Origin of the sequence: Desulfoluna spongiiphila, assembly GCF_900101345.1 — a bacterium.
GTDB classification, from domain to species: domain Bacteria; phylum Desulfobacterota; class Desulfobacteria; order Desulfobacterales; family Desulfolunaceae; genus Desulfoluna; species Desulfoluna spongiiphila.
Genome location: NZ_FMUX01000019.1, coordinates 57672 through 142834 on the forward strand (window position 1 = coordinate 57672; position 85163 = coordinate 142834).

59 protein-coding genes (1 of these 59 only partly in view) are annotated in these 85163 nt (G+C 58.9%); 40 read left to right on the plus strand and 19 right to left on the minus strand.

The window, feature by feature from the left end; translation table 11 throughout:
- Positions 1 to 2236, minus strand: the 5' portion of a protein-coding gene (locus tag BLQ12_RS20720) for a UvrD-helicase domain-containing protein (protein WP_175469979.1). 1127 nt of this gene lie to the left of the window's left edge; 2236 of the gene's 3363 nt are visible here — the first part of the coding sequence; it begins with the start codon at positions 2234 to 2236; its stop codon lies off the left edge, out of view.
- A 411-nt stretch (positions 2237 to 2647) separates the two neighbouring features.
- Between BLQ12_RS20720 and BLQ12_RS20725 the strand changes: the two genes are divergently transcribed.
- The 6 genes from BLQ12_RS20725 (at position 2648) to BLQ12_RS20755 (ending at position 10196) form a co-directional block, all read left to right on the plus strand.
- Complete coding sequence (locus tag BLQ12_RS20725) at positions 2648 to 2851, plus strand: hypothetical protein (RefSeq protein WP_092213701.1); 204 nt, start codon at positions 2648 to 2650, stop codon at positions 2849 to 2851.
- Between the two features lie 394 nt (positions 2852 to 3245).
- Positions 3246 to 4052, plus strand: a complete 807-nt coding sequence (locus BLQ12_RS20730) for a hypothetical protein (protein ID WP_139164057.1) — start codon at positions 3246 to 3248, stop codon at positions 4050 to 4052.
- A 22-nt stretch (positions 4053 to 4074) separates the two neighbouring features.
- A complete protein-coding gene (locus BLQ12_RS20735; RefSeq protein ID WP_139164058.1) occupies positions 4075 to 5181 on the plus strand; it encodes a conjugal transfer protein TraF in 1107 nt (368 codons plus the stop codon).
- A gap of 607 nt (positions 5182 to 5788) precedes the next feature.
- A complete protein-coding gene (locus BLQ12_RS20745; protein ID WP_092213709.1) occupies positions 5789 to 6607 on the plus strand; it encodes an EF-hand domain-containing protein in 819 nt (272 codons plus the stop codon).
- A 32-nt stretch (positions 6608 to 6639) separates the two neighbouring features.
- Entirely contained in the window at positions 6640 to 7737 is a 1098-nt protein-coding gene (traF, locus tag BLQ12_RS20750; RefSeq protein ID WP_092213711.1) for a conjugal transfer protein TraF, read from the plus strand.
- Between the two features lie 290 nt (positions 7738 to 8027).
- Positions 8028 to 10196, plus strand: a complete 2169-nt coding sequence (locus tag BLQ12_RS20755) for an acetate--CoA ligase family protein (protein WP_092213713.1) — start codon at positions 8028 to 8030, stop codon at positions 10194 to 10196.
- A 353-nt stretch (positions 10197 to 10549) separates the two neighbouring features.
- Here the strand turns inward: BLQ12_RS20755 and BLQ12_RS20760 are convergent, their stop codons facing one another.
- Positions 10550 to 11359, minus strand: a complete 810-nt coding sequence (locus BLQ12_RS20760) for a pterin-binding domain-containing protein (protein ID WP_092213715.1) — start codon at positions 11357 to 11359, stop codon at positions 10550 to 10552.
- Between the two features lie 402 nt (positions 11360 to 11761).
- On the opposite strand from BLQ12_RS20760, the gene BLQ12_RS20765 reads away from it, so the two are divergent.
- Complete coding sequence (locus BLQ12_RS20765; RefSeq protein ID WP_092213718.1) at positions 11762 to 12220, plus strand: hypothetical protein; 459 nt, start codon at positions 11762 to 11764, stop codon at positions 12218 to 12220.
- Positions 12221 to 12323: 103 nt separating this feature from the next.
- Here the strand turns inward: BLQ12_RS20765 and BLQ12_RS20770 are convergent, their stop codons facing one another.
- From BLQ12_RS20770 to BLQ12_RS20790, 5 genes are all read right to left on the minus strand, one after another.
- Positions 12324 to 13031 (minus strand): ABC transporter ATP-binding protein, encoded by a 708-nt coding sequence (locus tag BLQ12_RS20770; RefSeq protein WP_092213720.1) that lies wholly within the window; start codon positions 13029 to 13031, stop codon positions 12324 to 12326.
- A complete protein-coding gene (locus BLQ12_RS20775; RefSeq protein WP_092213723.1) occupies positions 13024 to 13821 on the minus strand; it encodes an ABC transporter ATP-binding protein in 798 nt (265 codons plus the stop codon). Before BLQ12_RS20775 ends, BLQ12_RS20770 begins: the two co-directional genes overlap by 8 nt.
- A gap of 1 nt (position 13822) precedes the next feature.
- On the minus strand, positions 13823 to 15076 hold the full coding sequence (locus BLQ12_RS20780) for an ABC transporter permease subunit (RefSeq protein WP_092213725.1): 1254 nt from the start codon (positions 15074 to 15076) through the stop codon (positions 13823 to 13825).
- Between the two features lie 65 nt (positions 15077 to 15141).
- Complete coding sequence (locus tag BLQ12_RS20785; RefSeq protein ID WP_217640367.1) at positions 15142 to 16050, minus strand: branched-chain amino acid ABC transporter permease; 909 nt, start codon at positions 16048 to 16050, stop codon at positions 15142 to 15144.
- A gap of 110 nt (positions 16051 to 16160) precedes the next feature.
- Entirely contained in the window at positions 16161 to 17291 is a 1131-nt protein-coding gene (locus tag BLQ12_RS20790; RefSeq protein ID WP_092213727.1) for a branched-chain amino acid ABC transporter substrate-binding protein, read from the minus strand.
- A gap of 553 nt (positions 17292 to 17844) precedes the next feature.
- Between BLQ12_RS20790 and BLQ12_RS20795 the strand changes: the two genes are divergently transcribed.
- Positions 17845 to 18516, plus strand: a complete 672-nt coding sequence (locus BLQ12_RS20795) for a CBS and ACT domain-containing protein (protein ID WP_092213729.1) — start codon at positions 17845 to 17847, stop codon at positions 18514 to 18516.
- 36 nt (positions 18517 to 18552) lie between these two features.
- Entirely contained in the window at positions 18553 to 18885 is a 333-nt protein-coding gene (locus tag BLQ12_RS20800) for a hypothetical protein (protein WP_092213731.1), read from the plus strand.
- 485 nt (positions 18886 to 19370) lie between these two features.
- Here the strand turns inward: BLQ12_RS20800 and guaD are convergent, their stop codons facing one another.
- A complete protein-coding gene (gene guaD, locus BLQ12_RS20805) occupies positions 19371 to 20690 on the minus strand; it encodes a guanine deaminase (RefSeq protein WP_092213733.1) in 1320 nt (439 codons plus the stop codon).
- 368 nt (positions 20691 to 21058) lie between these two features.
- Between guaD and BLQ12_RS20810 the strand changes: the two genes are divergently transcribed.
- From BLQ12_RS20810 to dnaE, 9 genes are all read left to right on the plus strand, one after another.
- On the plus strand, positions 21059 to 22120 hold the full coding sequence (locus tag BLQ12_RS20810) for a BMP family ABC transporter substrate-binding protein (protein WP_092213735.1): 1062 nt from the start codon (positions 21059 to 21061) through the stop codon (positions 22118 to 22120).
- 151 nt (positions 22121 to 22271) lie between these two features.
- Positions 22272 to 23336 carry an ABC transporter permease gene (locus BLQ12_RS20815; protein ID WP_092213737.1) on the plus strand — a complete coding sequence of 355 codons (1065 nt, stop codon included), beginning with the start codon at positions 22272 to 22274 and terminating at the stop codon, positions 23334 to 23336.
- Positions 23333 to 24253: an ABC transporter permease gene (locus BLQ12_RS20820; RefSeq protein WP_092213739.1), complete on the plus strand. Its 921-nt coding sequence runs from the start codon at positions 23333 to 23335 to the stop codon at positions 24251 to 24253. The genes BLQ12_RS20815 and BLQ12_RS20820 overlap by 4 nt, the downstream gene beginning before the upstream one ends.
- A gap of 83 nt (positions 24254 to 24336) precedes the next feature.
- The gene (gpt, locus tag BLQ12_RS20825; protein ID WP_092213741.1) at positions 24337 to 24828 is read left to right on the plus strand and encodes a xanthine phosphoribosyltransferase; all 492 of its coding nucleotides are present in this window, start codon (positions 24337 to 24339) and stop codon (positions 24826 to 24828) included.
- The gene (locus BLQ12_RS20830) at positions 24825 to 26315 is read left to right on the plus strand and encodes an ABC transporter ATP-binding protein (protein WP_092213743.1); all 1491 of its coding nucleotides are present in this window, start codon (positions 24825 to 24827) and stop codon (positions 26313 to 26315) included. The genes gpt and BLQ12_RS20830 overlap by 4 nt, the downstream gene beginning before the upstream one ends.
- A gap of 307 nt (positions 26316 to 26622) precedes the next feature.
- A complete protein-coding gene (locus BLQ12_RS20835; protein ID WP_092213745.1) occupies positions 26623 to 27711 on the plus strand; it encodes a GGDEF domain-containing protein in 1089 nt (362 codons plus the stop codon).
- A gap of 188 nt (positions 27712 to 27899) precedes the next feature.
- Positions 27900 to 28970, plus strand: a complete 1071-nt coding sequence (locus tag BLQ12_RS20840; protein ID WP_092213747.1) for a polysaccharide deacetylase family protein — start codon at positions 27900 to 27902, stop codon at positions 28968 to 28970.
- A 723-nt stretch (positions 28971 to 29693) separates the two neighbouring features.
- Complete coding sequence (gene guaB, locus BLQ12_RS20845) at positions 29694 to 31157, plus strand: IMP dehydrogenase (protein ID WP_092213820.1); 1464 nt, start codon at positions 29694 to 29696, stop codon at positions 31155 to 31157.
- Between the two features lie 255 nt (positions 31158 to 31412).
- Positions 31413 to 34973 (plus strand): DNA polymerase III subunit alpha, encoded by a 3561-nt coding sequence (gene dnaE, locus BLQ12_RS20850; protein WP_092213749.1) that lies wholly within the window; start codon positions 31413 to 31415, stop codon positions 34971 to 34973.
- 140 nt (positions 34974 to 35113) lie between these two features.
- Here dnaE and BLQ12_RS20855 read toward each other — a convergent pair whose 3' ends face one another.
- From BLQ12_RS20855 to BLQ12_RS20880, 6 genes are all read right to left on the minus strand, one after another.
- Positions 35114 to 36592, minus strand: a complete 1479-nt coding sequence (locus BLQ12_RS20855) for a hypothetical protein (protein ID WP_092213751.1) — start codon at positions 36590 to 36592, stop codon at positions 35114 to 35116.
- Positions 36593 to 36594: 2 nt separating this feature from the next.
- Positions 36595 to 38301 carry a hypothetical protein gene (locus BLQ12_RS20860; RefSeq protein WP_092213753.1) on the minus strand — a complete coding sequence of 569 codons (1707 nt, stop codon included), beginning with the start codon at positions 38299 to 38301 and terminating at the stop codon, positions 36595 to 36597.
- Positions 38298 to 40364, minus strand: coding sequence for a hypothetical protein (locus BLQ12_RS20865; RefSeq protein WP_139164059.1), 2067 nt, complete (start codon positions 40362 to 40364; stop codon positions 38298 to 38300). Before BLQ12_RS20865 ends, BLQ12_RS20860 begins: the two co-directional genes overlap by 4 nt.
- A 3-nt stretch (positions 40365 to 40367) precedes the next feature.
- Positions 40368 to 41684 carry a hypothetical protein gene (locus BLQ12_RS20870; RefSeq protein ID WP_139164060.1) on the minus strand — a complete coding sequence of 439 codons (1317 nt, stop codon included), beginning with the start codon at positions 41682 to 41684 and terminating at the stop codon, positions 40368 to 40370.
- A gap of 81 nt (positions 41685 to 41765) precedes the next feature.
- On the minus strand, positions 41766 to 42227 hold the full coding sequence (locus BLQ12_RS20875; RefSeq protein ID WP_092213759.1) for a biopolymer transporter ExbD: 462 nt from the start codon (positions 42225 to 42227) through the stop codon (positions 41766 to 41768).
- Positions 42228 to 42242: 15 nt separating this feature from the next.
- Positions 42243 to 42884 carry a MotA/TolQ/ExbB proton channel family protein gene (locus BLQ12_RS20880; protein WP_092213761.1) on the minus strand — a complete coding sequence of 214 codons (642 nt, stop codon included), beginning with the start codon at positions 42882 to 42884 and terminating at the stop codon, positions 42243 to 42245.
- A 339-nt stretch (positions 42885 to 43223) separates the two neighbouring features.
- Here BLQ12_RS20880 and recC point away from each other — a divergent pair, with 339 nt between their 5' ends.
- Entirely contained in the window at positions 43224 to 46466 is a 3243-nt protein-coding gene (recC, locus tag BLQ12_RS20885) for an exodeoxyribonuclease V subunit gamma (protein ID WP_092213763.1), read from the plus strand.
- Positions 46466 to 50014 carry an exodeoxyribonuclease V subunit beta gene (gene recB / locus BLQ12_RS20890; protein ID WP_092213765.1) on the plus strand — a complete coding sequence of 1183 codons (3549 nt, stop codon included), beginning with the start codon at positions 46466 to 46468 and terminating at the stop codon, positions 50012 to 50014. Before recC ends, recB begins: the two co-directional genes overlap by 1 nt.
- A gap of 198 nt (positions 50015 to 50212) precedes the next feature.
- On the opposite strand, the gene BLQ12_RS20895 is transcribed toward recB, so the two are convergent.
- Positions 50213 to 50770 carry a DUF3334 family protein gene (locus tag BLQ12_RS20895; protein WP_092213767.1) on the minus strand — a complete coding sequence of 186 codons (558 nt, stop codon included), beginning with the start codon at positions 50768 to 50770 and terminating at the stop codon, positions 50213 to 50215.
- 104 nt (positions 50771 to 50874) lie between these two features.
- Here BLQ12_RS20895 and recD point away from each other — a divergent pair, with 104 nt between their 5' ends.
- From recD to BLQ12_RS20915, 4 genes are all read left to right on the plus strand, one after another.
- Positions 50875 to 52698: an exodeoxyribonuclease V subunit alpha gene (gene recD / locus BLQ12_RS20900; protein ID WP_092213769.1), complete on the plus strand. Its 1824-nt coding sequence runs from the start codon at positions 50875 to 50877 to the stop codon at positions 52696 to 52698.
- Between the two features lie 618 nt (positions 52699 to 53316).
- Entirely contained in the window at positions 53317 to 54861 is a 1545-nt protein-coding gene (locus BLQ12_RS20905) for an acetolactate synthase large subunit (RefSeq protein WP_092213771.1), read from the plus strand.
- Positions 54862 to 54923: 62 nt separating this feature from the next.
- A complete protein-coding gene (locus BLQ12_RS20910) occupies positions 54924 to 55688 on the plus strand; it encodes a dienelactone hydrolase family protein (RefSeq protein ID WP_092213773.1) in 765 nt (254 codons plus the stop codon).
- A gap of 171 nt (positions 55689 to 55859) precedes the next feature.
- A complete protein-coding gene (locus BLQ12_RS20915) occupies positions 55860 to 57629 on the plus strand; it encodes a methyl-accepting chemotaxis protein (protein WP_092213774.1) in 1770 nt (589 codons plus the stop codon).
- A gap of 592 nt (positions 57630 to 58221) precedes the next feature.
- On the opposite strand, the gene BLQ12_RS20920 is transcribed toward BLQ12_RS20915, so the two are convergent.
- Genes BLQ12_RS20920 through BLQ12_RS20930 form a run of 3 tightly spaced genes read right to left on the minus strand, consistent with a single transcriptional unit; the run spans position 58222 to position 62062 of the window.
- Positions 58222 to 59010 carry an alpha/beta hydrolase gene (locus BLQ12_RS20920; RefSeq protein ID WP_175469981.1) on the minus strand — a complete coding sequence of 263 codons (789 nt, stop codon included), beginning with the start codon at positions 59008 to 59010 and terminating at the stop codon, positions 58222 to 58224.
- A 56-nt stretch (positions 59011 to 59066) separates the two neighbouring features.
- Positions 59067 to 61232: an acetate--CoA ligase family protein gene (locus BLQ12_RS20925; protein WP_092213778.1), complete on the minus strand. Its 2166-nt coding sequence runs from the start codon at positions 61230 to 61232 to the stop codon at positions 59067 to 59069.
- A 2-nt stretch (positions 61233 to 61234) separates the two neighbouring features.
- Positions 61235 to 62062, minus strand: coding sequence for an enoyl-CoA hydratase/isomerase family protein (locus BLQ12_RS20930; protein ID WP_092213780.1), 828 nt, complete (start codon positions 62060 to 62062; stop codon positions 61235 to 61237).
- A gap of 338 nt (positions 62063 to 62400) precedes the next feature.
- On the opposite strand from BLQ12_RS20930, the gene BLQ12_RS20935 reads away from it, so the two are divergent.
- Positions 62401 to 62811 (plus strand): hypothetical protein, encoded by a 411-nt coding sequence (locus BLQ12_RS20935; protein WP_092213782.1) that lies wholly within the window; start codon positions 62401 to 62403, stop codon positions 62809 to 62811.
- 77 nt (positions 62812 to 62888) lie between these two features.
- Here the strand turns inward: BLQ12_RS20935 and BLQ12_RS20940 are convergent, their stop codons facing one another.
- Entirely contained in the window at positions 62889 to 64217 is a 1329-nt protein-coding gene (locus tag BLQ12_RS20940; protein ID WP_092213784.1) for a UDP-glucose dehydrogenase family protein, read from the minus strand.
- Between the two features lie 346 nt (positions 64218 to 64563).
- Here BLQ12_RS20940 and mfd point away from each other — a divergent pair, with 346 nt between their 5' ends.
- The 15 genes from mfd (at position 64564) to BLQ12_RS21020 (ending at position 84533) form a co-directional block, all read left to right on the plus strand.
- The gene (gene mfd, locus BLQ12_RS20945) at positions 64564 to 68079 is read left to right on the plus strand and encodes a transcription-repair coupling factor (RefSeq protein ID WP_092213786.1); all 3516 of its coding nucleotides are present in this window, start codon (positions 64564 to 64566) and stop codon (positions 68077 to 68079) included.
- A complete protein-coding gene (locus tag BLQ12_RS20950) occupies positions 68057 to 68731 on the plus strand; it encodes a SurA N-terminal domain-containing protein (protein ID WP_092213788.1) in 675 nt (224 codons plus the stop codon). The genes mfd and BLQ12_RS20950 overlap by 23 nt, the downstream gene beginning before the upstream one ends.
- Before the next feature lie 119 nt (positions 68732 to 68850).
- A complete protein-coding gene (locus tag BLQ12_RS20955) occupies positions 68851 to 69534 on the plus strand; it encodes a SurA N-terminal domain-containing protein (RefSeq protein ID WP_092213790.1) in 684 nt (227 codons plus the stop codon).
- Positions 69535 to 69568: 34 nt separating this feature from the next.
- On the plus strand, positions 69569 to 69958 hold the full coding sequence (locus BLQ12_RS20960) for a helix-turn-helix domain-containing protein (protein WP_092213792.1): 390 nt from the start codon (positions 69569 to 69571) through the stop codon (positions 69956 to 69958).
- Between the two features lie 61 nt (positions 69959 to 70019).
- The gene (locus BLQ12_RS20965; RefSeq protein ID WP_139164061.1) at positions 70020 to 70286 is read left to right on the plus strand and encodes a hypothetical protein; all 267 of its coding nucleotides are present in this window, start codon (positions 70020 to 70022) and stop codon (positions 70284 to 70286) included.
- 270 nt (positions 70287 to 70556) lie between these two features.
- Positions 70557 to 71921 (plus strand): magnesium transporter, encoded by a 1365-nt coding sequence (mgtE, locus tag BLQ12_RS20970; protein WP_092213796.1) that lies wholly within the window; start codon positions 70557 to 70559, stop codon positions 71919 to 71921.
- 7 nt (positions 71922 to 71928) lie between these two features.
- Entirely contained in the window at positions 71929 to 72708 is a 780-nt protein-coding gene (gene recO, locus BLQ12_RS20975) for a DNA repair protein RecO (protein ID WP_092213798.1), read from the plus strand.
- Between the two features lie 13 nt (positions 72709 to 72721).
- Positions 72722 to 73783, plus strand: a complete 1062-nt coding sequence (locus tag BLQ12_RS20980) for a GHMP family kinase ATP-binding protein (protein ID WP_092213800.1) — start codon at positions 72722 to 72724, stop codon at positions 73781 to 73783.
- Positions 73784 to 74499: 716 nt separating this feature from the next.
- Entirely contained in the window at positions 74500 to 75378 is an 879-nt protein-coding gene (gene glyQ, locus BLQ12_RS20990; RefSeq protein ID WP_092213804.1) for a glycine--tRNA ligase subunit alpha, read from the plus strand.
- An 80-nt stretch (positions 75379 to 75458) separates the two neighbouring features.
- Entirely contained in the window at positions 75459 to 77540 is a 2082-nt protein-coding gene (glyS, locus tag BLQ12_RS20995) for a glycine--tRNA ligase subunit beta (protein ID WP_092213806.1), read from the plus strand.
- A 119-nt stretch (positions 77541 to 77659) separates the two neighbouring features.
- On the plus strand, positions 77660 to 77920 hold the full coding sequence (locus BLQ12_RS21000; protein ID WP_092213808.1) for a hypothetical protein: 261 nt from the start codon (positions 77660 to 77662) through the stop codon (positions 77918 to 77920).
- Between the two features lie 272 nt (positions 77921 to 78192).
- Entirely contained in the window at positions 78193 to 78921 is a 729-nt protein-coding gene (locus BLQ12_RS21005; RefSeq protein WP_092213810.1) for a nucleoside phosphorylase, read from the plus strand.
- 51 nt (positions 78922 to 78972) lie between these two features.
- Positions 78973 to 80832 (plus strand): BRCT domain-containing protein, encoded by a 1860-nt coding sequence (locus BLQ12_RS21010; RefSeq protein WP_092213812.1) that lies wholly within the window; start codon positions 78973 to 78975, stop codon positions 80830 to 80832.
- Between the two features lie 400 nt (positions 80833 to 81232).
- The gene (locus BLQ12_RS21015) at positions 81233 to 83467 is read left to right on the plus strand and encodes a dynamin family protein (RefSeq protein ID WP_175469982.1); all 2235 of its coding nucleotides are present in this window, start codon (positions 81233 to 81235) and stop codon (positions 83465 to 83467) included.
- Between the two features lie 568 nt (positions 83468 to 84035).
- On the plus strand, positions 84036 to 84533 hold the full coding sequence (locus BLQ12_RS21020) for a GNAT family N-acetyltransferase (RefSeq protein ID WP_175469983.1): 498 nt from the start codon (positions 84036 to 84038) through the stop codon (positions 84531 to 84533).
- Positions 84534 to 85163: the final 630 nt, after the last annotated feature.

Sequence of the window (85163 nt, forward strand, 5' to 3'; positions counted from 1 at the left end):
TTTTGCTGGAACGATAGTTTCGGGTCAGGGTGATGCGGGTGGCCTCCGGCTGGTCGGAGACAAAGCGGTGGAAGTAGTGGGCCGAGGAGCCTCGGAATCCGTAAATGGCCTGGTCCGGGTCGCCGATGACGCAGATGGCATGGCCCGCCGGGGCCAGCAGCTGCGTGAGTCGGTACTGGGCGTGGTTCAGGTCCTGGTATTCATCGATGAAGATGTGCGCAAACCGGGTGGTAAGTTCTTCCTGAAAGGCCGGGTCCGATTCCAGGGCCCGGACCAGTCTGAAAATCAGTCCTTCAAAATCCAGGAGCCCGTTTCGTTTCAGGAGCTGCTCGTAGGCGCTGTAGCATCGCCTGAACAGATCGGCATGGATCTCCGTGACCCTGGACAGGTCGTCATCCGGGGCGATGAGCAGCTGCCGGGCCCGTTCGATGAGACGGCTGAGATGGCCGGGGCGCATGGCTTTGCGCTCTTCTGCCGACAGGGAAACAAGCAGGGTCTCCTTGAGCAGGCGTTTTCTCGCCGCATCATCGGCGATGGCGATGGGGTCCTTTTCCCTGTGGCTTAAAAGGTCCAGGGCCAGGGCGTGGAAGGTGCAGGCCAGGGGAATCCGCTGGCCGACGAGCCCTTCAAGCCGTTCGGCCATCTCCCGTGCGGCGCGGTTGGTAAAGGTAATGGCAAGGATGGCGTCCGGGTCGATACCGGTTTCAACCAGCCGTGCGATGCGCCGGGTAATGGTGTGGGTTTTTCCCGTTCCCGGGCCTGCCACGATGAGAAGAGGGCTCGGAGGGTGATGGACAGCCTCCTCCTGCAGGGCGTTGAGGCCCTTTGCCGGTGTGGCGGGGGACTCATTCTTTTTTTCGTTTTTTTTTACCGCCGGGGGGATGGGCTTGTCTTCGGCCTTTGGTTCACTGATACGATCAGCAGGCGGTGCCTTGGGAACCTGAAAAAGAAGGGTCTGGCCGGGAAGTTCCGCCTTGTCGTCTTCGGAAAAGACTTTGACGACACCGTATTCTCCGTCGTATCCCCCTTCGAGGACCACCTCGCGCTGCCTGACCCGCGTGATCGCTTCGCCGAGCAGGGGGATTCCGGCCGAAGAGAGCTCCTCCCGGGAGCGGTCCCGGAGGATGGCAAGCTCCGGGCCCAGTTTGGTGACCAGACCGGCGAGCTGGGTCTGTACCTTTTTAGACTTCGGACCCACGGAAAAGATCTCCGAGAGAATTTCTTCCAGGGGGATCAGGCTCTCAAATCCGGGGTGCCGGGGGGCCACGGCTGAGGCCGCCTCTTCGGACCGGTCGGCAAGGGCCAGGACCCGGTGCAGGACACCTAAGGTAAGGGGTTTTCCGCACACCGGACACAGGTCTCCCAGGGCCAGTGATTCGTTGGGCTCCAGGCTGACCCCGCATTTGCGGTGACCGTCCATGTGGTACTTGCCCTCTTCCGGGAAAAACTCCAGGGTCCCTTCGAAGCCGGGGTTCCCTTCGGCTTTCAGGGCATGGAAGATGGCGTCGTAGGCGCGTTCCGTCGTAAAGATGTTGGCCTCACGGGCCAGCTTGGCAGGCGAATGGGCATCGGAGTTGGAGATGAGGGTGATCCCGTCCAGCATGGAGACGCGGCGGTTCATGGGGGGATCCGAGGAGAGGCCGGTTTCCCCTGCAAAGATATGGTCACTTAAATCCCCGAAACAGGCTGATACGGAGTCAAAACCGGATTTCGAGCCAAGCATGGAGAACCAGGGCGTCCAGATGTGGGCGGGGATGAGCACCCCGTTGGCATCGGTCTCCAGGACAATCTCCAGAAGGTCCCGTGCATCAAGGCCAAGGATGGGGCGGCCGTCGGAGGTGATGTTGCCGATGGCGGAGAGTTTTTTGTTGAAGGCTTTGGCCGAGTCGATGCTCGGAAAGAAGACGAGGTTGTGGTTTTTCCGGGTGGCCCCGTCTTTTTTGTAGATGCAGCTGATCTCTGAGGAGAGCATGTAGTGGAGCCCCCCTGAGATGGTGCCCGGCAGCCCCTGGGCAGAGGCCTCAATCAAATCGGGCCTCAGGGTGAAGAGGCCGCTGTCCGTGGGGACAAGTTTCTCCTCGATTTCAGCCATCCAGGCCGGATGGGTGAAATCTCCGGTGCCCAGAAGATCAATGCCTTTCAGGCGAGCATGGCGGTAAAGGGTTTCAAGGTCCAGGTCCCGTGAGGTGGCTCGGGAATACTTTGAGTGGATATGAAGATCGGCGATAAACGGCATAATTCTCCCCGCAGGTGGTTCATTCGTTGCGCACATCATAGTGCAGGCACGGGCCAAAGGTCCACAGGAATATCCGGGCCCGCGTGGGGCAGGGGGCGCGGGCAGGCAGGCAGCCGGGTGTATTTCCATGGTCGCCGAAGGATATGACTTTTTACCCCCGGGCGACGGATGGATATGAGCTAAATCTGTTTTACCACCCGGGGTAAAAGGTTGTAACAGGTGTAAAAAATCCTGTATGGCCCTTGAATCAAGGGCTTTGGGTTTCCCGGGATGGCCTGGGGAATTCTCCCGGATTTTTAATGGGATTAACTTATATACGGGACGTGCAATATCTCATATGATGCCTCTTGAGTGGTAATCTGTATGGCTGCAGCGGTTTAATCGTTTTAAAAGGTAAGGGGGGAGGAAGCTATGCCTGGTTTGGATCAAAGAGAAAAAATGGCACAGGAAGACCGGATGAATCGTCTGGCTTCTAAACAGGAGCAATACCACATCTCACGTCAGCTCGCCGAGTATATCGATATGCTCGAAACACACCTCATTGAAATGGACGAGAGAGTGGCTTCCCTGGAGACGATGCTCGGACTGAGAGGTCTGGAGCCCCCGCAGTACTAAGCCGCATATCCCGACAAAAGCATCAAAGGCCCCGCATGGAAACATGCGGGGCCTTTTTTTTGTGTGCCGGCCCGCGTCTGTTCATTATTGAAAAAAATGGGCCGCTCCTGCAGAGAGGGTTGGTTGGTGTGATCCTTCACGCGAATTCCCCCGAAAGAGTCCTTATCACGATAGCCTCCATGCATTATTTAGCCATCCCCTGACTAAAGAATACCCCACGCCATGACGAATAGGGAATATATCGACTGCTGACACGTTTGTTTCCGACAGGGTAACGGCTCTGGTTTGATCGGGCCGCGCTCCGGTGCCGTAGATGCATGTCGATTCGACGGGTGTGCCCCGCTCCGGGACGCCCTAAGGTTTTAACCGTTTTTATTCGTTACTGAGGGGATCTATGCAATCAATCTGTACTGGTAAATCGGCTGCTCCGTTGCGTGTGGCAATGGTGCTGCTTTGTCTTTTTTGTTTCTCTGCCCTGACGGTGGGTTGCGATGATGAATCGAGCCGGGCGTCCAAGCTGGAAGAGGCACGGATGGCCATTGACGACGGCAATTACAGTAAAGCCATCACTCTTTTGGACGGCATGGTCGGAACAGACGTCCTTGAGGTCCTTGCCTCGGCCCATGCCGGACTGGCCGGTATCGATACCTTTGAGATTTTGAAGCAGGTGGATGACGGGGGCTCGGGGGACGGGAGCATCGATCTTATCGGAAAGATGCTGGGGACAGGGGACAATGAAATCCTGACGGCCGCGGATATTGAGACCAAGCTCTCCGAAATCGACCTTGCCAAGTCCATCCTCCTGGACTCCGTAGGGGGACAGGCCGCAAAACTTGATGACGACGGAAAAGTCAAGCTGGCCATTTACGGGCTCACCGATGTGGTGCTCGTGATGGGCAAGGTGATCTCCTCAAAGGGCGGCAACAACGACGTGACCCTCACCGAAGAGGCCATCCGGGCCCTGGGGGGAGGGTTTGTGGCTGCGGATATCACGGGATTGACCCTGGGGGACGGTGTGGATCCCATGGTTCAGCTCAACGAGGACTTGGACGCCGTTGAAGCAGGTATCACGGCCCTGGGGACAGGCATTGAGAACAACGACCTGGGCGAAGAGTTTGACGCATTTTTGAAGAAGATCGACACCAGTAGCGACGGGTATGTCAGCGCAACGGAATTTGTGACGTACCTCAACACGATTTAAAAAGGCCCCAGGCACAACGGAGATGATGATGGTTTCAAAGATGTATGCAAAAATGGTTTTTTTGGTGGCGGCTGTTCTTCTTCTGGCCTCCTCGGGCTGGGCCGAACCCTACCGTGCCATGAATATGGGGGCGCGGCCCCTGGGCATGGGGGGGGCTTTTACCGCCGTGGCCGATGATCAAAACGCCATCGACTACAACCCGGCGGGGCTGAGCCGGGCCCGGAATTTTGGCATGGGCATCCTCAACCCCCTGGTGGAGGCCTCGGAGGACAGCTATGACCTCTACAATGATTTTGACGACATCGACGAGAACGACACGGCGGAGGTGACCGAGCTGCTGAGGAAATACGTGGGGGAGAACCACCACGTGAAGCTGGCTGCCGACCTGTATGCGGGGTTCCGTATGGGCAATGCCGGGGTGATGGTGGCAGGTGTCGCTCGGGGCTATGCGGACATGGCCATTCGAAACCCCACCTACCCGGAACTTCACCTCACCTCGGATATCGACTACGGCGGGCAGGTGGGGATTGGCTACGAACTGGCCATGATACCGGGCCTGAGCATCGGGGTGGGGGTGAAAGCCCTGAGCCGGAAAAGCATTGATGAAGTCTACACGGCCGTGGACATTGCCGACGATGATTTCGAAGATACCCTGGAAGATGACCAGAAGGACGGCAACGACGCTTCCTTTGACCTGGGCATGATCTGGAGCGGCGAAATCGAAGGGCTGACCCGTGTGAGCCTTGGCCTTGCCGGAATCAACATCAAAGAGATGGATTTTGGAGACGCACGGGACCAGGAAACCCAGTACAATGCCGGGGTGGCTTTTACCCAGAGCTTTTTCGGGTGCACCCTGACCGAAGCCTTTGACTATCACGACATCACCGACAACCTGGCGGAAGACGACTCCACCGAAAAGAAGCTCCACATGGGGGCTGAGTTGAAATTTCCCATGTTGCTGGCCATTCGGGGCGGTCTCTCCCAGGGATATTACACGGCCGGGGCCACCGTGGATTTTAAGGTGCTGCGTTTTGATGTGGCCACCTACGGCGAAGAGATGGGGGCCTACGCCGGACAGAAAGAGGATCGCCGATATGTGGCCCAGGTCTCCATGGGGTGGAGCTGGTAGCATGTCGAGGCCATGGGGCATGCCCCATGGATTCTTGTGATGATGGAAAAGCGGGGTTGCCTGGGGCGGCCCCGTTTTTTTTTTGCCTCCGGCGGCCGCCCTGCCGGGGGCTAATCTTTTGCCTGATCTTATAAGGACGGGTTTAACAAACAGGTTTTAAAAGCAGATTCAGTTTAATCTGAATCAAAGGCGAATGTGATTTTCCCTGAGGATCGAAGGGGAAAACGCATTCGCAACCTGCTTTCAAGGTGGCACACCTTGCCGCCGGAGGCACGCTTTTGTTTTTTCTGTGGTTAATCCGACTTTAACCATAGAAGGCATCGCCCTGGGGTCTCCTGTGTAATGACTTGCTTTTAAAGGGATGGTCTTGGATAATAGAGATCTATTCCATGGATATGCCCACGGCAGTGATGGACGTAACTCGTGCGGCATCGATATCTGCATATCTGAAAGGGCCCGCCTGTTTCTCTCCCCTGATCCACGAGGCCCGCATCAACAATTCCCATGTCCTGCATTTTCCCTGCGTCATTGGCTTGGCCGTTTGCCGGCATACCGAGGCGTTCTTTTTGGGCATTTCCCCTTTGTGACCGCAGTCAAGGGAGGGCAGATGAAATCATCAACCCATACCACTCTACCCATCGCAGCGCACCGCATTTTGGTGGTGGTCTGTGCACTGCTTCTGATGCTCTTTGCAGTGGGTTGCGATGACGACGAAGATAATTTTGAGTCCCAACTCGAAGAGGCGAAAATTGCCGTTGACGATGCCAACTACGACCGGGCCATCTCTATCCTGACGGGTCTGGAACAGACACCGGAGGTCCTGGATAACCTGTCCACGGCGTATGCGGGCAAAGCAGGGGTCGAAAGCTTTGAGATTTTCAGCGGGGTGGATACCGGGGACTCCGACGGAAACGACGGCAGCATCGATCTCTTCGGCAGAATGCTGGGCAGTGGCGAGCAGGGCCTGCTCGCCTGTGCAGAGATCAGCTCCAGGCTTTCCCTGATGGATCAGGCCATCACCGCATTGATCCGGTCCGGTGGCTCCGAGGCCGGCTTGAGCACAAACGGGAAGGTAAAGCTCGGGATCTACGGGCTCACCGATACGGTGCTGCTCCTGGGCCAGATTCTGTGCCGGAACTACGGGGATCGCTTTACGCCGCCCGGTTTCGTGGGGCTCACCGAGGCCTGGGTGAAGGAGGCCAGGGACCTGATCGCAGGGGATTTCGTCACCATTGATATCACCTCAGAGGAGCTTGCCCAGATCAACCGGGATGTGGGGTATGTCCGCCAGGCCATACCGGCCCTGGGGGAGGGCAACGCCCTTGGTGAAGAGTTCGACGAATTCATTCGGGAGATCGATACAAGTGGCGACGGTTCCATCTCTTTTATCGAGCTCATCGATTATTTAAACGGGTTGGGGGATTGACGGCACCGGCACGTACACCCAAGGAGAATTTCATGCTCAAGGCGACTTACGCAATGCTGTGTGTGTGCGCTGTGCTGTGTCTTCTGGCGTCCACCGGGCAGTCCGAACCGTATCGGTCGTTTCATATGGGCGTCCGTCCCCTGGGGATGGGGGGCGCCTTTACCGCCGTGGCCGACGACCAGAATGCCATGGACTACAACCCCGCAGGCCTCAGCCGTACCGAAGGGGTGGGGGTGGGAATCCTGAACCCCATGGTGGTGGCCTCTGAAGACACCTACGACCTGATTAGCGACTACGACGACATCGACCAGAACGATGTGGCCGAGGTGATCGAGCTGTTGAAAAAGTACGTGGGGGAGAACCACCACATTACCCTGGCCGCTGATGTCTATGCGGGGTTTCGGCTGGGGAACGTCGGCGTGATGGTGGCAGGTGTCGGCAGGGGGGGGGCGGACTTGACCATCCGAAACCCTGTCTACCCTGTGCTCAGCGTTGTGTCCGATGTGGATTATGGCGGACAGGCAGGGGTGGGGTATGCCCTCCCCCATGTGCCGGGCTTGAGCCTCGGGGTCGGTGTCAAGGCCCTGAACCGCAGCAGCATCGATGAGACGTACACGGCGGCAGATATCGCCGACGATGATTTTGAGGATACCCTCGATGACGACCAGGTGGATGGCACCGATGCCTCCTTTGACCTGGGCATGATCTGGAGCCGGGAGATCGAAGGGGTGACCCGGGTCAGCCTAGGCCTTGCCGGTATCAACATCCGGGAGATGGACTTCGGGGATGCCCGTGATCAGGAGTCCCAGTACAATGCGGGGGTGGCCTTTACGCAGCGTTTTTTCGGCTTTGCTCTGACCGAGGCTTTCGACTACCACGACATCACGGATAACCTTACGGGGGACGGCTCCACGGAGAAGAAACTCCATATGGGCGCTGAACTCGAATTTCCCATCCTCCTGGCCCTTCGCGCCGGTCTTTCACAGGGGTATTACACGGCCGGAGCCACCGTGGATTTTTCCTTCCTTCGCCTTGATGTGGCCACCTACGGAGAAGAGATCGGCGTCTACGGCGGACAGAAAGAGGATCGGCGGTATGCGGCCCAGCTCTCCCTGGGGTGGAGCTGGTAGAGCTGTGTAACAAAACATGACGCGGAGCTGCTTCAGGGCAGCTCCGCGTTTGTGTGTGGGATTCGTGCGTGCATCCCTTGCAGGGAACTGTTTGACATGTTCATTTAAAAGGGGTTTACTGCATACGAAGATTTTGCGTTTCCTTGTTTTCTTGCCACCTGCTAGGTGTTTTTTGTTCTGCGCCGGAAAGGGAAAGGGCCGGACAATGCCGCTGGGTGGTTGTCGTTGCTTTGATGATCAAAGGTTTCTTTCCGATTTGAACATCAACCCACAGCCAAGGAGGTCGACCCATGGGACACAGTCTGGACGCCATCTTTTCACCTCAATCCATTGCCGTTCTCGGCACGTCCACCACCAAGGGGAAGGTGGGCCACGATATCTTCAGCAACATTCTGCACGGAGGGTTCCAGGGGACACTTTATCCGGTGAACCCGAAGGCGAAATCCATCTTAAGTGTCCGTTGCTACGAGTCGATCCTTACCATCCCCGATCCCATTGATCTGGCCCTGATTATCCTGCCGCCCCTGGCAGCCCTGAAGGCCATTGAGGAGTGCGTCATTAAAAAGGTCAAGGGGGTGGTGATCATCTCCGCCGGCTTTAAAGAGGTGGGGGGCGAAGGCCTTGAGGTTGAAGAGAAGATCAAGGTGATCTGCAAGGAGGCCGGGATCCGTATTGTCGGGCCCAACTGCCTGGGGGTGATCAACCCCTCTCCTGTCGTTTCCCTCAATGCCAGTTTTTCTGCACGCATGCCCTCCAAGGGGCACATCTCCTTTATCTCCCAGAGCGGGGCGCTTTGTACGGCGGTCCTCGATTTCGCGGCGGATCGCGGCTTCGGATTTTCCAAGTTTGTCTCCATCGGCAACAAGGCCGACGTGGACGAGCTGGACCTGCTTCGGTATTACCATGCAGACCCTGAAACCCACGTGATCATGATTTATATGGAGGAGCTGGGGCGAAAGGGCAAGGAGTTCATCGATGTGGCCAAGGAGATCACCTCCGGCGACAATCCCACCCCGGTGCTGGTGATCAAGTCGGGACGGTCGGTGGCCGGTGCCGCGGCAGCAGCCTCCCACACAGGCTCCCTGGCCGGATCGGATGCCGTGTATGACGCCCTGTTTGCTGAAGCCGGGGTGATCCGTTGTGAATCGGTGAATGAGCTGTTTGACCTGGCCCAGGGGTTTTCTCCCCGGAAATATCCCACCGGGCGAAACATCGCCATTGTCACCAACGCAGGGGGGCCGGGGATCATCGCCACGGACATGACTGAAAACGCGGGCATGAACCTTGCTGAATTCAGCGAGGAGACCGTGGAAGAGTTGAAGCGCCACCTGCCGCCCACGGCCAATTTCAACAACCCGGTGGACGTCATCGGGGATGCCGCCCGGGATCGTTACGAAAATGCCCTGACCACGGTGATCAGCGACGAAGGCGTGGACGGCGCCTTGATTATCCTTACCCCCCAGTCCATGACCGACGCCATCGGGACGGCCACGGCCATCTCTGAGATCTCACGGCGGACTTTAAAACCCATCACCTGCGCCTTTATGGGGGTGGTGGACGTCTCCCCGGGCGTAAAAATCCTCCAGAAGGCCGGGGTGCCGGTGTACGATTTCCCCGAAAATGCCGCCAAGGTCCTTGGAAAACTCCACCTGGCCCATTGCTGGTTGAGTCGCCGGGTTCTGCCCCAGTACAAGCTGGAGTTTGATTCGGAAAGGGCCGGGGCCATCATCCGGGGTCACCTGGACAACGGCCACACCCTCCTGGGCGAGTACGAGGCAAGCCGTATCCTTCAGTGTTACGGTCTCAGGACCCTGGACATGGAGATCGCCACCTCGGCGTCGGAGGCCGTGGACATCGCCCGGCGCATCGGGTACCCCGTGGTGATGAAGATCGTGTCGCCGGATATCCTCCATAAATCCGACGCCAAAGGGGTCCGGGTGGGGATTCGGGAGCCCGCAGAGGTGGAGTCCACCTACGCCGATATTCTGGCCTGTGCCGCGGATTACAAGGAAGATGCCCGCATCAGCGGGGTCCTGGTTCAGCAGATGGCCCTGCCCGGTGATGAGTTGATCCTGGGCACGAAGCAGGATGAACAGTTCGGTCCCATGGTGATGTTCGGCTTTGGCGGAATTTTTGTGGAGCTTTTCAGGGATGTGGTGTTCCGGGTCGCACCCTTTGGTCGAAATACCGCACGCCGCATGATCAAGAGCATCCGGGCCTATCCCCTGCTGACCGGGTTCCGGGGCAAGCCCGTTGCCGACATCGAGGAGGTTGAAATGTGCCTGGTTCGCGTGGCGACGATGGTGTCCGAGAATCCGGAGATCCGGGAGCTGGATATCAACCCGCTCCTGGTGCACCCCAAGGGCAAGGGCGCCACCGTGGCCGATATCGTCCTGCGTCTCAAGGACCTCGCAGAGCCCGCATGCGAATGTGACGAGGCAGACGCATCCGAAGCATAAAGGGCTTTGGACCAAGCAGTTGATACCATAACAAACGCCGTGGGGTGATCTCCACGGCGTTTGTTTTTCCACTCAGGCCCGACCGATGTGCCCAACCTCATCCTCTAACCCGGATATTTCACGAGTCGAGTGCACCCATATTCAAGGCATCAGAGCTGCAGATGTAGTGGTTTACCTCAAAGCTCTGATAACGCAGAAGATGGGTGCACTCGGCTCGCCCGAAGGGTGAGAAAATCAAACAGCAAACGTCGATTTACATTTTGCATTTTCGAAATAGCTGACATTTTTATTGCAGCCATCCGAAATAATGGCATTTTCCTTTTGGCTGGTTGCTTTCTCATGAAATATCCGGGCTAAGGTGTCTCAGTGGGCAGGGCTTCCCAGGAGAAGGGGAGGCCTCCGGTGAGGAGGTTGGCGGCGTGGACGGCGCGAAGGCTCTCTTTTCGGTTGGTGTTCATGAGGATGTAATCCAGGCCGGCCTCGGCCAGCAGGGGGATGTAGGTGTGTTCCATGAGCCGTCGTTTTGCTTCCGGGACCTTGCCGCTGGTGAGGTTGGAGAGGCCGGCCATGCTCTGGACGGGCCTGCCCGCAAGCTCGTCCAGCGCCCGCAGGGTGCGGATCACCTCAAGGGCCTGGAAAGCGCCTTCATCCCAGAGCAGGGGGACCACCACCGGGTCCACGATGAGCCGGTCCAGAAGGTGAGCACCCCTTGCCGCCACAGCCGTGAAAAGGGCGGCGGCCACCTGCAGGCGCCCGTCCTGAGCCGTGGGGACCGCCCCTGCTTCTGTGAGCAGGTACCCCACAAAGTGGGCCTGTTCATGCGCCACCATCAGGGGAAGAAAGGCGTCCAGGCGCCTGGGCTGAAGGGAGAAGCCGTTGACATGGATGTCCGGGTGGCCCGTGTCCAGGGCCTGACGTGCGGCCTCGGCATGGGGCGAATCGATGAACAGGGGCAGGGGGGTGACACTTCGCACCACATCCAGAAGGTAAGGTATCACCGTGGGGTCCTGGGTGCCCATGGGCCCGATATTCAAATCGATGGCATGGATTCCCGAGGCCACACATTTCGTAATGGCGGTGATGATGGGCGGGGCGTCTTTTCGGGTAACGGCCCCGTGAAGGCTCGGGTGGATCAGTTGGACGTTGTCGGAGACGATACGCATGGTGGACCCTTTTTACATGGGTGGGCGTAAAAACGGCAACGGCATCCCGGATTCGTGCGGAAAGTCGGGACCCATTCCTGAATTCAAGGGGAGATATCGTGGGATTCTCCCGGGAACATTTCCGGGGCCGCCGTTCCCTTGGGGGGAATTCCTATAAAAATGATGAATTGCATCTATAGACAAAGCATCACCTCCAAAATATTATGAACCCCACGTCGAAGTAAACATATGTTACGGCAAAGAACGCAGTCTGTTTGGAACGTCTCATCCTCTGATACTCCAAGACTCCTGTCAACAGTGATTTTTACAACCATATCGGCGGATAGGCCCGGGTTCAACTCTGCAGCGATCTTCGCCTCACCTCACCCGAAATCAGTAATGTACAGATCATGGAGGTCTATTATGTTGGAGCAGAAGGAACGTCGTCTGGATGTCACCATGTGCCATCGATGCCTCATGCGTCAGAAAGCTGAAAAAGCACTTCAGGGTGGACTGCTTGACAAAAGGGCGCCTCGTGGGCTGGCCTGGCTTTCCGATGGCGTGTATGCGGTGATTCCTGAAAAGGCGCCCCAGATCTGCCAGGTGCTATCCATCAGCCATGGCTCCATGAGTTTCTTCTACTTCGGCGACCCGTCCCTGGAACCGGGGCTTCTGTCCAGTGCGGAGATCGTGGTGACCGGCCGCGGTTTCCTGGCCGACAACCTTCCCTTTAAAGTGGTCTCCGATACCCCCCTGGATGAGAGGGGGTCGGGAAAGTCGGGCAAGCGCCTGTGCAAGGTCCGCTTCCTTGCCCTGAACGAGGCCTCAAAGACCCAGGTTGACCATGTGATCAGTCTAAAAGAGGTGGTGTCTATCCAGTAGGGCGGAGGGGTTTATGACTGAAATAAAAAAGGGGCGTTTCCACCGGCGGGTACGGTGGAAACGCCCCTTCGCTTTTTTGGGGGGGGGGTGAAAAGGAAGCGTGTCAGATGCCCAGGTACGCTTTTTTTACCTCTTCATTGGCCAGCAGGTTCTCGGCGGTGTCCGAGAGGGTGACCACCCCGTTTTCCATGACATAGCCTCTGTGTGCGGATTTCAAGGCGAGGTTGGCGTTCTGCTCCACAAGGAAGATGGTGGTGCCGCTCTCCTTGTTGATGCGGGTGATGATGTCAAAAATCTGGCGGATGATCAGGGGGGCAAGGCCCAGGGAGGGCTCGTCCAGCAGCAGGAGACGCGGGCGGGCCATCAGGGCCCGTGAGATGGCAAGCATCTGCTGTTCGCCCCCGGAGAGGGTACCGCCGGCCTGGTGCCGCCGCTCCTTGAGGATGGGGAAGAGGTCCATGACGTACTCAAGGTCCTGCTGGACGCCCTCTTTGTCTTCCCGGAGGTACGCTCCCATGTCGAGGTTTTCAAGGATGCTCAGGTGGGGAAAGATACGTCGCCCCTCAGGTACCTGGCACAGGCCCATCTTCACGATTTTCTCAGGGCTCATGGCGTGGATGGGGACCCCGTCGAAGGTGATCTCGCCGGAGCGGGGGGGCACCACCCCGGAGATGGACATGAGGGTGGTGGTTTTTCCGGCCCCGTTGGCGCCGATGAGGGTGATGATCTCTCCCTCGTTGATCTCGATGGAGAGGTCCTTGAGGGCCTGGATGTTCCCGTAAAATGTGTTCACCTTGGTGAGTTTAAGCATCGACCACCTCTTCTCCGAGATATGCCTTGATGACGGCGGGGTTGTTCTTGATGTCCACGGGGGTGCCGGTGGCGATCCTGCTTCCGTAGTCCATGACGTAGATGCGTTCGGAAAGGTTCATGACCAGCTTCATGTCGTGCTCGATGAGGAGAATGGTGATGCCTTCTTTGTCCCGGATTCTTCGTATGAGGGTATCCAGCTCCTGGGTCTCCTGGGGGTTCATGCCCGCGGCGGGCTCGTCAAGGAGCAGGAGAACGGGATCCGTGGCCATGGCCCGGGCAATCTCCAGGCGCCGCTGGGCGCCGTAGGGCAGGTTCTTGGCAAACTCGTTGGCCCATTCTGCCAGGTCCACTTTTTTAAGGAGTTGGTAGGCGTCGTCGATGATCTGTTTCTCTTCCCTGCGGGCCGAGGGCATCCGGGTCAGGGCACTGAAGATGCCTGCGTTGGTTCGGATGTGCCGGCCGATCATGACGTTCTCCAACACCGTCATGTTCTGGAAGAGGCGGATGTTCTGAAAGGTCCGGGTCATGCCGAGGGCGGCAATGCGGTTGGGTTTGACGCCGTTTAAGCGGGTGAGCCGTCCGTCTCCGTCCCCCAGGAAGACGTCCCCTCCGGTGGGGGTGTAGATGCCTGTCACGCAGTTGAAAAACGTGGTTTTACCAGCGCCGTTGGGGCCGATGAGGGCGACGATTTCGCCTCTGTTGATGGTCAGGTCCACATGGTTCAGGGCGCGGAGGCCTCCGAAATCCATGGTGAGCTGTTTGACGTCCAGAATCGTTTCGGTGGTCATGTTAATCCCGCCCTCCCCTGTCAATCTTGTAAACCTTGCGCACGTTGGCGATAATTCCCTGTGGGCGGAAGATCATCATCACCACCATGCTGGCGCCGAAGAGCAGCATGCGGTAATCGCCTACTCCCCTGAGGTATTCGGGCAGGAGGATGAGGATCAGGGCTCCGATAATGACACCCAGGATGGACCCCATGCCCCCCAGAACCACGATGGACAGGATGATGGCTGATTCCATGAAGGTGAAACTCTGGGGGTTGATGAAGCCTGTTTTTGCGGCAAAAAGTACGCCGGCCATGCCTGCGAAAAAAGCGCTCAGGGCAAAGGCGGTGAGCTTGGTGCGGGTGATGTTGATGCCCATGGCCTGGGAGGCGATTTCGTCTTCACGCATGGCCATGAGCGCCCGTCCGATGCGGGAGTTCTGGAGCCTGTAGGTTGCAAAGACGGTGAGGACGGCAAGGCCCACTGCCAGGTAATAGACATACATGATGCCCTGCTGGGTGGTGAGCTCCAGGCCCATGAGGCCGGGCTTGGGGATCTGGGCGATGCCGCTGGGGCCATGGGTGACGGCGTCCCAGTTCTCCAGGGTAATCCGGGTCATTTCTCCGAAGCCCAGGGTGACGATGGCCAGGTAGTCCCCCCGAAGGCGCAGGACTGGAATGCCCAGGGCGATGCCGAAAAGGGTGGCCAGAATTCCGCCCAGGGGCAGGGCCACCCAGAAACTGACGCCGTAGTACATGTTGAACAGAGCGTAGGTGTAGGCGCCCACGGCGTAAAAGGCCACATAGCCCAGGTGCAGGAGCCCTGCCAGCCCCACGGCGATATTGAGGCCGAGACCCAGGGTAACGTAAAAGAGCGCCGTGGTGAGGATGGTGGCTTGGTACTGGTTCACAAAGGGGAAGAGAAGGGCCACCACGATGAGCAGCCCGTAAAAGGTGCGCTGGATGACGGGGTTGGACTCCCTGATGACCCCGTCTTTGGTGGGGCGCTTCGAAAGGGAGCCCATTTTTATCCGTTTTGCCAGCGGGTTTTCGGTGAAGAGGGCAAGGGTTTTCCTGCCGGACTCTTCATTTTCCTGAAAGTATCGCCAGACAAGGGAGATGACAAAGCTGCCGATGCCGATCATAAACATGTTTCGCCATCGCCAGAAAATGACATTTTCAATGGTGTTGACCTTGAGCACCATGATGGGAAAGGTGAGGAAGATAAACCAGAGGGCGACGATAAGCGATTTTTTTATTTCAGATAACTTGAACATCCTGGGTCCTGTATCCATGGTTGCGGTTCCAAAGGGCGGTCGGGTAACGCGCGCGCCGAGCCTGATCACACCTTCTGGGTCGTGTTGCGCCCGAGGAGGCCGGCGGGCCTGAAAATAAGAATCAGGACCAGCAGGGCAAAGGCGAAGACATCTTCATAGTCGCTGGAGATGTAGCCGGTGGCCAGGCTCTCGGTCATGCCGAGGACCAGCCCTCCCAGGACGGCCCCGGGGATGCTGCCGATCCCTCCGAGGACGGCGGCGGTGAAGGCTTTGATGCCTGCCATGAAGCCGATGTAAAAGTTGATCTGACCCATCTGGCAGGCCACAAGGACCCCGCCGATGGCGGCGAGGCTGGAGCCGATGACAAAGGTAAAGGAGATCACCTTGTTGACCGAGATACCCACAAGCATGGCCATGGTACGGTCCTGGGCGGTGGCCCGCATCGCTTTGCCCATGGTGGTGTATTTGATGATGTAGGTCAGGAGCATCATGATCACAACGGTGGAGACAAGGATCATCAGGGAGGGGGAACCGATGATATGGGAGTAGGGCTCCCAGAAGTCGAATTCGGGGATCAGCTCGGGAAAGGGAAGGAACTTGTCGGTCTGGGCCAGCCGCACGTAGTTCTGGAGAAAGATGGACATACCGATGGCGCTGATGAGCGGGGAGAGCCGCGGGGCTTTCCTCAGGGGCTTGTACGCCACCTTTTCGACGGTGAACCCGTAGGCCGAAGCCCAGATGATGGCAGCCAGGCCTGCCATGATGACGATGGCCAGGTGCGGGAAGCCCAGGACTGTCAGCACGCTGGCAACGATGAGGGCGGTGTAGGCCCCCAGCATGTAAATTTCCCCATGGGCAAAGTTGATCAACTCAATGATCCCGTACACCATGGTGTAACCCAGGGCGATGAGGGCGTATATGCTGCCCTTCACCAAACCTCCCAAAAAGAGTTCCAGAAAATACTCCAGATCCATATTGTCCCTCTCCAGTGGCCCGTGCGTGGCCGGTCCTGCTTTAAGGGGCGGGCTGATGGAAATCAGGCCCGCCCCTGTTTTGTTTTACGGTCAGACGTTCGGGGACCGGCTTAGTTCAGCTCTACGAACTGGCCGTTTTTAACCTGGTACATGGTGAAACCCACACCGATGGGGTCGCCTTTTTCATCGAAACGGATCTTGCCGAGGGGGGTGTCCACATCCTCGGTCCTGAGGGCCTTGACAACGGCGTCGTAGTCGGTGGAACCGGCTTTTTCAACGGCATTGAGGATGGCCAGGGTAGCGGCATAGGCTTCCAGGTAGAAGGCACCGGGGTCTTCGCCAAAGGCTTTGAGGTGCTGCTCCTTGGCCTTGATGGCCAGGGGGTTCTTGGAATAATCCATGGGGCCGGAAACGTAGACGCCTTCGGCATCTTTGCCGGCCACCTTGATGAAGGTCTCGTCCTTCAGGCCGTCGGCGCCGACAAAAAGGGATTTTACTTTCTTTTTGTTCATCTGGCGGATGATCTTGGAGGCATCGGAGTGGTAGCCGCCCCAGATGACGACGTCGGCACGGGATCGCTTGACCTTCTGGACGATGGGGCCGAAGCTTACGGACCCTGAGGTCACACCTTCAAAGAGAACCACCTCGGCCTTGGGGCTGGCCTTGACAAATTCCCTGGCGAGGATGGCAGCGCCTTTGCCGTAGTCGCCCTTGTCATGGAGGATGGCGATTTTTTTTGCGCCGAGGGTTTCAATGACGAATTTGACCTGGAGCTCTGCCTGCACCTTGTCGTGGGCGATGGTGCGGAAAAAGTTGGGGTAGTCGCCGCTGACGGTCAGGTCCGGGGCGGTGGCGGAAGGGGAGATGCAGACAAGACCGGCGCCGTTGTAGATCCCGAGGGCCGCCTTGGTTGCGCCGCTGCAGATGTGGCCGAGGACAATGTCCACGCCGCTGGTGACGAGCTTGGTGGCGGTGCTGGTGGCCACTTCGGGTTTGCACACGTCGTCTTCGGTGATCATTTCAACCTGTTTTCCGAGGACACCGCCAGCGGCGTTGATGTCGGCAACGACAAACCGGGCGGCGTTCACCGTGGGAAGACCGTAGGAGGCGAGGTCCCCACTGTGGGCGCCTGCGACACCAAGCTTGATGGTGTCAGCGGCAAACACCTGGCCAGCTGTGAGACACAGCGCGAACAATACCGACAATACCGTAGCGGTGAAAGAAATATAAAACCGTTTCATGAGTCTCCCTTTTAAATTGGAATTGAGTGAAAAACCGAATTAAATTTGCAAAACAACACCAAATCGTGCACCCTTGTGTTTTCTTGTTGAGAGAAGACCTTTTGGGGCCGAGTCAGTAATCTTTTTTCATAATATAACCTTTGCGTAAAAGTCAATTGCAATTACGTGAAACATCGGGTTTGGGATTGAGAGAATCCTTAAATATTTCAGGTGTTTTCTTTAGTATTTACAGAGTTTTACTTGACAGGGATAATGCCTTGGCATAGGCTTGAAAAAACGGGGATTATTGTCCCTTTGCATCCGTGAAACGGATGGCCCGGGGAACCTGTTGTCAGGGCATACGGGGGTTCCGGTTGCCCGGTGCGGGATTTTCCCATGATGACGGTTTGTTGATTCCGCCATCATGCTGTAAGTTGATTAAATTGATGTTTTGTATTTCTTATATTGATATATATACCAGCAATGACCGGCTTGGAGAGGGGGCATGCCAGATAGGAATGACTCAGGCGTGTTTCCTTGAAAATCCACTCTTTATCATGAGGGAGCAGCTATTATGTATGTTGGCAGAATCATGCACACCAACCTGATTACGGTTAAGCCCGAAACCACCATCAAGCAGGCCATGGACCTTTTAAAGGAACACCATATCGAGCACCTGGTTGTTCTGGATGATTCGGGAAACCTGAAGGGTATTCTTTCGGACCGGGACGTCAAAGCCAACCTTGCCTCGCCGGCGACCACCTTCAGCACCCACGAGCTCAACTACCTTTTGGATCAGGTGACCGTGGGCATGATCATGGTAAAGCACGTGATCACGGTCACACCGGGCACCACGGTGGAAGATGCGGCCCTTGTGATTCGTGAAAACGAGATCAGCTCCCTGCCCGTGATGAAAGAGGGACGTCCCGTGGGGATCGTCACCAAGACAGACGTCATGGGGGTGCTCATGGACGCCATCGGCCTGGGAGAGGAGAACGAGCGGCTCATCGTGCTGGTGAGGAACCGTCTGGGCATGATTGCCGACATCACCAGCCGACTGCGGGATGAGAAGATCAACATCGCCAGTCTGATTACCTGGCCTGAAAAGGGGCTCGAGGGGGTCTATCAGCTGGTGATCCGTGTCCACGGCAGGGACAAGGCCAGGGCAATCAATGTTCTGGAGGCCATGGGCCTGAAGGTGATTACCGGGTATGTCGAGGATCACTCCGCGTATGTATCCGATTGATGGGCGGGTACCCAAGGGATCGAAAGGAGGCACACCATGATTGAAAGCACCATGAAGCGTATCGAGGCTCTTCTTGAGGCCGCGGATCAGATGGATCCGGCAAGGCGCAGGGAACTCCAGGGGCTTCTGGAGACACTCAAGGGCGAGGTGAAGATCCTTGCCGAGAGCAATCAGGAGGAGGCGGAGAGTATCGCCGGGTTTACGGGGCTCACCACCCATGAGGTGATCCGGAAGAGCCCGGACCCCAAACTGGTCTCCATCTCTTCGGAGGGGCTCATGGCATCGGTGGAGGGGCTGGAGGCATCGCACCCTCGCCTGGTTTCGGCGGTCAATGCCCTGTGTACCTTTTTTGCGAACCTGGGGATTTAGGCTCAAAGAAAAACATAAGGGTACAAAACGTGCCTTCGGCGGCAAGGGCGGCGAAGCAATGGGCCTTAGTCATCGTTTCGGCCAAGCTCATAAAAGCCGCGGGTTACCTCTGGTCGCTATGATACAGAATGGGAATGTAAACCCGGGCATGGATCCCCGGTCACCTGGCGATACAAGAGGTGGCGAGTGCCGGGCAGTAAAGCGGCATAACCGGTTTCATTTTCCCGGGCAGCCGGGGAAGACGACGAGGGGCTAAGAGCGTCACGCTCTGTACCGCCTTTTCAGTCCCGCCCTCGTCTTTCCTGCGAAGGCGGGAATCCATGGTGGTTATGGGGTACTGCCGGGTTTATGAAGCGGGTGGTGGAGTTAACTCGAAGGTGGCCGAAACGATGCTCAAGGCCACGCAATCATACGGAAAGGGGCGTAGCGAACAGTCGCTGCGCCCTTTTTTTATGCCGTATGGACTTGCTGTGGCAGATAGAAAGTCATGGGCGCGTGTACGCCGGCTCGCCCAGGATGTGGGTGGCGGCCACAAAGCGGTCGTCCCCTAAGATCATCAGCACGAAGAGGAGCTCTTCAAGATTCTCCGCGCGGCCGGAGCGCCGGGCTGCCAGGGGAGTGGCTTCCGGGTCGATGACCACAAAATCGGCCTCGGCCCCTTGCCGGAAGGTGCCGACGGATGACGCAAGGCCCAGGGTGCGTGCACCGCCCAGGGTGGCGAGGTAGAACGCGGTGGTGGCGGAAAGGGGCGTGCGGCAGAGCTGGCAGACCTTGAACCCTTCGGCCATGGTGTGGAAGGGGGAAAACGAGGTGCCTCCGCCCACGTCGCTGCCAAGGCCCACGGGGATGCGATGTCGCTGGGCGTTGTCCATGCGGAAGAGGCCGCTGCCCAGAAACAAATTGGATGAGGGGCAAAAGGAGACCGAGGCGCCGCTCTGCGTGAGCCGCTCGTACTCCTCTTCGCTCAGGTGAATGGCGTGGGCAAACACAGAGCCTTCCCCCACGAGGCGGAACCGGTCGTAGATGTCCAGGTAGTTTGCGGCTTCCGGGAACAACTCCCTGACGGTGCGGATCTCTTCGTGGTTTTCGGACAGGTGGGTGTGCATGAGCAGGCCCTCGGCCTGGGTCATCAGCTCACCTGCGGCCTCCAGCTGTTCCCGCGTGGAGGTGACGGCAAACCGCGGGGTCACGGCATAGCCCAGGCGCCCTGTGCCGTGCCATCGTTCGATGAGGTCCCGGCTTTCGTCATAGGCCGATTCCGGGGTGTCTGTGAGGGCCTCCGGGGCGTTGCGGTCCATGAGGGTCTTGCCGGTGATGAACCGAAGCTTTCGCTTTTCCGCCTCACGGAAGAGGGCCTCGGCGGATCCGGCGTGGACCGTGGCCATGGCAAGGGCGGTGGTGGTGCCGTTTTTAAGGGTTTCGTCGAAGAAACGGGACGCTCCCTTTCTGCAGACATCGTCATCTGCAAATCGCTGCTCTTCCGGGAAGGTGTAGGTGTCGAGCCAGTCTAAAAGCTCAATGCTGTTGGAGGCGATAACCGAGAGCTGCGGAGGGTGGATGTGGGTGTCCACAAATCCCGGCATGACCAGTTTGCCGGTATAATCGTACCAGGTGGTCAGGGCCTCGTCGGGGGTGGGGGCCCCGGATCGGTCTCCGGCATACAGCACGACACCGTCTTCGATGAGGAGAATTCCGTCGGGGTGGTAATGGCTGGCGTTTTTTCCTTTGCTCCTGGGGTCTTCCGTGAAGTGAAGGATATTTCCTTTTACAGCAATGAATTGCCTGTTTTTTTCTTGAGTGGACATTTTTATTTTATTTCACATGTTTTTGTAATACATATCGTGGTTCCGGTACCTTGGGCAATGCATGCATCACGGGCAGAACCGTGGAACGGAATCTGTGGGGCCGGAAAAAAGGTCATGGCGTATGCCTGCCGTGGTGCGGGTACATGAAGATGCACAGGCTTTTGTGTTCCCTGCAAGGGGGTATTTCCGGCGTCCTTGAATTTTGACGCGACAGACAGAATAATCACTTTTCGGGGAGGAATGCAAGGGTTGTCTCTTTTCTCCGGAGTCATGCGGCTTTGGTCTTGCTGAACGCAGGACTTTCATATATTTCGAGTGCGTCACAGTTTATTCATTATTGCACCAAACTACACACGTGGAGGATGTAAATGCGCAAAGGTCTGGTTCTGCTGGTGCTCGCACTGCTTATGGCAGTGGGAACGGCACAGGCGGCAGAAAAGAAAATGAAGGTTGGTTTTGTCTACGTATCCCCTGTGGGAGATGCCGGGTGGTCCTATGCCCATGATGTGGCCCGCAAGGCCATTGAGGCCCTGCCCGATGTGGAGGTGAAGTATCTGGAGGCGGTCAAGGAAGGGGCTGACTCCGAGCGCGTCTTCCTCAAAATGGCCCGCAACAAGTACGACCTTATTTTCGGCACCAGCTTCGGGTACATGAACCCCATGCTGAAGGTGTCCAAAAAATTTCCCAAGACCGTGTTCATGCATTGCTCCGGCTATGAGACCTCCAAGAACATGGGCAACTACTTCGGCCGCATGTACCAGGCCCGTTACCTCTCCGGCATGGTGGCCGGTGCCATGACCAAGAGCAACGTGCTCGGGTACGTGGGCGCTTTCCCCATGCCTGAGGTGATCCGCGGGATCAACGCCTTTACCCTGGGTGCCCGGTCCGTGAACCCCAAAGCTGAAGTGCGCGTGGTCTGGACCAAGACCTGGTACGACCCCGCCATCGAAAAAGAGGGCGCCAAAAGCCTTCTGGATGTGGGCGCAGACGTCATCGCCCAGCATCAGGACTCCCCCGGTCCCCAGGAAGCAGCCCAGGAGCGCGGGGTTTACTCCATCGGGTACAATACCGACATGAGCTCCTTTGCACCCAAGTCCCACCTCGTGGCGCCCATCTGGAACTGGACTCCTTTTTATATGGAGGTTCTCCAGAGCGTCAAAGACGGAACCTGGAAGAGCGGCTCCACCTGGAACGGCCTGGCCGAAGGTGTGGTGGACTTGAGCCCCATGAGCGACATGGTGCCCGCCGATGTCCAGAAAAAGGTCCTTGCGCGTCGCGACGAGATCAAGGACGGCAGCTATGTTGTCTTCTCCGGGCCGGTCAAGGACCAGTCCGGTACCGTTCGTATTGCCGACGGCACCGAGCCTTCGGATCAGGACCTTCTCAAGATGGGATGGTTCGTTGAAGGCGTCATCGGCACCACCAAGTAGCACCACGGTTTGCAGTATCCCCCGACGCGGTCCCTGTTGACGGGCACCGCTTTCCGGGGCACCTGCACCCGGGCTGGACACTGTGGGGGGGGGAACATAACGTTCCCCCCTTTTGTATATTGACCCAAGGACAGATGAATCCCATACCACGATGTTTGATTTAACCATCAGAAAACGCCAGGATACCCTGGGCTGGACAGCGGTCCTGATCTATTGCGGTGCCGTTGCCATGTCCCTTGTCTTGAGCGCCGGCATGCTGCTTTTTCAGGGCAATTCGCCCCTGGAGGGGCTTTGGCTCCTGCTCCAGGGCGCCTTCGGATCCTCCTATGCCATCGAGGACTGCCTGATCAAGGCGATCCCCATCTACCTCTGCTCCCTGGGGGTGGCCATTGCCTTTCGGCTTCAGATCTGGAACATCGGTGCCGAAGGCCAGTTTGCTCTGGGGGCCATCGGAGCCACCTGGGTGGCCATCACCTTTCCCGGCCACCCCTCCTGGGTGATGATCCCGGCCATGATGGCTGCGGCCTTTGTCTTCGGCGGGCTCTGGGGCGTGATTCCGGCGGTGCTGAAGTTAAAAGCAAAGGCCAACGAGATTATCGTGACCCTGATGCTCAACTACATTGCCATCCTCTTTCTCGATTACCTGGTCTACGGGCCCTGGAAGTCCCCTGACAGCTACGGTTTCCCCATGACCCGGGAGTTTTCGGCAGGGGCCATCATCGGCAAGATCGGGGAGACCAACCTCAACTGGGGGCTCCTGATCTGCCTGCTCTCGGGCCTTGTGATCTATGTCTTTTTCCGGTTTACCCTCATGGGCTATGAACTCAAAGCCAGCGGTGAAAACGTTCGTGCCGCCCGGTACGCCCGGCTGCCCTACGAACGGCTGGTGATTATCTCCATGCTCCTCAGCGGTGCCTTTGCCGGCTGGGCCGGGTGCGTGGAGGCTTCGGCCACCCTCAACCGACTTCAGCCCACCATCATGGTGGGGTACGGATACACCGCCATCGTGGTGGCCTGGCTGGCACGCCTCAACCCCTTTTATATCGGGATCTCCTCGTTTCTCCTGGCCGGCCTCAGGGTGGGGGTGGAAAACCTCCAGCTGGAGCTCCAGGTACCGGCCGCCTTCGGTGAGATCATGGAGGGCCTTATCCTGTTGACCATCCTTGCGGGCACCTTTTTCGTCCATTACCGATTTACACGGAGGCAGCGGTCATGACCCCCGATATCCTCATTCCCCTCCTGGCGGCGACGGTGCAGTCCGGCACCCCCATTCTCTTTGCCACCCTCGGAGCCATCTTCTGCGAAAAATCAGGGGTCCTGAACCTAGGCGTGGAGGGCATCATGGCGGTGGGCGCCCTGGCGGGGTTTGCCGTCTCCTATGCCACGGGCAGCATCTGGCTCGGGTTTCTGGCCGGCGGGTTCGCCGGTGTGCTCATGGGAGGGATCCATGGCCTGGTGTGTCTGGGGTTCCTGGGAAACCAGGTGGTCTCAGGCCTGGCCCTTACCATTTTGGGGGTGGGGCTGGCCAATTACCTCGGCACCCCCCTGATCGGATTGAACGCCCCGGGATTCGTCCCGCTGGATGTCCCGCTCCTGGCCCGTGTCCCCTTTGTTGGGCCGGTTTTTTTTCAGCACGATGCCCTGGTGTACATCTCCTACGGGATCCCCGTAGGCATGTGGTATTTTTTCCGCAACACCCGGGCCGGGCTCCGGCTCCGGTCCGCAGGCGAAAACCCCGATGCCGCCCAGGCCGCAGGGATCAATTCCGTCAATTACCGATGGATGGGGGTGCTCTCCGGCGGATTTTTCATGGGCCTCGGCGGGGCCTATCTCTCCCTTGCCTACACCCATATGTGGGCCAACCACCTCACCTCCGGGCGAGGCTGGATTGCCGTTGCCCTGGTGATTTTTGCCTTTTGGAACCCGATTCGGGCCGTGGCCGGGGCCTACCTCTTCGGCGGTGTGATGGCCTTTCAGTTCAGGCTCCAGGCTTCGGGGACCCATATCCCCTCCTCGTTTTTGCTGATGCTGCCCTACGTTCTGACCTTGAGCGTGCTGGTCTTTTCATCCTGGAAGGGGGGGAGCTCGGCCACGCCCCAGGCCCTGGGCGTCAACATCGAACCCGCGGATTGACCTTCAGGATGAAATTCATCTCTGAATTGTATATACTTGGATTTTTTACCAACCATTACCGATACGTAAATGTGGAGTGAAGCATGAGCGATTCGTCCCGATACCAGAGACGCTACCCCATCTCCTGGGAGCAGCTGCACCGTGATGCCAAGGCCCTGGCCTGGCGTCTCCTTGACATGGACATCACCTGGAAAGGCATCGCCGCCGTGACCCGCGGGGGCCTTGTGCCCGCGGCCGTCATCGCCAGGGAGCTGGATATTCATTACGTGGAGACCATCTGCATCTCCAGCTACACCTGGAAAGAGCAGGGCCAGGCCACCATCATCAAGCCCCTGCGGGACAGCGGGGAGGGCTGGCTCATTATCGATGACCTCGTGGACACCGGCAAGACCGCCCAGGTGGTGAGGAACATGCTTCCCGGTGCCCATTTTGCAACCCTCTACGCCAAGCCCGAGGGCAAGCCCCATGTGGACACCTTCATCACCGAAGTGGGCCAGGATACCTGGATTCTCTTTCCCTGGGACTCGGAGTCCTGCTTTGTGGAACCTTTAGTCGGGATGAATAAGAAAAAATGACACAGCCTGCCAATACCGTCATCGCCCTTGAGGGGATCAGCAAATCCTTTGGAGCCGTTCACGCCAACCGGGATATCTGCCTGTCCATCCGTCAGGGCACGGTCAAGGCGCTCCTCGGGGAAAACGGGGCGGGCAAGAGCACGCTCATGAGTATCCTGGCAGGGCGTCTGCAACCCGATGCCGGGCGCATTGTCGTGGACGGCGTGCCCCGCCGGTTCGCTTCGGCCAAGGATGCCATCGATGCCGGTATCGGCATGGTCTATCAGCATTTCAAGCTGGTGGAGTCCATGACCGTTGCCGAAAACGTCTTCCTCGGCCAGGAGGGCGGACGCCTTCTCAAGCCGCGGGAGATGGAGGCCACGGTGAATGAGCTGGCCCAGTCCCACAGCCTGGATATCGACCCCGCCGCCAGGGTGGCGGATCTCTCCATGGGCGAAAAGCAGCGGGTAGAGATCTTGAAGCTGCTTTTGAGAAAGAGCCGGATCCTCATCTTTGATGAGCCCACGGCCGTGCTCACCCCCCAGGAGGGGGACCAGCTCTTCAAGGCCCTGGCCCTGATGGCCGAACAGGGCAAGTCCATTGTCTTTATCAGCCACAAACTGGGGGAGGTGATGCGTGTGGCCGATGAGGTGGCTATCTTGAGGAAAGGGCAGGTCATCGAGGAGAAGGGCATCGAAGAGGTGACCTCCCAGGATGAGCTGGCCTGCATGATGGTGGGCAAAGAGACCTTTCTTTCCGTGGTGAAAAACGAGGTGGCAGAAGGGGACGTGGTCCTGGATGTCAGGGAGCTGGCCGGAAACGGCTTGGGCGGCGTCTCCCTTACCGTGCGCCGCGGCGAGATCCTCGGCATCGTGGGGGTGGCCGGAAACGGTCAGAAACCCCTTGTGGAGACCATCTGCGGCCTTCAGGTACCGGAGCGGGGTGCCATCACCATCCTGGGCAAAAGCTGGAAATCGTTTTTTTCCCGGAGGAAACACCGGGAGACCTTGAGCTATATCCCCGAGGATCGCATCGGCCTTGCCACCTGTCCGTCCATGAACCTTGCGGACAACTTCCTGCTGACCACCCGCAAGGGCTTTCGGCGGGGGCCCTGGCTGAGGCGCAAACGGGTGGAGAGCGAATCCAAAAATGTGGTGGACCGGTTCAGTGTCCTGCCCGGGCTCCTCTCGTCCCAGGCCCGTCACCTCTCCGGTGGCAACCTTCAGAAGCTGGTTCTGGGCCGGGAGTTTTTCCGGGACCCGGGGCTCATCGTGGCCGAGCAGCCCACCCAGGGCCTCGATATCGCCACGGCCAAGGCCATCTGGGATCACCTGGTGTCGGCGCGGGAAAGCGCCGGTATTCTCCTGGTCACCGGTGACCTGAACGAAGCCTTTTCCCTGTCGGACCGCGTGGCCGTGATGTTTGAAGGGGAGATCGTGGATGTTTTCGACGTCTCGGACACCGACAAGCGCGAGCGTGTCGGGTTGATGATGGCAGGGGCTGCCTGATCCCTATCCCTTTTGAACACTCCCGGTTTTTTCAGTCATAAGGGCGTGCCCGGTGCCTTTGCCGGGCGCGCCTTTGTCATATGCCCCCCACGCCCATGACGGGTGTGTGTGGGCCCTTTCCCTGCGCCACCTTCCGGTGGCCGTGATTCCCTTGCTGTTCGCTGTCGGGCTGGACGGCATGCCGTGGTTGTGAGATCATGGTCCAGATGTTCCATGTCCCTGATACACCTCCTTTATCAAATCCTTCCTTTGTCTTTTTTGCCGGTTGACACCTTGGAGAACAATTCCAACCTCAAGGGGGTTCTTTATGAAGACCACAAACCTGACCCTGCTTAAACAACTGAAGTTTTCGCCCCATGAAATCGAGCGTCGCAAGGAGTACCTGGATATCGATGAGCCCAGCAGAGAGGCGCTCGTCTCAATGAGGGGTGTTGTCAGGGCCAATATTGACAACATTGTGGAGCGTTTTTATGACCGGATTCTGTCCTTTGACGAGATGGACCGTGTCATTGGCGATGCGGAAACCCTGCACCGGCTCAGGAACTATCAACGGCAGTATATTTTAAGTATGTTCGACGGGGAGTACAGTGAAGATTATGTCCACTCACGGCTTCGCGTCGGGGTCGTACACAAACGCATCGGTGTGGACCCGAAGTACTACGTGGCGGCCATTTTTGTTTTAAAGGACGTGTTGTGCAAGCTTGTGGATGACATCTCCGAGGAAAAATGTGAGGTGTGCAGAAAAAACAAGTCGGCCATCGACAAGTTGATTATGTTTGACCTGCTGCTTGCCTTTGATACCTACATTTTCAGCCTGATGACCGAAGCGCAGCGAAGCAACGACGAGCTGGAGACGTACACCGATTCCCTTGAAGAGGTGATCGCAGAGCGCACCAGGCTGCTGGTGGAGCAGGCCAGAAATGACGGGCTTACCGGGTTGTTGAATCAGCGCGCCTTTTATTCCGAGTTGAAAAAAGAGCTGTTACGGGGCCAGAGGCGGAACCACGCCGTTGTTCTTGTCTATTTTGACCTGGACGGGTTCAAGGCCTTAAACGACGAACAGGGCCATACCCGCGGGGATGAGGTCCTTGTTGCCGTGGGCGATGCCATGCGGGAGACCCTCCGGGAAACCGAAGTGATGGCACGGTACGGCGGCGATGAGTTCTGCATCGTTTTGTCGGATATCACTCTGGAGAACACCGAGGGCGTCTGCCGGCGCTTGTGCGAATCGATCGAACAAAAAACAAAGGGGACCGGGGTGACCTGCAGCATGGGGGTGGCCGCCTCGACCCCCGAGGAGAGTACGGATGTAAACTCCCTTGTGAAGGCTGCGGACAAGAAGATGTATGAAGCCAAAAAGGAACCCGGCTTTTCGATCAAGATACCGGAGGCCTGACCGCCAGGTGGGATGAAAAAGGGCGTGTGTAAGAACCCGGGGAATTCCGGGTGCTCCCTGAAGAAAAATGTGATACGTACCTCAGGCGTTTGACACGGTTGTCACTGATCTTCGGTGGGTTACCCTGCATCAGGAGATTGTGACGGGGATGAAAAGAATCACTTGGGTGATATGGAGCTGTTTGTTTTATGGTGTTGGCTGGTGTGCGATGTGTGATGAAGGGGTTGATGGGGCTGGTGCTGGTAGCCATGCTGACCGGGGCGGGGGCTTCAACGGTGTGTGCCGGGGGTGACTCGGCCGTTATTTTTATGTACCACAGGTTCGGGGACGCGCGGTTTCCATCCACCAATATCCGGATGGATCAGTTCAAGGAACATCTGGCGTATCTGGAGGAAAACGGGTTTCATGTGGCCCCCCTTGACGAGGTGGTGGCGTCTCTCAAAAGCGGGGACAAGCTCCCTGAAAAAACCGTTGCCCTGACCATGGACGATGCCTATGCCAGCGTGTATGAGCATGCCTGGCCCCTTTTGAAAGAGAAAGGCTGGCCCTTTACCGTGTTTGTGGGCACGGAGGGCGTGGACAAAGGCTACAACGATTACATGACCTGGGGACAGATGCGGGAACTCAAAAAGGCCGGGGTGCAGTTTGCCAACCATACGGCCACCCATCCGCACATGACCGAGAAGGCGCCTGAAGAGACTGAGGAACAGTGGCTTTCACGGCTCAAGGTCGACGTGCTCAAAGCCCAGGAACGGCTGGATGAAGAGCTGGGGACCTGTCCGCGGATGCTGGCATACCCGTACGGGGAATACAACACAAAGGTGGCTGATCTGGTTGCCGAACTCGGCTTTATCGCCTTTGGCCAGCACTCGGGGGCGGCGGGGTCCACCACCGACTTCAGGGCGGCCCCCAGGTTTCCCATGTCGGAGACATACGGGACCCTTCGGTCGTTTCGGACCAAATCAAGGTCCCTTGCCCTTCCCGTGGTGTCCATGACACCCTGGGACCCAGAAACCACGGACCGGCAACCTGAACTGGAGGTTTTCCTCGGGCCCGGCGATGCCCTCTGGAACGAGCTGAGCTGCTACGTCTCCGGCCAGGGCAGGGTGGACATCGAGTGGGTGGTTCCGGGAAAGCAGTTCAAGGTCCGGGCCAAAGAGCCCTTTTCCGTGGGAAGGCATAAGTACAACCTGACGGTTCCTGCCAAAAACCGCAGGGCCTATCACTGGTTTTCCAGGCAGTGGATTGTCCGCGAGTAGGTCGGACGGTCCGTGCCGCGGGTTCCGGGGCAGGTCTCCGGGACCCGTTTTTTCAGGGCCCGGGATTGAAGAGACGCGCCACGACAACATCGTGTAGTGCAACGAAAGCGAGTGGATACATCTTGTATGCCGCCGCCGTTTGAAGACTTTTTCAAAGACCCTCAAAAAGAGTTTGCCAGAGGGGGCCATCTCATGTATTATTCGCCCCAAAAAAAGCGGGGTAACATGAGTACATGTCATAATTGCCCCGAACCCAATCCGGATCTTCCGGATTTTTTTGTACCCCAGATGCATCACTGATATGTGGGCCGGTTTTTTCCCGGAGACGGAGAAAGGGCTTAGGACCCCATTTTCAGAGGATGCCGACACAACCTGAACAAGGCTTCAAGGACCGGGGGGGAACCCGGCCCCGCACGACCTGCCTTCTGCATCCCCACACCCCGGAAATGATCCCAGCGGTACTGGGCATTTTTGTATTCGGACGTTGTTACCGAAAGGGTGTCGTGTATTCAGGAGCTGGTGAAGGCGAGAGAAACCGATTTTCGGTGCCGCAACGAGTTGAGCTGTGCATGGTGATTTGATTTTATTCCAATGGGATAAAGACGTTGCCGTCGGGGCCTGGGTCGTTTCGTTCGTCTCATCCGTATCCTAAGGAAGGTGCGTGTTTTTACCCTGTGGGCTTCGGTCTTTTTTTTACACATCCGCTTTTTGGAGGTAACTTCCATGAAAACCATTCCGCCGGAACAAGCTTTTTCCTTTGATGATGTCCTTCTGATTCCCAACTACTCCGATGTGCTCCCCAACACGGTGGACACAACCACGCGCCTGACCCGCAACATCACACTGAACATTCCTTTGCTCAGCGCGGCCATGGACACCGTCACCGAATCCCGTGCCGCCATCAGCATGGCACGATCAGGCGGCATCGGCATCATTCACCGCAACATGCCCATTGAGCGGCAGGTGATCGAAGTCAACCGCGTCAAGAAGTCCGAGAGCGGCATGATCATCGACCCGGTAACCGTCAGGCCCGAGGCCACCATCTACGAAGTGAACAAGCTCATGCGGCATTACCGGATCTCAGGGGTGCCCGTCACCGTGGGTGAGCAGCTGGTGGGCATCGTCACCAACCGCGACCTTCGGTTCGAGACCAACCTCGAGCGAAAGATCTCCGAGGTCATGACCGCAGAGAACCTCGTCACCGTCCCCGAAGGCACCACCCTTGAAGAATCCAAAGCCCTCCTGCACAAGCACCGCATCGAAAAGCTCCTCGTTGTAAACCCCGAAGGCAAACTCTCCGGCATCATCACCACCAAAGACATCGAGAAGGTCAAGAAATACCCCAACGCATGCAAGGACAGCATCGGCCGTCTGCGCGTGGGGGCTGCCATCGGTGTGGGCGAGGACATGATGGAGCGCGCCGAAGCCCTGCTCAAGGCCGGAGCCGACGTGCTCTGCATCGACACCTCCCATGGCCACTCCAAAAACGTCATCGATGCCGTCATCACGCTGAAGGCCACCTTTGACTCCGTGGAGATCATCGCAGGCAACGTGGCCACCGCCAAAGGGGCCCAGGCCCTGGTGGACGCAGGGGTTGACGCCATCAAGGTAGGGATCGGTCCCGGTTCCATCTGCACCACCCGCATCGTCTCCGGCTGCGGGGTTCCCCAGCTCACCGCCATCTCCAACTGCAAGGCCGTTTCCGACCGCACCGGTGTGCCCCTCATCGCCGACGGCGGGATCAAGTTCTCAGGCGACATTGCCAAGGCCATCGGCGCAGGCGCCCACAGCGTCATGCTCGGCGGGGTCCTGGCCGGCACCGAAGAGAGCCCCGGGGACACCATCATTTACCAGGGCCGAAGCTACAAGGTTTACCGCGGCATGGGCTCCCTTGAAGCCATGCAGTCCGGCAGCAAGGACCGGTATTACCTGGGCGAAGACGAAGAGAACGAAAAACTGGTCCCCGAAGGGATCGTGGGACGCGTTCCCTACAAAGGCTCCCTGGTGGAGAACATCTTCCAGCTCATCGGTGGCCTCAAGGCCGGTATGGGCTACGTGGGGTCACGTACCATCGAAGAACTCCGCGAGATGGCACGTTTTGTCCGCATCTCCAACGCAGGCTTGAGAGAGAGCCACGCCCACGACGTGATCATCACGGAAGAGGCGCCCAACTACCGCCTCGAGTAAGGGCTTGCCAAGGTTCAGGAAAAAGGGCTGTTTGTGCCCTTTTTCCAGTGGCCCCTTAAGTCAGTTCAAGGCCCCCTCCCATGCGGGAGGGGGCCTTTTCTGTTCCCGGCCGGAGCAGCGGATAAAAAGGGTTGCAACAGGGCCCCATTGGCGATATTCCTGACTCTGCCGTTGCCTTCCCCAGCAGGGCTGGGCAGGCTTCCGGCGAAATGTAAGCACCCCCAACAACCTCCATACATCCCGACATACGAGACCATGACCCAATCAACCGATATTCCGGATTTTGTTCATCTGCACGTACACTCCCAGTACAGCCTTCTGGATGGTGCCATTCGACTGGATCCACTGCTGGACCGAACCAAAGAGTTCGGCATGAATTCCGTTGCCGTCACCGACCACGGCAGCATGTTTGCCGCTGTGGAGTTTTACGACAAAGCCCATAAGGCCGGAGTGAATCCCATCATCGGGTTCGAGGCGTACATGGCCCCGCGCGGGTTGAAGCGTAAGGAGGGCCCCGAGGACGGCACCGGCCTTTTTCACCTTGTGCTCCTGGCGGAGAACAACGCCGGGTACACCAACCTCTGCAAGCTGGCGTCCATTGCCCAGTTGCAGGGTTTTTACTACAAGCCGCGTATTGACCGGGAGGTGCTGGCCGAACACAGCGAAGGGGTCATTGCCCTGTCGGCCTGCCTGGCCGGGGAAATCCCCAAGCTGATCATGAAAGGGAAGCTCCAGGAGGCCGACGACCTGGCCCGTCACTACCAGAAGCTTTTCGGGGAGCGCAATTTTTACCTTGAGGTGCAGGAGAACGGCCTGGCCGAGCAGTACCAGGTCAACGAGGTACTCTTTGACATGGGCAACCGCCTGGGGATTCCCATGGTGGCCACCAACGACTGCCACTACCTGAACTACGAGGACAACAAGGCCCACGAAATCCTTCTCTGCATTCAGACCGGGACCACCGTTGATGACCCGAGGCGGTTCAAGTTCGGCACCGACCAGCTTCACTTCAAATCCCCTGCAGAGATGGCGCGGGCCTTCGGAAGCACCCCGGAGGTGCTGGCCAATACCGTTGAGATCGCCAACCGCTGCCATGTGGACTTTGATTTCAACACCTACCATTTCCCCCAGTTCGATGCCACCAACGAGCTCTCCACCGACGACCTGTTCAGAAAAATCGCCCGGGACGGCTTTGACAACCGCATGAAGGCGATTCTGGAGAAGAAACCGGATACCGATGTCCAGGTGTATGAGGAGCGTCTCAAGTACGAGGTGGAGACCATCATCACCATGGGGTTTCCCGGTTACTTTCTTATTGTGGCGGACTTTATCCAGTACGGAAAGGACAACGGAATTCCCGTGGGACCCGGCAGGGGGTCCGCCGCCGGCAGTATCGTGGCCTATGCCATGAACATCACCGACCTTGACCCCATCGAGCACGGGCTCATCTTCGAGCGGTTCCTCAACCCCTCGCGTATCAGCATGCCTGATATCGACGTGGACTTTTGCATCCGTGGCCGGGAGAAGGTGTTCAACTATGTGGTGGGCCGTTACGGCGGCGGGGACTACGTGGCCCAGATCATCACCTTCGGGACCCTGAAGACCAAGATGGTGATCCGGGATGTGGGGCGTGCCATGAACATCCCCCTGTCCGAGGTGGACCGCATCGCCAAAATGGTTCCGGACACCCTCGGGATCAAACTGGACCAGGCCCTCATTGATGAGCCGGAGCTCAAGGAGCTGGTGGACTCACGGGCCGACTACACCGAGCTGATCAATGTGTGCCGGGTCCTGGAGGGGTTGACCCGCCACGCCTCCACCCATGCGGCGGGGGTTGTGGTCTCGGACAAACCCCTGGTGGAGTACCTTCCGCTGTTCAAGGGGAGAAACGGTGAAACCATCACCCAGCTTGACATGAAGCGGGTGGAGCAGATCGGCCTCGTCAAGTTCGACTTCCTCGGACTTCGAAACTTAACCGTTATCGACGACTGCCTGGGCATGATCGAGAAACAGGGCATCGAGCGGCCCGACATGATCAATATCGACTTTGCGGACAAGGAGACCTTTGACCTGCTCTCAAGCGGCAACACCACCGGCGTGTTCCAGCTCGAAAGTTCAGGCATGAAGGACCTCCTCGTCCGGCTCAAGCCCGAGCAGTTCAGCGACATCACCGCCCTGGTGGCCCTTTACCGCCCTGGGCCCCTTGACTCCGGCATGGTGGACGCCTATGTCAACCGAAAGCACGGCAGGGAACCGGTGGAGTACCTTCTCCCCGGCCTTGACGGCATCCTGAAGGAGACCTACGGGGTTATTCTCTACCAGGAGCAGGTGATGAAGATCGCCGGGGTCATCGCCAACTACTCCATGGCCGATGCAGACGGCCTGCGTAAGGCCATGGGCAAGAAAATTGCCGCGGCCATGGCCGAGCACCGCACCCTGTTTATGAAAGGGGCCCTTGAAAACGGTCACCCGGAAGAGACGGCCGGTGAGCTGTTCGACCTCATGGAGAAGTTCGGCGGGTACGGGTTCAACAAATCCCACAGCGCCGCCTACGCCCTGGTCTGCTACCAGACCGCCTGGCTGAAGACCCATTTTCCCGTGGAGTTCATGGCGGGCCTTCTTACCAGTGAAATCGGCAACGCCGACGGCATCGTCAAGTTCATTGCCGAGTGCAAGAACAACCACATCGAGGTGCTGCCCCCGGACGTCAATGAGAGCGAGGGGGTCTTTTCCGTGTACGACGGCCGGATCCGCTTCGGACTCACCGCCGTCAAGGGCGTGGGGGAGGGCCCCATTGAGGCGATCCTCTCCGAGCGGGAGGCCAACGGGCATTTTGTCAGTATCTTCGAGTTCTGTGAGCGGGTGGATCTGCGCAAGGTGAACAAGCGCGTCCTTGAAGCGCTGATCAAAAGCGGGGCCTTTGACTTTACCGGGGCCTCCCGCAATCAGCTCATGGTGGCCATGGAAGAGTCCCTGGAGCACGGATCCCGCGTGCAGAAGGAGAAGAACGACCCCCAGCTCAGCCTCTTCGGCGACGCCTCCGGCGGCGGAGCCCGGATCAACGTCCCGGTCCTGGCCGATGTGCCGGACTGGGACGAGCGCCATCGCCTTACCCTTGAAAAGGAGGTGCTGGGCTTTTATATCTCAGGCCACCCCCTGAATCAGTATGAAGATATCCTTAAAGGGTATGCCACCCTCACCGGGCTGAACAAGGAGAACGCCATTGAGGGGAGCCCGGTCCGGTTCGGCGGCATGATCACCATGGTGAAGGTGATCCGTACCAAAAAGGGGGACCAGATGGCCTTTATCTCCATCGAGGACCTCTACAGTGACATCGAGGTGGTGGTCTTCCCCTCCACCTTTGCCGACACCAAAGAGATCCTGCATGCCGACTCCATCGTCATGGTGGAGGGCGTTGCCCAGGTAAAGGAGAACAACGTCACCATTGCGGCGGAGCGGCTGGTGCACATGGACCAGGTGACCGGCCTCTGGACCGGAGGCATCGCCCTGCATCTCGACGCCGGAGAGATCCAGATGGAGCTGATTCCCCGGGTGGACGCCGTGCTCAAACGCTACCCCGGTCCCAGCACGGTCACCGTCTATCTCCTGCTTCGGGGCCACTCCGTCACCTCCATCGAGCTTCCCGATTATGCGGGGGTCACGGTCTCTCCCCAGCTGTTGGATGACCTGAAGGCCCTGGTGGGGGCGAAAAAGGTCCGTACCGTGGCCATGCCTCCCAAGCTGAAAGAGCGCAAAAAACCGGCCTGGATGAACCGGAAGAAGGCCAATGGAAACGGCAACGGGGGGAACGGGTAAAGGCACCACGTCATAATCCGGGGCCGTACTGTATCGGCACCCCCACGGTTTAGCATGAAAACAAAAAACGGGTCCCAGGGCAATCTGCCTTGGGGCCCGTTTTGTGTTTGATGGAAAGGGCTAGTCTCGAAGCTGGGGGGTTAGCGTTTGCCCGAAGCACACCCCCGGCCGATATGGATCTCAGATGAGTCGCTGCGGGTGATGTCGCTCTGGGTGCCGTACATGCGCGTGTTCATGCGGATGTAGTCGAGGGTGTCCTCGTAAAAGCTGAGTTCGTGGTTGTAGACCTTGACCTCGGTGACGGCCTTGTCCGGGTTCTGTTTGGCGCAGTGCTGGCCCTTGTAGCAGGGCACCAGTTCGATGAGGCCCAGGTATTCCCCCCCCTCGAAGAGCCGGTAGGTGCCGTACCGTATGGGGTCTCCGGGGTGCAGCCTGCCGTTGTCGGGGACATTGCCGTAATAGGTCATGGTGTCGTTTTTTTTGCCGTTGATCACCGAGGGGCTGTCCACACGGGACAGGTAGAGCTCTTTTTCCTCGGTGGTGTTGTCCGTGATGTTCTTTTTCTCCTCAAGCTTGAGGGTTCTGAAATCCGTTCGGGTAAAGCCTTTGTAGCGGCAGAGGCGTTCCAGGCTCAAGGTGGTGTTGTCCGAGGAGACGGAGCCCAGGATGGCATCGTCTTTTAGCTCCATGCCGTACTCGCCCTTGATGATGGGGAGCCGGTAGACGTGCTCCAGGCCCGTGGCATCGCTTATGCCTTGACTGAAGGCGTCGTTGTATTTGATCCGGTTGAAAAAGCGGATGATCTCGCTGAAGTGGATCACCCCGCTGCGGCCGTCCCCCAATTCGAGGAAGGCTTTGTCGTAATAGCTCAGGAAGGTGAGGTTGAAGGGGTTGCCCCCATCGTAGTTATCCACCTTGAGGTAGGCGTTGATGCTGTCGCGGTCCGATGGGAAAAAGTATTTCATCCGGATCTCAACCACCTCCAGGTTTGCGCTGATGAGCTGTTGAAGCCGCGTGAGTTCCCGAGTGAGGGCAAAGGGCTGCTTTTTCCCTTCGATGTCCATGAGGGGAATGGTGAACTCCTTGGCGACGATGGCCTCGTTCTGGGTCAGGGCGTGGCTCATGGCAAAATCGCCGGTGCGCATGTAGGCGTAGGCGAGGATCTGGTAGATCTTGGCCTCCAGGTCCCGGACCCGGGTCTGGCCGTGATTTGACTTGTTGGCCGTGGTGTCCGCGTAGCTGATGAACTCTTCGTACAGGGCATCGAGTTGCCCTTCAAAATATTCAAGCTCCCGGATATAGCGCCGTATCATGGATTCGGACACGTGTTTTTTCGCGCTGATGTCCGACCAGAACCTGGGGTAGTCGCGGTTGATGAAGAGCTCGATGCCTTCGAGGAAGATCCGGCAGTCTTCATAGATGCTGGTGAGGTAGTTGGCCTTGAGCTCCTCCATGGTGGTGGATTCTGCTGAAACGGCGGTTGAGGTGTGGCAAATGACCGTCAGAAGGGCGCATGCAAGGCACAGGCCCCGCATGAGTCGTGCAACCGGGCGCCGGGTCGGCCGGTTTTGACGGGGCGTGAAGGGTGTCTTGGGGTGGTCGTCGGTTCGTCGTGTCATGCTCAACTCCTGTTCTGCTGTAATTTCGTCTCAATGATGCGGTCGGCACGATATTCCCGAGGGGTCGAGGCATCGGGGCTCGTGGGGTATTTTTTCTGGTAGTAGAGAAAGAGCCCCAGGAAATTCCTGGACTCCGGCATGTCCTTAAAGGCATCGAAATCGCCCCCCTGCCCATTGAGGGACAGTTTCTTGCACAGGGTCAGAAAGGCTTTTCTGGAGTGGTAGATGGCCCTGGCTTCGTTTCGGTTATCGTGGGCACCGGCGTAGTACTCCGCCAGGCACCGGTGGAAGACCGATGCGTAGCGCCAGTACGAGTTTGCCGACGAGGTGAGGGATTCCACGAGGTTGCCCTCCATCTCGGCGTACCTGGCCGAGTTGTCCGTGAGGCCGGAAAGCCTTTTTTTCTCCAGGATATTGGCCATGAGGTAGGCCATGGTGAACCGGGACGAGTCTCCGATGAACCGTTCACCGATATCGGGCCCGGGGATTCGCATGCCCATGAGGCCGTATTGGTAGAGGATGTCCTCCATCAGCCGGAGATTGCCCGTTTCAACCCCCATGAGAATCAGCTCGTTGTAGATGTTTTTCCGGAAGGGGATGTTGTAGCGGACCTGCTGGGCTGCCCGGTCGTAGTACTGCTGGTAGAGGGTGAAGAGCTCGGCCTTTGAGGCAGGCAGGGTGCCGTTTCTCAGCACGGCAAACCCACGCCGGGCGAGGTAGAGGCTCACCAGAAAACGGGTGTCGCCAGAGTCTTTGCTGGCCTCTTCCACGTACCGCTCGTAGGGGGTACCCCCGCGGATACCGGCGGCTTTGCTCAACTGGCAAAGGCGGTTCAGCAGGGTGCGGGTTCGGGTGTGGGTGAGGGGGTCTATGGTGTCCTCATACCGGAGGCTGCGTCCCAGGAAATGGTACCTCAGGTAGAGTTCGTACAGGGAAAAGAGTTGCCCCGCCGAAGGGACATAGACCCTCTCCCTGCTTTTTCGGTGGTACCTTTTCCAGAGGGTCTCCAACCAGTGCCAGGTCTTGGCATCGCAGGTGAGGTTGATGGGGTCCGGAGAGCCCGCATCGTTCCATCCTCCGGCCTGCCGCTCCTCTTCAATCATCATGGCCAGAAAGTGGACGTTCAGGTACGCCTCGGGATTTCCCCGGATCCTGAAGGTGACATCGTCCATTATCCGCAGGGAAGGGGGCCTGTTCCTTTCGGCCTCCTTTTTTTCCAGGAAGGGGGAAAGGTAGTGGCGGCTCAGCATGAGATACTGCCTGAGCTCGGCATCGGTGACGGGGATGTTTTCGTCGGGGAGCCTTTTGTCTTCGCTGAAGCCGTACTTGATCTTCTGGTAGTGGAGGTAGAGGAGAAAATACTCGTAGGCGATGTCGAACCGCAGGCGCTGCAGGCGCTCCCCATCCTTGGACGCTTCAAACTCTTCGGTGAGGCCGTCGATGCGCTTGACCATGGTCTCAATGTCGTCCACGGGGAGAAAGGGGCCCTCCTCCGGGGTGGCGGCCAGGGTGTTGACCTGGGCCATGTCTTTTTGGCTCAGGGCCGTGATGCCGGTGTCGGCCGGGAGGGGGTACCGGGGCACGGCGTGGAGCAGGTAGATGCTGCGCCCCCGGGTCTTGAACTCCTCCATGAAATCTGCCCCTGCGGGGCAGCACCACAGCAGGAGCAGGAGTGCCGTCACAAGCCATGATCGTCCCATCGTCTTCATAACAGATACCCTTCCGGATTCCTGGAATCCTGCATCCGGTTGTAAAGGTCCACATCCTCCGGGGGCAGGAGAAGCAGAATTTTTTTGCCGAGTTTTTTTGCAATGGACTGGTAGTACTCGTATTGCCGCTCGTAATCATCCATCTCGGTGGCGTCTGTGGAGAGGGCGCCGGGGAGGGTCCCGGAGATGAAACCTTCGCGCCGTGCCGCCTCGATGTAGTACGTGCGGGCCAGGTCAAAGCCCTGGGCCGCAACCTTCAGGGCCTGGGTGCGGAGCCTGGGGGTGGCAAGATAGGTTTCAGCGATGATGCGGTAGATGTCGTAGCGGTTGTCTTCCCTGTGGGCCAGGGCAGACCCGAGCTTGTACCTCTCGGATCGGATCAGCTCCTCCATCTCCCGCTCATGGCGGGTGATGAGGCTCACCTTGCCCTGGGCCGCCAGCTCTCGAAAGAGGAGGGTGTAAGCGTTTAACAGGTTTACGTGGTTGACCCGGAGTTCGGGGGCCTTGACAAAGGCGGCGGTAAAGTCGTGGAGACAGCTCCTGGAGGCGTTGGCCAACGGAAGTCTTACCTCGGACAGGGTCTTGTCGTACACCCCGGCCTGGAGATACTCATAGGTGTAATCGATCTCGCCTCGGTACCTGTGAAAGATGTGGTTGATGCTTGATGCCTTGTACTCCCCGCCGTAGATCTCCTCCCCGCCGAATATTTTCACCAGGTCGTTGAACACGATGTCGATTTTTGCCTTTGCATCGTAGTAAAGGGGCTGGATCTGTGTGGTGAAGAGGGTGCGGCGCTTATCGCTGTCCAAGGTATCCCAGTCAGCGGTATAGGCCTTCATGGCGGCCAGGGGCTCCCGGCAGGCGTAGAGGTTGTAGAAAATCCATCCGGTGGGGCAGACGTTGAGTTCGTCGAGGATTTTTTTGTAGGTGGTGCGGTCCTCCACCTTGATGCCCTGCTCGATCTGCTTGAGGAGCCAGCTCTTCATGGCCGACAGAACCACCAGGTCCACCTCGCGGTTGTCCACCTTCAACATGGCCAGGGTTTCGTTGAAGAGTTTGTCCACGCTGAACTGCTTAGTCCCCTGGTTGATAAAGAGCATCAGGGGCAGGACCGTCCGGTGGGAGACCGCCTGCTCCGTCCAGGTCTGGCGAAGGCTGTGGGCGATGACGCGGCTGCTGATGGACAGGGGCAGGGTGCGCTTGAACCAGTCGTAGCTGTTGAGGGCGATGTGGGTCTCTATGTTGGTGAAGTAGCCGAGGGTGGCGTCGAGCCAGGCGCTTTCGTCCGGGGTAAAGATCCGCTCCCAGGGAGACTCTTTGGAGGAGAGGCCCCGGCGCTTTAAATTGTCCAGCTCGGTGCATACCTTCACCGTGGTTTCAAGCCCTTTGATCTGCTCCTTTTTAAAGGATGGCTCACCATTGGGATCTGCGGCGAGCTGGGCAACGGTATCGTTGATGGCCTGAACGAGCTGCTCCTGGCTCAGGTAGAGGTAATAGTAAAGGGATTTGTAGTAGAGCTCTTCTTTGACGAAGAGGGACCGGTTCGGGTAGTACCCGTTTTCAAAGTACCGGATAAAGCGGGGGGCCTCCTCGGCCTGGTTGAGCACGCAGGTTTCGAGGTAGAGGAAGTTGTACCCGGTGAGGTTGATTTTGTCGTCGAAATAGATGTTGGAGAAAGGCTTTTCCTTCAGCCTGCTGTAGCGGGTCAGCTGGACCCCGGCCTGGCGTGTCGTGGTGATGTCCAGGCGGCCGTCCTTTTCAATGCCCAGGTGGCTGTCCAGGATGGAAAACAGGGAGGCCCGCTCCTTGGGGCTCATGCGGTCTTTCATGTACAGGTGGCCCACCGTTGAGATCCAGAGCATCTGTCCGTTTTCGTTGGAGACCGAAACCTTGGGGCCCGGAGGCGCAGGTTCTTCCTCTTCCAGGCCCATCTGGCTCTCCGTCAGCCTGGAGATGGCGGGAAGAGTGGACGGAAAGATCAGCAGGGCACCCACAAGCGTCAACAGGCAGGCAACAGCCCGTGCATGTCGTAGTGGTGGCGTGGTGTGGCGTTCAGTTATCATGGATTACATCGTCCTCCGTGGCAGTGATCGCTCAAGGGCGGACACCACCTCAAACGTGGCGTCGTCGGGTTGAAAGCTGAGAAGCGCCGTGGGCGTTGCGCCGCCCCGGATGATTACCGTGCAGGTGTAATCCCGGATGCGGTAGGTGTACGGGCTCTTCTCCGGACTCATGTGTCGGGCTTTTCGGTAGATCTCCTCTTTGAGGCTCGTGACGCGCAGCGAGTGCACAAGGGTACTGCCCCGGATGGTGACCAGGGCGTGGATATCCGGGGCGACTTCCTTTGAGGGGCTTCGGGCAGGTGCCGTGGGCAGGCCCCCCGGGAGCGCGTTGAGGGACGGGCGTTGGGGGCGCTTTTTCCCTTGCCCGGGTATGATCTCGCCTGTGGCGGCAGCCACCGGCACCGAGGGCGTGGGGCCCTGTCGCACCACAGGGCGCGGCACCGAGGGCCTTGCCCCTTGCCGTGGCGTGTTTTTCCCCTCCGTATGGGAGGGGCCTGCGGCCAGGGCCGCAGGAGCAGCGAGCTGTGTGAGGGTGGGGGGCGGCCCGGAGCGTTTCGGCGTGGCAACCAGGGCCGGGGAGGGGGAATAGGCCTTCGGCTGGCTTCGGGTTACAGGGGCTGGCGCACTTGAGAGGGCCAGGGGGGTGAACGGTTTCCGCAAATCGGTTTCCGGGAGCCTCCGGGGCGTATGATGCGTCGGTTGCGGGATGACGGCCAAAGGCTGCGGCTGCACTGCGGGGAGTGCAGGGGCGGCTTTGTGTCGTGGTGCTTCCGGGACCTGCTGCGTTGGCCCGGACGGCGAGATGTGCCTGGAAAGCGTTGGCACGGGCGTGGGTGGGGCCGGTTTCGTTCGGGCCGGGGGCAGCGGTTCGGTCAGGGCCCGGTGCGCAAGGGCTTTCGGGGGGCGAATCAGGGGTGTTTTTTTGGGAAGCACCTGCCGCTGGGGTTTGATCTCCACGGGGGGCGACGTTTTCTTCGGGAGGGGGGTAGGCTTCTCCAGAATCCGTTTCAGCTCTTTTTTTCTCGGCTCGGCCCGTTTTTTTGCCGCGTCTTTGACCACCTTTAAAAAGCTGAGCTTTTCCGTGACGGTGGGCTCCGGCAAAGGGGCGGGGCGGGGAATCAGGATGATGGTCCGGGGACGTGTCAGGGAAAGGGGCTCGGTGAAGATGAGTTTATGCACGGCAAAACATGTCAGGGAGAGAAGGAGGATCAGCAGCGAGGGGCTGACGAGCCATTCACGGCGGGCACCACGGGCGACGGTTCCCGGCATGGTGATGCGGGCAGAGCCGTATCCGTAATATTGCATGGGAATGGTGCGCATGAAAATTTCGTCCCCCCTTGTCATGCGGTTTCGATGCCTCCCCCCTTGGTTATCCGTATCCGGTATGTGGTGTTTCAGGCGTTAGAGCGCCCCGGAGATTTTCTGAACGGTGACGCGCTTGCCATGGTCGTCGTAGATTTTTTCGATGAGGGACATGGCCATCAAGGTGTCCTTGCTCAGTGAAAACTGGTCCGGAACCAGCATGGGGCGGTTTTTGCCTTCGCTGTGCATCCGTGTGAGCCGGTCCCTCAGGGCCTGTGCGTTCAACGTGTGTTCATCGGCGTGGAGCGTGCCGTCCGTCACCGTCACCAGTTGAAACGGTGTGGTCTCGGGGATGGTGGGTTTAAGGACTCGGATCTGGTACGACACCCGGGGCTGATCCAGGTTGGAGATACTTTCAGCGTCCACCACCTTGGGAATGGTCATCTCTCCGATGTGCACGGGGTTCTTCCCGATGGTGGAGGCCTGGGTAAAGGCGATCAAAAGCAGAAACGCCAGGTCGGCAAAGGAGAAGAGCCAGATTTTCGAGTCTTCGTATGTCATGGTACCCGCCGGATATTAAGGAGTGGTGACCGAGTCTGCGGGAAGAGGGGGCTCTTCCTCCACCTGCGCCGTCATCTCACATATGGACTGATGGTGCCCCAAGGCCCGCTCAATGCGGGAGGTGGCCAGGTTGATCAGGTTTTTCTTGAAAACCTCAAGAATCACGAAGCATGTAAGGGCGATGAGGGTGGTGAAAAGGGCCACCCCGAGGCCGGTGGTGTTGAGGTCGCTGTTGGGGTCGGCCTTGGCCAGGAAGATCATGATCATGCCGAAGATGGTGCCGATGAATCCCATGGGGGGAAGCAGGTTGGTGATCATGGTGATTTTGTTGATGTAGCGGGTGTGGTAGATGTTTACCATCATCTGGTGGGTGGCGTCGATGAGGAAGGAGACGGGGTAAGGGGTGCCCTTGTGCTCATCATGGGCGGCATGGAGGGTCTTGACGGCCGCGGTCATGAGGGGGTCGTCGAGGGTTGCGGGCTCGGGTGCCAGCCTCATCAGCTCCTTTGTCTTGATCAGCCGGGCATGCCGGTAAGCAAGGGCAATGAGCCAGACGGCGTTTAAGAACAAAAGGGCGCTTCCGATGTACACCACCCCTTGCACAAGGTCGCTGATCAGACTGGGGTAGAGCTTGAAGATGTGAACGATAAATTCCATACGGCCTCAAGGTGTCGGGTTGTCGGTGTCACGTAAGCAGCGCAGGGCTCGCCATGATACCCAGAAATAGAGGTGTTGCCGTGTCGGTGGTATGAGATGTATGTTTTTGTCGTGTACATTGTAAACTTCAGGTAAGCAAATTAGGTGATAACACCCCCATTGTCAATACTATTTTAGGCTCAGATCCTTTGTTGAAGCCCTTTTGGGGCTGTCTGTCCGGTGCCGGGAAAGGACCGCCGGATCAAAAATGCTGCCTTGCGTCACGGAGGCGCAAGTGGCATACCAACACAAGAGTGAATTCTTACGACGACCAATTGACGGTATGGGAGACGAAAGCGCATGGACGCTGGATTGAATCTGTTTACGGGAAATCGCCTTGAAGTCCTTGCAATGGCGCTTTCCAAAGTGCTGGAAGCCCCCACGGGCAGCCCCCTGGAAGAGGATGTGGTGGTGCTCCAGAGCCAGGGCATGGCGCGATGGCTCTCCCTGGCGCTTTCCCGGAACAACGGCATCTGCGCCAACGTGCGCTGGCGGTTTCCCAACGCCTTTCTTCAGGACATGTTTGCCCTGGCCGTTCCGGACCTTGCGGACACGAGGCGTTTTGACGCGAAGACAGCGGCCTGGAAGATCATGGGGGCCCTTCCCGGGTGGGTGACGCAATCCGTCTTCGCCCCGGTGGCCCATTTTTTGGGCGGGGACGGGGATGCCCTGAAACGCTACCAGATATCAGAACTCCTGGCGGACACCCTGGACCAGTACCTCACCTATCGACCGGACATGATCGAGGAGTGGGAGAGGGGGGAAGGGGATGATTTTCAGGCGGTTCTTTACCGCACCCTTTTGGAAGACCTTGGCTTTCGCCACCGCGTTCACCTGATGAAAGACTTTAAAGAGTGGGTTCGAACTTCTGGAAATAGCAATGGAAAAATTCCGGAAAGGGTATGCGTTTTCGGCATCTCCTCCCTGCCGGAATTTCATATGGAACTCTTTACCGCCCTGTCGGAGGTGTGCCAGGTCAATCTCTTTTTGCTGAACCCCTGCCCCCAGTACTGGGGAGATATTCTCTCCGACTCCGAGAAGCGGCGTCTCAAGGAGAAGCAGGGCCTTGAGCAGGAGGAGGACGATACCCTCCTCATGGAAGGAGGCAACCCCCTCCTTGCGTCCATGGGCGGCCAGGGACGGGAGTTCTTCGATATGATGGCCGAACGCGGCCTGGAAGAATTTCCCCTCTTTGTCGAGCCCGACGGGGAGACCCTGCTGGGAGCCGTCCAGGCCGACATTTTTAATCTGCAGGACCGATCCCGGGGTGGGGGGGAGCCCTATGCCCTTGATCCGTCCGACACCTCCCTTACCATTCACAGCTGCCACAGCCCTTTGCGGGAGGTGGAGGTGCTGCGGGACGCCATGCTGGCCATGATGGATGAGGACCCGGATTTGAAACCGTCGGATATCCTCGTCATGGCCCCGGACATCAACACCTACGCCCCGGTCATCGAGGCGGTGTTCAGCCGGCGCGTGGAAGGCGGAATTCGCATCCCCTTTTCCATCGCCGACCAGGCCAATCGCAGCGGGGACCGGGCCGTGGAGGCCTTGCTGCTGCTTCTGGACCTTTCCGGGTTCCGGTTTGAGGCAGGCGGCGTGCTGGAGCTTCTGGAAAACGATCGCATCCGGCAGGCCTTTGCCATGGAGGAAGGGGACCTGGAGCGTGTGAGCGGCTGGATCCGGGAGACCGCTGTGCGATGGGGCGTCGACGGCAGTCAGCGGGAGGCCGAGGGGTTTTCTCCCTTTGACGGCAACAGCTGGAAGGCAGGTTTCGACCGACTCTTCACCGGATATGCCGTGGGGGACGAAGAGCTGGCACTCTATGACGGGATCCTTCCGGCCGGTCCGGTGGAAGGGGAACACGGGGCGCTCCTCGGAAAACTGGCCTGGTTTCTGGACAGCCTGACGGCCTATGTGAAAGGCCTGGAACAATCCCGCAGCGCCGAGGAGTGGGTCGCATTTTTCGACCGGGTCCTTGAGACCTTTCTCACGGACGACGAGGGCGCAGGCGAAGGGCTCCAGGGCATCCGTGACTGCCTCTACCGCATGGGCGATGCCGCAGGGGAGGCGGAAAATGAGGACTCCGTGGAGTTTTCCGTGGTGCGCTTTATTCTCAAGACCGCCCTGGCCGCCCCGGACCCTGTGTCCGGGTTTATTACCAGCGGCGTTACCTTCTGTGCCATGCTCCCCATGCGAAGCATTCCCTTCCGGGTCATCGCCATCCTCGGCATGGGCCACGGCACCTTTCCCCGCCAGCAAAAGGCCCCGGGGTTTGACCTCATCGCCGCCTCCCCGCGGCGGGGGGACCGCTCCCGGCGAAAGGATGACCGCTACCTGTTTTTGGAGATTCTCCTCTCTGTTCGGGAGACCCTCTGGGTGAGCTACACCGGCCAGAGCATTCGGGACAACAGCACCCTCCAACCCTCGGTGCTTCTCTCCGAGCTTTTGGATTATGTGGACGGGGTGACCCGGGGCGCGGCCTCTGAGCAGATCCTGGTAACACACCCCCTGCACCCCTTTTCCAGTACCTATTTCCAGCCCGGACATCCCCGGCTCTTCACCTATGATGCGGCCAGTCGCCGTGTGGCGGCCCGCATGGCCGAGGTGCCGGTTTCCCCACCGCCCTTTGCGCGGCTATCCGATCCGGATGATGAGCTTGAACTGCCCGAAGCGCTTACCCTGGAGTCCCTGGAGGCTTTTTTCGCCCATCCCTGTCGGTATTTCCTGCGCGAGGGTCTCGGCCTTGAGCTGGGGGGCGTGGAGGAGGCTCCGGAGAGCTGTGAGCCCTTTACCCTGTCTGGCCTGGATCGATACCGTGCCGGCACCTTGCTGTTTGAAGAGGCTCTCTCCGGAGAGGCACCGGAAAAGTCCCTTGGCGTGGTGTCGGGCATGGGCCTTCTGCCCCGGGGGGAAGTGGGGGCTCACCTGCTCAGGGAACTGACCCGGGAGGCGGGGGCCGTGGCCGATGCCATCGCAGCCCTGGTGGCTGGGGGAGATCCTCTTTTGGAACGGCAATGGGTGGAGATTGCAGGGGTTGCCGTGGCAGGGGAAGTGGGACCCTTTTTCGGGGAAAACCTGGTGGCTGGACGCTTCGGTAAGGTGCGCAGTCAGGATTTGATCTCTGCGTGGTTGCGCCTTCTGGTGGCCGCCAAAGCCGGCATGCCCGTGGCCCGGGCCGTTGTGGTGGGTCTGGACCGGAAAACCGGGCGGGCCGAGGTCGTCTCCATGGTGGTGCCCCCCAACCCGGGGGCGTGCCTGGAGGATCTCATTCGGCTCTTTGCCGCGGGCAATGGGGCGCTTTTGCCCCTGTTTCCCCTGGCCTCGGAGGCCTACGCCCGGGAGCTGGCCAAGAGCCGGGACGAAGGAAAAGCCATGGCAAAGGCGAGCTCCGCTTTTTACGGCAATGAATTTTCTATGATGGCAGACCTGAACGACCCCTGGATCCGCATGGCGGTGCGGGGCAGGGACCCCTTGACGGAACCCGCCTTTGCGCGATGTGCTGAACGTCTCTTCCGTCCCATGCTGGAGGCAACCGAGTAATGACACACACCCTGGCAACACTGGACCTTGCAGCCACCCCCCTTTCCGGCCGGAATCTCATCGAGGCAAGCGCCGGAACGGGAAAGACCTACACCATTGCCGCCCTCTACCTGCGCCTCGTGGTGGAAGAGAAGATCTCCGTGGATCGCATCCTGGTGGTGACCTTCACCGAAGCCGCCACCCAGGAGCTGGCCGAACGGATTCGGGGTCGCCTGCGGGAGGCCCTTTCGTTTTTGGAGGGGGCGAAAAGTGACGATCCTTTTTATGCCTCCCTTTTTTCTGAAGAAGACGCCTCAGGGGAAGCGGCGGGACGCCTGAAGGCAGCCCTGCGCAATTTTGATGAGGCAGCCATCTTCACCATCCACGGCTTTTGCAGGCGGCTTCTGACCGACCACGCCTTTGAGACGGGCTCTCCCCTGGACATGGAACTGGTCACCGACCTCAGCTACCTGAAACAGCGGGCCGTTCAGGACTACTACCGTCGTATGGTGGAAGGGGCTTCTCCTTTGTATGCCGCCTGGATCAAGGATCGAAAGATCCTGCCCGAGAGGCTCCTGGCCTTTCTCTCCTTCAGCACCCCCTTGTCCCGCATCACCTTTCTGCCGGACGGGGAGCCCGTTCCCACCGCAGACTGCGAGACGCGGTTTGCCGAGCTTCTGGCCAGGGCGTCCCTGGTGTGGGAAGAGGAGCAGGAGGCGGCATTGAATATCCTGGCGACGGATCCGGCCCTCAATCGGAACAAGTACCGCAAAGGGGTGGAGAAGAAAGCGGAGGCTGCGGCCCGGGCTCTTTTTTCCGGAAGCATTCCCTTTGGGGAGGCCAAGGACCTTGAAAAATTGTCCCAGGCCACCCTGCAGGCTGCCGTTAAAAAGGGCAAGGCCGTGGCGGAGAATCCTCTGTTCGGGATCATGGAGTCCCTGCTGGAGGCGCTGTCCGACCTGAAAGAGATCTATGACGGGAACCTCATCGCCCACTGCATCGCCCTTGCGCGGTATGTGGACGAGACCATGGATCGGGAGAAAGAGAGGGCCGGGATCATGGGGTTTGACGACCTCCTCTCCCGGGTGGCGGGGGCCCTTGGCGGAGACGGCGGAGAACGCCTTGCCAGGGGCGTGGGGCAGAGCTACGAGGCGGCCCTCATCGATGAGTTTCAGGACACGGACCCCGAGCAGTACGAGATCTTCGACACCCTGTTCAAAGAGACCACCCTGTTTATGATCGGCGATCCCAAGCAGGCCATCTACGGGTTTCGGGGGGCGGATATCTTTGCCTACCTGCGGGCGGCCGGAGAGGCCGAAAAAGGGTACACCCTTGATGTGAACTACCGCAGCACCCGGGGCATGGTGCAGGCCGTCAACACCTTCTTCTCGCGTGGTACGAGCCCCTTTCTTTTTGAGCGGATTCAATTCTCTCCGGTGAAAAGCGCCGGGGGAGATGACGAAGAGACCCTTACCCTTGACGGGTCTCCGGTGAGTCCCATGCTGATCCAGCGCTTCGAGGCGGGGGAGAAACCCCTCTCCAAAGAGGCGGCCCAGAACCTGTGCATCGACCTGTGCGGGGCCGAGATGGTCTCCCTGCTCCGCATGGGGCGCCAAGGCCGGGCACTTATCGGTGAGGTTCCCCTTTCCGAGAAGCATGTGGCGGTGATCGTGCGCACCAACGGCCAGGCCCGCGCCGTGAAAAATCACCTGACCTCCCTGGGGGTCCACGCCGTCCTGTACAGTTCCGGCAACATCTTTGACAGCGAGGAGGCCGAAGAGACCGCCCTGTTCCTTGCCGCCTGCCTCCGGCCCTGGCGGCTCTCCCTTATCAAGGCCGCCCTTGCCACCTCCATGATGGGCCTGGATGCCGAAGCCCTTGCCGCCCTGGACGGATCTCCCTCTGAGCTGGAGCGCTGGAGCATACGCTTTGCCCACTGGCATGCCCTCTGGAAGGAGGAGGGCTTCATGGCGATGCTTCGCCGTTTTGTCAAGGAGCAGGACCCCTATGAACGCCTTGTGGGCCTTACGGACGGCGAGCGCCGGGTCACCAATATGCAGCACCTCACGGAACTCCTGCACCGGGAGGCCGTATCACGGCGCCTCTCCCCGGAAGGTCTTTTGCGATGGCTTTCCCGCATGCGGGACCCCGAGTCCCCGAGGCTGGAGGAACACCAGCTTCACCTGGAGAGCGACCGCACGGCCGTCCAGATCGTCACCATCCACAAAAGCAAGGGCCTGGAGTACGGCGTGGTCTTCCTGCCCTTTCCCTTTATGGGGTACCGCGAACCCAAAGGAGGAGCGCTTTATCATGAGGGAGAACGGGACCTGGTGTATGACGCGGGCTCCGAAGACCTGGAAGAGCACATGGCCCTTGCCGCAGGAGAGTCCCTGGCCGAAGAGTTGCGCCTGCTTTACGTGGCTCTCACCCGGGCCCGGCATCACATGGTCATCCCCTGGGGCCGGGTAAAGGGCATGGAGCGAAGCGCCATGGCCCGGCTTCTCCATGCCCCGGAGAGCGCAAACGCCCAGGACGCGGCCCCTGTCATTACCGCCCTGGGAGAGCACGAGCTGAGCACCCATCTCCATGACCTGGCTGCCGCTTCGGAAGGGGCCGTGTCCGTAAGCCTTTGCGAACCGGAGGAGGAGGTGGCGGTCCTGACCTTCCAGGACGACAAAACCGAGCTGGCTCCTTCGCGACGGTTTGACGGCAAGCTCCCGGAACCTCGTGTGGTCACCAGTTTTTCTGGCCTGGCATCGTCGGGCAAAGAGACCCGTGAAGCCGATTACGACGCAAGGGCCCACATAAAACCCGATGACGAGATCCCCCCGGAAGGCATTTTTGCCTTCCCCAAAGGGGCCGCGCCGGGCACCTTCATGCATACCCTGTTCGAGACCATTCCCTTTGATGCGGAAGATGAAGTCAGGGATGTGGCCTGCGCCGAACTCCTTGCCAGGCACGGATACGATGCGGAGCTCTGGACAGAAGCCATTTCAACCATGGTGGCCAGCGTGCTGACCACCCCCCTCGACGCCTTTCACACGCCTTTTGCCCTGAAAGAGGTGCCTGCGGGTTCACGCCTCCACGAGATGGAGTTTACCTTTCCCTTAAAGCGCATCTCCCCCGAGGCCCTGAACGACGCCCTGAACCGCTGGGGCTACGGCTCCTTTGACGAAGGGGAGCTGATCATGGAAGGGCTTCGCTTTTCGCCGGTGAAAGGGTTCCTTAAAGGGTTTGTGGATTTGATTTTTCAGGTTGGGGAAGGCTTCGGGATCATCGACTGGAAGTCCAACCATCTCGGAAACAGCCCGGAGAGCTACGGGAAGGAGGCCCTGGCCCAGGCCATGGGCGAACACCACTACGGCCTGCAGTATCTCCTTTATGCCGTGGCCCTCAATCGCCACCTCGCCTTGAAACTGGGCGAGGCCTACGACTACGAGACCCACATGGCCGGGGCCTGGTATCTTTTTTTACGGGGGGTGGACGGTTCCGGCAACGGTGTCTTCTTCGACCGGCCCGAGGAGGGGTGCATCCGGGAACTCGATGAATTGCTTATTGATATTGGGTGAGGCAACAGATAAAAAACAGCCTCCGGCGGCAAGGTGTGCCACCTTGAAAGCTGCTTACGAATGCGCTTTGCCCCTCGTTTCTCGGGTCAAATCACATTCGTATTTATGTCGGCGCAAACTTAAAATATGGCTATTAAGAGCTGTTTGTTAAACTTTTCAAAAGTTTAGCCCCCGGCAGGGCCGCCGGAGGCATCGTTTTTACGACGGCCGCTGAAAATCAGGCAGGCGCGTGAATTTGGTCTGCTCCATGGCCAGCTCGGCCTGGAAGCGGTCGTTGTCGATGGAGAAGGCGAGGCGCCGGTTTTCGTGGTAGTCCGCATCGATGGTGAGGGTGATGGCGCTGGTGAGGGCCAGGACCTTGGGCTGGCCTCGGAGGATGGAGAGGCCGAACTCCGTTTCGATGAGGCGGGTAAAGTCGCCCACCACCTGGTTGAAGATTTCACCGATGCTGTCCGTCACCTCGTTGGAGGTGAAGTCCTTGACGAGGTCTCCTTCGGGGATGCCCATGGAGATCATGTAGCTTCGGTAGAGCTTGACGGCGGTCCGGTCATTGAAATTAAAGACGATGAGTCCGTTGAAGTCTCCGCTGAGCTGGACAAAGCAGCTGATGTCGGGTCGCATGATGAGCTTGGGGATGGTCTGGAGGGTCCCTGCGCATGCGATGGACTTCCGGGTGCTGATCTCCAGCACATGGGACACCGCTTCGGAGAGAACGGCGGCGATAAGGTCAATGGTCGTTGATTCTTGAAGCTTCATGATAATGCCTGTTGTACTGATGGGTTATGATTTTGTTTCGGCCTGTTCGGCCAGGCGGCCGCGTGCCGTGGCGCAGTTTACCACAATGAGGAAGAGATGATCCAATGAATTTAAAGCAGGAAACCATGGAGCGCTCAGGGTGGAACGCATGGACGGAGCAGGGGTTTTCCTTAACGGACCTGACCTTTGCCTCGTTTCTGGCCCAAAGGCACGGACAGGACGCGTCGGTTTTTCTTGCGGCGGCCCTGGTGAGCCGGGAGAGCCGTCACGGGCATGTCTGTATCGATTTGAGCCGGTATACCGGCTATGCCGTTTCCGGGGAATCCTGGGGAAAAGACGGTGCGTCCTGGGGAAACCATCTCCGGGAGACGGGGGCAGCCGGAGGCGAGGGGGAGGAGACCCTCCTTGTCCTGGACGGGCGGGGTCGCCTGTACCTGCGGCGGTACCATCGGTTCCAGGAGGCGGTGGCACGGTACATGGGTCGGGAGACAACGCTTTCAGATTTGCCGGAAGGTGAAACGACCGCCCTGAAAGAGGGGCTGGACCGTTATTTTCCGGGGCCCTCGGGTGGTGAACCGGATCGGCAGAAGCTGGCGGCGGCCGTGGCCCTGGTAAATCGTTTTTGCGTCATCTCCGGCGGGCCGGGCACGGGAAAGACCACCACCGTAACCAAAATTCTGGCTCTTCTCGTGGAGCAGCACCGGAGACGCTTTAACGGTGCGCCGGTCATTGCCCTGGCCGCTCCCACGGGTAAAGCCGCTGCCCGGCTTATGGAGTCCATGGCAGGGGCCATGGGCAAGCTTGATTTGAGCGAGGTGGTGAAAGCAGCCCTTCCCAGGGAAGCTACCACCATCCACCGGCTTCTGGGCAGCCTGGGGCGCGGCAGGTGGGAGCTCTTTCGCCAAGGCCAGGCCCTTCCCTGCGACATCCTCGTGGTGGATGAGGCGTCCATGGTGGACCTGCCCCTCATGGGGCGGCTTGTGCGCTCACTGGCGCCCTCCACCCGGCTGATCCTCATGGGGGACCGGGACCAGCTGGCCTCCGTGGAGGCGGGGTCGGTCATGGGGGACCTTTGCCACGGGAAACAAGGGGACACGGTTTCCGACGCCCAGGGAAAGCTGTTGGCTGAACTTACGGGTATCTCCCTGCCCACGGGCAGAAACCTGGCTCCCCTTGCCGATGCCGTGACCACCCTCACCAAGAGCTACCGGTTCGGTGCCTGTCCCGGCATCGGACAAGCCGCAGCGGCTGCCAACCGGGGGGACGCCCGGGCTTTGGCCGGAATCATCGCTCCGGGATTTCTCCTGGCAGGGCCTTCCGTCGGGGAGCATCCCATGGCGTGGCTGGAGGAGGTGGTGCGCCACCATCTGGCCGGGTACCGGCGGCTCAGTGACGCCCGGGAGATGCTGGCGGCCCTGGATCGGTTCCGCATTCTCTGTGCCGTCCGCAAGGGCCCCATGGGCGTTGCGCGCATCAACCGACTGGTGGAGCGCTGCCTTGGGCTGGGGGGCGGTGATCTCTGGTACCCGGGCCGTCCGGTGATGGTGACGGAAAACGATTACACCCTGGGGCTCTTCAACGGGGATACGGGCATCACCGTCCGCAAGGACGGAGAGCTGGCCGTGGCCTTTCCCGATGAAGAGGGAGGCATGCGCCATATCCACAGCGCCCGCCTTCCCAAGGTGGAGACGGTGTTTGCCATGACGGTGCACAAAAGCCAGGGATCGGAGTTTACCCACGTCATCCTCCTGCTTCCGGAGAGCGACGCCCCGGTGCTGACCCGGGAGCTGGTCTACACGGGCATCACCCGCGCCCGGGAGGAGATGGCGGTGTGGAGCCCGCCCGAGATCCTTGAAAAAGCCCTGGGCAGGCGAACCCAGCGGGCGTCGGGGCTTCGGGAGATGCTCTGGAAGGGCAGGGCAAAATGATGGTGTCCTCAAGTGATACGGTTTATATGGTGTTGTATTTGCCGCTATATCAATAGGCTCGAGGCTTGGTTTAATGAAGAACTTAAAGTCCATTCCCTCGGGGCAAATCGCATCCGGGCCTTGGTGATTGTCCGGGCCACCAGGGTGTTATAGATGACACCGTTCCAAAAGGCCGACAGCCCGTAGGGTGCACTCTGTGCACCGTGTTCGGGTCACCCAAGGTTTCGATTTTACCGAGGCATTCGGGGTATGACAGGCTTTGATTTTGGTGCACGGAGTGCACCCTACGAATCGGTTCTTTGCAGGTCACGGCCCAACCAATGATCAAGGCCCGCATCCGCTTTTCAAACAAAATGCAATGAAGAAGAATTGCCACCGGAAGGGCAGCAGTGTCGCCAGACTGGGCAATGCATCGGATTTTCATCCCTCAGGCCCGTCCCACCTCCTGTGGAGCGCCGCACTCCCGTGCGGCACGCACACCCTCACACGCTCAAATCGGCACAGATGAGCGACCCGCATAAGATTTGATTGTTATTTCAGGATGTATGCTTATCATATCTGATGAGCATGTCGTTGTTCGGGCACATGGATTGAACCGTTATCAATGGGGAGGCAGCCATGAGAGCCGCAGACCTTGTGATCAGAGCGGCGGGAGCCGCTGGGATACGATACAGCTTTGTCAATCCGGGCACCACGGAGATGCCGCTGGTGGAGGCCTTTGACCGGGTCCAGGGGGTGAGGCCGGTTCTCTGCCCCTTTGAGGGGGTGGCCACGGGGGCTGCCGACGGGTATGCCCGCATGGCGGGTGTTCCGGGCCTGACGGTGCTTCACCTGGGGCCGGGGTACGCCAACGGCATGGCCAACCTCCACAATGCACGGCGTGCGCGGAGTCCCGTCATCAACCTCATCGGCGAGCACACCACGGACCACAGGGCCTTTGATCCGCCCCTGGCCATGCCCATCGAGGCCCTGGCCTCCTCCCTGCCGGGCCATGTGCGCACCGTGCTTGAAGCGGCGGATGCGGGGACTGCGTTTGCCGAATGCTACGGGGCGGCCACCCGTGGGCTTATCTCCCACCTTGTCTTTGCCCATGACCTTCAGTCCCTGGAGGTGGAAGGGGATCTGTCGGTGTTGTCGGCGGCGAGACGGGAGACGGTGCCCCATGAGACCGTGGAGGCTGTTGCCCGGTCTCTTACGCATGCGGAAAAGCCAGCGCTCCTCCTCGGGGGCTGGGCCCTGAGCGGAGAGGGGCTACGCTTGGCAGGGCAGGTGGCCGAAGCCTGCGGAGCGGACCTGTTCCATGAAACCTTTGCCGCCCGCATCGAACGGGGGGCGGGCATGCCCAGTCCCGTGAGGCTCCCGTATTTTCCGGAATCGGCACGGGACGCCCTGAAGGCCTATGATGTGGTGGTTCTGGTGGGGGCCCCGTCTCCCGTGGGATTTTTCGGATACCCGGGCCTTAGCGGGCGTTTGGTGGAGGATGCCCGGGAGAGGACGCTCTGCAGCCCGGAAGCGGATGTGGGGCAAGCCCTTGAGGCCCTGGCGGATACTCTGGGGATCACCCCGTCTTCTCCTTTGTGCCCCGGGTCGGAGCACCGTGTGCCGGACTTGCCCCGCGGCCCCCTGACCCTTGAAACCCTCGGGCAGGCCTTTGCCGCCCTTCAGCCCGAAGAGGCCATTGTGGTGGACGAGGGCATCACCTCGGGTTTTTTTTACCATCCCCTTGCAGCCCATGTCTCTCCCCATACCACCCTTACCATCACCGGCGGCGCCATCGGTTGCGGTATTCCCCTGTCCATCGGCGCGGCCCTGGCCTGCCCGGAGCGCCCCGTTCTGACCCTCCAGGCCGACGGGAGCGCCCTGTTCACCGTCCAGGGGCTCTGGACCCAGGCCCGGGAGAATCTCAACATCAAGACCGTGATCTGCTCCAACAGGAGCTACGATATCCTCAAACTGGAGGTGGCACGGGCGGGCAACACCGAGCCAGGGCCCATGACCCGAAACCTCACGGATCTCTCCCGGCCCGATATCGGCTGGACGGACATCGCCCGGGGATTCGGGGTACCCGCCTTATCGGCCCAAACGTCAGAGGCCTTTGTGACCGCACTTCAAACGGCCCTGAGAGAGCCGGGCCCTTTTCTTGTTGAGGCGGTTCTGGGATAGGGCTACAGGCCTTCGGCGCCCTGCCGGAGGTTAACCCTTGCGTATACGAGGAGGCATAAACCATGCGTTACGTTTTGTGCATGTGTATCGTTCTGGTGCTGTCTGCATCTGCATCTGCATCTGCATCGGCATCGGCATTTGCAGACAGCGGAAGCCCGGTTCGTTATCACGTGAACGGGCTGGATTACGAGGGGTATTATATCTCGCCGGCAAAGGGCGCCCCCCTGGTTCTGTTGCTGCATGACTGGGACGGGTTGACGGAGTATGAGGTGACCCGTGCCCACATGCTGGCGAAACAGGGGTACGCTGTTTTTGCGGCGGACCTCTTCGGGGCGGGGATTCGCCCGGCCAAGGTTAAGGATCGAAAGGAACACACCGGAGAGCTCTACAGGGATCGTGAGAAGATGCGTGCCCTTATGGCAGGGGCCTTGGAGAAAGCGGCCTCCCTGGGGGCGAACACCGGCAATGCCGTGGCTGCAGGGTATTGTTTTGGGGGCGCCGCTGTGCTGGAGCTGGCGCGTTCCGGTACCGACCTTAAAGGGTTTGTTCTTTTTCACGGGGGGCTTTCCACCCCGGACGGCCAGGATTACAGCCGGGTCAGGGGTGAGGTCCTGGTGATGCACGGCAGCGCCGATGAGGCCATCTCCATGGCATCCTTTACCGAACTGGCCACTGCCCTTGAATCAGCCGGTGTTGCCCATGAGTTGATCGCCTATGGCGGAGCGCCCCATGCCTTTACCGTGTATGGCAGTAACCGCTACCGGCCCGATGCGGACCGGAGGTCATGGGAGCGGTTCCTCGGGTTTCTCCGGGAGAAAACCCGTTAACTCCCTTCACCTGCCCGACGCCTCAACGCCATGATTGGCGGGGGTCCTCATCACAGCCTGACACGAGCCTCATGGAAACCTCACAAAGGCAACGTATACCTTTCATCAACCTGAACGTGCCCGCTAACACGGGTGTTTTTTGAACTGGTCGGTGAAGGAGGATGTGGGCCTGTGAGTATTGCGAAAAAGAACCTCGCACTGGTGACGGTGTGCCTGACGGTGTTTGCCGTGGTCACTGTTCTGATCACAACGGCATCGCTACGGCAACGAAGCCGCACGGAGATCGATTCGTTCCGGGGGCAGATGCTGGCCGAACGCAAAGGGCAGATCCAGGACCTTGTCCTCTCTGCCTTTTCTATTTTTGAAACCGCCAATTTTTATGAGGATGCCTTGCGGGCCCTTTCGGCGACGCGCTTCGGGAAAGATGGAAAGGAAAGTTACGGTATCCTTGACCGCAGCGGCATGATCCTGATGCACCCCTCGGATACCTCCCTGGAGCTTCGGCCCATCGATGAAGTCGGCGATCCGCTCTGGACAGAGTTCCGGGACAAAACAGAGGCCTTGCTCGGCACCGGTGACGAAGGCTTTATCGAGCACACCTGGCCCCATCCCGTCACCGGCGCACCGGTGAGAAAGCTTTCCTATGTCAGGCTGTACAGGCCCTGGGGATGGGTTCTCCATACAGGAATCTACCTGGATGATATCGATGCCATGGTCCGTGCAAAGGAGGCGGGGGTGGCGGTGGCCTTAAGAACGCAGCTCAACAGGCTCCTGGTTTCGGCTGCGGCGTGCCTTCTTGTGACGGGGCTTGTGAGCGGGTGGCTCTCGCGGCGGCTGGTGCGCCCCTTAGGGCAGGTGACCGAGACCCTGGAAGGGCTGGCCTCGGGCAAGGTGGACCTGACCACCCGATTAACCGCAACGACCCGTGACGAGGTGGGGGATCTGGTTGGGAATGTCAACGCCATCATGGATCGGTTTCACCATGTGTTTGCATCCATCGCAGACAACGCGGAGCACCTGAGCAATGCTTCTGAAGGGTTGAGCCGATTGTCCGGGTGCATGGCGGACGACGCGGCCTCGGCACACGGGCACTCCATTCTCCTTGACGATGCCTCGGCCACCTTGAACGGCGAGATGCGCAAGGTGACAGACATCATGGCCGACGCGCGTCAGGGGGGGCTTTCAGTCTTCGAATCCGTGGAACGGATGGCAGAGGCCATACGCGGGATATCCGGAGAAACGTCAGGGGCCCGGCAGGATGCCGAAACGGCGGTTGACCGCATGCAGGAGGCCGCCGCAGAGGCGGAACGCCTTGGGGAGGGGGCAAGGGCCATCGGCGAGATCACCGAGACCATCAACGACATTTCGGACCAGACCCACCTGCTTGCCTTGAATGCTACCATCGAAGCGGCCCGGGCCGGTGATGCGGGCAGGGGGTTTTCGGTGGTTGCAGGGGAGATCAAGGGGCTTGCCGCCCAGACCGCGGTGTCCACCCGGGAGATTGGTGACAAGATTACCCGGATTCAGGAGGCGGCCCGGGCCACGGTGGCAACCATGGAGGAGGTGACCCTCCAGATTGACCTGATTCGGTCCCGTATCCTGGGGATTGACAGAGCCGTAGCCCTTCAGACAGAGAACGGCGGGCAGGTCTCCCGGTACTTGAAAAAAGCCACGGAAGACCTGGCAGAGGGCGCCCATGCCGTGGCGCTGACCACAGGGGTTGCGGAGCACATGGGCGATGCGGTTCACGGGAACAGGACCCTTTCCGAGCAGATAACGGCAAACAGCAGGAATGTGGAGCAGAGCGCACGGGCACTGGAAGCGTTATCACGCGTGCTTGGCGAGTTGACCTCTGGCTTTGCCACGGCCGAACATTCTTATGGCGAATGCATGGAGGCATCCGTTTTACACACGCTTTCGGGGCATTCGCGTGATGTGTGACATGTGGCAGCCGTTTTTGCAGGAGAGGCCTATTTCATTCTTCTGGAAATACGATAACAGGTATTTGGAATTCGTTTGACTTTAACCGGAATAACTCCGGCGGTAGCCAAGTTAAAGATGCTTCCGTCGGCCCTGTCGGGGGTTAAACGTTTGCTTGATGTCATAAAGATGGGTTTAACAAACAGGCCTTAATCGTTCTTCTTGAATGAAGTTTGGGCCTTGGTTATCGTTTGGTCACGACCTTCGAAAAAACCGAGAAAAATCAACCGAAACGGAGCGCCGCACTCCGGTGCGGCTTTTTAGTCCGTCGTTACCCGAGCCGCACCGGAGTGCGGCGCTCCAGTGGACAAGGGTGTTCGGGGGGGGGGATGTAAACAGGCCGATGGCCCAAACGATGATCAAGGTCGACGTTTGTTTGAAAGGCAGATGTGATTTGACCCGAGGACTCCACCTACGACCGTGTCTATGTGAGATCATTCGATAAATGGCAATGGGCTCCGGCGAGACAAGCGATCCGTCTTCGCCTGCGGTTACGCCGTGACATGGGGGCAAAGCGCATTCGCAATCTGCTTTTTTTGGGTTTTTAACAGGATCAGTGCATAAGGCGACGGGAAAGGCGGGCCAGGTGGTCCAGATAGTCCCGGTGCCCCACATAAAAGATGTCGTTGTGCCCTGCGTGTTTCACTCCGAGGAAGTGCTTCTCCGATGAGGGGGAGGCGTAAAAGAGGTCTTCGCCTTCGTGGAAGGGGATGATGCCGTCTTCATGGGCATGGATGATGAGAAGCGGTCCTGTGTATGTGCTGATTTTTGCCAGGTTGGCGGGTCCGTCGGCTTCATCGGGCAGCTCCACCCATTCGGGCAGGCCGATGGTGCGGAGCAGGGGAATGAGCCGCGCAAATCCGCTTTCGATGACCAGGGCGCGGATTTTTTCGGGGAATGCCGTTGCCAGCTCCAGGGCCGGGGCGCTGCCGAGGGACCGGCCCATGATTACCCTGGGCCCGGAGTAGTCTCTTTTTTTCAGCCACTCGTCCATGAAGGCAAAGGTCGCCCGGGCATCGGCCAGCAGGTGGGCCACCGAAGGCTCTCCCCGGGAGAGGCCGTAGCCCCTGTACTCTCCGATGATGAGGTTGAAGCCGCATCCGGTGAGGTGGGGGGCGACCTCGTCGTAGTCGGAGGCCACCTCTCCGTTGCCGTGGAAATAGAAGAGGGTGGGCAGCGTCGGGTCTGCCATGTGGCAGCGGACGGCAAGGCGCTCTCCGTCGTGGGAGGGGATGAAGAGGTCGAAGCAGCGGTCGGTCTCTCGGGCCACAGGCAGCCCGGGACGGGGGTGAAAAAGAAGGCCCAGGACATCCTGGCGATCAAAGGGGGACGGTTCCGTCATGTCAGCTCTCCTGATGTTCAGTGTTGCAGCGGTTGAAAAGGGTGTATTCACGGGCATCAGCCCTTGCCGGTCAGGTCCACGGGGTCCTTTTTTAGGATCATCCGGGCATCGGCGATGTCGATGCCCTGGTCATGGACGATGACGGGGTTCAGGTCCATCTCCTCAATATCCGGGTAGGACTCAATGACCTCCGAGACGGTGAGCAGCAGCTGGCTGAGTGCTTGTTTGTCCAGGGCGGGGGAGCCCCTGAAGCCGTTTAGGATGGGGGCTGATTTGATCTCGTCGATCATGCGCGAGGCAGCGGTACGGGAGAGGGGCAGCACCCGAAACGAGACATCCCGCACCACCTCCACGAGAATCCCGCCGATGCCGAACATCACCACCGGACCGAACTGGCGGTCGATCTTGGTGCCGATGATCACCTCCACCCCTTTTTTCTTCATGCTGGCCACAAGGCATCCTTTGATAACGGCGTCGGATTTGTACTCCCGGGCGTTGTCGATGATGCGGTGAAAGGCGTTGCGGATCTGGTCTTCGTTTTCCAGGTTGAGGCGCACCCCCCCGGCATCGCTTTTATGCAGGATATCCGGGGAGACAATTTTGAGCACCACTGCCCCGCCGATCTCTTCGGCCAGGCGGACGGCATCGTCGGCGGTCTTGGCCAGATGCTCGCGCATGGCCGGGGCACCGTGGCTGCGCAGAACCTCTTTGGCTTCATGCTCAAAGAGATATCGGCGTCCTTCGGTGCGGGCATTTTGGATGATCCGGACGGCTTTTTTCTTTGCCTTGGCGCCCCAGTTGAATTCAAAGGTGGTTTTGTATTTGTAGGCGGAGATGTACTGGCCGTACCGGGAGAGGGCTCCCACGCATTTTGTGGCGATGTCCAGGGACTCGTAGACGGGGATCCCGTAGTACCGGAGGAGTTCCAGGGAGTGGGGCTTTACCGAATTGTAGAGACTCTGGAGGACAATGGGCTTGCCCGATTTCTGGACGAGTTTTCCCATCTGGTGGGCCGCGTCTTCCTCAAGGAACCGGAGCTTTTCGGCAAAGCGGATGGCGTAGCCTCCGAAGAGGCCTGCGATGAGAAGGCCGCCGACGTTGGCGTCGTTTAAGATGATCCTGGCACAGCGTGCAAAGATCTCGGGGTTGGCGTCGCTGCCACCGGCCACGTCCACGGGGTTGGAGACCGCGGCGTTGTGGGGGAGGATCTCCCGCAGCCTGGCCTGGGCCCGGTCCGACAGGGTGGGGATTTCAAGGCCCAGGTCGGTGAGAAGGTCCGAGGCGATGGTGGCGTGGCCTCCGCCGTCGGCCAGGATGGCCACTTTTTTGTTTCGGATATGGGGGAGGCTGGAGAGGGTCTCGGCCACGGGAAAGAGCTGGTCCGGGTGTTCGATGTTGATGATCCCCGCCCGCTCAAAGGAGGTTCGTGCCACCTCGGAGATGCCCGCCAGGGCACCGGTGTGGGATCCCGCCGACTTTTGCCCCGTGGAGGTCCGGCCACTTTTCAACAGGATAATCGGTTTTTGCCGGGATGTCTTGTACACCTGTTGGAGAAAGGTCCTGCCGTCCCGCAATCCTTCTACATAGATGAGGATTGCCTTGGTTTTTTCGTCGTGGCGGAAAAATTCCAGGTATTCGTCAAAGTGGATGTCCGATTCGTTGCCCACGCCCACATAGTAGGAGAACCCTTTGTGGCTTCGGAGGGTGGCCTCGGTGATGAGGTGAAGGGCAATGTTGCCGCTCTGGGTGAGCAGGGCGATGTCCCCTTTGGGGACGTTGGAGAGTCCCACCAGGTTCAGCCCCGTCCACATGTTGATGATGCCCGAGGTGTTGGGGCCCACCAGCCGGACGTTGTGGGAACGGGCCGTCTCCAGGATCTCGTCTTCAAGGCGTTTGCCCTGGGGGCCCATTTCACCGAAGCCCCCTGCGATGATGACGGCCCCTGCGATGCCTTTGCGGCCGCACTGGGCAAGGAGGCCGGGCACGGTGGCTGCCGGCGTGGTGATGAGGGCCAGGTCCACCGGTTCCTTGATCTCTTCTACGTCGGCGTAGCATCTCAGACCGAGGATGCGTCGCTCCCGTGGGTTGACGGGGTAGATCCCTCCTTCGAATCCGCTCTTCTTCAGGGTGGCCACGGCCTGGTAGCCCCGTTTGGTTTCATCCCGCGACGCGCCGATAACGGCCACGGAGTCGGCGTTGAGTATGCGGTGAAGGTCTTCCATGGTTACACCCCCTTGAATATCGGTCGGCGCTTCTCTTTAAAGGCGTCAATGCCCTCCTGCCAGTCCCGGCTCTCCATGCATGCGACAATGGCCTTGGTCTCTTCGGCGTAGCTCTCTTCCAGCGTAAGGGAGGGCGCACGCTCCATGAGGGATTTGGCAAGGGCCATGGAGAGGGGCGCTTTGTCGGTCATGCGGGCGGCCAGGGCCATGGCTTCGCTTAACAGGTGGTCTGCGGGCACGCTGGCAAGGGCCAGGCCGGTTTGAACGGCTTCGGGCCCGTTCAGGACCCGGCCCGTGTAGATGAGTTCCCGGGCCCGGGCCAGGCCCACGGTGCGTTCCAGGTGGCGTGTGACCCCGCCGCCCACCATGGTGCCGAGGCCTGTTTCGGGAAAGGCCAGGGTGGCTGTGTCGGCCATGAGCACAAAATCGCAGTTGAGGGCCAGCTCGGTGCCGGCACCGCGGGCGGGGCCGTTGACGGCTGCGATAACCGGAAGGGGAAGGGTGCGGAGTTTCAGGCAGGTGGCGTGGGCCAGCTCGATGTAGGCCTTTTTTTCCGTGGGGGTACGTCCTCCGTCGGCGTGGTGCTTGAGGTCCGCACCGGCACAAAAGGCCTCCTTGACGGGCTGTCCGGCGCTGGTGGTGTTGTCGGGCAAGGGGGGGGCACCCGTGAGGATCAGGGCTCGTACGGCGGGGTCCGAAGGCAGTGAGTCCAGTATGGCCCCCAGCTCTTCGTACATGCGTTCAATGACGGCGTTCATGCGATGGGGCCGGTTGAGACGCAGGATACCGGTGTTGTCCCGGGCCTCGAAGAGCACGGTTGCTGGGGTCATCTGAAGTCTCCAGACCGGTTTTCAGCCGACAGGGTCAGGCGGTAAAGAGGGGGCGAAAACCGCGTGGGTGGTGTAATTTCTCAATAAATCAAAATTTTACCAAATGCCTCATCGGCGCGTCAAACAGAACGTTTGCAATTTTCAATTAAACATGTAACTCTTTCCTCCAAAGTTCAGTATTAGGCTAACGTGTTGCATGACTTATTGACTATAATACAGGGGCTGGTTTCTGCGGTAACGTCACGGGTTTTATTGGTGCGGTGGGCCCGGTTTGTATTTGATTTACGGGTTTTGGGGCGTCTTTCCGGAGTGGTCATTTTTCTGATACGGATGGTGTTATGACATTGAAAAAATTGGGGTTGATCCTGCTGGTTTTTGCCTGTACGGCCTGTTCCTCACAGGAGTACAGTTACCCCGTGCACTTCGAGACCCTGCTGAACGATCACTCCATTCTCACCTTTGATGTGACGGTCGTCATGAAAAACGAGAAGGGGCTGGAAGAGTTGAAAAAAAAGGTGGCCCAGGTGGAGTACGGGATGCGTATCGTGCTGACCCAGAGGCACCCGGACCAGATCGATACCCCCAAGCGCATCAAGAGCGTGATGCGAAAAATCTGCGAATCCCAGATGGCGAACCGGGTGGATCGGTTTGATGTGACGCAGATGAGACTCCGGCGGTACGTCGGCGGAGCCAAGTACGTGGATGAAGGTCCCAAGGGGATCAGCCGAAAGGGCCTCACCGGCCAGTAGGGGCTGTGGATCACCCTTACAAGTATTTACAAAAAGCGGGCATGCGCCAACGGCGTGCCCGCTTTTTTTTGTTGGGTTCAGCGGCCGATGCCTTCGTAGTGGAACCCTTCTGTTTTGAGTTGCTCGGGGTTGTACTGATTTCTTCCGTCGAAAATAACGGGCTGGGCCATGAGGCGTTTCATCGCCTCGAAATCAGGTTGGCGAAACGGTTTCCATTCGGTGACAAGGAGCATGGCGTCCACATCCTTCACGGCGTCATACTGGTGGTCTGCCAGGGTGAGGCTGCCGCTCTTCAGGTGCCCGGCCAGGCTTTGCCCTGCTTCTTCCATGGCCACGGGGTCGTAGGCTGTTACCGTGGCCCCTGCGGCGATGAGCTGATCGATGACCACCACGGCCGGGGCTTCTCGCATGTCGTCTGTACCCGGCTTGAAGGCCAGCCCCCAGACCCCGAAGCGGCGTCCGGTCAGATCGTCTCCAAAATGGGCCACCACCTTTTCAAAGAGGCGTTTTTTCTGGAAGGCGTTTCGCGTCTCCACGGCCTTTAAGATAAGCGGCGTAAAGCCCACCTCTCCGGCGGAACGGATCAGGGCCTGTACATCTTTGGGAAAGCAGGACCCTCCATAGCCGCACCCTGCGTAGATAAAGCTGTAGCCGATGCGGCTGTCCGAGCCGATCCCCTTTCGGACGCTCTCCACATCCACCCCGAGTTTTTCACACATGAAGGCGATCTCGTTCATGAAGGAGATCTTGGTGGCCAGAAGGGAGTTTGCCGCGTACTTGGTCATCTCCGCGTCGCGGATGCCCATGGAGACGATTTTGTCCTGAATGCGGGAAAAGGGAGCATAGAGGGTTTTCATGATGGCTTCGGAACGCGGGGAATCGGTGCCGATGACCACGCGGTCGGGGCGCATGAAATCGCCAACGGCCGCACCTTCCTTGAGAAATTCGGGGTTGCTCACCACATCAAATTCCACGGAGACCCCCCGTTTGTCCAGCTCTCCCTGAACCACCTGCCGGACCTTGTCCGCGGTGCCAACGGGAACCGTGGATTTGTCCACGATGACGCCGTAGCGCGAGAGGTTTTCCCCGATTTCACGGGCCACGGTCAGGACGTATCGGAGGTCTGCGGAGCCGTCTTCTCCCGGCGGGGTTCCTACGGCGATGAAGAAGAGGTCGGAGTGTGTCATGGCTTCGGATAGATCTGTGGTGAAATTGAGGAGCCCGAGCTTGTGGTTGCTTGTCACCAGACCCTCAAGGCCGGGCTCGTAGATGGGAAGGACCCCATTTTTGAGGTTCTCAATCTTGGCTTTGTCCACGTCTACGCAGGTGACGTGGTTTCCCATCTCGGAAAAACAGGCGCCGGTGACGAGGCCCACGTAGCCTGTACCGATGACAGTGATATGCATGGTGATCTCCCGGTTTCGGATGATTGCCATCCGTTTTTAGATAATTGAGGTGAAAAAAAACGTTGGCTTGCACGTACGTTGCCCTGTATTTCGGGGCGATTTGTCTTATCCCCCGGGTAAGTGCAACGGGGGCTTTCTGATTCAAAAGGGTGTTGTTGTCTCGGGGTATTTCCTGTAGGCTCTGTGCACGCATCCTGCCGGATGCTTCTTTTCGTTTTTATCTACGTTTTTTAAAGAGGGGGGAGAGCCGGCATTCGGTGCAACCAATCTGGTGTGGCGTGTTGGGGGCTCAGTCTTGCCGGCAAGCGCTTTTGTCTTCAAACCGTAATGTTTCCGTACAGTGAATATGGCTCAAAATCAAGTGGAAAACATCCTGCGTCCCTTCCTGACGCAATCTCAGGACAGAGGGTCCTCATCTGTCATCGCCGGGCTGGCCGGGTCGGAAAAAGCCCTGGTCACAGACACCATCTCCCGATTGGTCCCTGGGCCCCTTGTGGTGGTTCTTCCCACCATGAAGGACGTGGATACCTTTTTGGGGGATCTCTCCCTCTTTGCCGGTGTGCCTGCCGAGGAGGCGGCCGCCCTGTTCCCTCCCTACAACATCCTGCCGTACAAATCGGTGTCGTATCACGCGGAAACATCCGCCAAGAGGATCCGGACCCTTTACGCCATGCTGGAAGGGCGGATGCCGAAGATCGTGGTCACCACCGTGGACACCCTGATGCAGCGGCTGATCCCCAAAGACGAGATGAACGCCTACGCCGATCTCCTGATGGTCAACGAGGAGGTGGATCGCGTCGAGCTCATTGCTAATCTGGTGGCCGGGGGATACGTTCGCACCTCCATTGTGGAGGAGCCCGGTGACTTTTCCGTGCGGGGCGGTATCGTGGATTTCTTCTCACCTTACCACGATGACCCGGTGCGGGTGGAGTTTTTTGGTGATGTGGTGGACTCCATCCGTCTTTTTTCCGCATCCAACCAGCGGCGAAAGAGCTCCCTTGGGGAGGCGGTCCTCCTTCCTGCCCGGGAAACCATCCTGCGCCGGGAGAACCTGGAAGGGGTGGTGGGGCGGATCCGGCGGGCGGCCGCCGACGCCGGGGTACCCCTTGACGAGGTAAAGAACCTGGTGGGACGGGTCAAGGCGGAAGAGGGGGGATCCTCGGTGGAGAGCCTCCTCTCCCTGGTGTACCCGAGCCTGGACACCTTTATGGATTACCTCCCGGCAAACGCCCTCATGGTGATTCCGGATCCCGACGGGTTGCGCCGGAGCCGGGATGTTTTTCTCCAGCGGGTGGCCGGTAACTACGAGCTGGCCCAAAAGGGGAATCGCCTCACCGTTGAACCGAATCAGCTTTTTCTGGACGAGGAGGACCTGACTGCCCACCTCAAGGCCTGTCGGGTGCTGGAGTACGCCATGGTCGCCACCGCACCCCGGGAGACAAACAGCTCCCTGACCCTGTCGATTTCCGACCACAGCGCCCTCACCGCCGAGCTCAAGACCCGACCCACCAAGGAGGACGCCCCCCTTCAGCCCCTGGTGGATCGCCTTGAATCCCTTCGCCGGGACGGGCACCTCACCTGGATCCTCTGCAGTCGGGAGCCCCAGGTGGAACGTCTCCTGGATTTGTTGAAACCCTATGGCATCGCGCCGCCTGTGGGGGCATACAACCGCGAGGCATCGGTACGCGGGGGCGCTCTTCGCATTGCCGTGGGCCATCTGTCCACCGGTTTTTTCTGGCCCGATGCCGGTCTGGCCGTCATCACAGAAGATGAGATCTTCGGGGCCAAGCGCCGGGTGGTGCGAAGCGCCAAACGGCGGGCCCGGGATGAACTCCTCTCCCTGGGGGAGCTGAAAGAGGGCGACCTTGTGGTCCATGACGAGCACGGTATCGGTCGGTACGTGGGCCTGACGAAGATCGTGGTGGGGCGCATTACCAGCGATTATCTTGCCATCGAGTACAAAGACGAGGACCGGTTCTACCTGCCCGTGGATCGCATGGGAATGATCCAGAAGTACGTGGGTGTCGAAGGACACAAGCCCCTGCTGGACCGCATGGGTGGCAAGTCCTGGGACAAGGTGAAGGCCAAGGCTAAAAAAGACGTGGAGAAGATGGCCGGGGAGCTCCTCAAGCTCTATTCCGAACGCAAGGTGAAAAAAGGCTTTAAATTCTCCCCGTCGGACGCCTACTTCAACGAATTCCAGGCCTCCTTTCCCTACGAAGAGACCCGTGACCAGCTCGGTGCCATCGAAGATGTCCTTGATGACATGGAAAAGGAGACCTCCATGGACCGCCTGGTCTGCGGGGATGTGGGGTACGGCAAGACCGAAGTGGCCATGCGCGCTGCCTTTAAATCCGTTGCCGACGGCAAGCAGGTGGCGGTGCTGGTGCCCACCACGGTCCTTGCCGAGCAGCACCTGAAGACCTTCCGGGAGCGGTTTGACCGTTACCCGGTCATCGTGGAGAGCCTCAGCCGGTTCCGAAAGGCGGCCGAGCAACGACGCATTGTCGAAGCCCTGGGGGAGGGCAAGGTGGACATCGTCATCGGGACCCACCGCCTCTTTTCTGGGGACGTGGACTTCAAGGACCTGGGCCTTCTGATCATCGATGAGGAGCAGCGGTTCGGTGTCCGTCACAAGGAGAAGCTCAAAGGGCTCAAGAGCACCGTGGACGTGCTGGCCCTGTCTGCCACCCCCATCCCCAGGACCCTGCACATGTCCCTGGCCGGCATGCGGGACATCAGCGTGATCTCCACCCCGCCCGAAGAGCGTCAGGCCATTATCAGCTATATCGCCGAATACGATGACGCCATCGTGGGGGAAGCCATCACCCGGGAGCTGGACCGCCAGGGCCAGGTCTTTTTCGTCCACAACAACGTGGCCTCCATTGAGCGCATGGCCGATCGCATTCGGGACCTGGTTCCCACGGCCCGGGTGGGAGTGGCCCATGGCCAGCAGACCGAGCGGGAGCTCGAAAAGGTGATGTTCGCCTTTGTGGAGAAGCAGATCGATGTGCTGGTGACCACTACCATCATTGAGTCGGGCCTGGATATCCCCTCGGCCAACACCATGATCGTAAACCGGGCGGACCGCTTCGGCCTCTCCCAGCTCTATCAGCTCAGGGGCCGTATCGGCCGTGGCGACGAGCAGGCCTTTGCCTATCTTTTTGTGCCCGAAGAGGCCCGCCTGAGCCGGGATGCGGCGCGGCGCATGAAGGTCTTGATGGAGCACACCGACCTGGGCTCCGGCTTTCAGATCGCCATGAGCGATCTCCAGATACGCGGCGGAGGCGCTGCCCTCGGGGCCTCCCAGTCGGGGCATATCGCCGCCGTGGGCTACGACATGTTTCTCACTCTCATGGACGAGGCCATCTCCGAGTTGAAGGGGCAGCCCAAGGTCCATGCCCTGGAGCCGGAGATCAACGTGAACTTCTCCACCTTCTTCCCGGAAGACTATATCCCGGATATCGAGCAGAGGCTGGTGCTCTACAGGCGCCTTGCCCGCATGGGGGAACTCAAGGAGATTGCCGACATCAAAGGCGAGATCGTCGATCGGTACGGGAAGCTGCCCGAAGAGGCCATGAACGTGCTGTTAAAGATCATGCTGAGGATCCAGGCGGTGAGGGCGGGCGTTAAAAAGCTCGAACTGTCCGGCACCCAGCTCTCTCTCTCCTTTTCCGATCTTCACCAGAAGGTGCCCCACGCCATCGTGGAGGTGACGGCCAGGGGAGAGGGGCGCTACGAGCTTACCCCGGACCTGTTGTTCCGTGCGACCCTTACCAAAGGGAGCAACAGCAGCCTGTTGACACAATGCAAGAATATTCTCAAGGAGGTGGCAGCGTATGTTAACCCGGCAGACGATTAAACAGGGGCTGCTGGCCCTGGCCACCGTGATGGTTTTTGGCGGGCTTTTTACGGGGTGTACCGGAGGAGCCGCCGAGGCCCCTGAAACACCCCTTCTCTCATGCCGGGGCCGGGCGGTTACCGTGGGAGACTATCAGGATGCCCTGAAGCTGGCCCTCCAGGGGTACCCCTATGAGAGCCTCTCCAGCGGAGAGGAGGTGGCGGCCATCCGTCAGGGTGTGCTCCATCAACTTAAGGAAGAGCTTGTGCTCATGTGCCTTGCCGATGAAAAGGGGGTCGCCCTTGGGGAAGAGGCACTGGAAATGGCCACAGCCCGGGCCCGGGCGGGATATCCCGAAGGAGCCTTTGAAAAGGAACTGATGGATCGCGGGCTCTCATATGACCTCTGGAAACGCCGCCTGGCAAAACGGCTGCTGATGGACAAGGTCCTTGCTTCTGAATTCAGGAATGAACGTCCCCTTTCCTACGCCGACTTTCAGGCCGTCCAGGGCGGGGTCCCCTCGGGGCTGAGCGAAGAGGGGCTGGTCCAACAGGTCAGGCGATCCCACATGGAGGCCGCCTATCGTGCTTGGCGGCGGAGCGCTGAAGGAAAATATTCAATTGAAGTTAACGGCGAATTGTGGGAAAAGATCCTTGAAGAAGGCAGGCCATAGTGTTCCACCCATGGGAAAAACCCAGCACGTGTGGAACCCATTCTGGCTGTAAGCGTTGAATCGCTTTTGTGTTTACGGCGGTTCGGGCAGGCAGTGTTTAAACGGAGTCGGACGAAATTATGATTAAGTCAACGACCGGACATTTTAAAAAATTGGTGTGTTGTGTGCTCGTGGCCGTATCGGCCTGCCTTGTGGCAGGAACGGCGGGGGCGAAAAAAGCAGAAGTGATTGATCGCATCGTGGCCGTGGTCAACGATGATGTGGTCACCCTTTCAGACCTGAACGAAGAACTGGCTCCCTATGAAGAGAAGATCCGCCAGATGAACTACCCTCTTGAAAAAGAGATGCAGATGCGGTTCAAGCTTCGTGAGGACCTGATCAATCAGCTTGTGGAGAAAAAACTAACCGACCAGCTTGTGGCGAGAAAAGATATCCATATCGGCGAAAAGGAAGTGGACCGTGCCATTGAACGTGTCAAGAGCCTCAATCAGTTTACCGATGAGGCCTTAAGGGCTCAGCTCAAGGCACAGGGCCTTGATTACGAGACCTATCGCAGCGAGATCAGGCATCAGCTGCTGAGGAACCGCCTGGTCAGCTACGAGGTGAAATCGAAAATCGTTATCACCGACGAAGATGTGCAGGCCTACTACGAGGCCAACAAGAAGGAGCTTGGGAACAAGCCCCTTGAAGAGGCCCTTCGATCCTCCATTATGGATCAGTTGTATCAGGACGCCGTGGGCAAGAAATTTGCCCAGTGGCTCAGTGACTTAAAAAAAGAAGCACATATCAAGGTGATTCAGTAATACCGCAGGCCGGCGGCGTGAAGGAAGGGGGCGCATGGCTGAAAACAACGACGAGGTGCGGGAACGGCCCCAGTTTAACGAATACCTTCGGGAGACCCGGTTGCAACATGGCATCACCGTTGAGGCGGTGTGTCGAGAAACAAAGCTTTCCCGCCACGTGGTGGAGAGCATCGAGGCGGGAAACCGCAGCGTTCTTCCCGAAGATGTGCTCCTCAAGAGCTTTCTTCGGTCCATGGCAGAGGCGTGCGGAGCCGATGGTGATACCGCGGTTTCCCTCTATCTGGAGGCGCACCCTCCCTCCCGGGAGGGTGCCAGCTTCTGCAGTCCCGGTAACCGAAAGCGGAACCTGGGGCTGGTGTTTATCCTGATTTGTTTGGTGTCCCTTGTTGTCGGCGGGGTCTCTTTTTTTTTTGACGCCCCCTGAAACCAACGTATCACAGCAGGCAGAGCCTCCCTCCGAGGCTCGCATCATACCCGAAAAAAAAGTGAAAGAGAAAAGGCGCCCTGAAAAGACACGCGAAGGGCTCCTGCTGGAGATTCTTTCGGCCGGAAAGGGCCAGGTCAAGGTAAGCGCCGACGGCAGCCTGCCCAAACCCTATGCCATGAAACAGGGCGAGCGCATCTCCATCCGTGCAGTGGAAAGCTTTAACATTCTTCTGGAAGACAAGTGCGCCGTGGCCCTGTTCTACAACGGGCGGCCCGTGGAAATCCCCGGGCCGTGCGGGCGGCCGGTGAACCTCTGGATTCCATGACGGATCTGATATATTCAGGGGCCATGGCGCCCCGTTGTGGAGGCCGGCAGGCACTGGCCGGCTTCTTCTATTTCTGCACCGCCACAGGCCGTGGCGGGAAACCTTTTAACCCCGACGTGATCAGGACAACCGCGCCTCTGATCCCGTCGGGCCTTGGAACAGGACACGGCAGCCTCGAAGGGGAGCCCGGTTTTTACGGGGCCCTTGGCGACTGTTGTGCCCTGTCTGGCGTCGGGGCCGCAGGGGCCCTGTCATGCGGGGAGGTAGACCATGAGCGAAGACAGGAACAAAATTCTTGAAGAGACCATCAAGCGGCTTTTGAGGCGCGGGGCCATCACCAATCTTCAAAAAATTGTCAACAAAACCCACGCGGCGGACCTTTCCGTTGTCTTCAGGAATCTTTCGGTAAACAGTCAACGCAAACTCTTCGACATGATAGTGGACTATGAACAGCGGGCGGTGCTGCTGAGTGAACTCAGCGAGTACACCTTCACGGACTTCATCGAGACCATTGAGGTGGAAGAGCTCCTGGATGTGTTCGATCACATGCCTGCAGATGACGTGGCGGACCTTATCGCCGACCTCCCCCCGGAAAAGGCCGACGCTGTCCTTGAGAAGATGAAGACCGAGGAGTCCGAAGAGGTGGAGGACCTCCTCAGCTACGATGACGACACCGCGGGCGGTATCATGGTGCCCGATTTTGTGGCGCTCTCCGAAGAGAACACGGCCCGGGAGGCCATCGAGTCCCTCCAGAAAGATTTCCCCGATGTGGAGATGCCCTTTTACCTGTACGTGGTGGACGAGCACGAACGGCTCGTGGGGGTGGTTTCCCTTCGCCAGCTTGTTGTGGTCAAGCCCGGAACGCCCCTGAGGGACTTCATGACCACGGACATCTTTTCCGTGAAGACCGATATGGACCAGGAAGAGGTGGCCAAGATCGTGGCACGCTACGATATCCTGGCCGTCCCTGTCGTGGACGACAACAACCGCCTCATGGGCATCGTCACCGTGGATGACGTCATCGATATTTTTCGACAGGAAGCCACCGAGGACATGCTGAAAATGGCCGGTGTGGGCGAGGAGTTCGTGGAGACCCAGTCTGTGGTGAGCAGCACCCGGATCCGTCTTCCCTGGCTCTTTGCCAGCTGCATCGGGGGGATCCTGGCCTTTTTTATTATCGGTCACTTTGAAAATACCCTGAAACAGGTCACCTACCTGGCCGCCTTTCTTCCCGTGATCATGGGGATGGGCGGGAACATCGGCACCCAGTCCTCCACCATTGTGGTGCGGGGCCTGGCCACGGGACGCCTCGTGGCCGACGACCTCCGGAACGTGGTGTGCAAAGAGCTCTGCATCGGCATGATTCTGGGGATCATCTACGGGGGGCTTATCGCACTTGCCGCACAGATACGGTTCGGCGCGGAGCTCAACACGGCGATGCTCGCCGTTTCCGTGGGGCTGGCCGTGCTGTCGTCCATGTCCATCGCCGCTCTGGTGGGCTCCCTGGTTCCCATGGTGTTCGGACGCATCAACATCGACCCGGCCGTGGCCACGGGCCCCTTTGTCACCACCAGCATCGACATCATCAGCGTCTATTGTTATTTTAAGATCGCTACCCAGCTCCTGGGGCTTTAAGACCGGTATGGCCCTTGTTCCCCAGGTAATCATCCGGAAGGCCCGGGCTATTTTGCTCCGTAAGGTGGAGTACGGGGACCACGATGTGGTCCTCACCTTTCTTACACCGGACAAGGGCAAGGTGAGCGCCTTTGCCAAGAACGCCAAAAAGAGCGTGAAACGCTTTTCCGGTGTCCTGGAGCTTTCGACCCTCCTTGAGATCGTTACCCGGCAGGGAAAGGGCCTTCCCTACCTGGAAGAGGCCTCCATTATTTCGCCTTATGAGTCCATCCGGACCGATTACCTGCGATCGGCCTATGCCGGGTACTGGTCCGAAGTGACCATTCAGTGGCTGGAAGAGGAGGTGCCCCAGGAGCGCCTGTTTGCCCTCTTTGAAGCAGCCCTGGGCGCCCTCAACGATACCCGGAGGTCCCCTGGCGGCGTCAGTATCCTGTTTCAGGTGATTTTCCTTGATCTTGCGGGGTTTGCACCGGCCCTGGCCCAGTGTGCCGGCTGCGGGGAGTCCCTGGAAAATCCCTCCGGAGACCGGGTCCTGTTTGATTTGGACCGGGGGGGGCTTGTCTGTCCCGGGTGCCGTGGGGAGGCCCGCCATCGCATGGCCATTTCCGTGGGGACCCTGAAGCAGCTGAGATGGGTTCAGGACGAAGGGCTGGAGGGCGCCTTTCGTGTTCGGTTCAGCCCCATGGCAGAGCGAGAGGCCCTGGCCCTTCTGGAACGGTTCCTGCCCCGTCACCTCGGTCGTGAGCCCAAGAGCCTCTCCTTTCTTTCCAAAATCCGATCCATGTAAAGGACAACCCGCCATGCCTAACGAGACAGGCCGTCCCATCACCACAACCGTGGTTACCTCCGCACCCTGCCGGGTGGATATGGGGGGCACCCTTGATCTGGCTACCTTCCACCTTCCCTTGCGGCATCTGGACCCCGTCACCTTTAACCTGGCCCTGGACCTTCGGACCCGGGTTCGAATTTCTCCGTATACCAGGGGGCGAGTCCGCATCGCCTCCCGGGGATTCGAATCGGCCGAGTTTCCCGCCCGGGAGCTTCCCTTTGATCATCCCATGGGTCTGATGTTCGGCATTGCCGCCTTTTTTGACGCATCGGGGGTGGCCATCGACATTGATTCGGCTTCTCCCCCGCGGAGCGCCCTGGGGGGCTCTTCCGTGGCGGCGGTGGCCCTGTGCGCGGCGTTTCTTGTGGCCCTTGAGGGCATGGAAAACGGGGATGCCTTAAAATGGCGCGCCGCCCGTATCGCTCAGTCTGTGGAGAGCGCCGTGGCAGGTGTGGTTTGTGGCATTCAGGACCAGGTGGCCGCCGCCTTCGGCGGGGTCTCCCTCTGGCACTGGGACGGGGAAGGGGCACATCGCCGGACTCCGGTGCTCACCCCCGGTACCGCAGATCTTTCGTCCCATTTCGCGGTGGCCTACTGCGGTATTCCCCATGATTCCCTTGATATCAACGGACGATGGGTCAAAGGGTTCTTGAGCGGGAAGCACAGGGATGAGTGGCACCGGACCATTGGATTGACCCACGCCTTTGCCGGGGCCATGGCCGAACAGGACTGGCGGGAAGCCGCAGAGCTCATGAACCGAGAGACCCGAATCCGTGTCTCCATGACCCCGGATGTCCTTGACGAGGCCGGGCAGGCATTGGTTGCGGCCGCCGTGGACCACGGGTGCGGGGCACGGTTCACCGGGGCTGGAGGCGGGGGGTGCCTCTGGACCGTTGGTGAGGCAGCCGATGTGCTGGCGGTGAAAACCGCCTGGTCGTCCATCTGTTCCGAGACTCCCGGGGCAGGGGTGCTGCCCGCCGGGGTGGCGTGGGACGGGGTGACGATCCACAAGGCGGGAGATGAGAGGCCCTGACGGGCGGTATTTTAAGGGCCACGCCACCGCCTTTATCGTAACTGTTCAGCTTATGCCTCCGGCGGCCCTGCCGGGGGCTAAACTTTTGCCTGATCTTATCAACGACGGGTTTAATAAACAGGCTTTAAAAAACAGACTCAGACCAATCAAAATCAATAGCGAATGTGTTTTTCCCTGAGGAACGAAGGGGAAAGCGCATTTGTAACCTGCTTTCGAGGTGGCACACCTCGCCGCCGGAGGCATTGTTTTTGTTTTTTCCTGAGCCCTCTTGACCCTGTGATTCATCAGGCTTTAACCATAGAAGGCTGTTTATTGGGGCTGAATAGTTACCCTTTGTCAAACTTTTCAAAAGTTTGGCTCGTCGACGAGATGCCGGAAGGAATTTTTTTTGTGTTTCCGGGTTCTTGCGAACTTTCCGGGACGGTCCGGATACCCTGTGCCTTTTGATTGACTATCGGTATCTTATCATGTAGTTTTCTTTGGTTAAAATAAGATGGTCGTGCAGCAAAGGGATGCCTCCGGGTGTTTTCCTTCTATTTTGTGTTGTGGCGGCGCGGGACCCCATTATATTGCGTGTCGCGACGCGATACCCTCTGCGTCTGCAGACCATCGAATCATGTGAACCTTTACGACCGTGAAAGGGGCGGGGTGTGAGTTCATACCCAACTTTTTAGGATGCGTCTTTCCAGGCACCGAGTTATTTGAGGAATCTAAAGATGAATTTTCAGGATGTGATTTTATCGTTGCAGAAATACTGGGCGGGCACCGGCTGTGTGTTGAGCCAGCCCTTAGACCTTGAAGTGGGGGCAGGGACCTTTCACCCTGCGACCCTTTTGAGGTGCCTCGGCCCCGAGCCCTGGAAGGTGGCCTACGCCCAGGCCTCCCGTCGTCCAACCGACGGTCGTTACGGCGACAACCCCATGCGCCTGCAGCACTACTACCAGTTCCAGGTGCTGATGAAGCCTTCACCCGCAAACGTTCAGGAACTCTACCTCGAGAGCCTCAAAGTGCTGGGGATCGACCCCCTGGACCATGACATCCGTTTTGTGGAAGACGACTGGGAATCACCCACACTGGGGGCCTCTGGTCTCGGGTGGGAAGTCTGGCTCGACGGCATGGAGGTCACCCAGTTTACCTATTTCCAGATGGCGGGCAGCATTGAAGTCAAGCCCGTGTCCGTTGAGCTTACCTACGGCCTGGAGCGTATCTGCATGTACCTGCAGGGCGTGGACAGCGTCTACGACCTCAAGTGGAACGATACCCTGACCTACGGGGACATCTTCCATCAGCAGGAGGTCGAGCAGTCCACCTACAACTTCGAGATTGCCGACGTGGACATGCTCCTGGACCTGTTCAAGAAGTATGAGAAAGAGGCCGAGCGCATCATCGAAGAGGGGATTGTCCTTCCCGCCTACGAGTGCTGCATCAAGTGTTCGCATCTTTTCAACCTCCTTGATGCCCGCGGAGCCATCAGCGTCACCGAGCGAACCGGCTACATCGGCAGGATCCGAAACCTGGCACGTCTCTGCGCCCATGGCTACATCGAGCAGCGTGAACGCCTCGGGTTCCCCATGCTGAAGAAACAGCAGGGCTGATGAGGTTCCGTGACGGGCACCCGCCCGCCCTTAAGACAGATTTCGCTGCACCATCGACGCAGCTGACACACAGGTGAGATATGAAGACCTTACTTTTTGAAATTGGAACGGAAGAGATTCCTGCAGGGTATATTCGGCCCGCCCTTGATTTTTTGGCCAACGCCGTGGCCGACAGGCTTAAAGAGAACCGCATCGATGCCGGGGAGGTCACCACCTGCGGCACCCCGCGTCGCCTCACCGTGATGGTTACCCGTGTGGCCGAAAGCCAGAAGGCCGAGACCACCGAAGTAACCGGTCCCCCTGAGTCCGTGGGGTACGATGCCGACGGCACCCCGAAGATGCCCGCCGTGAAGTTTGCGGAAAAGGTGGGGATCGATGTGACGGAGATTGAGATCAAGGAGACCAAAAAGGGGCGTTACCTCTGTGCCAGCGTGGCCGAAGAGGTCAAGGCCACCGTGGAGGTCCTGTCGGAGATTCTTCCTGAATTGATCCACAAGATGCCCTTTCCCAAGACCATGCGCTGGGCTGATCTCTCCGTTACCTTTGCCCGTCCCGTCCAGAACATCGTGGCGCTTCTGGGAGATGCTGTAATTCCCTTCTCCTTCGGCAACGTGACCAGCGGAAACGCCTCCTTCGGCCACCGCTTCATGAGCCCCGGGCCCGTGGTGATCGAAAATCCCGACACCTACCTGGAGACCCTTGAAGCGGTCCATGTCATCGCGGACTTCGATGCCCGCCGTGCCATGGTCAAGGAGCGGGTCACCGAGGCGGCCAAAGAGGCCGGTGGCTTCCTGCTGCCCGATGGCGAGCTGTTCGATACCGTCACCAACCTCATCGAGTACCCCGTGGTGGTCGTCGGAACCTTTGACGAAGATTTCCTGGCCGTGCCCGACGAGGTGCTGATCACCTCCATGCGGGAGCACCAGAAGTACTTTGCCGTGGTGGATGAGGCCGGAAAACTCAAGAACGCCTTCCTCGTGGTAAACAACACCCGCGTCAAGGATCTCTCCCTGGTGCGACGCGGCCATGAAAAGGTGCTGCGCGCCCGTCTGGCCGATGCTAAATTCTTCTTCGACCAGGACCTGAAAGAGAGCCCGGATGCCTGGGTGGAGCGCCTTAAAGGGGTCCTCTTCCAGGCGAAGCTCGGCACGGTCCACGACAAGGTCGGGCGCATCAAGCACCTTGCCGGTGTCCTGGCCGAGGCCGCCGGTGCCTCGTCCGACGTGGCCACACACACCACCCGGGCTGCCGAACTCTGCAAGGCCGACCTCGTCAGCCACATGGTGGTGGAGTTCACCAAGCTCCAGGGGGTCATGGGCCGGGTTTACGCGGAGCGGGCAGGGGAGGATGCGGCCGTTGCCGCCGCCATCCAGGAACACTACAAGCCCCTCTACTCCGGCGGCGAGCTTCCCCAGACCGACGAAGGGGCCCTGCTGGCCCTGGCCGATAAGCTCGACACCCTCTGCGGCTGTTTTGCAGCGGGCCTGATTCCCACCGGTGGCGCCGATCCGTACGCCCTGCGTCGCCAGGCCATCGGTATCGCCCAGATCATGGTGAAGATGGGCTACGCCTTTCCCCTCCGGCCCGTGCTGGAAGAGGGGGTGGCCGCTTACGCAGACCGCATCGAGGTCAACACAGGCGAAACGGTTTCGGCTATCATCGACTTTATCCGCGGTCGTATCGACCACCTTCTCTTTGAAGAGGGATACGCCAAAGACGTGGTGGCTTCCGTCACCGCCGTGGGCATCAACGTGGTGCCCGACATCTGGATGCGTGTGAAAGCCCTCTCCGAGCTCAAGGAGAAGGCGGACTTCGAAGCCGTGGCCGCAGCCTTCAAGCGTGTGGTCAACATCATCAAAAAAGCCGACCTTGCAGGGGGCGTCGCCTCCGTGGACCCGGCTCTTTTTGAGCATGACAGCGAAAAAGAGCTCGTCAACGCCTTTACCGCCACCCGTACCGAGGTGGAAGACGCCCTCAAGGACGGCGGGTACGCCAGGGCCTTGTCTGCCGTGGCAGGCCTTCGTCCTTCGGTGGACCGGTTCTTCGAGGACGTCATGGTCATGGCCGAAGACGCCAGTGTCCGGGCCAACCGCCTGGCCATCCTGGCCGGCATTGCCGGGCTCTTTGGTGACATTGCCGATTTTTCCAAGCTTTCCGCTTGATCATAAAAGCTGCCTCCGGCAGGGCCGCCGGAGGCATAAGCTGAATAGTTACAATACCATTAATCCGGTCTCTCGTTCTTTTGACGACAGGCCGCCATCAAGAAAAAATGGAGGAGTCCATGGCTGGATTTGATCCGGAAAAGGATAAGAAACTCAAAGAGTGGCGATGTGAAGACACCGGCCTTCTCGTTTCCATCAACCAGTATGACAAAGGGGAGCCCAAGGTACAGATCGGGCCGCGCATCCTTAAGAAAAAGGACGGCACCGACCGCGCCCCCGCCAAGGCGGGCCGCCTCTCCATCAGCGACATCAGCTTTATTTACGATATCATCGACGACATCAAAGATGAGCTGGAAAACAACCTTGACCCCATGGGCTAAGGAGCTGTATGGCCCGTCGGTCTTCCGGCGGGCCTTTTTTTAAAGGCGCCCATGCGTCTTGCACTGCCCTTTTCTGCATTGCCGTCCCGACCAGACCTTTCCTGCCGTAACCTCCCATGGGGTCGGGGTGCTTGTCGTTGGTTTCCTGCAATATTGAGAATCCGTAAAATAATCAGGGTGCCGTACCGCGATCTATTATATATTGAGATAGCGGCACGTGTTGAACAAGTGATACATTTTACGGCGTTATCGGAAAAAAGGAGGATTAACCCATGCCAACAGGTATTGTGACCCCCCCGCAAGGCCCGGAGATTCCTGAAAAGGTGGTTCTTGCAGCCACTCAGCCTGACTTTTCCGAACTGATCAAAAACCTGGATGCCAAAGAGGTCAAGGGCGTCCCCATGCCCATGCGGTTGTTTCGAACGGGAAACATCGCCATTGCAGGGCCTTTTATGGGCTCTCCCCAGGCGGTGATGCTCCTGGAAAATCTTGTGGCCTGGGGCGGAACCTACTTCCTCTTTACCGGGTGGTGCGGCTCCCTTACGGGTAAGCCCGGCATCGGAGAGACCCTGCTTCTCACCGGGGCCTTTGTGGATGAAGGCACCTCCCTTCACTATGGCGTGGAGGCCGTGGGGCATTGTGTGGCCCCCTCGTCTTCCCAGACCGACTTTGTGCGGGCAACCCTTGAACGGGGAGGAGCTTCTGTTGCCGAGGGCAAAGCCTGGACCACCGATGCGCTCTACCGGGAAACCCCGGAGCGGATCAACCGGTTCAAGGACCTGGGAGCCGTGGCCGTGGAGATGGAGGCATCGGCCTTTTTTGCTGCGGCCCGCTATCGAAAAGTGAAGATGTCCGCATTGATGACGGTGTCCGATGACGTCTCCGGGTTGAGCTGGAACAAGGGGTTCGGCACCCCGCAATTTAAAGAGGGGCGGAAGCGGACCCTGGATGCCGTCTGCCTTCTGGCCGGGCAATCGAGCTGGGCGTTGACTTCTGATTGATGACATAAATAAATGAATGGCTGACCTGGCCTGCATGAAAAAACGGACTCTATGAATGACATTGAACGGCTCGTTGAGGAGCTGACGCGGTTGAATGAGGCGTACCGAAGCGGTGAGCCCCTGGTTTCAGATGCACACTACGATGAGAAGGTGGAGGCCCTGCGCGCCATGAATCCCGCCCACCCCTACCTGAAGGCGGTGGAGCCGGAGACCTTCAACGGCAGGGGAAAGGTGCGTCATCCAGTCCCCATGCTTTCCACAGAAAAAGCTTATAAAATCGAAGATCTCGAGCGCTTTGTTAATCGAGTGGATAAAGCGGCCCTGGAGATCGGGCTCTCCTCTGTGACCTATCAGGTGATGGCCAAACTCGACGGCTTGGCCGGCAGGGACGACGGCACAGAGTTTGCCACCCGTGGCAACGGCTTTGAAGGCTATGAGATCAGCAGCGCCCTTGCCAAGGGGGTGATCCCCCTGGGAGGGCGGGGCAAGGGGCTCGGCGAGATCGTCATGAGCCTCTCCTATTTTGAAGCCAACCTCAAAGAGCATTTCGAACACCCCCGCAACATGGTGGTGGGCATCATCACCTCGGATGTCCTCAACGAACACGCCCAGAAAGCTCTGGAAGACAAAGCGGTCCGGTTTGTCCCCTATTCGGAACTGAAAAAATGGACGGGCAGCGGTCAGGAGATGATCGAGACCATGGACGCCATCCGGGAGGAGGTCCTTGACGGGATAGATTACCCGGTGGACGGGCTCGTGGCTCAAGTTACCGACGAGGCCTTGCGAACGCATATGGGCGCAACCAGCCATCACCATCGCTGGCAGATCGCCATCAAGACCCGGGGAGAGAGCGCCGTCACCACCGTGGAGAGCGTCACCTGGCAGGTGGGCCGCACCGGCAAGGTAACTCCGGTGATGGAGGTGACCCCGGTGAAGGTCTCGGGTGCCACCATCCGTCGCGTTACGGCCCACAACCTGGAGCGCCTTCGCTCCGAGAGCGTGGGGCCCGGTGCCGAGATCGAGATCATCCGAAGCGGGGAGGTGATCCCCAAGCTTGAGAAGGTCCTTACCCCGTCCGAGGCGGTCTCCATTCCCGAGACCTGTCCCGTCTGCGATGCCCCCCTTGAAGAAGACGACAAGTTTCTGCTCTGCGTCAATCCCTTGTGCAGCGCCAAGGCCGAGCAGCGCATCGTCCACTGGTTCAAGACCCTGGGCAGCGCGGACTGGTTCGGCAAAAAGACGGTGCAGAAGCTGGTGGAGAAGGGCTACGACACCCTGGAAAAGATCTACAAGCTGAAAGCCGTGGAGTTCCAGGCCCTGGGTTTCGGCCCGGTGCAGTCGGAGAATCTTTACAACGCCCTGGGCATCAGCCGCACGGAGTCCGTGGAAGACTGGCGGTTCCTGGCGGCCTTCGGGGTTCGCAGCCTGGGCAAGAGCGAAGCCCGGAACCTTCTTTCCGTGTTTCCCCTGACCGAGCTCATCGAAAAAACGGGCGAAGAGATCCTTGAAGCCGATATCAAGGGCTTTAAGGGCGCCAAGTGCGAAAACATCGGCACGGGCCTGGCAGGCGTTCGAGAGACCATCCGCCACATGCTGGCCCTTGGGTTTGTTCTCGAGTACACCCCCCTGGCCGCCGAGGTTGCCGAATCGGCATCGGACTCGCCCCTTTCCGGCAAAGGAGTGGTCTTCACCGGCAAAATGGTGCGGGGAAGCCGGGAGGAGATGCAGGAGATGGCCCGGAAACAAGGGGCCACGGTGCAGTCCTCGGTCTCGGGTAAGACCGATTACCTCGTGTGCGGGGCCAACGTGGGTGCCAAGAAGATGGAAAAAGCCCGGGAAAAAGGGGTGGAGGTTATCGACGAGGACCGCTTTTATGACCTTGTAACGACGGGTTCAACAAAGAGGCCTTAATCGTTCTTCTTGAATGACGTTTGGGCCTTGGTTATCCTTTGGCCGCGACGTTCAAAAAAACCGAGAAAAATCGACCGAAACGGAACGCCGCACTCCGGTGCGGCTTTTTAGTCCGTCGTTATCCGTGCCGCACAGGAGTGCGGCGCTCCAGGGGACAAGGGTGTTCGGGGGGTAATGTAAATGGGCCGATGGCCCAAACGATGATTAAGGCCGACGTTTGTTTGAAAGGCGGATGTGATTTGACCCGAGGAACGAGGGGCAAAGCGCATTCGCAACCAGCTTTCAAGGTGGCTCACCTTGCCGCCGGAGGCTGATTTTCCTCCGCCTTTAATTATAGAAGGCCGTTTTGACCATAGCTGGTGGACCGTAATACTTATCAATCATGCAGGTTAAGGTGTTTATGAAGCGATACAAGGAGCTGAAAGAGGAGATTCTTAAAGCGGGCCGTGACTTCAGGGCCCTTTTTTCCAAAGCGGGCGAGGCCATGCCGGTGGTCGAAGGGACCTTTGATCGGTGGGAGAAGACCCTGGACGGCATTGACCGCCAGATAGAGGACGAAAGTTTTCGCGTGGCCGTGGTGGGGCCCATCAAGTCGGGCAAGAGTACCTTTGTGAATTCGTTGTTCAAGGGGGATTACCTTAAGCGGGGAGCCGGGGTGGTGACCTCCATCGTCACCCGCATCCATTACGGGGAGACCCTGGCCTCGGAGCTCACGTTTAAGAGTTGGGACGAGATCAACCGGGAGATCGCCCACGCCGCAGAGCTTTTGCCGGGCATGGACCTGACGGTGGGGGAGACCCCCTTTGACCTGCGCAAGGAGGGGCACCGCGCCGAACTTGCTGCCGGTCTGGAAGGCCTTTCCAGGGACCTTCTCATCACCGAGGACGCCCGCAACGTCCACACGGTGCTCCTCTCCTCGTATTTGAAGGGGTATAGTCGCATGGAGGGCCTGATCCGCCCCGATGCGGTGACCCGGCGCTTTGAGGGGGATGATTTTGCCTCCCATCGGGACTACTCCGGCGACGAGGTATTGGCCGTCTACCTCAAAGATGTGTGCCTCACCATCGATACCGTTTCCTGGGACCCTTCAGTAGAGATCGCCGATTGTCAAGGGAGCGACTCCCCCAATCCCCTCCACCTCTCCATGATCCAGGATTATCTGGTTTATGCGGACCTGTTGGTGTACGTCATCAGCTCCCGTACCGGCTTACGTCGGGCGGATATTCGGTTTCTGACCATGATCCGGGAGATGGGCATCGCCGAGAACACCACCTTTGTGGTGAACTGTGATTTCTCCGAGCATGAGTCCATGGAGAACATGGAGGCCATTGTTGCCAAGATCACCGAAGAGCTCTCCCTGTTGATCCCCGAACCTGAAGTCCACACCGTCTCCGCCCTGTATCAGCTCCTGACCTCCCTGGAAAAGAGCCTGGGCCAGAGGGATCGCATGCGCCTGGAGCAGTGGCGTCTGGACGAGGCTTTCAGCAACGCCTCGGTTACGGGCATGGCCGGGTTCATCAAGGCCCTGGAGGAGAAGCTCACCCTCCAGAAATATTTTATTGCGCTAAACAACCATGCCGAACGCCAGATGGTCATCGCAAGCGGGGTGCAGCAGTGGATCAACCTCAACCGGGAGATTCTTTCCCGGGATCGCGACAGCGCCTCTCGCCTTGTGTCGGGCCTGACCCATCAGCAGGAAAAGATGACCCATGTCAAAACCATGATCCGCAGCACCCTGGACGGTGCCTTGAAAAAAGTGAAGGGCGATCTCTCCGACCGGGTGGACCGCTTTTTCGATGCGTCCCGGGGGCAGGTGGTGACCGATATCATGACCCACATCCGGCAGTACGCGCCGGACTACGAATCCTATGTCACGGACGATGAGGATGAGGACGCCTTTATCCGGGCCATGGGGGCCGTGCACCGGGATTTTCGGCAGGGCGTTGACCTGCTTCTGGCCGAGGAGATCACCCCCCGGATCATCGGTCTTGCAAAGGAGCTGGAAGAGGGCCTGGTGGCCGATCTGGACAACATCACCGCGCCGTACGGCCTGATGATCAACGACACCCTTGGGGATTATCGCCTGGCCGTGGAAGAGCTGGGCCTCACCCTGGGGGAGTCTGTTCCCCACAGCCTGCCCACCATGGACCTCGAAACGGCCCGCAAGATGGCGGGCATCCATTTTCCGTCGGTGGCAACCGTTCTGGATTACTCCCTGCGGGTGCGGGCCGAAGCCATGGTGCGGTTCGGAGCCTACACGGTTATTAATTTTGTCCGGCACCTGATGAAAAAGACCCGGAAGGACCGATCGGAACTTTGCGCAAAGGCCCTTGCCGACGGCATGAACCGCACCCGCAAAGAGGCCCTGGAGTCCATGGGACAGCATCTTCGGAGCTACAAAGAGAACCTCAAGGACCGGTACCTCTACAAGCTGGCCGATGCCCTGGCCGACCAGCTCTTTGAACGGCATGCCGAAGGGTTCCATGCCTATATCGGCCAGCTGGATGAGCTGACCCGCCGCATCGAAGAGACGGGCAAAGACAAAGAGACGGTCTTAGGGGCCCTGGACGCGATGGAAAAGGATGCGATCCGCCTCTTCAGGCAGGTGGATCAAGTTAAAATGATGGTGGCCTAAGAGCTAAAAGCAGGCCTCCGGCGGCAAGGGTGGCGAAGCCACGGTAGGCAAAAAACACCTTGAAAGCAGGTTGCGAATGCGTTTTGCCGGCCTTAGTCATCGTTTCGGCCAGGACCATAAAAACCGCGAATTACCTGTGGTCGCCATACTACAGACGGAACATGTCATTCCGGGCATGGGTCCCCGGTCACTTGACGATACGAAAGGTGGCAAGTGCCGGATAGCAATACGGTACAACCGGCCCCTTTTCCCGGGCAGCCGGGGAAGACGAGGAGGTGCGAAGGGCGTCACACTCTGTACCGTCTTTCCCGCGAAGGCGGGAACCCATGTTGGTTATGGAATACTGCCGGGCTTCATGATGCGGGTGGTGCGATAAACGTGAAGGTGGCCTTAACGATGATCAAGGCCGTTTTGCCCTTCGTTCCTCGGGGCAAATCACATCCGTCTTTGATCCAAAGATAATTCTGGACTCATTTGTTAAAACCTGTTTATCAAACTTTTCAAAAGTTTGGCCCCCGGCAGGGCCGCCGGAGGCATTTTTTTTAAATTTTAAGGAGTATGAATCGACGTGTCTTTGGTTTTTCGTAATGCGCAGTTGAGTGATGTGGACGTGTGTCATCGTATCGAGTCCTCGCGGTACCCGGAAGATGAAGCCGCGAGCCGGGGAAATATTGAAAAACGGATTGCCGCCTTTGCCGAAGGGTTTCTTGTGGCCGAACGTAAGGGGGAGGTCATCGGGTTTGTGAACGGCGGGGCCACCTCCAATGTGGATCTGGCCGATGAGGAGATCAAGGCGATGATCGGCCACGATCCCCAAGGGGAAAATCTGGTGATCATGTCCGTGGTGGTGGATGAGGCCGTGGCCGGAACCGGGGTTGCCGGGCGGCTCATGAAAGCCTATGTGGAAAAGGCCTGGGCCCAGGGACGCAAAGGGATTTTTCTCCTCTGCAAGACCCACCTGATTCCCTTTTATGAAAAATTTGGCTTTCAGTGGGTCTGCAAATCAAACTCCACCCACGGCGGTGCCGAGTGGCACGAGATGGCGGCACAACTGCCCGGAAGCTAAAGAAAGGAAGTGCCTCCGGCGGCCCTGTCGGGGGCTAAACTTTCAAAAAGTTTAACAAATAGGTCTTAAAAAATCATTTCAGATGAAGCCTCTTTTAAAGGCAGATGTGATTTGCCCCGAGAAACGAGGGGGCAAAGCGCATCCGCAACCTGCTTCTTGTCGCCGGAGTTATTCCTGTTGGTGTCAAATGAATTCGAAATGCCTGTTATCGTGTTTCCAGAAGAATGAAATAGGCCTCTCCTGCTAAAACGGCTGCCACATGTCACACACCACGCGAATGCCCCGAAATTGTGTGTAAAACGACTGCCTTCATGCATTCGCCATAAGGTTTCAAGGTGCCCCCACCTTGCCGCCGGAGGCAGCCAGGTTAAAGATGCCTCCGGCGGCCCTGCCGGGAGCTAAACTTTTAAAAAGTTTAATAAACAGGTTTTAAAAACAGATTCGGCTTAATCTGAATCAATAGCGAATGTGATTTTCCCTGAGGAACGAAGGGGAAAGCGCATTCGCAACTGCTTTCGAGGTGGCACACCTCGCCGCCGGAGGCATTGCTTTTGTTTTTTCCTGAGCCCTCTTGACCCTGTGATTCATCCGAACTTTAACCATAGAAGGCATTGCTTTTGTTTTTTCCTG

What these genes read in the sequence shown, in the direction of transcription:
- BLQ12_RS20725 (WP_092213701.1), top strand. Translation starts at nt 2,648, where the DNA reads ATGCCTGGTTTGGATCAAAGAGAAAAAATGGCACAGGAAGACCGGATG.
- BLQ12_RS20730 (WP_139164057.1), top strand. Translation starts at nt 3,246, where the DNA reads ATGCAATCAATCTGTACTGGTAAATCGGCTGCTCCGTTGCGTGTGGCA.
- BLQ12_RS20735 (WP_139164058.1), top strand. Translation starts at nt 4,075, where the DNA reads ATGATGATGGTTTCAAAGATGTATGCAAAAATGGTTTTTTTGGTGGCG.
- BLQ12_RS20745 (WP_092213709.1), top strand. Translation starts at nt 5,789, where the DNA reads ATGAAATCATCAACCCATACCACTCTACCCATCGCAGCGCACCGCATT.
- traF (WP_092213711.1), top strand. Translation starts at nt 6,640, where the DNA reads ATGCTCAAGGCGACTTACGCAATGCTGTGTGTGTGCGCTGTGCTGTGT.
- BLQ12_RS20755 (WP_092213713.1), top strand. Translation starts at nt 8,028, where the DNA reads ATGGGACACAGTCTGGACGCCATCTTTTCACCTCAATCCATTGCCGTT.
- BLQ12_RS20760 (WP_092213715.1), bottom strand. Translation starts at nt 11,359, where the DNA reads ATGCGTATCGTCTCCGACAACGTCCAACTGATCCACCCGAGCCTTCAC.
- BLQ12_RS20765 (WP_092213718.1), top strand. Translation starts at nt 11,762, where the DNA reads ATGTTGGAGCAGAAGGAACGTCGTCTGGATGTCACCATGTGCCATCGA.
- BLQ12_RS20770 (WP_092213720.1), bottom strand. Translation starts at nt 13,031, where the DNA reads ATGCTTAAACTCACCAAGGTGAACACATTTTACGGGAACATCCAGGCC.
- BLQ12_RS20775 (WP_092213723.1), bottom strand. Translation starts at nt 13,821, where the DNA reads ATGACCACCGAAACGATTCTGGACGTCAAACAGCTCACCATGGATTTC.
- BLQ12_RS20780 (WP_092213725.1), bottom strand. Translation starts at nt 15,076, where the DNA reads ATGTTCAAGTTATCTGAAATAAAAAAATCGCTTATCGTCGCCCTCTGG.
- BLQ12_RS20785 (WP_217640367.1), bottom strand. Translation starts at nt 16,050, where the DNA reads ATGGATCTGGAGTATTTTCTGGAACTCTTTTTGGGAGGTTTGGTGAAG.
- BLQ12_RS20790 (WP_092213727.1), bottom strand. Translation starts at nt 17,291, where the DNA reads ATGAAACGGTTTTATATTTCTTTCACCGCTACGGTATTGTCGGTATTG.
- BLQ12_RS20795 (WP_092213729.1), top strand. Translation starts at nt 17,845, where the DNA reads ATGTATGTTGGCAGAATCATGCACACCAACCTGATTACGGTTAAGCCC.
- BLQ12_RS20800 (WP_092213731.1), top strand. Translation starts at nt 18,553, where the DNA reads ATGATTGAAAGCACCATGAAGCGTATCGAGGCTCTTCTTGAGGCCGCG.
- guaD (WP_092213733.1), bottom strand. Translation starts at nt 20,690, where the DNA reads ATGTCCACTCAAGAAAAAAACAGGCAATTCATTGCTGTAAAAGGAAAT.
- BLQ12_RS20810 (WP_092213735.1), top strand. Translation starts at nt 21,059, where the DNA reads ATGCGCAAAGGTCTGGTTCTGCTGGTGCTCGCACTGCTTATGGCAGTG.
- BLQ12_RS20815 (WP_092213737.1), top strand. Translation starts at nt 22,272, where the DNA reads ATGTTTGATTTAACCATCAGAAAACGCCAGGATACCCTGGGCTGGACA.
- BLQ12_RS20820 (WP_092213739.1), top strand. Translation starts at nt 23,333, where the DNA reads ATGACCCCCGATATCCTCATTCCCCTCCTGGCGGCGACGGTGCAGTCC.
- gpt (WP_092213741.1), top strand. Translation starts at nt 24,337, where the DNA reads ATGAGCGATTCGTCCCGATACCAGAGACGCTACCCCATCTCCTGGGAG.
- BLQ12_RS20830 (WP_092213743.1), top strand. Translation starts at nt 24,825, where the DNA reads ATGACACAGCCTGCCAATACCGTCATCGCCCTTGAGGGGATCAGCAAA.
- BLQ12_RS20835 (WP_092213745.1), top strand. Translation starts at nt 26,623, where the DNA reads ATGAAGACCACAAACCTGACCCTGCTTAAACAACTGAAGTTTTCGCCC.
- BLQ12_RS20840 (WP_092213747.1), top strand. Translation starts at nt 27,900, where the DNA reads ATGGTGTTGGCTGGTGTGCGATGTGTGATGAAGGGGTTGATGGGGCTG.
- guaB (WP_092213820.1), top strand. Translation starts at nt 29,694, where the DNA reads ATGAAAACCATTCCGCCGGAACAAGCTTTTTCCTTTGATGATGTCCTT.
- dnaE (WP_092213749.1), top strand. Translation starts at nt 31,413, where the DNA reads ATGACCCAATCAACCGATATTCCGGATTTTGTTCATCTGCACGTACAC.
- BLQ12_RS20855 (WP_092213751.1), bottom strand. Translation starts at nt 36,592, where the DNA reads ATGACACGACGAACCGACGACCACCCCAAGACACCCTTCACGCCCCGT.
- BLQ12_RS20860 (WP_092213753.1), bottom strand. Translation starts at nt 38,301, where the DNA reads ATGAAGACGATGGGACGATCATGGCTTGTGACGGCACTCCTGCTCCTG.
- BLQ12_RS20865 (WP_139164059.1), bottom strand. Translation starts at nt 40,364, where the DNA reads ATGATAACTGAACGCCACACCACGCCACCACTACGACATGCACGGGCT.
- BLQ12_RS20870 (WP_139164060.1), bottom strand. Translation starts at nt 41,684, where the DNA reads ATGCGCACCATTCCCATGCAATATTACGGATACGGCTCTGCCCGCATC.
- BLQ12_RS20875 (WP_092213759.1), bottom strand. Translation starts at nt 42,227, where the DNA reads ATGACATACGAAGACTCGAAAATCTGGCTCTTCTCCTTTGCCGACCTG.
- BLQ12_RS20880 (WP_092213761.1), bottom strand. Translation starts at nt 42,884, where the DNA reads ATGGAATTTATCGTTCACATCTTCAAGCTCTACCCCAGTCTGATCAGC.
- recC (WP_092213763.1), top strand. Translation starts at nt 43,224, where the DNA reads ATGGACGCTGGATTGAATCTGTTTACGGGAAATCGCCTTGAAGTCCTT.
- recB (WP_092213765.1), top strand. Translation starts at nt 46,466, where the DNA reads ATGACACACACCCTGGCAACACTGGACCTTGCAGCCACCCCCCTTTCC.
- BLQ12_RS20895 (WP_092213767.1), bottom strand. Translation starts at nt 50,770, where the DNA reads ATGAAGCTTCAAGAATCAACGACCATTGACCTTATCGCCGCCGTTCTC.
- recD (WP_092213769.1), top strand. Translation starts at nt 50,875, where the DNA reads ATGAATTTAAAGCAGGAAACCATGGAGCGCTCAGGGTGGAACGCATGG.
- BLQ12_RS20905 (WP_092213771.1), top strand. Translation starts at nt 53,317, where the DNA reads ATGAGAGCCGCAGACCTTGTGATCAGAGCGGCGGGAGCCGCTGGGATA.
- BLQ12_RS20910 (WP_092213773.1), top strand. Translation starts at nt 54,924, where the DNA reads ATGCGTTACGTTTTGTGCATGTGTATCGTTCTGGTGCTGTCTGCATCT.
- BLQ12_RS20920 (WP_175469981.1), bottom strand. Translation starts at nt 59,010, where the DNA reads ATGACGGAACCGTCCCCCTTTGATCGCCAGGATGTCCTGGGCCTTCTT.
- BLQ12_RS20925 (WP_092213778.1), bottom strand. Translation starts at nt 61,232, where the DNA reads ATGGAAGACCTTCACCGCATACTCAACGCCGACTCCGTGGCCGTTATC.
- BLQ12_RS20930 (WP_092213780.1), bottom strand. Translation starts at nt 62,062, where the DNA reads ATGACCCCAGCAACCGTGCTCTTCGAGGCCCGGGACAACACCGGTATC.
- BLQ12_RS20935 (WP_092213782.1), top strand. Translation starts at nt 62,401, where the DNA reads ATGACATTGAAAAAATTGGGGTTGATCCTGCTGGTTTTTGCCTGTACG.
- BLQ12_RS20940 (WP_092213784.1), bottom strand. Translation starts at nt 64,217, where the DNA reads ATGCATATCACTGTCATCGGTACAGGCTACGTGGGCCTCGTCACCGGC.
- mfd (WP_092213786.1), top strand. Translation starts at nt 64,564, where the DNA reads ATGGCTCAAAATCAAGTGGAAAACATCCTGCGTCCCTTCCTGACGCAA.
- BLQ12_RS20950 (WP_092213788.1), top strand. Translation starts at nt 68,057, where the DNA reads ATGTTAACCCGGCAGACGATTAAACAGGGGCTGCTGGCCCTGGCCACC.
- BLQ12_RS20955 (WP_092213790.1), top strand. Translation starts at nt 68,851, where the DNA reads ATGATTAAGTCAACGACCGGACATTTTAAAAAATTGGTGTGTTGTGTG.
- BLQ12_RS20960 (WP_092213792.1), top strand. Translation starts at nt 69,569, where the DNA reads ATGGCTGAAAACAACGACGAGGTGCGGGAACGGCCCCAGTTTAACGAA.
- mgtE (WP_092213796.1), top strand. Translation starts at nt 70,557, where the DNA reads ATGAGCGAAGACAGGAACAAAATTCTTGAAGAGACCATCAAGCGGCTT.
- recO (WP_092213798.1), top strand. Translation starts at nt 71,929, where the DNA reads ATGGCCCTTGTTCCCCAGGTAATCATCCGGAAGGCCCGGGCTATTTTG.
- BLQ12_RS20980 (WP_092213800.1), top strand. Translation starts at nt 72,722, where the DNA reads ATGCCTAACGAGACAGGCCGTCCCATCACCACAACCGTGGTTACCTCC.
- glyQ (WP_092213804.1), top strand. Translation starts at nt 74,500, where the DNA reads ATGAATTTTCAGGATGTGATTTTATCGTTGCAGAAATACTGGGCGGGC.
- glyS (WP_092213806.1), top strand. Translation starts at nt 75,459, where the DNA reads ATGAAGACCTTACTTTTTGAAATTGGAACGGAAGAGATTCCTGCAGGG.
- BLQ12_RS21000 (WP_092213808.1), top strand. Translation starts at nt 77,660, where the DNA reads ATGGCTGGATTTGATCCGGAAAAGGATAAGAAACTCAAAGAGTGGCGA.
- BLQ12_RS21005 (WP_092213810.1), top strand. Translation starts at nt 78,193, where the DNA reads ATGCCAACAGGTATTGTGACCCCCCCGCAAGGCCCGGAGATTCCTGAA.
- BLQ12_RS21010 (WP_092213812.1), top strand. Translation starts at nt 78,973, where the DNA reads ATGAATGACATTGAACGGCTCGTTGAGGAGCTGACGCGGTTGAATGAG.
- BLQ12_RS21015 (WP_175469982.1), top strand. Translation starts at nt 81,233, where the DNA reads ATGAAGCGATACAAGGAGCTGAAAGAGGAGATTCTTAAAGCGGGCCGT.